Annotated in this window: 116 protein-coding genes, 1 tRNA gene and 3 pseudogenes (1 of these 120 running past the window's edge); 61 read left to right on the top strand and 59 right to left on the bottom strand. The window is 58.6% G+C overall.

Translation table 11 applies throughout. From position 1 onward, the window contains the following. The 4 genes from AX768_RS02075 to AX768_RS02095 form a co-directional block, all read left to right on the top strand. Window positions 1-700 carry the 3' portion of a hypothetical protein gene (locus AX768_RS02075; RefSeq protein WP_061998572.1) on the top strand. The gene continues 218 nt to the left of window position 1, outside the view, so 700 of the gene's 918 nt are visible here — the last part of the coding sequence; its start codon lies off the left edge, out of view; its stop codon occupies window positions 698-700. 116 nt (window positions 701-816) lie between these two features. Then, window positions 817-1,194 carry a hypothetical protein gene (locus tag AX768_RS02080; protein ID WP_061998573.1) on the top strand — a complete coding sequence of 126 codons (378 nt, stop codon included), beginning with the start codon at window positions 817-819 and terminating at the stop codon, window positions 1,192-1,194. Between the two features lie 126 nt (window positions 1,195-1,320). Then, window positions 1,321-2,667 carry an ISL3 family transposase gene (locus tag AX768_RS02085; RefSeq protein WP_061998574.1) on the top strand — a complete coding sequence of 449 codons (1,347 nt, stop codon included), beginning with the start codon at window positions 1,321-1,323 and terminating at the stop codon, window positions 2,665-2,667. Window positions 2,668-3,275: 608 nt separating this feature from the next. Then, on the top strand, window positions 3,276-3,947 hold the full coding sequence (locus tag AX768_RS02095; RefSeq protein ID WP_155524154.1) for a hypothetical protein: 672 nt from the start codon (window positions 3,276-3,278) through the stop codon (window positions 3,945-3,947). Window positions 3,948-4,583: 636 nt separating this feature from the next. Here AX768_RS02095 and AX768_RS02100 read toward each other — a convergent pair. The 3 genes from AX768_RS02100 to AX768_RS02110 all read right to left on the bottom strand — a co-directional run bounded on the left by AX768_RS02100 (window position 4,584) and on the right by AX768_RS02110 (window position 6,820). After that, on the bottom strand, window positions 4,584-5,360 hold the full coding sequence (locus tag AX768_RS02100) for an HNH endonuclease (RefSeq protein ID WP_172811910.1): 777 nt from the start codon (window positions 5,358-5,360) through the stop codon (window positions 4,584-4,586). 33 nt (window positions 5,361-5,393) lie between these two features. Then, on the bottom strand, window positions 5,394-5,756 hold the full coding sequence (locus AX768_RS32520; RefSeq protein WP_155524155.1) for a hypothetical protein: 363 nt from the start codon (window positions 5,754-5,756) through the stop codon (window positions 5,394-5,396). An 83-nt stretch (window positions 5,757-5,839) separates the two neighbouring features. Continuing rightward, entirely contained in the window at window positions 5,840-6,820 is a 981-nt protein-coding gene (locus AX768_RS02110; RefSeq protein WP_061998579.1) for a hypothetical protein, read from the bottom strand. 713 nt (window positions 6,821-7,533) lie between these two features. Between AX768_RS02110 and AX768_RS32525 the strand changes: the two genes are divergently transcribed. The 5 genes from AX768_RS32525 (at window position 7,534) to AX768_RS32530 (ending at window position 10,444) form a co-directional block, all read left to right on the top strand. After that, window positions 7,534-7,836 (top strand): hypothetical protein, encoded by a 303-nt coding sequence (locus tag AX768_RS32525; protein ID WP_155524156.1) that lies wholly within the window; start codon window positions 7,534-7,536, stop codon window positions 7,834-7,836. A 550-nt stretch (window positions 7,837-8,386) separates the two neighbouring features. Continuing rightward, complete coding sequence (locus tag AX768_RS02125) at window positions 8,387-8,716, top strand: hypothetical protein (RefSeq protein ID WP_155524157.1); 330 nt, start codon at window positions 8,387-8,389, stop codon at window positions 8,714-8,716. A 457-nt stretch (window positions 8,717-9,173) separates the two neighbouring features. Further along, window positions 9,174-9,806: a hypothetical protein gene (locus AX768_RS02130; protein ID WP_061998583.1), complete on the top strand. Its 633-nt coding sequence runs from the start codon at window positions 9,174-9,176 to the stop codon at window positions 9,804-9,806. Window positions 9,807-9,894: 88 nt separating this feature from the next. Then, the gene (locus AX768_RS02135) at window positions 9,895-10,176 is read left to right on the top strand and encodes a hypothetical protein (RefSeq protein ID WP_061998584.1); all 282 of its coding nucleotides are present in this window, start codon (window positions 9,895-9,897) and stop codon (window positions 10,174-10,176) included. A gap of 130 nt (window positions 10,177-10,306) precedes the next feature. Then, window positions 10,307-10,444 (top strand): hypothetical protein, encoded by a 138-nt coding sequence (locus AX768_RS32530; RefSeq protein WP_155524158.1) that lies wholly within the window; start codon window positions 10,307-10,309, stop codon window positions 10,442-10,444. 21 nt (window positions 10,445-10,465) lie between these two features. On the opposite strand, the gene AX768_RS02140 is transcribed toward AX768_RS32530, so the two are convergent. Together AX768_RS02140 and AX768_RS02145 are read right to left on the bottom strand one after the other, a co-directional pair. Next, window positions 10,466-10,774 carry a hypothetical protein gene (locus AX768_RS02140; RefSeq protein WP_061998585.1) on the bottom strand — a complete coding sequence of 103 codons (309 nt, stop codon included), beginning with the start codon at window positions 10,772-10,774 and terminating at the stop codon, window positions 10,466-10,468. Continuing rightward, window positions 10,774-11,034 (bottom strand): hypothetical protein, encoded by a 261-nt coding sequence (locus AX768_RS02145; protein ID WP_061998586.1) that lies wholly within the window; start codon window positions 11,032-11,034, stop codon window positions 10,774-10,776. Before AX768_RS02145 ends, AX768_RS02140 begins: the two co-directional genes overlap by 1 nt. Before the next feature lie 823 nt (window positions 11,035-11,857). Here AX768_RS02145 and AX768_RS33590 point away from each other — a divergent pair. The 3 genes from AX768_RS33590 to AX768_RS02165 all read left to right on the top strand — a co-directional run bounded on the left by AX768_RS33590 (window position 11,858) and on the right by AX768_RS02165 (window position 13,904). Further along, window positions 11,858-12,373 carry a zinc ribbon domain-containing protein gene (locus tag AX768_RS33590; protein ID WP_231941299.1) on the top strand — a complete coding sequence of 172 codons (516 nt, stop codon included), beginning with the start codon at window positions 11,858-11,860 and terminating at the stop codon, window positions 12,371-12,373. 285 nt (window positions 12,374-12,658) lie between these two features. Further along, entirely contained in the window at window positions 12,659-12,934 is a 276-nt protein-coding gene (locus AX768_RS02160) for an NINE protein (protein WP_082778725.1), read from the top strand. 286 nt (window positions 12,935-13,220) lie between these two features. Further along, a complete protein-coding gene (locus AX768_RS02165; protein WP_061998589.1) occupies window positions 13,221-13,904 on the top strand; it encodes an SOS response-associated peptidase in 684 nt (227 codons plus the stop codon). 313 nt (window positions 13,905-14,217) lie between these two features. Here AX768_RS02165 and AX768_RS02170 read toward each other — a convergent pair whose 3' ends face one another. After that, complete coding sequence (locus tag AX768_RS02170) at window positions 14,218-14,517, bottom strand: hypothetical protein (RefSeq protein WP_061998590.1); 300 nt, start codon at window positions 14,515-14,517, stop codon at window positions 14,218-14,220. A 182-nt stretch (window positions 14,518-14,699) separates the two neighbouring features. On the opposite strand from AX768_RS02170, the gene AX768_RS02175 reads away from it, so the two are divergent. After that, window positions 14,700-14,987 (top strand): AbrB/MazE/SpoVT family DNA-binding domain-containing protein, encoded by a 288-nt coding sequence (locus AX768_RS02175; protein ID WP_172811912.1) that lies wholly within the window; start codon window positions 14,700-14,702, stop codon window positions 14,985-14,987. Between the two features lie 4 nt (window positions 14,988-14,991). Beyond that, window positions 14,992-15,330: a type II toxin-antitoxin system PemK/MazF family toxin gene (locus AX768_RS02180; protein ID WP_172811913.1), complete on the top strand. Its 339-nt coding sequence runs from the start codon at window positions 14,992-14,994 to the stop codon at window positions 15,328-15,330. Window positions 15,331-15,796: 466 nt separating this feature from the next. Here AX768_RS02180 and AX768_RS34370 read toward each other — a convergent pair whose 3' ends face one another. After that, window positions 15,797-16,162 (bottom strand): DUF4145 domain-containing protein, encoded by a 366-nt coding sequence (locus AX768_RS34370; RefSeq protein WP_061998593.1) that lies wholly within the window; start codon window positions 16,160-16,162, stop codon window positions 15,797-15,799. A gap of 296 nt (window positions 16,163-16,458) precedes the next feature. After that, window positions 16,459-16,728: a hypothetical protein gene (locus AX768_RS02195; protein WP_061998595.1), complete on the bottom strand. Its 270-nt coding sequence runs from the start codon at window positions 16,726-16,728 to the stop codon at window positions 16,459-16,461. A 522-nt stretch (window positions 16,729-17,250) separates the two neighbouring features. On the opposite strand from AX768_RS02195, the gene AX768_RS02200 reads away from it, so the two are divergent. The 4 genes and pseudogenes from AX768_RS02200 to AX768_RS02215 form a co-directional block, all read left to right on the top strand. After that, entirely contained in the window at window positions 17,251-17,946 is a 696-nt protein-coding gene (locus tag AX768_RS02200; protein ID WP_197672642.1) for a reverse transcriptase domain-containing protein, read from the top strand. Window positions 17,947-18,027: 81 nt separating this feature from the next. Continuing rightward, window positions 18,028-19,548, top strand: coding sequence for an IS21 family transposase (istA, locus tag AX768_RS02205; RefSeq protein WP_062000707.1), 1,521 nt, complete (start codon window positions 18,028-18,030; stop codon window positions 19,546-19,548). Further along, complete coding sequence (gene istB, locus AX768_RS02210; RefSeq protein WP_061998597.1) at window positions 19,541-20,335, top strand: IS21-like element helper ATPase IstB; 795 nt, start codon at window positions 19,541-19,543, stop codon at window positions 20,333-20,335. The genes istA and istB overlap by 8 nt, the downstream gene beginning before the upstream one ends. 5 nt (window positions 20,336-20,340) lie before the next feature. Continuing rightward, window positions 20,341-21,054, top strand: a pseudogene (locus tag AX768_RS02215) (reverse transcriptase domain-containing protein); the annotation flags it as partial. On the opposite strand, the gene AX768_RS34375 reads toward AX768_RS02215, so the two are convergent. Continuing rightward, entirely contained in the window at window positions 21,017-21,445 is a 429-nt protein-coding gene (locus AX768_RS34375) for a hypothetical protein (RefSeq protein ID WP_442857249.1), read from the bottom strand. The pseudogene AX768_RS02215 and the gene AX768_RS34375 sit on opposite strands and share 38 nt — an antisense overlap. On the opposite strand from AX768_RS34375, the gene AX768_RS34085 reads away from it, so the two are divergent. Then, the gene (locus tag AX768_RS34085) at window positions 21,411-21,539 is read left to right on the top strand and encodes a hypothetical protein (RefSeq protein ID WP_257722381.1); all 129 of its coding nucleotides are present in this window, start codon (window positions 21,411-21,413) and stop codon (window positions 21,537-21,539) included. The two genes, AX768_RS34375 and AX768_RS34085, sit on opposite strands and share 35 nt — an antisense overlap. Window positions 21,540-21,639: 100 nt before the next feature. Here the strand turns inward: AX768_RS34085 and AX768_RS34380 are convergent, their stop codons facing one another. The 5 genes from AX768_RS34380 to AX768_RS02235 form a co-directional block, all read right to left on the bottom strand. Continuing rightward, on the bottom strand, window positions 21,640-21,771 hold the full coding sequence (locus AX768_RS34380) for a hypothetical protein (protein WP_442857239.1): 132 nt from the start codon (window positions 21,769-21,771) through the stop codon (window positions 21,640-21,642). A gap of 78 nt (window positions 21,772-21,849) precedes the next feature. Then, a complete protein-coding gene (locus AX768_RS34385; RefSeq protein WP_082778729.1) occupies window positions 21,850-22,257 on the bottom strand; it encodes an ankyrin repeat domain-containing protein in 408 nt (135 codons plus the stop codon). 111 nt (window positions 22,258-22,368) lie between these two features. Next, window positions 22,369-22,680 carry an ankyrin repeat domain-containing protein gene (locus tag AX768_RS34390; RefSeq protein WP_082778730.1) on the bottom strand — a complete coding sequence of 104 codons (312 nt, stop codon included), beginning with the start codon at window positions 22,678-22,680 and terminating at the stop codon, window positions 22,369-22,371. A 459-nt stretch (window positions 22,681-23,139) separates the two neighbouring features. Continuing rightward, window positions 23,140-23,949 (bottom strand): hypothetical protein, encoded by an 810-nt coding sequence (locus AX768_RS02230; RefSeq protein ID WP_061998601.1) that lies wholly within the window; start codon window positions 23,947-23,949, stop codon window positions 23,140-23,142. A gap of 755 nt (window positions 23,950-24,704) precedes the next feature. Beyond that, window positions 24,705-25,346, bottom strand: coding sequence for a hypothetical protein (locus AX768_RS02235; protein WP_061998602.1), 642 nt, complete (start codon window positions 25,344-25,346; stop codon window positions 24,705-24,707). An 854-nt stretch (window positions 25,347-26,200) separates the two neighbouring features. Here AX768_RS02235 and AX768_RS02245 point away from each other — a divergent pair. From AX768_RS02245 to AX768_RS02260, 4 genes are all read left to right on the top strand, one after another. Next, on the top strand, window positions 26,201-27,700 hold the full coding sequence (locus tag AX768_RS02245; protein ID WP_197672650.1) for a recombinase family protein: 1,500 nt from the start codon (window positions 26,201-26,203) through the stop codon (window positions 27,698-27,700). Next, window positions 27,693-28,613 (top strand): plasmid partitioning protein RepB C-terminal domain-containing protein, encoded by a 921-nt coding sequence (locus AX768_RS02250; protein ID WP_061998605.1) that lies wholly within the window; start codon window positions 27,693-27,695, stop codon window positions 28,611-28,613. Before AX768_RS02245 ends, AX768_RS02250 begins: the two co-directional genes overlap by 8 nt. Then, a complete protein-coding gene (locus tag AX768_RS02255) occupies window positions 28,610-29,509 on the top strand; it encodes a ParB/RepB/Spo0J family partition protein (RefSeq protein WP_061998606.1) in 900 nt (299 codons plus the stop codon). The genes AX768_RS02250 and AX768_RS02255 overlap by 4 nt, the downstream gene beginning before the upstream one ends. A 2,135-nt stretch (window positions 29,510-31,644) precedes the next feature. Continuing rightward, window positions 31,645-32,526, top strand: coding sequence for a hypothetical protein (locus tag AX768_RS02260; protein WP_061998607.1), 882 nt, complete (start codon window positions 31,645-31,647; stop codon window positions 32,524-32,526). Window positions 32,527-32,894: 368 nt separating this feature from the next. On the opposite strand, the gene AX768_RS02265 is transcribed toward AX768_RS02260, so the two are convergent. Then, window positions 32,895-33,290 (bottom strand): hypothetical protein, encoded by a 396-nt coding sequence (locus AX768_RS02265; RefSeq protein ID WP_061998608.1) that lies wholly within the window; start codon window positions 33,288-33,290, stop codon window positions 32,895-32,897. Between the two features lie 1,297 nt (window positions 33,291-34,587). On the opposite strand from AX768_RS02265, the gene AX768_RS02280 reads away from it, so the two are divergent. From AX768_RS02280 to AX768_RS02305, 7 genes are all read left to right on the top strand, one after another. Beyond that, window positions 34,588-35,016 (top strand): hypothetical protein, encoded by a 429-nt coding sequence (locus AX768_RS02280; protein WP_061998611.1) that lies wholly within the window; start codon window positions 34,588-34,590, stop codon window positions 35,014-35,016. 559 nt (window positions 35,017-35,575) lie between these two features. Then, window positions 35,576-35,896 carry a hypothetical protein gene (locus AX768_RS02285; protein WP_061998612.1) on the top strand — a complete coding sequence of 107 codons (321 nt, stop codon included), beginning with the start codon at window positions 35,576-35,578 and terminating at the stop codon, window positions 35,894-35,896. A gap of 38 nt (window positions 35,897-35,934) precedes the next feature. Continuing rightward, the gene (locus AX768_RS32545) at window positions 35,935-36,105 is read left to right on the top strand and encodes a hypothetical protein (protein ID WP_155524162.1); all 171 of its coding nucleotides are present in this window, start codon (window positions 35,935-35,937) and stop codon (window positions 36,103-36,105) included. A 34-nt stretch (window positions 36,106-36,139) separates the two neighbouring features. Next, on the top strand, window positions 36,140-36,379 hold the full coding sequence (locus AX768_RS02290; RefSeq protein WP_155524163.1) for a hypothetical protein: 240 nt from the start codon (window positions 36,140-36,142) through the stop codon (window positions 36,377-36,379). Then, window positions 36,376-36,564, top strand: coding sequence for a hypothetical protein (locus AX768_RS02295; RefSeq protein WP_061998614.1), 189 nt, complete (start codon window positions 36,376-36,378; stop codon window positions 36,562-36,564). Before AX768_RS02290 ends, AX768_RS02295 begins: the two co-directional genes overlap by 4 nt. 1,326 nt (window positions 36,565-37,890) lie before the next feature. Then, the gene (locus AX768_RS31825) at window positions 37,891-39,141 is read left to right on the top strand and encodes a patatin-like phospholipase family protein (protein ID WP_082778731.1); all 1,251 of its coding nucleotides are present in this window, start codon (window positions 37,891-37,893) and stop codon (window positions 39,139-39,141) included. A gap of 23 nt (window positions 39,142-39,164) precedes the next feature. Continuing rightward, window positions 39,165-40,193: a hypothetical protein gene (locus AX768_RS02305; protein WP_061998616.1), complete on the top strand. Its 1,029-nt coding sequence runs from the start codon at window positions 39,165-39,167 to the stop codon at window positions 40,191-40,193. A 635-nt stretch (window positions 40,194-40,828) separates the two neighbouring features. Here the strand turns inward: AX768_RS02305 and AX768_RS02310 are convergent. The 6 genes and pseudogenes from AX768_RS02310 to AX768_RS02330 form a co-directional block, all read right to left on the bottom strand. After that, on the bottom strand, window positions 40,829-42,106 hold the full coding sequence (locus tag AX768_RS02310) for a site-specific integrase (protein ID WP_172811916.1): 1,278 nt from the start codon (window positions 42,104-42,106) through the stop codon (window positions 40,829-40,831). Window positions 42,107-42,196: 90 nt separating this feature from the next. Then, window positions 42,197-42,286 (bottom strand): annotated as a pseudogene (locus AX768_RS34395) (DUF6538 domain-containing protein); the annotation flags it as partial. Window positions 42,287-42,428: 142 nt separating this feature from the next. Further along, window positions 42,429-42,505, bottom strand: a tRNA-Met gene (locus tag AX768_RS02315). A 111-nt stretch (window positions 42,506-42,616) separates the two neighbouring features. Continuing rightward, the gene (locus AX768_RS02320; RefSeq protein WP_061998618.1) at window positions 42,617-44,275 is read right to left on the bottom strand and encodes an MFS transporter; all 1,659 of its coding nucleotides are present in this window, start codon (window positions 44,273-44,275) and stop codon (window positions 42,617-42,619) included. Between the two features lie 227 nt (window positions 44,276-44,502). Then, window positions 44,503-46,101 (bottom strand): sensor histidine kinase N-terminal domain-containing protein, encoded by a 1,599-nt coding sequence (locus tag AX768_RS02325; protein WP_082778732.1) that lies wholly within the window; start codon window positions 46,099-46,101, stop codon window positions 44,503-44,505. A gap of 7 nt (window positions 46,102-46,108) precedes the next feature. Then, entirely contained in the window at window positions 46,109-46,852 is a 744-nt protein-coding gene (locus tag AX768_RS02330) for a response regulator (RefSeq protein WP_061998619.1), read from the bottom strand. Between the two features lie 226 nt (window positions 46,853-47,078). Between AX768_RS02330 and recA the strand changes: the two genes are divergently transcribed. From recA to AX768_RS02370, 8 genes are all read left to right on the top strand, one after another. Beyond that, window positions 47,079-48,149 carry a recombinase RecA gene (gene recA, locus AX768_RS02335; protein WP_061998620.1) on the top strand — a complete coding sequence of 357 codons (1,071 nt, stop codon included), beginning with the start codon at window positions 47,079-47,081 and terminating at the stop codon, window positions 48,147-48,149. A gap of 871 nt (window positions 48,150-49,020) precedes the next feature. Then, window positions 49,021-49,740, top strand: a complete 720-nt coding sequence (gene recX, locus AX768_RS33595) for a recombination regulator RecX (protein WP_062000709.1) — start codon at window positions 49,021-49,023, stop codon at window positions 49,738-49,740. Between the two features lie 132 nt (window positions 49,741-49,872). Next, window positions 49,873-50,538 carry a DUF2889 domain-containing protein gene (locus AX768_RS02345; RefSeq protein WP_061998621.1) on the top strand — a complete coding sequence of 222 codons (666 nt, stop codon included), beginning with the start codon at window positions 49,873-49,875 and terminating at the stop codon, window positions 50,536-50,538. Window positions 50,539-50,722: 184 nt separating this feature from the next. Next, window positions 50,723-51,889: an ADP-forming succinate--CoA ligase subunit beta gene (sucC, locus tag AX768_RS02350; RefSeq protein WP_061998622.1), complete on the top strand. Its 1,167-nt coding sequence runs from the start codon at window positions 50,723-50,725 to the stop codon at window positions 51,887-51,889. Between the two features lie 126 nt (window positions 51,890-52,015). Then, complete coding sequence (gene sucD, locus AX768_RS02355; RefSeq protein ID WP_031359567.1) at window positions 52,016-52,897, top strand: succinate--CoA ligase subunit alpha; 882 nt, start codon at window positions 52,016-52,018, stop codon at window positions 52,895-52,897. A 144-nt stretch (window positions 52,898-53,041) separates the two neighbouring features. Beyond that, window positions 53,042-53,752, top strand: a complete 711-nt coding sequence (locus AX768_RS02360; RefSeq protein WP_061998623.1) for a TerC family protein — start codon at window positions 53,042-53,044, stop codon at window positions 53,750-53,752. 119 nt (window positions 53,753-53,871) lie between these two features. Then, window positions 53,872-54,474: a pilin gene (locus AX768_RS02365; protein WP_062169322.1), complete on the top strand. Its 603-nt coding sequence runs from the start codon at window positions 53,872-53,874 to the stop codon at window positions 54,472-54,474. 227 nt (window positions 54,475-54,701) lie between these two features. Continuing rightward, window positions 54,702-56,525 (top strand): PglL family O-oligosaccharyltransferase, encoded by a 1,824-nt coding sequence (locus tag AX768_RS02370; protein ID WP_061998624.1) that lies wholly within the window; start codon window positions 54,702-54,704, stop codon window positions 56,523-56,525. Between the two features lie 108 nt (window positions 56,526-56,633). On the opposite strand, the gene moaC is transcribed toward AX768_RS02370, so the two are convergent. After that, on the bottom strand, window positions 56,634-57,113 hold the full coding sequence (gene moaC / locus AX768_RS02375) for a cyclic pyranopterin monophosphate synthase MoaC (protein WP_062000711.1): 480 nt from the start codon (window positions 57,111-57,113) through the stop codon (window positions 56,634-56,636). 142 nt (window positions 57,114-57,255) lie between these two features. Between moaC and AX768_RS02380 the strand changes: the two genes are divergently transcribed. Further along, a complete protein-coding gene (locus AX768_RS02380) occupies window positions 57,256-59,133 on the top strand; it encodes a M48 family metalloprotease (RefSeq protein WP_061998625.1) in 1,878 nt (625 codons plus the stop codon). Here AX768_RS02380 and AX768_RS02385 read toward each other — a convergent pair. The 6 genes from AX768_RS02385 to AX768_RS02410 form a co-directional block, all read right to left on the bottom strand. After that, window positions 59,130-59,693 (bottom strand): DUF2946 family protein, encoded by a 564-nt coding sequence (locus AX768_RS02385; RefSeq protein WP_061998626.1) that lies wholly within the window; start codon window positions 59,691-59,693, stop codon window positions 59,130-59,132. The two genes, AX768_RS02380 and AX768_RS02385, sit on opposite strands and share 4 nt — an antisense overlap. After that, window positions 59,686-60,822: a hydrolase gene (locus tag AX768_RS02390; RefSeq protein WP_082778734.1), complete on the bottom strand. Its 1,137-nt coding sequence runs from the start codon at window positions 60,820-60,822 to the stop codon at window positions 59,686-59,688. Before AX768_RS02390 ends, AX768_RS02385 begins: the two co-directional genes overlap by 8 nt. Before the next feature lie 106 nt (window positions 60,823-60,928). Then, complete coding sequence (locus AX768_RS02395) at window positions 60,929-61,375, bottom strand: nuclear transport factor 2 family protein (RefSeq protein WP_061998627.1); 447 nt, start codon at window positions 61,373-61,375, stop codon at window positions 60,929-60,931. 135 nt (window positions 61,376-61,510) lie between these two features. After that, window positions 61,511-62,560: a lipopolysaccharide heptosyltransferase II gene (gene waaF, locus AX768_RS02400; protein ID WP_061998628.1), complete on the bottom strand. Its 1,050-nt coding sequence runs from the start codon at window positions 62,558-62,560 to the stop codon at window positions 61,511-61,513. 242 nt (window positions 62,561-62,802) lie between these two features. Beyond that, on the bottom strand, window positions 62,803-62,997 hold the full coding sequence (locus AX768_RS02405; RefSeq protein ID WP_047895834.1) for a zinc-finger domain-containing protein: 195 nt from the start codon (window positions 62,995-62,997) through the stop codon (window positions 62,803-62,805). A 93-nt stretch (window positions 62,998-63,090) separates the two neighbouring features. Then, window positions 63,091-64,014 (bottom strand): branched-chain amino acid transaminase, encoded by a 924-nt coding sequence (locus AX768_RS02410; RefSeq protein ID WP_062000713.1) that lies wholly within the window; start codon window positions 64,012-64,014, stop codon window positions 63,091-63,093. A gap of 311 nt (window positions 64,015-64,325) precedes the next feature. Between AX768_RS02410 and AX768_RS02415 the strand changes: the two genes are divergently transcribed. The 6 genes and pseudogenes from AX768_RS02415 (at window position 64,326) to AX768_RS02445 (ending at window position 69,695) form a co-directional block, all read left to right on the top strand. Then, entirely contained in the window at window positions 64,326-65,120 is a 795-nt protein-coding gene (locus AX768_RS02415; protein ID WP_061998629.1) for an AzlC family ABC transporter permease, read from the top strand. Window positions 65,121-65,152: 32 nt separating this feature from the next. After that, window positions 65,153-65,440: an AzlD domain-containing protein gene (locus AX768_RS02420; protein WP_442857250.1), complete on the top strand. Its 288-nt coding sequence runs from the start codon at window positions 65,153-65,155 to the stop codon at window positions 65,438-65,440. Window positions 65,441-65,855: 415 nt separating this feature from the next. Beyond that, the gene (locus tag AX768_RS02430; protein WP_061998632.1) at window positions 65,856-67,046 is read left to right on the top strand and encodes a phosphoglycerate kinase; all 1,191 of its coding nucleotides are present in this window, start codon (window positions 65,856-65,858) and stop codon (window positions 67,044-67,046) included. 460 nt (window positions 67,047-67,506) lie between these two features. After that, window positions 67,507-68,943: a pyruvate kinase gene (gene pyk / locus AX768_RS02435; protein WP_062000714.1), complete on the top strand. Its 1,437-nt coding sequence runs from the start codon at window positions 67,507-67,509 to the stop codon at window positions 68,941-68,943. 183 nt (window positions 68,944-69,126) lie between these two features. Continuing rightward, window positions 69,127-69,351 (top strand): type II toxin-antitoxin system VapB family antitoxin, encoded by a 225-nt coding sequence (locus AX768_RS02440; protein WP_155524165.1) that lies wholly within the window; start codon window positions 69,127-69,129, stop codon window positions 69,349-69,351. Continuing rightward, window positions 69,320-69,695, top strand: a pseudogene (locus tag AX768_RS02445) (type II toxin-antitoxin system VapC family toxin). The gene AX768_RS02440 and the pseudogene AX768_RS02445 overlap by 32 nt, the downstream one beginning before the upstream one ends. Before the next feature lie 89 nt (window positions 69,696-69,784). On the opposite strand, the gene AX768_RS02450 reads toward AX768_RS02445, so the two are convergent. From AX768_RS02450 to AX768_RS02530, 18 genes are all read right to left on the bottom strand, one after another. Further along, window positions 69,785-70,090, bottom strand: a complete 306-nt coding sequence (locus AX768_RS02450) for a transposase (RefSeq protein ID WP_061998633.1) — start codon at window positions 70,088-70,090, stop codon at window positions 69,785-69,787. A gap of 26 nt (window positions 70,091-70,116) precedes the next feature. Beyond that, a complete protein-coding gene (locus AX768_RS02455) occupies window positions 70,117-70,581 on the bottom strand; it encodes a hypothetical protein (protein ID WP_061998634.1) in 465 nt (154 codons plus the stop codon). 550 nt (window positions 70,582-71,131) lie between these two features. After that, window positions 71,132-71,713, bottom strand: a complete 582-nt coding sequence (locus AX768_RS02465; RefSeq protein ID WP_061998636.1) for a hypothetical protein — start codon at window positions 71,711-71,713, stop codon at window positions 71,132-71,134. 2 nt (window positions 71,714-71,715) lie between these two features. After that, the gene (locus tag AX768_RS02470) at window positions 71,716-72,498 is read right to left on the bottom strand and encodes a sigma-70 family RNA polymerase sigma factor (RefSeq protein WP_231941300.1); all 783 of its coding nucleotides are present in this window, start codon (window positions 72,496-72,498) and stop codon (window positions 71,716-71,718) included. Next, entirely contained in the window at window positions 72,495-73,289 is a 795-nt protein-coding gene (fliP, locus tag AX768_RS02475; protein ID WP_231941302.1) for a flagellar type III secretion system pore protein FliP, read from the bottom strand. The genes AX768_RS02470 and fliP overlap by 4 nt, the downstream gene beginning before the upstream one ends. Then, window positions 73,286-73,666, bottom strand: coding sequence for a flagellar biosynthetic protein FliO (locus AX768_RS02480; protein WP_061998637.1), 381 nt, complete (start codon window positions 73,664-73,666; stop codon window positions 73,286-73,288). The genes fliP and AX768_RS02480 overlap by 4 nt, the downstream gene beginning before the upstream one ends. Next, window positions 73,663-73,992, bottom strand: a complete 330-nt coding sequence (gene fliN / locus AX768_RS02485) for a flagellar motor switch protein FliN (protein ID WP_061998638.1) — start codon at window positions 73,990-73,992, stop codon at window positions 73,663-73,665. The genes AX768_RS02480 and fliN overlap by 4 nt, the downstream gene beginning before the upstream one ends. After that, on the bottom strand, window positions 73,989-74,807 hold the full coding sequence (locus tag AX768_RS02490; RefSeq protein WP_061998639.1) for a FliM/FliN family flagellar motor C-terminal domain-containing protein: 819 nt from the start codon (window positions 74,805-74,807) through the stop codon (window positions 73,989-73,991). The genes fliN and AX768_RS02490 overlap by 4 nt, the downstream gene beginning before the upstream one ends. Continuing rightward, entirely contained in the window at window positions 74,804-75,991 is a 1,188-nt protein-coding gene (locus AX768_RS02495) for a flagellar hook protein FlgE (protein ID WP_061998640.1), read from the bottom strand. The genes AX768_RS02490 and AX768_RS02495 overlap by 4 nt, the downstream gene beginning before the upstream one ends. A 12-nt stretch (window positions 75,992-76,003) precedes the next feature. Continuing rightward, on the bottom strand, window positions 76,004-76,411 hold the full coding sequence (locus AX768_RS02500; protein WP_061998641.1) for a flagellar hook assembly protein FlgD: 408 nt from the start codon (window positions 76,409-76,411) through the stop codon (window positions 76,004-76,006). Continuing rightward, window positions 76,401-77,159: a hypothetical protein gene (locus AX768_RS32555; protein ID WP_155524166.1), complete on the bottom strand. Its 759-nt coding sequence runs from the start codon at window positions 77,157-77,159 to the stop codon at window positions 76,401-76,403. Before AX768_RS32555 ends, AX768_RS02500 begins: the two co-directional genes overlap by 11 nt. Continuing rightward, window positions 77,156-77,608 (bottom strand): hypothetical protein, encoded by a 453-nt coding sequence (locus AX768_RS32560; RefSeq protein WP_155524167.1) that lies wholly within the window; start codon window positions 77,606-77,608, stop codon window positions 77,156-77,158. The genes AX768_RS32555 and AX768_RS32560 overlap by 4 nt, the downstream gene beginning before the upstream one ends. Then, window positions 77,605-78,930, bottom strand: coding sequence for a FliI/YscN family ATPase (locus AX768_RS02505; protein WP_061998642.1), 1,326 nt, complete (start codon window positions 78,928-78,930; stop codon window positions 77,605-77,607). The genes AX768_RS32560 and AX768_RS02505 overlap by 4 nt, the downstream gene beginning before the upstream one ends. Window position 78,931: 1 nt before the next feature. After that, a complete protein-coding gene (locus tag AX768_RS02510) occupies window positions 78,932-79,657 on the bottom strand; it encodes a FliH/SctL family protein (protein WP_061998643.1) in 726 nt (241 codons plus the stop codon). Beyond that, window positions 79,654-80,187, bottom strand: a complete 534-nt coding sequence (locus AX768_RS02515; protein WP_061998644.1) for a hypothetical protein — start codon at window positions 80,185-80,187, stop codon at window positions 79,654-79,656. The genes AX768_RS02510 and AX768_RS02515 overlap by 4 nt, the downstream gene beginning before the upstream one ends. Further along, window positions 80,174-81,688, bottom strand: coding sequence for a flagellar basal-body MS-ring/collar protein FliF (gene fliF / locus AX768_RS02520; RefSeq protein ID WP_231941303.1), 1,515 nt, complete (start codon window positions 81,686-81,688; stop codon window positions 80,174-80,176). The genes AX768_RS02515 and fliF overlap by 14 nt, the downstream gene beginning before the upstream one ends. A gap of 13 nt (window positions 81,689-81,701) precedes the next feature. Continuing rightward, window positions 81,702-82,001, bottom strand: a complete 300-nt coding sequence (gene fliE, locus AX768_RS02525) for a flagellar hook-basal body complex protein FliE (protein ID WP_061998646.1) — start codon at window positions 81,999-82,001, stop codon at window positions 81,702-81,704. Beyond that, entirely contained in the window at window positions 81,998-82,246 is a 249-nt protein-coding gene (locus AX768_RS02530; RefSeq protein ID WP_155524168.1) for a flagellar basal body rod C-terminal domain-containing protein, read from the bottom strand. The genes fliE and AX768_RS02530 overlap by 4 nt, the downstream gene beginning before the upstream one ends. Window positions 82,247-82,374: 128 nt before the next feature. On the opposite strand from AX768_RS02530, the gene AX768_RS02535 reads away from it, so the two are divergent. Beyond that, a complete protein-coding gene (locus AX768_RS02535; RefSeq protein ID WP_061998648.1) occupies window positions 82,375-83,751 on the top strand; it encodes an IS4 family transposase in 1,377 nt (458 codons plus the stop codon). Here the strand turns inward: AX768_RS02535 and AX768_RS02540 are convergent. The 9 genes from AX768_RS02540 to AX768_RS02580 are packed head-to-tail and all read right to left on the bottom strand — an operon-like array spanning window position 83,748 to window position 91,588. Continuing rightward, window positions 83,748-83,984, bottom strand: coding sequence for a flagellar basal body rod protein FlgC (locus AX768_RS02540; RefSeq protein WP_061998649.1), 237 nt, complete (start codon window positions 83,982-83,984; stop codon window positions 83,748-83,750). The two genes, AX768_RS02535 and AX768_RS02540, sit on opposite strands and share 4 nt — an antisense overlap. A gap of 4 nt (window positions 83,985-83,988) precedes the next feature. Next, window positions 83,989-84,354, bottom strand: a complete 366-nt coding sequence (locus tag AX768_RS02545; RefSeq protein ID WP_231941304.1) for a flagellar basal body rod protein FlgB — start codon at window positions 84,352-84,354, stop codon at window positions 83,989-83,991. Between the two features lie 19 nt (window positions 84,355-84,373). After that, on the bottom strand, window positions 84,374-85,501 hold the full coding sequence (locus AX768_RS02550) for a flagellar basal body P-ring protein FlgI (RefSeq protein ID WP_061998651.1): 1,128 nt from the start codon (window positions 85,499-85,501) through the stop codon (window positions 84,374-84,376). After that, the gene (locus tag AX768_RS02555; protein ID WP_061998652.1) at window positions 85,495-86,082 is read right to left on the bottom strand and encodes a flagellar basal body L-ring protein FlgH; all 588 of its coding nucleotides are present in this window, start codon (window positions 86,080-86,082) and stop codon (window positions 85,495-85,497) included. Before AX768_RS02555 ends, AX768_RS02550 begins: the two co-directional genes overlap by 7 nt. A 7-nt stretch (window positions 86,083-86,089) precedes the next feature. After that, complete coding sequence (locus AX768_RS02560) at window positions 86,090-86,854, bottom strand: hypothetical protein (protein ID WP_155524169.1); 765 nt, start codon at window positions 86,852-86,854, stop codon at window positions 86,090-86,092. A 30-nt stretch (window positions 86,855-86,884) separates the two neighbouring features. Continuing rightward, the gene (locus AX768_RS02565; RefSeq protein ID WP_061998654.1) at window positions 86,885-87,658 is read right to left on the bottom strand and encodes a flagellar hook-basal body protein; all 774 of its coding nucleotides are present in this window, start codon (window positions 87,656-87,658) and stop codon (window positions 86,885-86,887) included. Beyond that, a complete protein-coding gene (locus AX768_RS02570; RefSeq protein WP_231941305.1) occupies window positions 87,655-88,368 on the bottom strand; it encodes a flagellar hook-basal body protein in 714 nt (237 codons plus the stop codon). The genes AX768_RS02565 and AX768_RS02570 overlap by 4 nt, the downstream gene beginning before the upstream one ends. A gap of 32 nt (window positions 88,369-88,400) precedes the next feature. Then, complete coding sequence (locus AX768_RS02575) at window positions 88,401-90,500, bottom strand: flagellar biosynthesis protein FlhA (RefSeq protein ID WP_061998656.1); 2,100 nt, start codon at window positions 90,498-90,500, stop codon at window positions 88,401-88,403. Continuing rightward, on the bottom strand, window positions 90,497-91,588 hold the full coding sequence (locus tag AX768_RS02580; RefSeq protein WP_231941306.1) for an EscU/YscU/HrcU family type III secretion system export apparatus switch protein: 1,092 nt from the start codon (window positions 91,586-91,588) through the stop codon (window positions 90,497-90,499). Before AX768_RS02580 ends, AX768_RS02575 begins: the two co-directional genes overlap by 4 nt. Here AX768_RS02580 and AX768_RS34400 point away from each other — a divergent pair. The 3 genes from AX768_RS34400 to AX768_RS02590 all read left to right on the top strand — a co-directional run bounded on the left by AX768_RS34400 (window position 91,515) and on the right by AX768_RS02590 (window position 92,838). After that, window positions 91,515-91,919, top strand: coding sequence for a ribonuclease domain-containing protein (locus tag AX768_RS34400; protein ID WP_442857240.1), 405 nt, complete (start codon window positions 91,515-91,517; stop codon window positions 91,917-91,919). The two genes, AX768_RS02580 and AX768_RS34400, sit on opposite strands and share 74 nt — an antisense overlap. An 8-nt stretch (window positions 91,920-91,927) precedes the next feature. Continuing rightward, a complete protein-coding gene (locus AX768_RS02585; protein ID WP_197672643.1) occupies window positions 91,928-92,308 on the top strand; it encodes a barstar family protein in 381 nt (126 codons plus the stop codon). 77 nt (window positions 92,309-92,385) lie between these two features. Next, entirely contained in the window at window positions 92,386-92,838 is a 453-nt protein-coding gene (locus AX768_RS02590; RefSeq protein ID WP_061998658.1) for a DUF2846 domain-containing protein, read from the top strand. A gap of 49 nt (window positions 92,839-92,887) precedes the next feature. Here AX768_RS02590 and AX768_RS02595 read toward each other — a convergent pair whose 3' ends face one another. Beyond that, window positions 92,888-93,067, bottom strand: a complete 180-nt coding sequence (locus AX768_RS02595) for a SymE family type I addiction module toxin (RefSeq protein WP_231941307.1) — start codon at window positions 93,065-93,067, stop codon at window positions 92,888-92,890. Between the two features lie 198 nt (window positions 93,068-93,265). Between AX768_RS02595 and AX768_RS02600 the strand changes: the two genes are divergently transcribed. The 4 genes from AX768_RS02600 to AX768_RS02615 are packed head-to-tail and all read left to right on the top strand — an operon-like array spanning window position 93,266 to window position 96,997. Beyond that, the gene (locus AX768_RS02600) at window positions 93,266-94,168 is read left to right on the top strand and encodes a phosphoribosylaminoimidazolesuccinocarboxamide synthase (protein WP_061998660.1); all 903 of its coding nucleotides are present in this window, start codon (window positions 93,266-93,268) and stop codon (window positions 94,166-94,168) included. 53 nt (window positions 94,169-94,221) lie between these two features. After that, entirely contained in the window at window positions 94,222-94,737 is a 516-nt protein-coding gene (gene purE, locus AX768_RS02605) for a 5-(carboxyamino)imidazole ribonucleotide mutase (protein WP_061998661.1), read from the top strand. A 44-nt stretch (window positions 94,738-94,781) separates the two neighbouring features. Beyond that, window positions 94,782-95,969, top strand: a complete 1,188-nt coding sequence (locus AX768_RS02610; RefSeq protein ID WP_061998662.1) for a 5-(carboxyamino)imidazole ribonucleotide synthase — start codon at window positions 94,782-94,784, stop codon at window positions 95,967-95,969. Between the two features lie 5 nt (window positions 95,970-95,974). Next, on the top strand, window positions 95,975-96,997 hold the full coding sequence (locus AX768_RS02615) for an L-threonylcarbamoyladenylate synthase (protein ID WP_061998663.1): 1,023 nt from the start codon (window positions 95,975-95,977) through the stop codon (window positions 96,995-96,997). Window positions 96,998-97,155: 158 nt separating this feature from the next. Here AX768_RS02615 and AX768_RS02620 read toward each other — a convergent pair whose 3' ends face one another. Beyond that, window positions 97,156-98,352 carry an SGNH/GDSL hydrolase family protein gene (locus AX768_RS02620; protein WP_086382493.1) on the bottom strand — a complete coding sequence of 399 codons (1,197 nt, stop codon included), beginning with the start codon at window positions 98,350-98,352 and terminating at the stop codon, window positions 97,156-97,158. A gap of 188 nt (window positions 98,353-98,540) precedes the next feature. Next, window positions 98,541-100,184 (bottom strand): D-alanyl-D-alanine carboxypeptidase/D-alanyl-D-alanine endopeptidase, encoded by a 1,644-nt coding sequence (gene dacB / locus AX768_RS02625; protein WP_231941308.1) that lies wholly within the window; start codon window positions 100,182-100,184, stop codon window positions 98,541-98,543. A 560-nt stretch (window positions 100,185-100,744) separates the two neighbouring features. Here dacB and AX768_RS02630 point away from each other — a divergent pair. From AX768_RS02630 to AX768_RS02665, 8 genes are all read left to right on the top strand, one after another. Then, complete coding sequence (locus tag AX768_RS02630) at window positions 100,745-101,974, top strand: OprD family outer membrane porin (protein WP_155524170.1); 1,230 nt, start codon at window positions 100,745-100,747, stop codon at window positions 101,972-101,974. Between the two features lie 11 nt (window positions 101,975-101,985). Then, entirely contained in the window at window positions 101,986-104,511 is a 2,526-nt protein-coding gene (locus tag AX768_RS02635) for a family 20 glycosylhydrolase (RefSeq protein ID WP_061998666.1), read from the top strand. A 125-nt stretch (window positions 104,512-104,636) separates the two neighbouring features. Further along, on the top strand, window positions 104,637-105,299 hold the full coding sequence (locus AX768_RS02640) for a response regulator (RefSeq protein WP_061998667.1): 663 nt from the start codon (window positions 104,637-104,639) through the stop codon (window positions 105,297-105,299). After that, window positions 105,299-106,609: an ATP-binding protein gene (locus tag AX768_RS02645; RefSeq protein WP_061998668.1), complete on the top strand. Its 1,311-nt coding sequence runs from the start codon at window positions 105,299-105,301 to the stop codon at window positions 106,607-106,609. Before AX768_RS02640 ends, AX768_RS02645 begins: the two co-directional genes overlap by 1 nt. Window positions 106,610-106,688: 79 nt before the next feature. Beyond that, window positions 106,689-108,233 carry a DegQ family serine endoprotease gene (locus AX768_RS02650; RefSeq protein ID WP_062000719.1) on the top strand — a complete coding sequence of 515 codons (1,545 nt, stop codon included), beginning with the start codon at window positions 106,689-106,691 and terminating at the stop codon, window positions 108,231-108,233. Window positions 108,234-108,501: 268 nt separating this feature from the next. Next, window positions 108,502-108,948: a carboxypeptidase regulatory-like domain-containing protein gene (locus AX768_RS02655; protein WP_375507660.1), complete on the top strand. Its 447-nt coding sequence runs from the start codon at window positions 108,502-108,504 to the stop codon at window positions 108,946-108,948. Window positions 108,949-109,201: 253 nt separating this feature from the next. Next, window positions 109,202-109,564: a DUF427 domain-containing protein gene (locus AX768_RS02660; protein WP_061998670.1), complete on the top strand. Its 363-nt coding sequence runs from the start codon at window positions 109,202-109,204 to the stop codon at window positions 109,562-109,564. A 36-nt stretch (window positions 109,565-109,600) separates the two neighbouring features. Then, the gene (locus AX768_RS02665) at window positions 109,601-110,359 is read left to right on the top strand and encodes a CoxG family protein (RefSeq protein WP_061998671.1); all 759 of its coding nucleotides are present in this window, start codon (window positions 109,601-109,603) and stop codon (window positions 110,357-110,359) included. A gap of 11 nt (window positions 110,360-110,370) precedes the next feature. On the opposite strand, the gene AX768_RS02670 is transcribed toward AX768_RS02665, so the two are convergent. Continuing rightward, window positions 110,371-111,012 carry a TetR family transcriptional regulator gene (locus AX768_RS02670; RefSeq protein ID WP_061998672.1) on the bottom strand — a complete coding sequence of 214 codons (642 nt, stop codon included), beginning with the start codon at window positions 111,010-111,012 and terminating at the stop codon, window positions 110,371-110,373. Window positions 111,013-111,152 lie beyond the last annotated feature (140 nt).

Genomic DNA, 111,152 nt, shown 5'->3' on the forward strand with positions numbered 1-111,152 from the left:
CTATCACGATCAGTTTCCGCAAAAGTCCGTTCGCGAAATTCTGGCTTACGCTGAAGAATCCTTGCGCCGAGCCGTCCAAGCAAAGGCAGCGATTCCAGATGTAGTCTTTGAGACGTCATGTTTGAGTCTGTCCGCTCCACGATACACGTCCGGAGAGGATTGCGAAGCGACTGTGGAGCGGCTTTTCGCAGAAGTAGTTGTCATGGCGTTCACGAGCGCGAAGAACGGGCGTGAATTCGTTTCGATCGACACGCCCCAAGCCCGAAAACTCGTGAACAAAGAGCTCAAGCGTATCGCGCAAATGGATTATGAGCTCATCGTCAATCAGAACAGCCAGGGGATCATGCTAGAAGAAGGCGGGTCGAAGCATTTTCTCGATCTGAACTTGCTGACTGGGGCCGCTTGCGGCAGCGTGACCTCAGCTGTATATAAAACTTCGCAAACTGTCGAACTGAACTTGCTCAAATCGAGCCGTGATTTAACTACCTATTCCCGTATCCGCAAGGTCGACAACATTGGCCTCTTTTTGCTAATACCGGAAGCAAGCTCCATCGATGCCAAGGATTACAAGCGGATCGAGAATGTCATTGGCGAGCACGAGTGGAAGTTGGAGCAGGATGGATTCCGGGTTGTAAGCTTACCTTCACCCATTGATCTGGCAAAAGAAATCTACGACTGGGCCAAGCCTACCTTTGCGTAGAGGACAACTTCGGGGGAGGGGCGTCGTGGGTAGCCTCCGCAAAACATCGGGATCTGGATCACTTATTCACGGACGGCTGAGAAGTTCGGTGAATAAAGTGAATTTGGAGAACATGAATGGGTAGTGCGATCGAAGAGATCAGCGAGGATCGTCCATCGGACGAGCATGATCAGTCCTCCATTTGGCTGGATTGTGCTCGCAAGGTGTTGCTCGCTGGCGCGTTTCTTATTGAGAACGGCTACGGAAAGATGGGCCTTATGCCCTACGCTTACGCCACCGGCCATTGGCGCTGCCAGTTTCACCCCCTGGGTAAGCCAAGCAAACCACTATACCGCTACACCATCGCCAACGAACATCAGTTCCTTGCTTCGCACTGCGGGGGCTCGGTGCGCAAGGCCATCAGTCCCGAGAAGCTTGCTCAAGCGATTTTGGTAAGCGTGTCGGATGATCTTAAGGAGGCGTGCTGGCCCAAGGACGTTTTGAGTGGAACTTGACATCAAGTACCATAATGGCCTCCGCTGTTTCCCATCAGATTCTTTGTAAGCCGACGGCCATGTCGACGCGTTGCGAAGAAGTGATGGTAGGCAGTAGTCGCCCTTATCTGAATCGAGGAATCGTCTGTGAGTGTTGCCGTTGAAACCCTGTTTACTTCCGCGTTGGGTCTGCAAGCTCCGTGGATGGTATCCAGAGTTGAGCTCGATACAACCAAGCGCCGGATCGATTTCGAAGTGTCCTGCGACGCGAAAAAGTTACCGTGTCCAGCATGCGGGGTGAACGGACAAGGCATCCATGATCGGGTCAGACGTGACTGGCGTCATCTCGATTTTTTCCAGTTCGAGGCATGGCTGCACGCCGACGTGCCGCGCGTCGATTGCAGTGCCTGCGGCAAGACCACGGCTGTGGAGGTTCCGTGGGCGCGGCCGGGCAGCGGCTTCACCCTGCTGTTCGAGGCGCTGGGCCTGTCGCTGTGCCAATCCCTGCCGGTCGCGCAGGCGGCCTCCCTGTTGCGGGTGAACGCCAGGCGGCTGTGGCGCCGGATCGAACACTATGTCGGGACGGCGCGCGCCAGGCAAACGATGGACGGGGTCAAGGTGATCGGCATCGACGAGACCAGTATCAGACGCGGCCATAATTACGTCACGGTGGTACATGACCTGGAAGCGAAACGCCTGCTGTTCATGACCGAGGGCAGCGACCACAAGAGCGTCACCGAATTCAAGGCCGACCTGGTCGCGCACGGCGGCAATCCTGATGAGATCAGGCACGCCTGCATGGATATGGGCGCCGCCTATATCAAGGGCGTCACCGAAGCCTTGCCGCAAGCGCAGATCAGCTTCGACCGGTTCCACGTGATCGCCCTGGCCAACGAGGCGATGGACGAGGTGCGGCGTGAAGAGATGCGGGAACAGCCGGAGCTCGTGCGGGCTGCGCTGGGGACCCAGCGCAAGACGATCCAAGGCCTGATGTGGGGCATGCGCGGCAATCCCGCTGACTGGAACCGGGATCAAATCAATACGATGCACCGGTTGCAGCGCTCGAACCTGAAGAGCGCACGGGCTTGGCGCCTGAAGGAGGGGTTGCGTACGGTCTACAGCGTGGCCGTGCAGAGCAACTGTCCGCAGACAGCCGAGGAGATGCTCAAGGGCTGGATCTCATGGGCGAAGCGTTGTCGGCTTGAGCCGTTCAGGCGGCTGGCCACGACGCTCAAGGAGCGCCTGCCGGGCGTCGTGCGCGGCATGCTCGACGGTCGCAGCAATGCTTATGTCGAGGCGATGAATGGCATGCTCCAACAAACCAAGCGGGCCGCGCGCGGATTTCGAACCGTGAAGAACTTCGTGGCCATCGCCTACCTCCGCATGTCCAGGCTAAAACATTTGCCGCAAAACCCTTTGCGTCCCGCCGCCTCGCGTGATCAAGGGATTAAACGCTATCGCGCCGGCCGTCAAGTTCCACTCAAAACGGCATAGAGCCGGCGTGCTCGGGGGAGCCGAGCCGTGAGATTGTGGCCTGGGTCGCGGACCTTAAACGGCAGCTAGATCTAGGGCGCATCCCGGAGGCGTTTGGTGAGTATTTTGGCGAGCGAACGAGGTGGAGGCTTGCCGACCCGGTAGCCCATGCCGACGGTCTGTCGATGCCTGCCATGCCGGGGTTCGTTATGCCGGGCGAGGAACGTTCATGCCTTGACGACCCATTCTGGTCCGCGGCCGAACTCAGATACAGGAGGCTGGCCAAGGCGATCTGCGTGACTCTGCCGAGCTATGCTCTCCTTGACGACGATACGTGCTTTGTTATTGGCAACCGCCTGCGCCGCGACATGGCGGATGCACCGCCCTTCGAAGCCATGCGCCTGCTTCGCGCACCATTGGAGCCTTGCACATTGAGGCCGGCAAATTGGAATACGACCAGCAAGGGTCTCGCGACTTAATGGTCTCCAAAGAGCCATCGAGTGATCCGACGATGAAGCGGGCGACCCGGCTGTTGGCGATGGTCCACGAGCTGCATAAGGCCGGCTTTCAACGGCTTCGCATTGCAGCAGGATGGGGATCCTCTCGGGCAGCAGTGGCGTGCGTGCCTGATGCCGGCGAGCACCGTCTCCGAGGACGGCTGGAGTCCTGTCTCTCAATCCTTGCGTGCGGATTACTCTTCTGGGCAAGGCAAGGCCTACTTCGGATGGAGCGATGCGGCGTCGGATGACGCTCGAACCCTTGCGACCAAATTCTTGGAACGGTTTCCCGAATTCGCAAGCCGTTGCCGAGGTCAGGACTGGCCCTATGCAGGGTGGTTTGCGATGGTCCTGGGACGGGCGGAACTTGGCGAACTACCTGCGTTCTATGGTGGTGGACCGCTTAGCAAAGATTCAGATATGCCGCCGCCGCCTTTGGGAGTGGCATCTCAACCCTACCGGGACTTTATATCCACAACGGGGCATCCCCTGATCCCGAACTACGAGTTGGCGCTTAGTGACCTACCGCCTGAAGGCGCATCGTATGAGGCCATTTGGCCATTTTGCCTTAGTTACGATGGCTACAAGGGCGGTTTGGTCAGCATCGACGAATGCTTTGCAGTGGCGACAAAGACGGAGAGAGAGGGGCTTTTGCGCGCGAGCATTGATGAGCTTCGAACAACCGCTTTCATTCACCAGCGCAAGCTCAAGAATCAATCGGATATGGAACCAATCGACGACAGCGCTGTGTCGCTTGTGGTGATTCGATCCGTGGTCGAGGAGCTGCGCCGAAGGATGATATGAAGGCGACGCGTCGCATCCAGAGGGATAAATCTTTAAGGCAAAGCATTTCTTCGACGCCACGCAGATCTATCGGTGAACTGACGAGGTGTAGTCGGGAACAAAGCCGTTCGGGGCGATGACGCGGAGGAAGCGCTCGCACAGTGCCTTTCGTTCATGAAGAACGACTGAGTCTCCGCACGATTTATCGATTCCAGGCTGGCAAGTGTTTGCGCAACAGACCATCCTCCATTCGCCTAAGCGCGAGCGCTGTTGGCGCATCGGCTGCGATGTCAAATTCCGCGGCCAATAGCGGCGTAAGAGTCGATAGACCCGGAAGTATTTCACGCCGAACTGCTTCTCGATCACCGCGCCTATAGACGTCGTGATCCAGTGTTGTGCTATGTGTCCGTGCGCTGGGGCAACCCTCGAACGACCTCGGCAATTCAAATCAAGGCTTCCTGCGACGAAGCAGATGGGCGACCGCTAACGGGCATCTACTCAAGCGATGCGAGGCCGCTCCTTTAGTCCGAGCTCGCCCTTCTTCGACTCAAAAACATTCTGTATTTGCATCAGCCGCAGACAAGTAATCCCTCGGGCATTGCGGCAATCAGATTCTTAAACGACTGCTATGTTCGATCTAGTTTTTCGAGATGAAGCTTAAGGTAGGCAGCCTGTTGCGGGTTTAGGGACTTTCGGAGGTTGGCTGGTTGGTATGTTTAACGCTGCGCGATCTGCCTCTTCAATTCTATCTGAGATAAGCATCCTTCCTGTCTCAGGATCGAATGCGATCAGATGATTGTCGAAAAGTTTGTCAAGCGTTCCGACTAGCGGCAGTCCGTTGCATGGATCCAAGCGCTCTCGGTCACTGCTTTCGATCCATGATTTTGCATGGCTCGCGACTAGAACCTGCGGGATTGTCAATCCAGTAACCGCGCATGCGCCATCCCATAAAGCTAGCATGTCTCTGCGGTATGCACCCTGGCCGAGCCGAGCCTTCACAAGAACATCGCGCTCCGTTGCATTTAGATCTTTGCGCTGAGCCAGCGCTTCAAGGTCCCCATGGGTTGATTCGCTTTCATCCGGCGGAACGGTCAAATTCGCGTAGAAAAACGCCGCTTCACGGACTTGCGAGTAGTCGGCTACATTCCAACAAGGTTCTCGCTTCCTCTGGAGATGAGCATAGCCGTCTTGTTCGTGGCGTGTTAGCACTCTCATGAAGGGTGCCATTCGGGTAACGAGAGAATTGTTTGACAGGCCAATCCTATAACCTTTCGCCATCGGCCTGATGTAGATCGTCCCGAACTCAGGACTTTTGAGGGCGATGTTTTTCAATTCTTCTTTCTGCTGATGTGGCCGGATGAGTGGAGCGCCTAGCACGGTGTTTAACTCCTCCGCTAGTGCCCAAACTTGTTGTTTGACCTGATCCGTTTTCACTCGTCTTCTCCAACTAAGCGGCGATTTCAACATTTAATTGAACCTCATTGCCTTGCTCCAAGTAGCAAAAACGTGAAGCACATCAGGCGCGCCAAAGTTCGCGGCGTCGCCGTTTCTCTCGCTAACCACAGCTACGCCGTTTAGCCAATCTTGGCGAGCATCGTAGGACAGAACAGCCAGTGACTGTTCCGGCTGCTGCTCGGCATGAACGGTCAATGCGACAGTGGCAAGCAGAAGGGCAGTAAGCAGCGCTTTCATCGGCAGGCTTTCTCGAAGCGGTAAGGCATCCAGATTGTCAGCACCGGCACGGCGCCTGCATAAGACTTTATCACCTTGTCGTTGGGACTTTCCCGCGTGGTTACGCAACCGTGAAATCTTCATGGCGTTGGTGAGCATTGCCTCGGAGTCTGCGGTCGGCGAGACGCAAGTAGCGCCGCAAGTCAGAGGCGAACGTGCGAAGCGGGCCTCCCGCGGTGGTTTTAGATCCGAGCAACTCTATACTCGAGCGGGAGGGCAAAGCGCTCACGCAATACATGCAAATATGCTGCGTCGGACGCAGACAGGCTGTTGCGCCCGACCACCACTAAGCGTGTGGGGAGCCGCTGCAGCTTTTGAGGATAGAACCCATATTCTAGGAGTTGGCCGACAGCTAGCCGCAAAACTGTCCTCGGCGCGAGGTCAGACTTGATCTCGAAGAAAATGAGATCTTCGCTGGTTTCAACCGTTACGTCGACATAGTTCTCTTCGCACACGATCCGCGCTGAGGGGAACTCGATCGCCAGCTCCGACATCAGCAGGGCTTGCATACGCGCGTGTTCCGGCGTGCAAATGACCGGACCTACCGCACGGCGCAAATATGACTGAGTCTGTGGCGGAGACGGTCGGCTCATGCGATGATGGCGAGAGACTTCGTCGCCTTCCTGCGGCAGCGTATAGAGCTGGTAGCGATTCAGTTTGAAGACGGGGTCTGTGCCACTCGCATATGCACTTGCGTTGTATTGCTCCACGTTCTCCACGCGAAATCGAACATTGACAATGAAGGGAGCCCATCTATTGTCATCAAAGGCACTGACATTACCGTTGACGCCTTCAATTTCCCGCTTCATCTGATCTAACCAACCATTGCGTCTGAATGCATCCACGGCTCCGGCGGCCTGCTTGTCGTCAAGGCATTCGGCTTCCCGTATCGTTGCGACATACCTGCGATGTTTGTTAGCTTCGATCGTGAAGGCCGTGACGTCAAAGGGTTCGCCAATTTTTAACAGCGCTCGCCTACTCTTGTTGACGCCTTGCAGGAACGCGTAACGCCAGCCATCCATTTGCCACTCCCCTCTAAATAGCCAGTCCTCGAAGCCGAAGCCGTTCAGCTTGTTGAAGCTGTTGGATTCTTGGTGGCGAGCTTCGCCAGTCGGACGCTGCCATCCTGACGAATTAAAGGAGATCCGGGTCAATTTCTTCATAGAATGTTCTTATGGGGTCTCGAAACGGGAGCCGTCGGCGACACGCATTATAAATTTGCACCATGGCGAGGAGTGTTTGGAGTTGCATGGCGCAGATTACTTTTCTACATGTCGCTGTTCGTGGATGGAGCGATCGTCGTCATTCTGCCGTATGAAAACTCCGACGCGGCGAGAATAGATGACCGATTGGAGTTTGAGGCGATGCTCCTCAACGTCGCCACTGTTATGCGACCTTTGCCGCAGCCGTTTTCACGGGAACGTTTCGTCAGGCAGGCGAGGGCGCGTAATCCAGCAGAATGGCATCCTGCAATCGATTTCGGACCGCCGCAGAAGACGCGCGGAAGCCGTCCAGGGTGAAATTGCCGTGATTCGGTAGCACGGGGCCTTCTCTCGGGGCAGCCGAGAGAATGATCGTATATTCCGTCAGAAAACTTAGTAAAGAGTGTTGCCGCGTCTACTTGAGCGTGCCGTTCATCGCCAGTATCACGGCTCGAGAACCGTAAGAGCAGCAAGTCGATGGGAGTGAGCGAACAGGCCCGTCAAGCAAATCAGAACGCGCAAAAAGAGGTCGATGATCGGGCTTAAGAAAATCACTCCGGGCAGGAATGGCGGGTCACGCAATCAAACAGTCCGACCAGGGGTAACGCATCCGCTGCGGATCTGTTGCCGGGTCGGCATAATGCAACCTCCAGCCAACCAACCCGAGTGCGCATATGAAACTTCTGGATGTCAGAATCGAACCAAAAATCTCCGACTTGAAACTGAATGAGAACGGTCTTCGGAATTACCGCCTCGAAGTAGAAATCGGCGAAGGAGGTGTGCACGAAGGCACCGTTACACTCCACCTGAATCAAGTCAGCCAAGAGGAGGATTCGTTCCGTTATGCCTGTAATGTCACTGTGGACAACAGTGTTGGATGGGGAGTCCGCGCCACTCAGCGCGCAATAGACATCGCGTTTGATACGTTTCACGCAGGGCACTATGCCGCCCATTTCGACATGATAGTAGACGACTGAAGTTTCTGATTCCGATCCGATGCTCGGTTGGGATACGGTGCTCGCTTACTTCTTTTCTGATGCAAACTCCTCACCTCCTCGGTGACCAATCTGGAACCAAACGACGTTCAAAGGATTGTCGACTTGCCTTGATGCAATGATCCCTCCACTGACTGCAGATCCGATAACGGGGGAGTCGGGGCATTTTCTTCAGGGCAGGCGAAGTTCGCGTGCGGTCTTGCGATAGTAGTAGGTTCAGGTCGGATCGGTTCGACTTGTCGGCGTTCAAAACCTCGGCGCTGGCCTTTATTGCCTCGATTGTGTCCTGGTCGGATGCCTGAACGATCAGCGCTTCGAACGCCGCGTTATGCGAGAGACCTGCCTTGCTGGCGAGCCTGCTGGCTTTACAGGCAGCTACGTGGAATGCGCAATGGGCAGTCATCTGGGGCGGACGTGAGACACCGCTCTAACCATTCAACTATCATCTTGTGAAGCTGAGCACGGCGGATCGCGGTGGTCTAACTTCTCTGTCGTGCCTTGCCAAAAATGTCGATACGGAAGGGAGATGACGATGGACGCAGCCGAACGCGAGTTGCTGGCGCTAGCCACATCCGAACGAATGGCTGAGAACCTATCGAAGATTGTCGAGATTCAAAGTCGGCAGCTTGATGAGGTGCTGACACGCGAGCGACGCCAAGAATGCCGGTGTCCCAGAGGCGTGTGGCTGCGGGAATTGGTCGTGATGCTTGCCGCTGCTGCGATATTTTTAGGAGCGGTCGCTGTTTCAAGCAAGCTTCTATTGTGGATCGCGTCGGGGATACGACAAGGTCTCGGCCGCCGCGGTTTTGTCAGACGTTCGCAAATGCGATCGGAAGCTCGACCTCTTAAGTTGAACGCCTAGCAGTGAGTCGGGCAATCGAGACCTGGGCGGCTTGCCGCTACTCAAACGCAAGGCTCTCATGCGTGACAGCTTCGAGGACATGGGATCGCTTGTTTTTCACCAACGGCATTGTGGGCGCCGGCGAATGGGTGTTTGAGCAAGTCGTGTTTCACGGCTTCGAAGGCATGCTTGCTAAGCGCCTCGACTTGCTTTACAGCATGGCTCGGACCCACGAATGGCGGAAGATCAAATATGCTGACTAAGGTCGGTCGGTCGGTCGGTCGGCGGCGCTTGGGTTTCGTTAAGGTGATTGGCAAGGAGGCGTTATGACCGCGCTACCATGGCGTCACGTTCTCGGGTCCAAGTGATCTGCCGTTTTCGCGTAGCCTTCTCTGTCGTAGAATCACGATGGACAACGCGATTCACGGGGCAGTGCCGGGGAGTCCGTGCGGCTAATTTACACAAAAACATAAGACCAATGAAAAGCATCAAAAAAGTTTTACTTCGGACTGCCGCGGCACTATTCGTTCTGGCGTTGGGAATCGCCGCTATCTCCTTTACAGTTGCAACCTCACGCGATTTTGACCGCTTTAAAGAGGTCGCCTCTGGGCTTCATGGGATGAAGCCTGGGCAATCCCAGGACGAAATACTCTACGTTATGGGCAAGCCTGATTTTGTCCGAAAAGACATCGAGTCGCAGAAATTAAGCACGTCGGAGTTGCCCATCGGCACCAACATTAATGATTATCTAGTCTGGGAATGGCTGCCCAAAGCAGGCCATCCTAACAATCTCAGCGTTGAATACGATGCATCATCCAGGTCGGTTGTCATGGTTAGCTGCATCGAAAACCAATACATGCCTGCTTGCCAGACGATTGCCGGCATATCGTCTCTATCGATAGGCGGATCGGAAGATTACATCGAGCAGAGGCTGGGCGCGCCGGATAGCGCGAAGCTAACACATCACGAAGATGGCGAGGAAACAAAGCTGTTGTCTTATGACGCTCTTGGACTGTATTTCACCATGAAAGCGCGACACATCGCCGTCATTAGCAAAGCTGAAGCTGACCCTGATTTCGTGTGGTGGTTCCGTCACAGCCAGTCATGGTGATCCACCTCGGCAGCACAAGGCTCGGTTTCAACGACGGATGGTATGACCCGATTATTTAATCTTTAATGATGTCAAATCGGAGTTGTTGATGGACTACCTTGAGCGCTCGTATCACCAGCCTTTCGGCCCCGACAAAGAAGCCTACTGGACCGACAGGCTATCCGGTGAGATAGCGCCCGGTTTGGGGTCTAGCGCCGCGCCTTCGCAAGCCAGCAATCGGGCTCAGGAAAACCACAGTGGAAATTTCGTCAGGGATAATCGTGGCACGTCGATAGCCATTGCTGCCATCGCGATCGGCCCACTGATTTATTGGGGCGTCAACGAGGTGATGAAGAAGATTCTGCCGCGTCCTGAGCGGCCTGAAAAGTAACTGATGAGATGAGCATCCAGGATGCACTTAGCCGTCCCGCATCCGCGGCGTCGCATGTCCATGAGCTTGACTCGATGCGGCGCGTTTGCTCCTATACTGTGATCGTGTCGCAACCACAAATAGGAAGATCATGACCAAGAGCAGCCCGCACGAAGACGCCGAGGACAATTATGACGATCCGGTCGATTATTACGATGACATCATCGAGGACGCATCGGACCCTGAACCGGACGATGACGATTCCGATGACGGCGACGAGAAAGCTTAGCCGCTTCGCATGAGCGGCTTCTTATGCCTTAAGCCAGGCTAGTCGCTCGACGTTCAGGTCCAGCTTGATAACCGTGCGGTAGGCGTTGCGTAATTCTGACCACTCATATCGAACACTTCGGCGAGCTCCAGCGAGAGATCGAAGAGTGGCGCAGCGGCGCCATTGATCTCTTGCCAAAAAAACATACGGGCTACCCAAGTGTCGCGGCATAAGACGCAGCACGTCGTGTGCAATCTTCGAGAGCATGCCGCTCATGCACAGTTCGTTTGCCTTATCCCACTCGAGCGTAACCAGCGCATCGATCTCCATGTTGGTTTCAAGACCGAACATCACCGCTGCCGGGCGGGGCCGCGTGGCTTCTCTAAACCGACTCTGAGCTCGCCAAGCGTCATGCGCTCTTGCGGTATCGTGAAACGCATCAGTGGCACTTCTGGAAACTGGAAATAGCGGGCTTGATTGCCATAGCGCGTTGCCTCACTTGCGTCGAGCTTATCAAGCAACCGACCGAACACCCTGGGGAAGCGCCACCCTCCTATCGAAATATCGATTAAAGCCTTCCTCGCGGCATTTTCGCCCGCTTCGCGGTCCATCTCGTCTATGCTTTCCCCGGCCCCGTTAATGATATTGGAAATACGTGGGGCTCAGGCTCCTGGCATTTTGCCCACGAGCGTATTCGGTAGTCCCCATTTAGATTGATCCGACTATATCAGAACGTCCTGCGCTCACTGAGGCGCCTCACTTGCGGAAGCAGCCCTTCCGCGGTTTCCATGTCCGAGCGACTCTATACTCGGGCGTGAGGGCAACCCGTGCCTATCAAAAGTTGTTTTCACGGCAGCTCGCCCTATGAAATTCAGTCTTTATTTCATCCCAACTCCAGGCATTTCCGCGGCAATCCTAAACCATTTATTAAAAAAGCTATTCCTCTATTTCATGCCGAGCGTGTGAAACGTAGTGCAATTGCAGACCCGTCTCAGCGCCCATGAAGATAGACCAGACGCGCTATCACCTAGCACCACGCCCGCCGATTCCCTCCCGGTAAGTTAGTGAGCACCTCTTAACCGTAAGCCCGCACAGAGCGTTCTGACGGCTCGATTCCGACCGCGCTGAACCTCTCAAGCTCAGCCCAATGCTGGCCCGGTAAGAAAAAAGACACGAAAGTTTTCTCTGGACCCGCCGCGACGATAAAAGCGAAAACCAAAATCAGCGCAATCGCATAGATAAGCCATACGCATTCACATACCTGATACGGATCGGATAGCGGACTCGGCTTCATAAGTGATTCAGGCTGGGGGCGTAGCGAAAAAATTTCGCAATTAAAGTTTTTGCGCTAATGACCGATATTTACGCTGATTGCAAGCAGCTCGGACGCGTATGTCATGCTCGTCAACGAGAGCCAATGCAAAGCATGGTGCGATGCTAGATAAAAACTATATTTCAGAGGCCGTGATGTTTCTTATTCCAATTGTGTGGGTGTTTTGCGTCATCCTGGCGGCTTTGATCGCTAGCTCAAAAAACAGGAGTGCTGGAGGGTGGGCATTACTCGCGTGCTTGTTCGGCATCTTCGCCGTTATAGCGGTCGCTTGTTGCGGAAAGCTTCCAAGCGCATTAGAAAAGATTGCGTTGGCGGAAGCAGCGCCGCGACTGAACAAAACTTGCCCGCGATGCGCTGAAAAAGTGAAAGCTGCCGCGTTGGTTTGCCGTTTTTGCCAATATGAGTTCGACCTCGAAACGGTTCCTGCCGTCGAAGCACCGGACATGAATCCAGACAATTTCCCTTGGACGAAAATCGAAGACTACGGCGCAGGCTTTGGCGTGTATCGTTACAAAGGCGACAAGCTCGTATATGAGTCGACAGGGACAAAATGGAAAGGCAATGTATTTGCGACTCCGGGCGAAGCAATCGCCGCCGCTACTAAATACCACGCATAGCGCCCTTCGCATTTCATTCAACTAGTTCAGGCTCAGGCTCAGCCGGTGGTTTCTTCTTGGGTGCCGGCAGCAGGCTCGCTAGAACGCCTTGCCGCGTGTGCTGTTCCTGCAATAGCACACGCGTTCCGTCAACGAATTCGACGGTCAAACAAATCAACGAGGGAATATGTCGCTTATCAATTGCCCGGAGTGCAATTCGTCCATATCAGACCGTGCTGGTTCATGTCCGGCGTGCGGCTATCCTATTGCTGGGGGCGTCACTCTCACCCCCCAGCTGTTGCCAGCATGCCGTTTGTGCAAGTGGTAACTGTGGCGAAAAGCCGAGGCGCTTACATTATTCTCGGTCTACTGCTCGGTGGTCTTGGGATACATGACTTCTATGCGGGTTACAACGGGAGCGGCGCGGCGAAGCTAGGGATTCTCTTTGTCCCGTTCTTGCTGGACGCGTCGACAGGGTTCGTCACTGGCTTTAGCATGATCGCCGGCGTGATCAATGCGATTTGGGCGCTAGCCCAGATATGCACCGTCAAAACGGACAAAGCCGGCAACGCTATGTCGTGACCGGGCGACCCCTTGAAAGCTGTGGATTACACCGGTTAACCATTCCGATCGGCTGAATAAAGTAGGGCTGCTTCGCGCCTCCTTCGAGCCACCCACTCATACCAGCCCGCGCACGTCCGGGTGTCGAATACGTAATTTCGCTCATGCCCGACGCCGTTTATCCGCCGGAGATTTCGCGGCCCAGCTGGAACGTGGCGCCGGGCAGCATGCAGCCCGTGATCTTCCCGGACGGGCCGCGGCTGGAACATTTTGGGGCTATCGGCCGGCATTGGCGGCCGCTCGAAAAGTGCCCGTGTTGGTCAACGCGCGGCTCGACAAGGCGAATAGCTCAGCCTGGAAGGACATGTGGAAGAGCAGCCGGGTGATTGTGCCGGCCGACGTCTGGTATGAGTGGGTGCTCGAGGAGGGCGCCAAGCAGCCGTATTTCATCCAGCCGCTCGACGGCAAGCTTCTGTTCCTGGCCGGACTCTCGACCATCCCGCCAGGCGGCGAACACCACGATGGCAACGGCTTTGTGATAGTGACGGACGCCTCGGACGCCGGCATGCTCGACATCCACGATCGCCGGCCACTGGTGCTCACGGCCGAGGAAGCGAAAGAATGGCTGGAGCCGGAGAACACCTTCGAGGAGGCGAACCACCTGGCCAACACGGCCGCCACACCGGTCGAGGCGTTTCGGTGGTTTCGAGTGAGCAATGGCGTGAACAGGGTGGGTAATGATGAGCCGGCGTTCACGAGCCCATCGATCGAGATTAGGTTGCTGTGTGCGGGAGACAGCAAACTTCGACCTCTGCGCCGTTGGCTCGTAGTATCAACTCGCGTAATCTGCGAAATGCAAGGCGAGAGGCGCCTGCGCTTTTATAACAAGAGCTTCCAAAATGAGAAAAACAACCCTGTTTGCGGCAGCATGCTTGATTGCCGTCACCAACTGCTACGCAAAAATCACATATTTCGCCTGCGATATAGATGAAGGCGGCGAAAACTCCAAGCACATGGATCTCGCGTATGACGACCAAGCGGGGACTGTCAGTTATGACGTGCCGGCTGCAGGGATCAGGCGGCATGATCCGGCTAGCGTAACTCCGGACACCCTTAATTTTACGGCCGGAGGAATTCTCAACCACTCGATAAACCGCGTCAGCTTGGCTATCGTAGAAACGTCCAAATACTCGCCGAACCTATCAAGCAAGGGCACGTGTTCTATCGTGAAGGCCGCGGCAGGCGCGCAATTCTGAAGGCACTGAGAGCAACCTCTCTAATCGACTTCAGCTAGTTCTGCAGGATCATCTTCCCCGCGGCGATTGGTCGGGACATACAGCCCCCGGAGATTGCCAAAGCGTGAGCGCTCCGTCACGTAAAGCATGCGTGTTTTTTCCATCGCGACAAGCTGTCCTCGCCCCTCTTCTCCCCACACCTTGAGAATCGTCTGGGAAATAGTCCTCTAGCTCATAGATGAGGTTGCGGTTGTGCTGGATCTCAAGGAGTAGGCGTTCGACGTCCTCATTGCCGCGGTAAAGCTTCCAGAAGCGGCGCATCTCCTTGAGATCCACGGCGGCGAAATGGGGGAGCGGCTTCTTGGGCATGACCACACCGAAAATACTGTATAAATGAACAGTATATAGCGGGCGGGAAGCAGGGAAAAGTATACACGCCGTAGACACGCTTGCGAAACGTATCTATACTGTATCTACGATGATCAAACGAGGAGCCGATCCAAATCTAGGCGCTAAACGCAAGGCCAATGGCCACGGAATGGAGTCCGAATATGGCAACGCAACAAGTGAAGCGGTGGGGCAACAGCCTGGCCGTTCGTATTCCCGCAGGGCTCGCAGACACGCTGCATCTGCAGGAAGACACAGACATAGAGGTGAGCGCGCAGGATGGCGCTCTGGTGATCAAACCAGCGGGCGTAAAGAAGTTCTCGATGGCGCGCTTCCTTGAGGAAGGTCCGGCGCGCAGGCGAGCACGGCAGGAAGAGCCGCTGCCGGACGATGAGCCGATGGGCTCTGAGGCTGGTGGACCGGACGATCCCGCCCGCAATGACATGTGGTGAGAGATTGGACGATCGTATTCCAGAGGAAGGTGAGGTGTGGTGGGTGCAGTTGGCCCCGACGATGGGAACGGAGCAAAGCGGCAAGCGGCCGTTCCTCGTCCTGAGCCCGAAACCCGTGAATGACGTAATCGCGCGGACGATTGGCGTAACGATCTCGAGGACGAATCACGGGTGGCAGACGGAGATTCCTCTCTCGACGCTGACTCACCCATGTGTAGCCCAGGCGGACCAGATTCGCACGCTTGATTTCGAGGCGAGAAAGGCCGAGTTTCGTGGCCACAAGGTGACGGAAGCGGAGCTGGAATCGGTCAGGGAAGCATTGCGGCCGCTGGTCGGTTTGTGAGGCATGGAGGCTCGAAAACGGGCCTCTTTTGTCGAGTTAGCACTCCTTGGCCAACGCCCTTAGCGGTGCCGTCATAATCCATTGATTAATAAGGTATTTAATGCACTTATAGGGCGGCGCCAATAGCGACGCAACTATAAGCGAACTCTCAGGGCAAAGTGTAAGAACGAGAGCAGCATACCGAGCGCAAAACACCGTGTTTGGGACGCATCAAAACGCGCTGCGACAGTCCCCTCTTAGATCACGATAAGCAACGGTAGCAGCAGACGCCCCGATCGCTCAGAGCGTCTCTAAACACGTCTATACCAAGAGCGAATCCCGCATATCATCTCCGCATAAGTCGAGACAATCGATCACGACAAATAAGAGAGAGAAACACCGATCCAACCAGTCAATTGCGACTCAAGCGATATGGCGGTGTGCCTGACCTCGCTTTTCTACCTGAACGACGCAAGCGAGGAATGACTCAGGACCTAATCGGATTGATCGGCGGTGGCGCTTTCGCAGTCGAGGACGTCGATACCAAGCCAGACTCAACAGCAGCCTTGTGAGCTGTCGTTTTCCCCCTCGTAACCCGTGCCGGCAAAACAAAAAGAATGTCCGCGAGCGCTTTCGCGAACTCAAGGCAACGCTTCGCATCCTCGGTAGTCGGCGGAATCGCTTTAACGTCCGCGTGACGCTGGTCGTTCGCGTCAAGCCGAACATCGTGCGCCCATTCGGCCATCTCCTTCGTCAGCAAGGTGCTCGTCACAGCATCATCAATACGCTTGTAGAGACTTCCTTCCGTAAGTCCACGCGCCTTCAACATAGCGTCTACCGCGCCTGCACTCATTCCCGTTCGACATCTCGGCGTTCCGAAAATCCAGGACTTTTTCGCCACACGCCGTAACTCCGCATGCGGCCAATGCAACGGCCAACCCGAGCAACGCCCTCTGTTTCATATTTTAGTTTCTCCGTTTTCGTCGCTTTCACCAAGCGGGCAATGCCGCGCGCGAACATGCGGATCGAATGATATCGTCGAAAACGAGACCGATTGAGCGAGACTTCACGCATGTGTTCGCTGCCGCCCATCCGGCGGAAAAACCGTTCGATAGCGGGTGCGCGCGGGCGCAGAGGCGAACAAGGCCGTCACATCCGTCGCGGGCGTCGCGCTGATATTTTGACCGGGACGGCCGCGGCCAATGAACGGTCGCAAAGCTCCTTGTCGTTTTCTGTGGCGATGGCGCCGTGGGTCGAAATAGCGCTGGCGATCTCCTCGGCGTCGAGGCGCGCCGCGCATCGGGGCAACAGTGCGCGGCCATGGATCTCAATGGCAGCTTCAACGTCTTTAAGAGGGGACGCCAACCCCAAGGCGTCGACGCACTCGGGTGTTGATTGATACGACAGCGCCAATCCCATTGCTCTTTGTCCATTGTTATGTGTGCCTTGCTAAGGCACGGTTGATTGGTCGGTGCAAATCCGACCCGGCCAACTCTCGCTCCGGCCGGAAGCACAAGGGGCGGTCCAGGAGGTAACAAATGGGCTGAAGCACTCTTTGAAAAGGCCTCGAAGGAGGTCAGCGGGCTCTGCGGGCCGCAACGTGAGTGAACACTGAGCAGGCCTCGAAAAATCGTTGTGGAAGCCGACTCGCCATAATAACGAGGAAGGCCGATGTCGTCGGAGAAGCGAGCGAGATACGCATCCGGCGGTTCCACCGGGGTAGTGGTGGCAGCACGCAGAGAAGCGATTAACCGTGCAACAAGGGAAGTCCGTGTCGGTGCGTGGCGGGCAGTCGCGCAACGGCAATCTCGTGAGAGATCGAGCCGGCCGCACGGATGGCGGATGGGGGCGTAGTAGTGATGAAGCCGGGTAACGCTGGTGGAGCCAAGGCCCCCTGTTTCAGAGCAAATGGCGGAAAGTGGAAAGAACCCAAGGATTGACGTGAGTCTACTAACCTTGCTTGATTCGGTTCGGACGCTACAGACCACATTGCAGACGAAAGCAAAGAACGAACCGGCTACGCGGTTCTACAGTCTGTGGGACAAGGTGTGCCGAGAAGATGTTCTGTTCGACGCCTATCGGCGCTGCCGCGCAAACCGCGGTGCGCCGGGAGTCGATCGAGAGCGTTTCGAGGATATCGAAGAACATGGACGAAACGACTGGCTGGAAAGATTGCAGCAAGAGTTAAAGGCCAAGACTTATCGGCCTCAGCCCTTGCTGCGCGTATGGATCCCCAAAGCTAGTGGTGGCGAAAGGCCACTCGGTATTCCAACTGTTCGGGACCGTGTGGTGCAGATGGCGGTATTGCTGGTAACAGGTCCGATCTTCGAAGTGGACTTGTTTCGCTGGCAATATGGCTTTCGGACGGGAGTGGACGCAAAGATGGCGTTACGGCGCATCCATTTCGGCATTGTCGATCGGGGTGCACGGGATGTTGTCGATGCTGACCTGTCTGATTATTTCAACACCATTCCGCATGGCGACCTGATGCGCTGTGTGGCTCGGCGTATAGCCGACGGCTCCGTGCTGTCGGTGATTCGCGACTGGCTAAACGCCCCTGTGATCGAACGCACATCGAACGGTGAGCGGCAATCCACGGAAGCTGTTGACGCCGACCCAAAAGTGATCCACTTATGATGGTTTCGCCGACTCAAAATTGACCCGGGCAATCAATCTAACCTGCTGCTTTTAGAGGCAGAGGTTTTGAGGATGATCCCGATGACAATGATTGGTAAGGTACGGCGAATGTTTCACCGCCAGGACAAGTCAGTACGCGAGATTGCGCGGCTCACGAGTTTGTCGCGCAACACGATACGCAAGTATCTGAAAGACGAAGTGCCGCAGGAGCCGAAGTACGAACGTGGGGTGGGAGCAACCAAACTCACGCCGTTTCACGATGGGCTGATCGAAGCGTTAGTCGTTGACGCACACCGGCCGAGGAAGGAACGGCGGCGCACGTGGACGCTGTTCGAGCAGATTCGGGCGGCGGGCTATGAAGGTTGCTATTCGCGGGTGACCGATTTTATTCGGGCGTGGCGGTGCGCCGAAGGTAAGTCGATTTCAACGAACGCGTTTGTGCCGCTGCGCTATGAGCTGGGCGAGGCGTTCCAATTCGATTGGAGCGAGGAAGGCCTGGTGATCGGCGGGATGTATCGCAAGCTGCAGGTCGCGCATACGAAGCTTTGCGCCTCGAGAGCGTTCTGGCTGACGGCGTATTTTAGCCAGGGCCACGAGATGCTCTTTGACGCGCACACGCGAGCGTTCGAGGCGCTTGGTGGCGTGGCACGCCGCGGCATCTATGACAACATGAAAACGGCAGTCGACAAAGTTCCGCGCAAAGGCAAGGGACGGCTGGTCAATGAGCGGTTCGCTGTCATGTGTTCGCATTATTTGTTTGAGCCGGACTTCTGCAACGTGGCCAGCGGCTGGGAGAAAGGCGTCGTTGAGAAGAACGTACAGGACAGCCGGCAACGGATCTGGGCAAGCGCGCGCGAGGAGCGCTTCGCAAGCCTCGCCGAACTGAACGCTTGGTTGGACTCGCGATGCCGGACGCTATGGGGCGAAGTGCGTCATCCGGACTACAAGGGCGTGAGCGTTGCTGACGTACTTGATCAGGAACGTGAGCATTTGATGCCCATGCCGGCACCGTTTGACGGTTATGTCGAGCGTCTGGCGCGCGTGTCGAGCACCTGCCTGGTGGTAATCGCGCGCAACCGCTATTCGGTTCCCTGCGAGTTTGCCGGGCAGATGCTGAGCACACGGCTTTATCCCACGCGGATCGTGGTGGTGGCGCAAAACATCGTAGTGGCGGGGCATGACCGGCTGGCTGGCGAGGGCCAGGTGCAGTACGACTGGCAGCATTACGTGACGCTATTGCAGCGCAAACCCGGGGCGTTGCGCAATGGCGCACCCTTTCTGGATATGCCTGAGCCGCTCAAACGCTTGCGCGTGGGGCTGCTGCGCGAAGCGGGAGGCGACCGGGTGATGGCGAAGGTACTGGCGCTGGTTCCGGCAAACGGGTTGGACGCGGTCTTGGCGGCAGTTGAATTGGCGCTGGAGCAGATGCCGTGCTCGGGGCGTGTGAGCGTGGAGCATGTGGAGAATGTGCTGGCACGACTGCGCGACGCGCAGCTTCCGCCGAAGATCGATACGCAGTTGCAGCTTTCGACGCCGCCATTGGCTAACACATCGCGCTACGACGGGTTGCGCAGCACGACCTCGGAGCTCGACCATGCGTGATCTGAGCGCCGAACTCAAACACCTGCGCCTGCACGGGATGGCCGCAGTCTGGGGCGAGCTTCTGGAGGGGGATGCGGAAGTTTCCTCGTTGAGCTGGCTGCTTGATCGTCTGCTTCAAGCCGAGACCGCAGACCGGGCGGTACGCTCGGTGAACAACCAAATGCTGGCGGCGAAATTCCCCATGCATCGCGATCTGGCGGGCTTTGACTTTGACGGTTCGCCCGTTGATCCAAAGCTCATCGTGAAGTTGGCCGAGACGACGTTCACCGAAGAGGCGCACAACCTGGTGTTCGTGGGTGGAACGGGTTCGGGAAAAAGTCATCTAGCGACGGCCATCGGCGTGTCGAGCATTGTGGAGCACGGCAAGCGTGTTCGCTTTTACTCAACCGTGAATCTGGTCAACGCGCTGGAGCAGGAGAAGGCACAAGGGCGTACTGGCCGAATCCTGGCGAGCATGCTGCGTCTGGACCTGGTGATTTGCGACGAACTGGGGTATTTGCCGTTTAGCCAAGCCGGCGGAGCGCTGCTGTTTCATTTGCTCAGCAACCTGTACGAGCACACGAGCGTAGCCATCACGACGAATTTGGACTTCGGCGAATGGGCGAGTGTATTTGGCGACGCAAAGATGACCACGGCCTTGCTCGACCGTCTCACGCATCACTGCCACATCGTCGAAACCGGCAATGAAAGCTATCGCTTCCGGCACAGCAGCTCCAACGCAAAGAAGCATATCCAGGCACGTGAGGGCATCGGAAAGAGCGGCGCGTCGAACAAGGGCGCGCCCTAACCCAAATGGCAGCGTCAGGAGTAAGTCGCTGCGGGCTACGCCCTTCGCGGCTTACTCCTGATAACGCTTGGCGTCAAAATGATCGAGGACAAACGAGACACAAAACCATAGACTTATCCACAATCGGCCGGTATTCAGACCGGTCACACCCTGGGTCAAAATTCAGTCGGCGCGGTGGGTCAATTTTAAGTCGGCGAAAACACACGGAAGCAAAGGACAGTCATCGAGGCACACCGCAAGGTGGCGTGATATCGCCACTGCTCGCAAACCTGTACTTCCGACGGTTCATGCTGGCTTGGTATGGCCACGGCTACGCCGATAAGTATCAGGCGGAAATCGTGAATTATGCCGATGACTTTGTGATCCTCTGTCGCGAAGGACGTGGTGAGGGAGCGATGGAAGCGATGCGGCACTTGATGGGAAAACTCGGCCTGACGGTCAACGAGAAGAAAACTCGGCTGGTGAAGTTGCCGGACGAGAGGTTTGACTTCCTCGGTTATACCGTCGGTCGCTTCTATGGTTTGGGAGGCCGTCCGTACTGGGGCACCCGGCCGTCGAAGAAGTCTATCAAGCGGCTGAAGGATGCGGTCCACGACGCCACAACTCGGCGTTGGAACGCCCTTGACGTAGAAAGTCGAGTCACGGAATTGAATCCGTTGTTGCGAGGTTGGGCCGGTTATTTTAATCAAGGCCCAGTGACGCGGATTTATGAAGATCTCGACCGGTACGTCGCGCGGCGCCTACGGGTCTGGTTGATGCGCAAACGCGGGAAGACGGGAACGGGGTACCGCCAATACTCTGACCAGTTCCTTTACGAATCATTGGGACTGATACGCCTCCGCACGCTTGCCGCCAACCGTTCGAACGCGAAGGTCTGATGTTCTGAAAGAGAGCCGGATGCGGGAAATCCGCACGTCCGGTTCGATGAGCGGGATGTGGAAACGGAGCTATGGTGAGGTTATTCGGGCACCGCCAGACGAAAGAGGCGGCAACAGACAAACCAACCCTACCGCCACCGCGCCACATCTCGACTCTACCCACGGCGGCAAGGTCCGAGCGAAAAAGCAACAAGTCGATGGCTTCGACATTGGACACTCGCGCGGCATGCATCAACGCGGTCTGGCCGTTTTCATCGCGCGCATCAGTCTCGCTCGTCGGCAGCAGGGCGCAGATCGTCTCGGCGCCGGAGCAATGCCACGAGTGATGCATGACGGCATTGATGAGCGGCGTGCGCCCTCTCTGGTCTCGCGACTTGGCGTCGCTAAAGGGCAAAAGGATGCGGACGCCTTCGCCGGTGGGGTCCGTCACCGCCCACGAAAGCGCGGTCTTCCCCCGGCGGTCGCGCATCGCTGCAAGTGCGCGGCCCGGGCCCGATTCAGAATCGCGACGACGGACTCCGGGCTCCTGGCCACGACTGCCCACATCAACGCCGTCATCCCCGAGCCATCGGCGGCGGCGGGGTCGCCGGCCGGCAATAGGATGCGGACGCACTCTGGCTTCCCCGCCTCGGCGGCCTACATCAGAGCTGTCATTCCAGATACGTCTCGCATGTGCGCGTCAATGTGCGGCAGAAGCAGGCGAAGGCAGTCGGCATGCCCGTTGGCCACGGCTTTGTGAAGCGCCGTCTGCCCCTCCTCGTCGGCTAGGAGCGCCCACGAGGCGATCGGCAAACTCTTAAGGCGCTCGACATCCCCCTGGGAGGCGGCCCAGACCAACTCACGTAAGCCCCCTTCTGCATTCATGGATGCTGAATCGACAATGTCAGGATAATTGGGCACAGCGCGCTCCGGCTTCGTGCAGGCATGATTGGGATCGCTCATCACAAGCGACAGGCTGCGCGAGTCGGGGCAAGCCCATCGCTCGGCAAGGAGGGATGAAAGACAATCCGAGACAGCGACTCCGCTTCGACCGCTGCGGCCCATGCCGGCATCCGTTCGCCGCCAAACCGTTCGAGCGCGGCGTCCGCTTGGTCGCGAGCGGACCCTGCGGCCAGGGCATCCGCGCACGCGGCGTGGCCGCCCGCGACGGCCATTTCAATCGGTGTGAGCCCCTCGCGATGCGCCGCGCCAAGTCGCTGAGCGGAGTAAAAGCCTGGCGCATTCCGCGTGGCCCCCGCTGGCCGCGCGCATTACGGGGCTGTAGCCCCATTCGTCAACGCGCGCCGTAGAACGCGCGGACAAAAGCAGGCGACAGCATTCCTCGCGGCCCGCTTGCGCGGCGGTCCTTTTCGCTGACGATGCCTCCATCTGTCTCACCGCGAGTGCCTGTCGCATTATCGCAACAATCAGACCGCTCCACTGGCAAAGCGTCGTGCCGCACTCAGCAACAAGAGCCAATCGAAGCATGATCGCAGCTTGTTGTTCCCACCCGCTGATAGACGCAGTAGGTGAAGCAGCGCGTTAGCCATCAGGCAGATCACACCGCATCGAAGCACCCTCACGCAGTTACCCCCGGTTCACACACGGTCGCACGATATTCGTGCCGTTGACGTGGGAGAGGATCCCCTTGACCCATCAGTCCTGATCGTCCGGCCCGAACATGGGCAGATATACCTCGATCTCCGCGCCACGAACCAGCCGAGCCAAGGACTTTTCGTTTGTGAGCATTTCGCCAGGCGCTGGTGCTCAATCGCGCTGATTGGCTAGCGGATCTGGGGCTACACGATGGCTGAGGCGATCGATCGGCTCGAGCCAGACCGGATGCGATTGCTGCGTCCGGCCGAGCGCATCGTCAACCGCCTAGCGCGAGAGCCACGTGTCCACGGCCCTGGACGACCGTAGACACTTCGCACATCGCACATCGCATTAGCAACCCGACTTATCATCGCACAAGCTGAAACGTTTAATCGACTTGCATGCGCTGATCGATGTTTCCAACCGCTGACGAAATGACTCCGCCAGAGTCTGTGTGGCGAGAGGAATCTCGAAGTCACTTTCGTTCCACGAAAACGTCTCTACACTCATCGCCAAAGGACCGTTAACGGTTGCTTGTGCAGCCTTCTGCGCGATCACGTCCTCTTTGCCCGCTCGGGAAATGAGAGCAACGTCGCCTGTTCCGATAGAAACGGAATATGGGCCTGCGCTGTCGAGCGAGAAGAAGCTCAGCGTTTGTGGGATAAAAATAAGCTCATCGTTTTTCGGTTTGACCGATACGATGGTCACATCGGTAAGGGCCAACTCGAAGATATTTTCCCTATGGCGAAGCGGTATGTTGTCGGCCGGTGACTTGTCGTTAATCCCCACGAGACGAGCAGTTGTCTCAATCGAAACAACAAGTCTGCAGGCACTCCCGTCCAGCAGTTTCGACCGCCAACTCACCGTTCCAACAAGCTTGTCCGTTCGTTCAGGGGAAGAAGACCCTATGAAGTTAAGGGTCACGCTACCTGCAGTAGACAGGTGTTGATTTGCCCATTGAGTTGCGGCCAACGCTCTATGGAGTTCGAGATCCTTAACTTTCGTGAATAACAGCCACGACGCGGGCGGAGCCGCTATCAGTGCAAGGCAGACAACCGCGGCACGGTAGCCATAGCGAGCAGACACCCACTGAAGGCAAAACTCCCAAAAACTGGCTGGAAGCTTCCGGTCAGAGTCTTCGCCTTGCTTTGAGCTTTTCATCGCTCGCCTCCTGTTAATCAACAGACTAAGCGCAGGATGCCAGCCCTCTATAGTTTGGGCAATTTCGATTACCCTCGAGGTGACTTTCTATATCCGGCGATCAGCTTGAGAGCCAGGATAGTCGCTCGAGCTCCGGGTCCAACTTGATGATCATCGGGTAGGCGTAGCGCAGCTCGGACCACTCCATGTCGAAGATACTCCATGAATAGTCGTAAGGAAATAGTGCAAGAGGTGGAGAGGCGCGGAGAAGGCGGTAGTTATGGAGAGACGGAATATGTCGCGTGCGTTCAGATGAACGTCGCTTTCGCAAACGGGAGCCGTCGCCGACACTTTGCAAGATTTTTATCGGTCTGTTGCGATGGCGGTCCGGGTGCGGCCGATGGCCGGTTCCGCTAGGGTGAGAGTCCTAGAAGGCCGGTGCATCGAACATGGCCCTGCGTTGACTATTCCTGCATCGCAAACACCGTCCCTTATAGAGCCAGGCCCCGCAGGCGAGCGCTTCCTCATACCGCCGCACGATCCCTTGCTACATCTATTTTTTTAGGCAGATTGCTTCGTAAATTCCTTAGCCAACTGATCCGGGGACAACATCGATGAATGTTCCAGGAGCTCCCGTGTTCTGTTCGACAATCGACCCGTCGTATGCAAAGGTGATCCGAGCACCGTGCGCGACGCTCTGACTCTTAGCGCGGGGCGGGGTTCGGCGCCCACCATTTGGCCGAGCAAAGAAAGCTTGCGGCGCGGATATTGGTCCTTCAGAGGTATCGAACAGCGAACTGCTTGTCTAGGTCGTCGAAGAAGCGTTGGCGGTAAAGAGCGATGAGGCGTTGATAGGACTCGGCGATGCTATCCCGCGTGCTCGCGCTGCCGTCAGCCAGAGAAAACGTCTCGTCGTAGGTGAATGTCCGGAGGACCTTGCCTTGGCTCTCCACTTCAAATGAAGCTCGCAGCTTCATGACGAACACGTCGGGCGTCCCAAGCAGCGCGAGACCGACAAACGGAACCTTTTTTGCCGCTCGGAAGATCCAATATGCGTCGACCTTTTCAAGGCGAACGATCACCTTTTGACCGGAGCCGGGCTCGCGAATGGTGGCTTTGTTGAAATAGGCCTTTATGTCCTCGGCGACCGTTTGGCTCGTCGGTTGCCTGACTCCGACCTCGGTGTCGCCGAACACGCCTTCGTTCTCGAGTTTTGAAGCAGTCGCCCGGTCAAAGATCTCCACCGACGAAAGCTTCGCCCTGCTTTCCGGGGCAAGGGTGGTCCGCACCAGGTCGCCGGATTTAGAAACGTCAACTGGCGGCATCGGCGCGCAACCTGCAAGCGCCACTATGAGCGTGAACCCGAACGCAATTGCGCCGCATCTTGTAGCCTCTTTTGGCTTCCGCTTGTTTTTCATAGCTGCCCCGTGAGATTAATTGGTGTTGTCGGCTCGCATTCTCTCGCGGCGTGGCCACTCGTTTCTGTGGGCTTGCCTACAAAGGGGTCGCGTTCGGTCTGTCATCACGACGCCGGCTGACTTGGCGATCGCGCAGATCCCACATCTCTTCACGAGTCCACACCCACGAAAAGCGCTGACGCTCCAACGACAACGCTTTTTATACGGCTTTGGCGGGCAACATCGACCTAACACTATGTTCTGGTTAAGGTTGTATCCAGACATGGCGCGAGCATTAAGATGGATATGGGACGATTGTAGGGGAAGCCCAAAACCCCGCCGATGCTAGCGTCGTCCACTCAACAACGAAAGCGCCTCTTCGATAAGCGCTACTGAGGCATTGACGTCTCGGGCCTCAACATCCGCTCGACCTGAAAGCGCCAAACAGGCGAAGTGCACGGCATGCGAATGCTTCGCCAGGATCATCAAATCAGCGCCGCTTGGACCCCGAGTTGCCGACAGCCAATTCTGCGCCGTTCGGTCGCTCGCCCCCGTCCAACGAGTCAAGGTCTTGATAGCCCTTCGCGACCCTCCCAATTCTTGATGCAAAGCGACGGCTATGGCGAAAGGGTATTCCTGGCCGACGGGCGGTGTCTGATCCATGCGCAACTTCTTGCGTGTTTTCGGCAACATTTTACGCGGCTCCAAAAGTATATTTTGTGCACGCGCGCCTCGTTGGCAAGACCAGCCAAGCCGCTTCCCGGCGCTGAATATCCTCGCTGGGTCATGGAGGGGACGGGGTGAGCAATTCAGCGCGCAACGACGAGACCGCCGCGACGAACGCGCCGAGAGGCCGCGCCGCGGCCTACGTGCGGATGTCGACGGATCACCAACAATATTCGACCGAAAATCAGCGAGATGTCATTCGGGCCTTCGCCGACATGCGCAACCTCGACATCACGCGGACCTACGCCGATGAGGGAAAAAGCGGATTGCGGCTGGATGGGCGCGCTGCGTTGGAAGCCTTAATCCGAGACGTCGAGGCCGGAACGGTCGACTTCTCGGTGATCCTGGTTTATGACGTGAGCCGGTGGGGCCGCTTTCAAGATCCGGACGAGAGCGCCAGCTATGAAATTCGCTGCAAGCACGCAGGCGTGCGTGTCCTTTACTGCGCCGAGCAATTTGAAAACGACGGCAGCCCGGTGTCGAGCATCATCAAAAGCGTTAAACGAACAATGGCGGGAGAATACAGCCGCGAGCTGAGCGTCAAGGTGCATGCGGGTCAAAGTCGCCTGATTCGCCATGGCTATCGCCAGGGCGGCCCGGCCGGATATGGGCTGCGCCGACAGTTGATTGACCAAGCTGGGACAGTGAAGGGCGAGCTGAACCGGGGCGACCAAAAGTCAATCCAGACCGATCGCGTGATTTTGACACCTGGGCCGGCGGATGAGATCGCGACGGTGCGATGGATCTATCGGCAATTCGTGGAGGAAGGGCGTAGCGAAACGGAGATCGCCGAAGCCCTCAACGTCGAGGACAAGAGGACGGACCGAGACGCGCCGTGGACTAGAGGGACAGTCCACGAAATACTAATCAATGAGAAATACATCGGCCACAACGTTTGGAATCGAACGTCCTTCAAACTTAAAGCAGAACGGGTCAACAATCCACCGGCTTCGTGGACACGCTTGGACAACGCCTTCGAGCCGTTGGTCGACACGCTGATGTTTGAAGCGGCAAGGCAGATCATCTTGGGGCGATCCTATCGCCTGAGCGACGAAGAGATGCTCGACATCTTACGCAAGGTCCTCCTTAAAAATGGCTACTTGTCGGGGCTCGTGATTGACGAGGCGCCGAGTTGCCCGTCAAGCGCAGCATATCAGACACGTTTTGGAAGTCTCCTGCGGACCTATGGCTTGATCGGATACCGGCCTGGGCGCGACTACCGATACGTGGAAATCAATCGCCGCTTGCGAGAGCTTCATCCCGAAGTGGTGGCTCAAGCCGTGGGGGCGATGACCGACGTGGGCGCTAGAGTGGAGAGCGATCCGAAGACGGGCCTTCTTTGGGTGAATGGCGAGTTCAAGGTGTCGCTGGCGTTGTGTCGCTGCCAAGCCACGGAGGCAGGCACCAACCGTTGGTTGGTGCGCTTTGACAACGCGTTGAAGCCCGACATCACGGTCGCGGTGCGCATGGAGTTCGACGCCGCTTCGATCCGCGACTACTACTTGCTTCCGGCAGTCGATGTCTGGGAGGACCGCGTGCGCCTGGGAGACCACAACGAACGCGGCTTTGACGCATACCGTTTTGAAGACCTTGGAATGTTGGTCCATCTAAGCCGCCGAGTTCCTCTTCGAGGGTTGTCTTATGGATAACAAAGTCAAAAATCGCGCGGCGACCTTGCCGCGGGAAGACAAGATAACGCTGATCCCTGCGATCCAGTTAAGGGTGCTGAACCCTCGAACTCGGAACAGCCTGTTTTTTGCCCAGCTCGTGGAAAGCATTGCCACGGTCGGACTTAAACGTCCCATCACCGTGGCGGCCGGCCGTCGCTCCGAGCCGGAGGATGAGTGGTATGAGGTGCTGTGCGGGCAGGGTCGGCTCGAAGCTCTGCAGTCGTTGGGAGAGACCGTTATTCCGTGCAGCGTCGTGCAGGCGGATCAAGTTGAGCGCTATCTGATCACATTGACAGAAAACATCGCCCGGCGACGGCACACCACCGAGGAGCTTCTCAGCGGGCTGAGGGTTCTGCGTGCGCGTGGCTACACGACGGAGCAAATAGCGCGCAAAACAAACTTGGACACTGGCTACATCAACGGAATTTTGAATCTGCTGGAAAACGATGAACAGCGGCTGCTGAGGGCGGTCGAAAAGCGGGTGGTGCCAATGTGGTTGGCATTGGAGATCGCTCGCTCGTCCAGCAACGAAGTCCAGGCAGCCATGATCGTCGCTTATGAAAACGGCACGCTCAAAGGCGATCAACTTATGAAAGTCCGCAAGCTCATCTCCAAGCGCGAGGCGGTCGGAAAAGCATTTCATTCGAAAAAGCCTTTGCCCGAAGACACGCCCACGCCCTTGAAGCTGCTGAGAACCTATCAAACCGAAGTCCGTCGACAAAAGCTGATGATTCAAAAGTCGAACATTCAAGAGCAGCGGTTGCTTTTGATTGTGTCTGCCCTTCGGAAGTTTTTGGCTGATGATCACTTTAGGACCTTGCTTCGTGCTGAAGGAATTAAAGACATTCCTGAAGCCGTTGCGCAACGGATTCCCACGGAGCTTTTGCCATGAGCACAGTCAAACACGGATTCGATTTGCAAATCATCCAGGTTTCGCTTGATCGAATCCGCCTCGCGTCTCCACTGCCAGCTAAAACCCTCGGCACGGCCAAATACCGCACGATCCTCAGCTCGATTCGCGAGTTAGGCGTCATTGAGCCGTTGGCAGTCCATCCGGCAAAAGATTGCCTCGGCGACTTTGACTTGCTCGATGGTAGGCTCCGACTCGAAGCCCTGAAGGTCTTGGGCCGAGAGACCGCGCCCTGCATGGTGTCGCACGACGATGAAGGATTCACCTTCAACCGTCACATTAACCGAATCACAGCGGTCCAGGAGCACAGGATGATTCGCGCCAGCTTGGCGAAAGGCGCCTCGGAAGAACGAATCTCCGAAGTCTTAAAAATAGACGCCCGTAGAATTCGCGAAAAAATCCATTTGCTGGACGGAGTGGCGCCAGAAGCGGTCGCCTTGCTTAAGGACCGGCAAGCTATTCCCAAAATTTTCGCTGCTCTCAAGAAAATGAAGCCGATGCGGCAGATTGAAGCTGTCGAGATGATGATCGCGGCCAACCGGCTCACTGCAACTTACGCCGAGATGATCTTGCTTACGACCCGTCCTGACTCACTGTCGGCGCAAGCTCAACCCAAAAAGAAGGACGCCATCTCAGCCGAAGACATCGCGCGCATGGAAGCGGAAATGGAGCGGCTTCACCAGGATTGTCAAGCGGTCGAGGACGGGATCGGCGATACGATGTTGTCATTAGTGGTTGCAAAAGGGTTCATGAATCGGCTACTCAAAAATGAAAATATCTTCGGCCATTTGCGAATGCACCATGAAGACTTGCTCGGCAGCCTCGTCGCCACGATGGACGCGATTTCGGCTGACAGCCGAACGCCGTTGAGGGAGTGAACGCGGCGAAAGCGCTTAAAGGGGATGAAGCTATCGGATGTGCTAATTGAGTCGGATTTTGCAGCGGTGCATTTCGCTGTTAAGGCTATGCATGTTTGCCGGGTCGAGCTACGATGCATTGTCCTTTGCGGTGACGGCCTCTCAGCTAATCGCGCACCCGCCGTAAGGCGGGTTTTTTCGTAATCGTCAAATCATTTTTGATTACAGGAAGCGCGTTCGGGTTCAGCGCGACGATCTTATCTCAGTCGCATTCAGTGCCTGTGTGAAGAACACTAGCGGCTTTACGCGAAAGTGGCGGCGAGGACAACCCTCACGGAGAGAGGGGCGAACCGCCAAGTTGAGGGCAACACCCTGGTGCCAGAGGCGCCGCCCGATCCGAACCGCCCAACCACGATCGTCGAGGATGACGTCGGCGCGTGGTGAACAACGCTATTTTTTTGGTTGGCGCTTTATGAGCGTCATTAAGATTGGCACGATCACGCTCAGGCAGGCAGGATCTAGGCAAAAATGTATTTCCATAATAAAACCTCAGTTACGCGGCCGGAATGGCCGCGACTGGAGTAATCCTAAAACTTGTTTTTCGTTGCGACGTGTTCTGTTTTCCTCGCTTTCGAGCGCTACCAAGCCTATTAAAAATAAAGGAAAAAATCTTTAGAAACCGATGGTCTATTAAATGATGCCGCCCTATTTTCTCGCCGTTCAGCGCAGACGGAAGGGCGCGCGACCGTGGGGCCACGCGCCGAAGACGGTCGCGCTCGTCAAGGAAGAAATCGTTTGATGCCCTATTTTCTTTTCTTTACGAGACGACCTGCGGAGAACTAGAATCCCTATAGCGCAATTGACCCGTTTGTCAAAGCGCTCTAGGCTAGTTGGGCCAGTTGATCATTGCCTCAATCAGCTTGGCCATGCCGGTGCACAAAAGCCCGGCAGCATATAGCACTGCAATCAAAGTTTGCATTGAATTGCCTACCATTGGTGATTCAAACCGGAAGAGGTCTCGCCTGGTTGCTTGGTCGGCGTCTTTGCCGAGCTCCTCTTCCACCCTTTCCAAAGAACGGCTCCGATTTTGGGAGCCGTTGCTGTTTGGACCTCCGCGCAGTCCTCCTCTGAGACAGTGTTAAAAACACAACCTGTAGAGTCAAATCACTTGACACCTACATAATATTGACATTCCGCACAGTATCAAAAGCTTTTATTTGCTGAGGAATACACTAACCGGTCTTGACTTTTCGGATGCTAAAAACGGGCAAGGCTCCGCAAGCTTGTAAGCGCGCAACGCGCTGCACCGCAAAAATTCCACATCGCTGTTTCCTTGCTACAAAGCCTGACGCCGTAACGGGGAACGCAGTTTCAGCCGGCATCCTCTAAAAGTTTTTGATCACGCTCCTCCTTCAACAAATTGGCGATGTGCCTCGGCACAACTGCTGTGAATACCTCACGCCTAATTGCTACGTTGCCCACTAGAAAGCAGGATCATCCTGTCGGCCACGCTTCCCGTTTAACTGCGCGCGCCAACGCCCTTAGATCCACGCACTTATTCTGCAGTCAGTTCCCACTACAACGCAAACTTAATCGAGAGCTATGAAGCATGGGCCGCCATTCCAACGCGGAGCCGGCCGGTGGCCTGTAGCAACTCCATCAGCCGCATGATATCTACGCGCACGCGCACTTCGTATAGCTGGCTCTCTTGCTAGCTAGCACCCATGCGGTGTGGCCAGCGTCGCAAACGCTGGTTCATGAGACGCAGCACTGGTAACGCGATGAAAAGTTGCCGCGATTCTTCATAGCGAAACCTCTTGCCGGTCCTGTAGCGGCTTCGGCTGCATTGGTGCCGCGAACGTCGGTATGCTCTTTATGCCAGCTTTCACGGTTCTGTATTGCAAACCTCTGATTTAAAAGAATGGGGTAAGCAATGCGTGACGCCACCACAACCGGCCCTCCATCGTCCTTTCCCTCTACGCCAATAGCTACACCCTAGCAGGCATCCCGTGCTCATTGCCAAAGCGCAGAGGGGGCCTATTAAAACTGCGCCGCGGCTCCATTGTTGTTCGAAAGAGACAGACAAACAAACTGCCTACGATCCTCCTACGTCCGGTTGATATCGTCGCTGCTCTTCTAATTCGAAGGAGCAAACAGTGGAGAACTTAAGCGCAGAGACCTTGGACTCGGGAATCGCTGACGATGTAGATCGTGAGTTGGATAAACTCGAAATGGAGCTAAAAAGTGAGCAGCCTCGCCATCGACCAACGCACGTGGTCACAGGCGTGCCAATAGCTTTGACGTGGGCGGACCTCACTGAATGTCGCTCGGAGCTTTCAAACGGCGAACTGCTAAAGCGACTTGCGGCACAGGCAGCGCGGGTGGCTTCCGGCGCTCAATTCGATGCCGAGCGTGTTGAGTATCGGAAACTGCATTTGGCTTTGAACAGGAAGTTGTTGACCCCGCCTCGGGTGCGGCCGCTGATTCCAGGCAAGCGACATGGTCACAAGATTGGTTTCACGCGGAGCGATGGAGCGCTGATCGTCGACAAGCAGGTTATCGACTTGGACTGGTTGCACTGTGCGAAGAAGCGGGATCGAATACCTGAACCGGGTTTCGAGCACATGTTCCTGAACGACCAGTGCATCGACTGGGTTTCCGCTGAGGCGCTGGCCCTCAAAAATTGGAAACCGGAGACAAAGGTGATCCAATCTCTGATGCTATCGGATGCCGAGCAGTTTCCGCTTGTCCTGTTGCAGACTCCAAAGCTTAGAGCGCGATGGTCGAGGATTCGCAAGCAGGCTCCGGCCATCGAGACAGCGTTGAAGAATCGCGCCGAGCGCTTTACCTCAATGCGTGGTCAGGAGCATGCCTTGGCTCTCATTTGGCAAGCTGACGAGTTGGGACTCGATGCGCCCTTGCGAATCAAGGCAAATTTGCACCAGTGGATGTCTAGTGCTTCCGAGCCTTTGTCGACCGAGCGCTTCCGAGAACAGAAGCGGCGGGTGCGTAGGCATCTGGAACAAACAGGTGCGTAAAAGGGAGGGGTAAGGTGATGGGGCGGCTACCTAGCGGGGAGCGTATTTCCTAATGATCTAATTGATTTTATTGGAATATCTGGACTTTCCATTCCGCTGTTCAGTGCGTAGCATTTAACATCAAGCAAGTAGCAAGAAGCTTTGATACTAAAGGGGGCGCTTACGCGCCCGCCCTTGATTCTTATCTAGCGCCTTGTGCTTACCAAGAGACTGCTGCTGCGGCGTCGGCTCCGCCGCCCGCCGCGGGATGTCGCGCAATCTCACGTAGTAACGTCACCAATTTCAGTGCTTTGTGGGCACAGATATCCCGCGCCAGCAAAATGAGGGATTGAGTCGGGAGGGAACGATGCGCCCGGTTCGTGTGCAGGTCAGGTGGTAACGATGGCAAGCACCGCGGCGCGATCGATAACGACGGGCGCCGCATTGGTGTCCCGAGTGATGTATCGATAGGATTCGATCAACTTCTTCTCCGACTCACTTATCAGCATCGTCCCGAACATCGATTCGATCTGCTCGAGAAGGCCGGGGTGGTTTTCTTTAAGCGCAAGGCGGAGCAGATGAGCTCCATCAAGACCAACTGCTGTGGCAAAAGAGGGTATCTTAGTAAGAGGAATTTTCATGTCGCCTTTTCTGATGCGCTTCGCAACGGCAGCGCTCGAAAATCCACACGCTTCAGCTATTGCCTCATCGGAAATGCACGTTTTTTCAATTGCACGTAAAACCAAAGCATGCAGATCGCCTTTACATGTCTTTTCTGGTCGCATGTTAGTAACCCTTAATAATTAGCATGCTTTATTTTAGTCAGAACGATGTTTGCTACACACGGCAGTTGCAACGGGCAACCCGACACAACTAGTTGTTAACTATATGTTTGCGAGATCGTGGAGGTGCGTGGTTGCGTTTAAAACGCCTTCGAAGCTTATACCAGGGTGCGAATAGATGGTGCGACCGGGTGCACAATGTGCGCGAACTGTGCTAACTAAGCGAGCCAACACCCTACCTGATCATACGGCGTCTTCCACACTGCCTAAATGCAGATGCATGACCAGGAGGTCCTAGGTCTACAGCCGTTGTTCGATGGGGTTGCTTTCCTCGGCGGCGGCGTCGGAAGACGGGGCCTTATACATCGGTTTCACGTTTCTTTGGAGCGTGGGCGGGGAACTACAGGCACGCAGTTGTAGGCGACGACCGTCTTCGGCCATTTGTCGCGCAATGGATTCTTGCTAGCTGCTGAAATAGACCGCAACCGCAACATTCTATATAGATCGAGGGATCTGATGAAGACTTTCGTAAAGTGCATAGACGGGGTGTTTGCCGTGATGCTTCCAGCAGAGATCGCGGACGCCGTCGCAATAGACGGCGAATCGGAAATTTCGATAGCCCGGATAAACGACGTGATTGTGATGCGTCGTTTGCCTCAACCCTTTTCGCGGGAGCGTTTCATCCGGCAAGCAAGGGCGCGGGATCCTTCCGAGCAACATCCACTTATCGATTTCGGGCCGCCGCAAGGCAGCGAAAGTGGGGGTCCCGACGATCCGGCACGCGACGACAAATGGTAATCGGGCGGGGAGGGACTTCCCGCCGCCAACGAAAGCTATTCTTAGGTGGATTCAAGCCGGCTACGTGATTGATCTGGCGGGCAAGGGGATGAGATGTCTGCGGCCCGAAACCGAAATCGTAATCGCGACTGCCGGCCTGCCAGCCATACAGCTAATTAAAGAACCAGAAAGACAAATCGGCCTGTAAGGAGGCAACTGGCAGTCAGCCAGCAAGGCAGTCTGATATCTGGAGCGATGGATGGCTAGGGAGGCTGCTTGCTAGAAAGACGGCTAACGAATGAGCTAATCTACGACATGATGGTGAGAGTGCAGATCCTGCTCGCACGGCAGATCAGCTCGGCCGCATGCAGATCGTCTGACCATCTCGAACAGAACTGCGCGCTGATGCTGCGTCACCTAGGCGATCTAGTCGGTGCTACCGCAAGGATCAATAAAGATCTTGACCGGCTTCGTGCTCGCGTGGAGGGCATCGAGCGACAGCTGGAACTGTTGGAGTGACGGCATGAAAACGTGGAACTACGACGAGCTCACTGCGGCGACCGAGGCAGTGAGTCAGGGCCTGCTGGAAAGAATCGAATTCGACCCTCACCAACAGGACTATTACGAACTCCAAGCATGGGGCGCTTTTGTCCTGTGGCACCGTTTGACGAACGACGTCCGCGCCGAGCTCCCTGAGTGCGCAAAGGACTTTAAGAGGCTCGAAAAGCCATTCAAAAACTTTCAGCAAAGCGCTTGGACGAGGCTAAAGCGCGCCGGAAGCTGGCGTGAGAGGAACGGAGGTAGCAGGCCACAGCTCTGTCTATTGGAGCAAGTAACGGGGTTCGCCGGGAAAAACCCTTGTCCGGTGAAGTCCGCGCCTCCGTCAGTTATTGTTGCATGTGCCTTCTCGGAAGCTAGGACCGGCTTGCGCTATGCCCAAGTGGAGCTGTGACGAAGCAACGACCTGGAGACTGGACAGATGACCGACACTCTCAAAATCTTTAAGCGCCTTACAGATGCTGGGATGCCAGCGATCCAGGCCGAGATAATCGCGAACGAGCTATTCGACATACAGCGGGCAGGGGGGGCGACTCCCCCAATCCCAGCCGAGCCGCGCTATTCAAGAAATCCGCTTTGGAATTGGTATGTCGGCAATTCATCAAGACATCCATTCCTGAATGGTGTTGCCACCGGCCTGGTCTTGGTCGCCGTCGAGTGGGCTATCGTATATCCGGCCGTTGACTTGGTAGTAGCCCATTTACATGGGCACTAACGCGTCGCAGCGAAGTCGTCGCCGCACAGAGCCGCCATCGCGATTACTCGAGCCGTGCATGGCTGCGGGCCACGAGAGGGACCTTGCACTTGAGCGCGCCGCAAACGGGACCGGTTTGCATCAGGATGGCGCTCGGATGCTGCAATTCGCATTTGGCAAATAGCGCGGAGGATATGGTGGCCCCAAGCGGCGGATTTCGGGGCGATAATTCGTCGATCGATCACTCGGAAAACACCCCATGTCCGAAAAGCTCACAATCGAAGTCCCTGACGAACTACTGCGCCAGTTCTCGCGCGCATCGGGTTACGTAGACGGCGCGAAAGGACACGATCAAACGCGCCGGTTCCTGCTGGAGATGGCCGAGAAAGGCATTAGCGCCAGTCTCGCCGATGAGGACGCGTTCTATGCTGGGAGCCGCCCCAGCGTCACCATCAACGGCAAGATCTTGTCGCGAGATCAGGCGATGGCGGTCTGGACGGCAATCACGCGCTACGGCGATGCACTGAAGGACAGTGACATGGGTCCAATCGATGAGGTTCGCTCGATCATTGGGCAATAGGATTTCGAACCGCACTTGGGGAACCCATAGGCGGCGCTATGACGGAACAGCCGTTTTACCGCGAAGCGAAGTTTCAGCTTGAAATCCTGAAGGATCGCATCTACGCGTCGACCGCCGGCGAGGACGATGAGATTGCTATGGCGCGGGCTTCGCGGCTGCTCAAAGAGCTTGAGATAAGGGCTGGCCTACATCCCAGCGAATCCCCGTAGACGTTCGATGAAGTCGTGACCTGGGAGAATGAAAATGGTGATTGATGGAGAGCACGACTTCTATACCGCCGCACGCCGTCTGCACGATGACGTGCTGGTCCCACAGATTGGTATTCAGCAGCTCGACCGCATGAAGGTGGACTTCGATGCTTCCGTCGCGAACATCAAGGCCGCGATGGATTCGCTGGAGCGCGGGATCAAAGAAAACGGTGATCGGCTCGAGCGGATGTCATTCGAAGATAGAGAGATACTTCGGAACCGGATCACCGAATGAACGAGTCAGAGAGGAACGATCTGATCTTAGCCAAGCTGACTGAAATCGAGCGGCTCGTCAACGAGATGCGCGACATGCTCCACGATGAAGCCACCGGCATTCTTGGGACGGTTGACAGCATCGAGGCGTCGTTGCAACGGACGAGCGAGCTGATGCGAGAGCGCGTGGCACATCGAAAAGAGTAGCAGCCGAAGAGTTGATAAACCGTATTATTGGGGCGCGTAGAGAACCGGTGAAAAACTCTTCTCGCACGACAAAGCCGATCGCCCAGGCGTCCATATCCAACAGCGGCGAACGTCACCTGAGATCTCCGGGAATCCCATGAAGGCAGTTCGGGAAAGCGGACCAACCCTTATCAATGCATCGTAACCTGAGAGTTTCCCGACGCATCGTTCACCAAAGTCCAGCTTGGCAGCGACTGGTTATATATCTCATCAACCGCTTTGCCAAGTCCTCATGGCTACCTCCGAGCGGCCGAATCCCGCTATCCGAAACGCCTCGAGCATTTCGTCCTCGGGTGGGACTTCGTCATCGGATAAGAGTAGAACGGACATGAACTCGATAACGTCTGCCTTGTCTCCGAATACGTGGGTCCAGCTAGCGGACTAGTCAGATGGATGCAGCACCGCCGCACGCTCACACGGCAACTGCAATGCATACCTTCCGATCCAGCACGACGACTTTGCCAAGCATCTACTCTACGCGTCAGTTGAGAAGGGTAAGTTTGGTGGCATACAACTATTCCGTTGCGCGTGATCTTCCTGGCTGACGAGTTGGCAAGCAGGCTCGCTCGCGCATACCCACCATTCGCTATGAGAAGCAACGCAGCTTCAGCGACCGGTTCTTCGCACCTATTGTGGATGGCGATGTGGCGTGGGAGGAGGTTACGGCAGTCGAGGCAACCGATTCGGCCCAAGCGCGGGTGCTGGGTGTGGAGGGCAATGGCAACTTCATCGGCGAGGGTCTCATCACGCGCAACGCGCAAAAACGCCGATGATTGCTTGTCGAGGCTGCGGAGGTCGCCAATCGCCTCTTCTATTGGGTGGCGGTGACCTACTATATAGCGAGGCTCGTGAGTCCGACGCTAATAGTTCGTCTCGCGACAACCGAAGCAGGCGGTCCAAGAAGACGAACGGGGCTATTGTCTAACAAAGACTTGTCCGATTTGAAGGATACGCTGACGTGTTATTTGTTGGGACGTTGCTTTTCGCGGGTGCGATGTTAGCGCTCGAAGCGGAGGATTCGAGTAGTTCGGGGCAAGCGCAAATTCGTCTACGACGCGTTGCGAAATTCTGGCGTCGAAAGTAGGACTTCGGAGCCAGTGCCGCGTTCGGCAGCGACGCTACATGGCGGTCTTCTTTAAGGGTTTCACCTATCAATTTGGTCCGGTCCGATTTCACTATATTGCCTACTCTTAGTAAAGTTGTCGTCGACTCATCCATTTGGCAGAGGACGGTCTGCACGTCAACGTTAGACGTTACCGTTTATTTACTCGAGAGCAATGACGCGAAATGGAAAGCCAAATCATCTTATGTCTTTCCGGGGGCGGATTTCGGGCCACGATATTTCATCTTGGCGTCCTGGACTATTTGGCGCAGTCTGGTCGGCTTAACATGGTGAAGTCAATTTATGCCGTGTCTGGAGGTGCTCTTACGGCTGCACACTTATCGCATCATTGGGAAGAGTATACAAACATAGAGAGTTTCCCAAGTGCAGCGGTCCGTCTGCTTGAATATTGTCACCATGGGGTGATTGAAAATATCGTGATTTCCAGCGTGATATCAAACGCTACTCGATCGAATCGGTTTGAAAAAACAATCCATCCACTTTTTGATATTCCTATCCCGGCAAGCGCTAGACCGACTTATTTAGTCAGTTCGAGTCTTACTGACATGTCTCAATTTGCTGTTGAAATTAAGTCGAGACGTCTCTATAGATGTGGGAAGGATGAAGAAACGCCAAGAGACCTGGGAAAAAGCAGCCTAAGCACTTCTAGGGCGGTTGCGATGTCGGCCTCTTTCCCATTGGTGTTTGAGCCAACTTATTTGAGCCCCGGGATAACTGGTCTCGATATGTCTGCCCTCGGGAAGATCCATTTGGTCGCCGACGGCGGCATTGTCGACAACCTTGGAATTAAAATGGCATTTTCAAACGAAAATGCCCGATCGAATGGCTGCATCTATCTAGTTAGTGACGCAGGGCCAATATTCGACGAATTGGAGCCAGGCCAGGGTAGCGTGACTTTCCTATCTCCGCTGCGGACAGTCGATTACTTAATGAACCAAAACGCGGATACTGTTGTGAAGACGACGCGGTCGCGAATCGCTGACGACGGCGCACGTCTGGCGATTGTCAGCTTGAACGCTGCGCGGCGCGTTGTGAACGAACTTGATATAGGTGTAGAGCCGGCGCTTATTCATGCGGTAACGAGAATGCGAACAAACCTCGATGCGTGTTCTATTGTCGAAATCACGAGTCTATACCGGCTTGGACTTCTCTTGGCGCAGGAACAGCTTTCCGTGGATACCTTTGATGATCCATCCATCAAGTCCAATGGTCTGATAGAGGCTCAAACGATCGACGGGCATTCGTTGCAAAGACCTTGGAAGGAGATCGCGCTTTGCCCCCAGATGGAAAAGCGCGGCTCGGCCGTCGATCTTTTTTTTAAGAATCCACGAATCTTCGTTTTTTGCGCTTTGCTCAGTATTATCGGAATCGCGTCGCTTTTCGGTATCGTGTTTAGCTTATTTTTTCAGCAATAACTCACTTTGAAAGGTGCGAGGCGATGACGATACGTGTCCTAAAGTTATGCGTCGCGACTCTCACAATCGTCGGCATGCTGATTGGATATTTCTCAGGGGAGGTCATAAAAAGGATAGTGCCAGCTCAAACCTTCGTCATGATCGGAAGCTCGTCTGTATTCAATTTTATACGCCAAAATTATCGAGATCGCGGAAACGATCCCGTCTGGATTGACGTGCCGTCGGGAGAAGCTCTGAGTTCGATTTTCTCCGTTTTCGACTACGGACACTCTGTTGGAAATGCCGACCAACCGGCGTTTGTAGCATTGTCATCATTTGGCACCATAAAATTACGGAGTGTCTTCCAACAGGCGACAACAAGTCCTGAATTGCGCAATGACAACTTTTGGTTGAGCATTACACTAGCTAGACGCCCGATACTCTTGTTGTATAGAAACATCGAAGAAAACGACCTCGGCATCAAATCAGCAGGCAGCTTTCCACCGGAGGGAGCAAGTCAATCAAAAATCAGTCTCAAATACATTCAATACTCCTCGCTTCGAAAGCTTATTGAGCTGCCTGTTGAGCAGTTTGCTTTCAAAAGATACCTGCCAGAAGAGACCTCTGGGACCCGGGCGGCGGTTGACGCTGCAACGGACCGGAAAATTCACTGGCCAGGGGGCGCGCAGGTTCCAGACTTCGTGAGCGATGTCGGTGAAAGAACCGCGTTTATAGCGCTTCAGCCAGAGGTAAACTTTCGTGGAGAGAAAACAACCTGTGAGTTACTGAAGAAGCACAACGTCAAGGTGGCGATCATATGTCAAGATCGGGACGACTGCTCCAAGGTTGTGACCGCACAGTATGTGGCGGTCTTAAAAGTGGCCAAGGATTCGAGCCACGGAGTGAATGGTTTCGAGATATCCAATCTCCGAGAGTGCAATTTCGCTCGCGCTTTCTCAAAGCGCGATCTGCCGGGTTGCCGCGTTCTTGGCGACGTGAACGAAGGAGACCACATTTTGTCGCTTGATGATGTCGGGGATGGAGCAGGTCTTCAAGAATATCTTGGTTGTTGATGAGCGGGGCACTTGGAGAAAATGCTTGTCGTTGCGTGAACGAGTGCGACTAGCAGGTAGCTACGCCGTGCGACTGAGAGAGACCGACTTCGAGAGGAGAGCCGTGCCCTGAATGTGGTCAAGTCTTCGCTTGAAAGAATCTATCGTGCCTAGCCTTTCTCTAGCTACGTCATAAATCCGCGAAATGAAAACGGCCCTTAGCAAAGGCTGTTCCCGATGTAGCTAGTAGAGTCGGACTATAATGCGACGATAGATACGCGGCTACCGATGGATTACTTAGGGGAATCCCAACGTCGGAATGTGGCTTGCGCAAATAGGCAAATCTGACAGTATTAATAGAAAGGTTACTGCCATTGAGCCCACGGCGACCAGCCTGAGATCTTGGATATGACGCGAAGTCCAGTATCAATTTAGATCATACGCCTCGCAAGAAATTACTGGACCAAAAGATTGCGGCATACCCGGCTCCCTTAAAATTACCCGGAAACTACAGTCCGAAAAGTAATACGCGCGGCATGGTTTATTATTTTATTTAGAAGGACGCGAGCCGGACCTGAAGGATTCCAATCTCAAGCTGAGGAGGGCCGTTTCGATGCCGCTCGTTACTGCGAGTTTCGGGAGGATCTGAAATATTGTCAGTGTCCCGGATCTAACTCCACAAGTATTAGCTCTTGTTCGCTATTCGCCGCGGCGATCGGCGTTCCTAGGGCTAATATTTCCCTGCGGGTCAAATGGTAGCGCAAAATTGCCTCCAAACGCTTAGCGCCGGTCAACAGACATTTAAAAGTGGTAGTGGGGTCGTCCTTGAACTTGGTGTATATCTGCCCGTTGATGCCGCCATTGTCATGACCGGTGAGAGCCGCTCGAAGAGCTTCTGGAATGCCGGCTTTTGCTAACGTCGTAATGAATGTGTGGCGCATGCTATGGAAGTAGGTGGCGCTGTCCGACGCGACCTTCTCGTTCTTCCTAAGCTGCTGCAGCCGATGGCCGCCCCACTTCGATATTTTGTGGCTCCACTTGATGTCGGCGCGAAGAGCCCCGGGTTCCGGCTCCATCGATCCGTGGGGTGCCCAGTGCGATGCGAAAGGTCGACCCGCGCCGCGAGCACGCTGCGCAAGCAGGAAGTCTACAAAGCCGATCTCGACGAGCAGGGGATGAATGGGAACGACCCGCCAGCTCGAGAGCTTCTTGACTGACTTGCGTAGCACCCCATCGGCATCCGGGCGCTCGTTGATGTCGAGATACCAAAGACCCGAAGTGTGCTTCCTGAGATCACTGGCAAGCTCTAGTTGGGCAAGCTCTTCCAGGCGGCAACCCGTCAGTGCGCAACCGACGGTCACCCAGAATTCAGCGGGTTTGTTCGACCGGGCTGCACTTACGCTTTCGAATATCGCTGCCATCTCATCAAGCGAGAACTCCTGACGGTCTGACCAAGACGGCGCGGTCCGCTTCGGTTTCAGAGAACCAGACGTAACACGCGGGAGCGCGCTGTTGCGGGCCGAGTTCCAGTTTATGAAGGTCGCTGCGACGGTGATTGTGATCTGCTTCGTTTTTGTCGCCAGGTTCGGATCTGCATTAATGCGGTCCGCAAATTCGACGAATCGGTCTTGATTCAAGCGCACAAGGGCATACTGCTGCCCGAAATGATCGAGCAGACGACTGAGGATGGTCCGGTAGCGGACGAGGGTAGCGGGCTTAACCGCAATTTGTGCGAGGTAGGCTTCAACGCTGCTGCCAAGGGTTGGACCAGCAGGAGCGTTGCCTTGTCCTGCTGGAGGCGCAGTGACAGACTGAAGTTCGTGGACAGCGGAGTTCTGCTCGCCGGCCGTCAGTAGCGGTTGCTTGGGCCGTTCAATAGTCCAGCGGTCTGTCGACGAGAGGTCTAGCTCAGTGAGGCAAGCTATTGATGGCACCTCGGCTGGATGGCCTGCTCGAATAGCATGCCTAGCGCGATGAAAAAGGGCGTCGCACGCCGTAGCGAGCGCGCGGGCTCGCGCGCCAGCCGCGCGTAGATCGGCGGTGCCCAAGCTTCGGTAAAAATGAGTTCGCCCCAAGGCGGGGACAAGATCAAGGGGGATGCGCCGACGGAACATGAAAACCGTTCCGTGCCGGGAGCGCTGTAGGAATTCTGCCGCCACAAAAGCCTCCGTGTGTGACACCTTTGTGTGACACCGGCAGCGTGCAGCCAAACGAAAAAGCCGCTAACCCTTACGGATCAGCGGCTTCCAGTCATACTGGTGGCGAATCAGGGATTCGAACCCCGGACCTGCGGATTATGATTCCGTCGCTCTAACCGGCTGAGCTAATTCGCCAAGAGATCGAGATTATGAAGAGGGTTGGAAAACCTGTCAACCCCTTCCAAGCTGATTCCTATCGACAAAGTGGGTTAGGCGGCAACAGTGCTATCCGCCGCCGCCGGAAGATCAATCCGAGTCATAAACCGCCGTCCCCCGGGTCTCCTTCACAAACAGCATCCCGATCACGAACGCGGCCACGGCAATCACAATCGGGTACCACAACCCCGAAAAGATATTCCCCTTGGCCGCCACGATAGCAAACGCCGTAGCCGGCAAGAACCCGCCGAACCAGCCATTGCCAATGTGATACGGCAGCGACATCGACGTATACCGGATCCGCGCCGGGAACATCTCCACGAGCATCGCGGCAATCGGCCCATACACCATCGTCACGTAGATCATCATGATGGTCAGGATCACGATAGCCATCGGCCAGTTGATCAGCGCCGGATCAGCCTTCGCCGGATAGCCCGCCGACTTCAGCGTGCCCGCCAGCGTCTTGTCGAACGCGGCACCCTGGACCTTCGCATCGGCGGCCTTGCCGTCATACGTGTTCACCACCGTGTCGCCCACCTTGATCTGCGCGACCGTCCCGGCCGGTGCAGCCACGTTCTCATAATTCAAACCGGCCTTCGACAACGCGCTCTTGGCAATATCGCAGGAGCTCGTGAACTTCGATGTACCCACCGGGTTGAACTGGAACGAGCACTCGTCGGGATTGGCAATGACGGTGATCGGCGACTTGATGGTCGCGGCTTCGAGCGTCGGGTTCGTATAGTGAGCGAGCGCGTGGAAGAGCGGGAAGTACGTCAGCGCGGCAATCAGGCAGCCAGCCATGATGATCGGCTTGCGGCCAATCTTGTCGGACAGCGACCCGAAGAACAGGAAGAACGGCGTGCCGATCAACAACGCCACCGCCACCATGACGTTGGCGCTGGTGCCATCGACTTTAAGCGTCTGCGTCAGGAAAAACAGCGTATAGAACTGGCCCGTGTACCAGACCACGGCTTGCCCCATCGTCAGGCCGAAGAGCGCGAGCAGCACGATCTTCAGGTTCTTCCATTGACCAAATGCTTCAGTCAGCGGCGCCTTCGAGGTCTTGCCTTCGGCTTTGATGCGCTCGAAAACCGGCGATTCGTGCAACTTCATGCGAATCCAGACGGAGACGGCGAGCAGCAGTATCGACACCAGGAACGGAACGCGCCAACCCCACGCACCGAAGGTGTCTTCGCCGACGGCGCTGCGCACCACGAGGATCACGATCAGCGAGATGAACAGGCCGAGCGTGGCCGTGGTCTGGATCCACGCCGTCCACGCGCCGCGCTTGTTGGAGGGCGCATGTTCCGCAACGTAAGTCGCCGCGCCACCGTATTCGCCGCCCAGCGCGAGGCCTTGCAGCAGCCGCATCGCGATGAACAGCACGGGCGCCGCTATGCCTATGGTCCCGTATCCGGGCAGCAAGCCGACCACGAAGGTCGACAAACCCATAATCACGATGGTCACAAGGAACGTGTACTTGCGCCCGACCATGTCGCCGAGACGCCCGAACACGATCGCACCGAACGGACGCACGGCGAAGCCGGCCGCGAAGCCGAGCAAGGTGAAGATGAAGGCGGCTGTCGGGTTCACGCCCGAGAAGAAGGTCCTGCTGATATAGATGGCGAGCGAGCCCGCCAGATAAAAGTCGTACCACTCGAACACCGTGCCCAGCGATGACGCGAAAATCACGCGCCGTTCTTCGCTTGTCATCGGTGCGTGGGAAATGCGTCCCTCGACCGTCGCCATGAATCATCTCCTGATCTTGATTTTTGAATGGCGCCCCGCGCGTGGCGGCACCGTGCAGCGATTATTGGAGTGAAAACTTACGGCGTTCTGACTGGGTAGGGGTGTGTGGTTTTTGAGATCGCGATGGCGGAAGCGTCGAACGTCGGCTATGGTTGATCGTTTTAGTGTTATCTGATGGCTAACTTCCGGTAACGTCGAGAAAGAGCGGTATTTGATCAAGCGGCTGCTCAGGGTTTGTCCCGGGAAGGATAAACCCGCTGTAACCCTACTCTGACAAGCGTTCCCGCCTTTGGAGGCGCTTCGCTGTACTCGTGCTCCTCTATGTCGAGCGTGCCACGGTGCATCGTCACTATCTCCCTGACGATGGCTAGGCCCAATCCGCTGCCATCGCCTTCACGTCCGAGAATCCGGTAAAACCGCTCCACCACACGCTTTCGTTCCGCCACCGGAATGCCCAAGCCCGTGTCCTCGACTTCGAGAAAAACGCGGCGCGTGTCCGAATCCTCGGTGCGCACGCGGACCGTGATCCGGCCACCGGGCGGGGTGTAGCGGATGGCGTTATCGATAAGATTCGACAGCATCTCGCGCAACATCACCACGTTGCCTTCGACCTCGACCGGATGCGGCGGCTCCTCATAGCCGATATCCATCCCCTTCGCCAACGCCGCCTGCACCCAGTCGCGCACGGCGAGCCGCGCGAGATCGGTGAGTTCGACGCGCGAGAAAATCTGCCCGGTCATCCGGTTTTCGGCGCGAGCGAGCGCAAGAAGTTGCGTGACGAGCCGCGCCGCGTGCTCGGAACTCGTTGCGATCTGTTCCAGCGAACGCTGGACTTCGGCGGGTACGTCCTGCCGCAGCGCCAGCTCGGCTTGGGTTCGCAAGCCGGCGAGGGGCGTCTTCATTTGATGGGCGGCATCGGCTATGAAGCGTTTTTGCAGCTCCATGTTCTGCTCGAGCCGGTTGAGCAGGTCATTGAACGATGCCACCAGCGGCGCGATTTCCGGCGGCGCGCGGCTGGCTTCGAGCGGCGAAAGGTCGTCAGGACGGCGCGCCCGGATATTCGATTGCAGCGCATGCAGCGGCGCGAGCCCGCGCGACAGCCCGAACCACACCAGCACGATAGCCAGCGGCAAAATCACGAACTGCGGCAGGATCACGCCCTTGATGATGTCGTTGGCCAACTGGCTGCGTTTATCGAGCGTCTCGGCCACCTGGACGAGCACCGGCTGCTGCAATGATGGCAGTTCGACCGTGGTGTAGGCGACGCGGATATCGTTGCCGCGCAGTACATCGTCACGAAATTCCACAATGCCGGGCTGCGGCCGGTCATCGTCATGGGGCAGGGGCATGTCGGCGTCGCCGCCCACCAGCTCGCCTCGCGTGCCGAGCACCTGGAAGAAGACGCTATCGACGTTATCCGCCCTCAGGAAATCGCGCGTGGCGTTCGGCAGGCGCAATTCCGCCACGCCGTTGACAGGCTGGATTTGCCGGGCGAGCACGTAGGCATCGGTTTCGAGCGCCCGGTCGAACGGCCCGTTGGCTATCGACTTGGCGACCAGATATGTGACGGCGATGCTCATTGGCCACAGCAACAACAGCGGCGCGAGCATCCAGTCGAGAATCTCGCCGAACAGCGAACGCGGCGCCGGTTTGCCGTCGGGCTCGAGCTCGTCGGGCGGCGCGAACGGGTTGGCGTAACGCGCGTCACGAGACACGTCGGGGTCTGCAATGGGTGCATCGAGCAGATCCGGCGACGGGTGCTGCAACGGGTGAGGCGACTCGCGCGACGCCTGGGCGGCACGCTTGGAAGTAGCGGGCGAGCCCATGATGTGGTTACTTGTAGTGAGGGCTGGACGATGCCATCGGGCCGGCGTCCGCGGGTCCTGACGCGACCGGAGCGGCCGCTGGTGCAACGGCTTTTTCAAGGCTATAGCCTAGCCCGCGAACGGTCATGATGCGCGCCCCGCCGGGCTCGATTTTTTTTCTTAGCCGATGGACATAGACTTCGATCGCGTTATTGCTGACTTCCTCGCCCCACTCGCAAAGGTGGTTGACGAGCTGTTCCTTCGATACCAGCCGGCCGACCCGCTGCAGCAGGACTTCGAGCACGCCGAGTTCGCGCGCCGATAACTCGATGACCTGGTCGTTGATAGACGCAATGCGCCCGACCTGATCGAATGACAGCGCGCCATGTTTGACGACTGTCGGGCCGCCTCCGGCGCCGCGCCGGGTGAGGGCGCGCACACGGGCTTCGAGTTCGTTCAGCGCGAACGGTTTGGCCATGTAGTCGTCGGCGCCGAGGTCGAGGCCCTTGACGCGTTCGTCGACGCTGTCGGCGGCCGTCAGGATGAGTACGGGCATCTGGGAATTGCGGGCCCTGAGGCGCCGCAGGACTTCGAGACCGGACATCATGGGCAGGCCCAGGTCGAGGATCAGGAGGTCGAAAGTTTGCAGTGAAAGGGCTGTGTCTGCTTCCACGCCGTGCTTGACGTGATCCACCGCATACCCCGATTGGCGGAGTGATCGAACGAGACCGTCCGCGAGTATGCTGTCGTCTTCGGCAATGAGTATTCGCATCGTAGTGTGCGCAAAAGGCATTGCCGGCACCGCAATTCGCCCGGCGCGGCGGTCTCCAGGTGTTGTGGTGCGCTTGCATGGTCAAGGCGTGGTGTTGAAACTACGCGCGCTGAACCCACTTGCAAAAACACCTGTTTTTTTATACAGTGTCTGTAGCAGTGCACCCAGTGGAGCAAAAGTCCGCGGGCATGCGCCAGATGCCGTTCATCATAGCAAAGGACGATTCATGGAAGATAGCAAGAAAGGCCCGGGCGGGATGTCTGCGGAAAAGAGCAAGGCGCTGGCCGCCGCGCTGTCGCAGATCGAAAAGCAGTTCGGCAAGGGGTCGATCATGCGACTCGGCGCCGGCGAAGTCATTGAAGACATCCAGGTGGTGTCTACTGGTTCGCTCGGACTGGATATTGCCCTGGGCGTTGGCGGCTTGCCGCGCGGACGCGTTGTTGAAGTCTACGGTCCGGAATCGTCGGGCAAGACCACGCTGACGCTGCAAGTCATTGCTGAAATGCAGAAGCTTGGCGGCACGGCGGCGTTTATTGACGCGGAACACGCGCTCGACATCGGTTACGCGCAAAAGCTCGGCGTGAACCCGTCGGACTTGCTGATTTCGCAGCCGGATACGGGCGAGCAGGCGCTGGAAATCGCGGACGCGCTGGTGCGCTCGGGTTCCATCGACATGATCGTGATCGACTCCGTCGCGGCGCTGGTGCCGAAGGCTGAAATCGAAGGCGAAATGGGCGATTCACTGCCTGGCTTGCAAGCACGTTTGATGTCGCAGGCACTGCGCAAGCTGACCGGTACGATCAAACGTACGAACTGCCTGGTGATTTTCATCAACCAGATCCGCATGAAGATTGGCGTGATGTTCGGCAATCCGGAAACCACCACGGGTGGTAATGCGCTGAAGTTCTACGCATCGGTGCGTCTGGACATTCGCCGTATCGGTTCGATCAAGAAAAACGACGAAGTGATCGGCAATGAAACGCGCGTGAAGGTGGTGAAGAACAAGGTTGCGCCGCCGTTCCGCGAAGCCATCTTCGACATTCTTTACGGCGAAGGCATCTCGCGTCAGGGCGAAATCATCGACTTGGGCGTGCAGGCCAAGCTGGTGGACAAGGCCGGCGCCTGGTACAGCTATAACGGCGAACGGATTGGTCAGGGCAAGGACAATGCACGTGAATTCCTGCGTGAGAACCCGGAAATGGCGCGTGAGATCGAAAACAAGATCCGCGAGTCGCTGGGCGTCAATGCAATGGCTGAGTCGCTGCCAGGTGTTGCCGAAGTCGCTGACGAAGAATGAGCGGTAGGCGGTAAAAAAGATGCTGCGCAAAAACCGGTTCGGATCAAAGGCCGGTCGCGACGCGAGTCGTGACTCGGAGCAAGACGTAAAGGACGATCCGGACGGCCCGAATTCCGTAAGCGATGACAGCGAAAGCGTCGACGCGAAGGATGGGGTTGATCGCTACGAACGAAGCAGCGATCGATACCGCGCAGCATCAAGCGAACGCGCTGGTGCGGAGGGATCTGCACCGGCGCGTCGTTCATTTGGGAACAGCTTTAACAAGAGCGGTGGCGCTGCCGGCGATAAGACCAGCAACGGATTCAAGGGCAGCAGCTTTTCGAACAGTAAAAGCAGCGGCAGCAGTTTCGGCAGGAAAAGCAGCTTCGGCAAAAGCGAAAGCGGAGGCGGAGGCGGAGGCGGAGGCGGAGGCGGAAGCCGTTCGAGCCTTTCGTCTGGAACGTCAAAAGCGGAGGCCATCGCAGCGAGCGTTGCCGTTGACAGCGAAAATGTATCGCCGGATGAAGCCGAGCCGGTGTACGAGCGGTCGAGCGACCGTGCGTTTCCGAAGAAACGCAGCGCGTTTGGCGGCGGGGGTTTAGGGCGGTCGTCTACTGCGAAGGCATCGACGGGCGAATCGGACGACGTCTACGAACGCTCCAGCGATAAAAAATTCGGAAACGGTGGTTCAAGCGGGCGCAAATCAACGTTCGGCGGGAAGGCGGCCACGAAACCTGCAGACGGCGAAGACGTTTTCGAACGGTCGACCGAACGCGCAACGAGTCGCAGAAGCGGGTTTGCCAAGAAATCGACTGGGGGCAAATCCAATTCCGATGCAGCAGATGTGGCCAAACAGCAAGCCGAAGCGCACGGCGTAGACGCAAACGATCGATTGAAGCAGGCCCGCGCCTTACTTGATCGAGCGGTTATTCAAACGCAGGCGGCATCTGCAATAAACGCTGCTGCGGGTTCCAATCGAGCAGCCATCACGGGAGAGTTCGAACCCGCCGATCCTTTCGAGCCGTTCGAACAATGCATTCCGGTCGCCAGCAGCGCGGCAAACGCGCAAACCCCAACCCCCGACACCGACGCTGTCTATTCCCGCGGAACACCCGGCCGAGCCAAACCCCCGGCAACGGGTGAATCCAAAAGCAAACGTCCACAACTCTCCCTGCGCGGCAGAGCGCTCGGCTATCTATCCCGCCGCGAACACAGCCGCGCGGAGTTATCGCGCAAACTCACCCCGCATGTCACCGAAACCGACTCGCTGGAAACCCTGCTCGACGCCCTTGAGCGCGAAGGCTGGCTTTCAAACGAGCGATTCGTCGAGAGCGTGGTTCACCGGCGCGGCGCCAAGCTGGGCACAAGCCGGATCGTGAACGAGCTGAAGCGCAATGGCATCGATGAAACACTCATCCAGGACGCAAACGCAGCGCTAAAAGACACCGAACTCACCCGCGCCCGCGACGTGTGGAGCAAGAAATACGGCGAGCTGCCAATCACCCCGGACGACCGCGCCAAACAAGCGCGTTTCCTCGCCACCCGCGGTTTCACCAGCGGCGTGATCATGAAAGTCCTGAAAGCCAGCGATGACGATTTCAGTATCGAATAGCGCTCGTAACCGGCAAAACCAGCACAAAGCAGCCCTGAATCAGCAGTATCCGGCCTTCCGGCAACTGGGTCCGGCTCAAAATGCTCAGTATGGTAAAATCCGTATGTTTTCCCATTCGGCCTTTCTCCATACATGCCGCTTTCTCCGCCTGTTTCCCGTCAGTTGCGCCATCGCCGCGCGATTCGAATGGAAGCGTTTGTGCGTGACGATGGCTTGTGGGACATAGAGGCCTGCCTAACTGATGAAAAGCCGCGCGACGTCAAACTCGCGTCGGGCGTCCGGCCTCAAGGCCTGCCGATCCATGAACTCTGGCTGCGCATCACTATCGACCGCACGTTCGCTATCGTCGAAGCCGAAGCAGCTTCCGACTGGGCGCCGTATGGCCAGTTGTGTTCAGCATCGAACCCGGCATATCGCGCGCTCATCGGCCTCAATCTCGTACAGAATTTCCGTCGTGAATCCAGCCGTCTGCTGGCCGGCACGACCGGTTGCACGCACCTCACCGAACTCTGCGCCGTCCTTCCCACCGCCGCCATCCAGGCTTTCGCGGGCGAAGTATGGAACACTGAAAAGGGCGGCTCGCCCGGACAGTCATCGGACAATTCGGGGGCGAACAGCACAGCAGCCGACACAGACAAACCGCCTTTCCAGCTCGGCCGTTGCAACGCATTGCGTTTCGACGGCGACGCTGTCCGGCAACACTATCCACGCTGGTTCGGTCACGCGCCTAGAAACGCGCCGGACGGAACTGCACGCATCGTGGAAAAGGACAGTCCGAAAGACCGGGAGCGCACTTGAGCCAGCTCAGCGAATCCAGCGTGAGCAGGTTCACCAGAACTGGCCGACCACGAAATACCAGCAAGATCAGCAGAATCAGCACGAGTCCGGCGACGTTTGTCATCGCTGCTGGATAGATTGCTCGGCGTAAATCGTATTCAACCATTCGAAGTTCAATCCAACTCTCAGACTGAAGGAATCACGCATGAAGATTCACGAGTACCAGGGAAAGGAAATCCTGCGGAAGTTCGGCGTCGCGGTCCCGCGCGGCAAGCCCGTGTTCTCGGTGGACGATGCGGTCAAGGCCGCTGAAGAGCTGGGCGGCCCGGTATGGGTCGTCAAGGCTCAGATTCACGCTGGCGGTCGTGGTAAGGGCGGCGGCGTGAAGGTTGCAAAGACGCTGGAACAGGTTCGCGAATACTCGAACCAGATCCTCGGCATGCAGCTCGTCACGCACCAGACCGGCCCTGAAGGCCAAAAGGTGAACCGCCTGCTGATCGAAGAAGGCGCGGACATCAAAAAGGAACTGTACATCGGCCTCGTGCTCGACCGTATCACGCAAAAAGTCGTGGTGATGGCTTCGAGCGAAGGCGGCATGGACATTGAAGAAGTCGCGGAAAAGACGCCGGAACTGCTGCACAAGTTCGCCGTCGAGCCGTCGACGGGTCTGCAGGACAAGGACGCCGACGATCTCTCGCGCAAGATTGGCATTCCGGAAGGATCGATCCCGCAAGCACGCGCGATTCTGCAAGGCCTGTACAAGGCATTCTGGGAAACGGACGCATCGCTCGCCGAAATCAACCCGCTGATCGTCACGGGCGACGGCAAGGTGATCGCACTCGACGCCAAGTTCAACTTCGACGCAAACGCGCTGTTCCGTCATCCGGACATCGTGGCGTATCGCGATATCGACGAAGAAGATCCGGCTGAAGTGGAAGCATCGAAGTTCGATCTGGCCTACATCTCGCTCGATGGCAACATCGGCTGCCTGGTGAACGGCGCGGGTCTGGCAATGGCGACCATGGACACGATCAAGCTGTTCGGCGGCGAGCCGGCCAACTTCCTCGACGTGGGCGGCGGCGCCACGACCGAAAAGGTCACGGAAGCATTCAAGATCATGTTGAAGAATCCGGGCCTGAAGGCGATCCTAGTGAACATCTTCGGCGGCATCATGCGCTGCGACGTGATTGCGGAAGGCGTGATCGAAGCGTCGAAGGCTGTGTCGCTGAAGGTTCCTCTGGTCGTGCGCATGAAGGGCACGAACGAAGATCTCGGCAAGAAGATGCTGGCGGATTCGGGCTTGCCGATCATCGCGGCCGACAGCATGGAAGAAGCTGCGCAGAAGGTCGTCGCGGCAGCCGAGGGCAAGTAAGGGCCAGGATTTTTCCGGCAATTACGAGCGTTCCACCAGACACGAAAGGCGGCGCTTTCTCGCCCCGCCGCGCCTTGAAACAAGGTGCGCGGGTGAAAGGCGGCGCTGACGAACAGAGGTCACACCATGTCGATTCTGATCAACAAAGACACCAAGGTTATTACCCAGGGCATCACCGGTAAGACCGGCCAGTTCCACACCCGCGCTTGCCGCGAGTATGCGAACGGCCGTGAGGCATACGTTGCAGGCGTGAACCCGAAGCGGGCCGGCGAAGATTTCGAAGGCATCCCCATCTACGCAAGCGTCGCGGAAGCGAAGGCTGAAACGGGTGCAACCGTTTCGGTGATCTACGTGCCGCCGGCTGGCGCCGCTGCTGCAATCTGGGAAGCGGTCGAAGCCGATCTGGATCTCGCCATCTGCATCACGGAAGGTATTCCCGTGCGCGACATGCTCGAGATCAAGGACCGTATGCGTCGCGAAAATCGCAAGACGCTGCTGCTCGGACCGAACTGCCCGGGCACGATCACGCCGGACGAATTGAAGATCGGCATCATGCCGGGTCATATTCACCGCAAGGGTCGTATCGGCGTGGTGTCGCGTTCAGGCACGCTCACATACGAAGCAGTTGGCCAGTTGACGGCTATTGGTCTAGGCCAGTCGTCGGCAGTAGGTATTGGCGGCGATCCGATCAACGGTCTGAAGCACATCGACGTGATGAAGATGTTCAACGACGATCCCGACACGGACGCCGTGATCATGATCGGCGAGATCGGTGGCCCGGACGAAGCAAACGCCGCTTACTGGATCAAGGACAACATGAAGAAGCCGGTGGTTGGCTTCATCGCGGGCGTCACGGCTCCGGCCGGCAAGCGCATGGGTCACGCAGGCGCGCTGATTTCGGGTGGTGCGGATACGGCCGATGCCAAGCTGGAAATCATGGAAGCATGTGGTATCACCGTCACGAAGAACCCGTCGGAAATGGCGCGTTTGTTGAAGGCGATGCTTTAAGGAACGGCTGATCGACAGGAAACGCGGGGCTTTGCTATGCTTGTGTAAGCCTTTCGTAACGCGTCGGTTATAAAAGCGGGGGAGCTAAGGCTTCCCCGCTTTTTTTTCGCGTGCTTTCTGTCGCTGTCGCTCACCGGTTTTTTCATGCTCGAATTTTTCGCCACCCTCCATTGGGGCGCTGTTCTTCAGATCATCGTCATAGATATCTTGCTCGGAGGCGACAACGCCGTCGTCATCGCGCTTGCCGTGCGCAACCTGCCCGACCAGCAACGCACGCGCGGCGTGCTGCTCGGCACGCTCGGGGCGGTTGTCCTGCGGGTTGTGCTGATCGCGTTTGCGGTTGTGCTGCTGGATATTCCGTTCCTCAAATTCGTCGGCGGCCTGATGCTTTTGTGGATCGGAGTGAAACTCATGATGCCCGATCACAGCGATCCGAACGTGAAATCCACCGATCAGCTTTGGGCCGCGATCAAGACCATCATCGTCGCCGATGCCGTTATGAGCCTCGACAACGTGATCGCGGTCGCGGGCGCTGCCCAGGCCGCCGACCCGCAGCATCGGCTCGCGTTGGTGATCTTCGGCTTGCTGGTGAGCATTCCACTGATCGTGTGGGGCAGCACGCTGGTGCTCAAGCTGATCGATAAATTCCCGATTGTGATTGCGCTGGGCGCCGGATTGCTCGGGTGGATTGCGGGCGGCCTGATCATTGACGATCCGTTTATCGATCAATGGCCTGCGTTGAATGTCCCGAGCGCCGAGTACGCTGCGCGCATCGCCGGCGCGGTGCTTGTTCTGGCCGTCGGCTGGTTTTTCCGCAAGCGCGTGCAGTCCACGGAATCGAAGGCCGCGCACTGATTTCTCTCGCCGAACGTTAGCCGTTTGGCTGACTGCCGGCGGCTCGCAGGGCTCAATAAGATCGAAGCGTCTGGATTGCATCACGCAGCCAGACGCTTCGATCTTTTGGGAGTTCAGCGATGACAGTAGCGGTGTGCGGGTTCAAGAGCATCAAGGAAGGCAAGTCGTGGTTTCGACGAGCGTGGGCGCGCGGGAAGAAAAAGCGCTCGGGACGAGGTTTCACGCTGATCGAGTTGATGATCGTGCTGGCGATTGTGGGTGTGGTCGCCGCCTACGCGATCCCGGCTTATCAGGATTACCTGGCGCGTAGCCGGGTGGGAGAGGGTTTGTCGCTGGCTTCGTCGGCGCGTCTGGCTGTGGCTGAGAATGCTGCGAGCGGGTCGGATCTGGGCGGCGGATATTCCACACCGCCGGGAACGCGCAACGTCGAGTCCATTCACGTGAATGACGACAACGGCCAGATCACGATCGCGTATTCCACGCGCGTGGCGCCCGCGGGCGAGAACACCATCGTGCTCGTGCCATCCTCGCCCGACAATGCCGATGCGCCGACCGCGCGCACGGTGCTGACGAAGGGCTCGGTCCAGGCCGGATCGATCACGTGGGAGTGCTTCGCGGCAACTAAAACGGCTTCATCATTGCCGGCGCCAGGCGCGGGCCCGCTGCCATCTGAGGCGCCGACGCTGCCGCCCAATCTTGCACCGCCTGAGTGCCGCGCTTGATCAGACTGTGCCGGTTTGATGGTGCTGAAAGGCTGACCGCAAGGAAACGTAATCGCTGCAGTAACGCATCGGGCGAGCACGCAGATTGCGGTCAGCTTCTTTGTTTCGCCGAAAGCGCCACGAATTTCAAACGATTCACAGCGATTTCGGCGCATTTCATGCACGTCGCCGCACAGCATGAGTAATTTTTTGTATAGTGCGCCGGTTGCCGACGTTCCCGACCCCTCATGCCTTCAAACATCGCGCGCTACCTTACTCTTGCCGTCCTCTGTCTGGCGCTGACGATTCCGTACGCGGTCGTCAACCACACGTATCCCATTCCGACGTTCTACGCGGAGTACAGCGCGCTCGGGCTGTTCCTTGCGCTCGGCGCCGCCATGGCGCTGGTCGTGCGTTTGTCCGAGCCGCGTATAGCGTTCGCAACGCCGGTCATGGCGCTGATGCCGCTTGTGCTCGGGCTGTTGCTCGTGGCCCAGACGGTCGTGCTGCCGGTCGCGCAGCCGTCGATGAACTGGCTCGGCGGCGGGTATCTGCTGGCGTCGTTTATCGCGGTGCATACGGGGTATGGACTCGTGCGCGCCGGAATGGCCGAGCGGGCGTTTCGATGGGGCGCGGCGGCGTTGATTGTCGGCGGCCTCTTTGCCGTGTTCTGCCAGGTCGTGCAGCTCTTTCACATGGAATCGAAGTTTTCGCCGTTCGTCGTGGCGTACAACGTGACCGTCGAGCGCCGGCCGTTCGGCAACATGGCGCAGGCGAACCACCTTGCCACCTATATTGCGTTCGCCACGGCGGGCGCGCTTTATCTCGTGCAGACGCGGCGATTGCCGGTGATCGCATGGCTCGTGCTCTCGGCGATTTTTTCCGCTGGCCTGGCGCTGACCGTATCGCGTGGACCGTGGTTGCAGATGGGCGTGATCGTGGTCGCCGGTTTGTGGATGGCGTTGATCCAGGGCCGCTCGACCGCCGCCGATGATCCCGACGCGCCTGCGAGTGATGCTTCCCGCAATAAGGCGCGCGCTTGGTTGATCCCCGTCGTCTTGCTTGTGCTGTTCTTCGCGGTGAACGGCGCGGTCCGCTGGGCGAATGTGCGTTATCAACTCGACCTCGGGCAATCGGCAGCCGAGCGCATGCAGGATGCAAACCAGATCGCGCCGCGACTTGCGCTGTGGAAATACGGCTGGACGATGTTCCTGACGCATCCGCTTCTAGGTGTCGGCTGGGGCGAATTCCCGCTGCACCAGTTCGAGTTCGTGCGCGAACTTGGCGGCGTGGAGATCGCGAATAATTCGCACGATATCTTCATCGATTTGCTCGCAAAAACCGGCCTGCTCGGCTTGGCGATCGTGCTGTTCGGCGTCATTGGCTGGCTCGTGCGCGTGCTGCGCGCGCCGCATACGCCGGCGCGGATTTTTGGGCTCACGTTGCTGGGTGTTCTGATGATGCATGCGCTTGTCGAATATCCGCAGCAGTACATGTTTTATCTGATGCCCGCCATGCTGATCTTCGGCTTGCTGGAGACGCGGCCTTTGCGTTTGGTATCGCGTTCGTTTTCTTACGGGCTTTATGCGGCGCTGGTCGTGCTCGGGCTGCTTTCGCTTTATCCGGTCCTGCGTGACTACAACCGCGCCGAGGTGCTGTATTACGGCGCCCGGCCGGCGGAGCAGTACGCGGCGGATCCGTCTATCCTGTTCCGCGCCTGGGGTGAATATGGTGCGGCGACGCTGTTGCCCATGAACGGTCAGGACCTTGCGAGCAAGCTCGATATGCACCATCAAGCGATCGCGTTGTTGCCCGGCGAAACCGTCTTGCGCCGATACGCCGTGCTGCAGGCGCTGGCCGGCCAGGATCAGGACGCGCTCGATACCATGGCGAGGCTGAAGATTTTCGCGACCGAGTTGCACGACTGGCCGACGCAACTGGCATCGGTATTCAAATCAGTCGATGAGCAGGGCAAGCCGCTCGCCGGATTCAAGGCGGAGCTGGTGAAGTTGTATGGGCTGCCGGCGTCTCCGGCAACCGATGATAGTGACGACGATGATGGGGATGATTGAATCCCCGGCGACCTCGTTCGCCAAGGGTTTCGCTCAGAAATAAATCAAGGCCGTTTCAGCGCAAGCTGGGACGGCCTTGGTTCATATGCAACGGGTTAGTTGAAGGAATCAGTCCTTCGCCACCCAATCCCCCGACTTCCCCCCGTGCTTCTCCATGACGCGAACGTCGGTGATCGTCATCCCGCGATCCACCGCCTTGCACATGTCATAAACCGTCAGCAAACCGATCTGCACGGCCGTCAGCGCTTCCATTTCCACGCCGGTTCTTCCAACCGTCTCGACCCGCACTTCGCAATGCACGCCGGGCAAAGTCTCATCGATGGAAAAATCCACCGCCACGCGCGTCAGCGCCAGCGGATGGCATAGCGGGATCAAATCCGACGTGCGCTTCGCGCCCTGGATCGCGGCGATCCGCGCGACACCCAGCACGTCGCCTTTCTTTGCCTTGCCGTCGCGGATCAGCGCGAGCGTGGCGGGCAGCATCGCGATGGAACCGCCTGCAACGGCAATGCGCCGGGTTTCGCTTTTGTCGCCGACATCGACCATGTGCGCTTCGCCAGAAGCATCGAAATGTGTAAGTCCGGACATGAATTCTCCTTGCATCGGGCGCTCATCATACCAGCGGCGTGCGGCGATCCAGGCGGGTGGTCCGTGCGCGCTCACGCTGCTACGATAAGCCTTTCCAGCCGATCGTGACCGCCGCCCCGGCCAACCGTATAGCAAGTTTGCCATGCGTCCAGACCGCCTGATCGCCGCCGTGTTGTGCCTGACCGTGGGCCTGCCTCCCGGCGCGTTCGCGCAGACAGCGGCGCCAACGGCATCGGCGTTGGCATCAGCATCGGCATCGGCATCCGCACCGCCATCCGGCGACGCACTGACCACGCCGACCGCTAGCATCGATGCCAACGTCTTCGGCCTCTACGGCGGCGCCGCGGCGCGCTTCGCCAACCGTCCGGGCGAAAAAGCGGGACTACAGGCATCCATGAACGCGCTCCAGCTCCCCGATCTCGGCGATGGTTCAGGCGGCGCGCTCACCCCGCAAGCCGAGCGCCGGCTCGGCGAGCGCCTGATGCGCGATCTGCGGCGCGACCCCGATTACCTCGACGACTGGCTCATCCGCGATTACCTCAACTCGGTGGCGGCGCGTTTGTCGGCGGCTGCGGCGACGCAGTACATCGGCGGTTATCTGCCGGACTTCGATCTCTTTCCCGTGCGCGATCCGCAAATCAACGCGTTCTCGATGCCCGGCGGTTTTATCGGTGTGAATACCGGGTTGATTGCGACGAGCCAGACGGAATCGGAACTGGCATCGGTGATCGGGCACGAGATGGGACATGTGCTGCAACGGCATATCGCGCGGATGATGGGTTCGAGCGAGCGCAGCGGTTATGCGGCGCTCGCGGCCATGCTGTTCGGCGTGCTCGCGGGCGTGGTGGCGCACAGCGGCGACCTGGGGATGGGCATCGCGATGGGCGGCCAGGCGTTCGCGCTCGATAACCAGTTGCGGTTCTCGCGCTCGGCGGAGCACGAGGCGGACCGCGTCGGCTTCCAGATGCTGAGCGCGGCAGGCTACGATCCGTACGCAATGGTCTCGTTCTTCGCGCGGCTCGACCGGACCGCGATGGGCGATAACGGCGTGCCGCCGTATCTGCGAACGCATCCGCTGACGGGCGAGCGCATGGCCGACATGGAAGACCGTGCGCGCCGGGTGCCGTATCGTCAGCCGCGGCAGGAGCCGGAATACGGTTTTGTCAGGGCGCGTGCCCGCGTGCTGCAGGCGAATTCGACGAGTGAATATCGCGATGTCGCCACCCGGCTGCGCTCGGAAATCGAGGATCAGACTGCGCTGAACGTGGCCGCTAACTGGTATGGGATCGCGCTCGCGCAGACGCTGCAGCGCGATTACGATGCCGCGAACGCATCGCTCGCCGAGGCGCGCAAAGTGTTCGATGCCGAGCCCGCGCAGGAGGACCGTCCGGCTTCGGCGGAAAAGACGGCGCCGATGGTTGCCCACGCCAGCAACCCGCTTCCATCCACGTCATCAATCGATGTCGCGTCTCCGGCGAGCGCCGCGCTGGCATCGCTGAACGCTGCAAAAACGCCAGCCACCGTGGTGAATCTTGGCACCATCGCCGCAAAACGTCCGCAGGATCGCAGCTCGCCGAGCCTCGATGTCCTCGCCGCGGATATCGCGCGCCTCGCCGGTCACGACAACGAAGCCATCCATCTCGCCGATATCGCCCAGGAGCGCTGGCCTGCATCGCACGCGGCTATCGAAACGCATTTGCAGGCGTTGTTGTCCGCGCGTCGTTTTACGGAAGCCCAGGCGCTGGCGCGCCGCGAGACCCGCGATGACCCGAATCAGCCTGACTGGTGGCGTTACCTGGCGCAAGCGAGCGCGGGCGCGAACGACGCAATGCAGCAGCATCGCGCGATGGCGGAGAAGCTGGCGCTCGACGGCGCGTGGCCATCGGCTATCCGGCAATTGCAGGCGGCGCGCGATCTGAAAAACGCGGGTTTCTACGATTTATCGACGATATCCGCGCGGCTGCGCGACTTCGAAACGCGCTACAAGGAAGAGCGCGAGACGGAGAAGGACGACAGTTAGGCCGCCGCTGCCCTGGCCGCAGGACTGGTGACGAAGGCGAAACGTTCCGCCACATCGTTGCGCGCAATGCGTTGCAGCGTTAGATCGACGCCCGGCGCGAAGTGAAAAACGCCGCCGTTTTCATCGAGTTCCGCATTCGATGAAAACAGATCCAGGTCGTGATCGTGCAAGGCGGCAATGCGCGTCGAATCCGAGAAGAGTATGTTCCCCTGATCATCGAGCCACGCTTCGGATGGTTCGAACCCGCCACCCGCGTGTTCCGTCAGCTTGAGCGCGCCATTCGCCTCGGACAGTCGCACGATCCACGGCGTGTACCCCAACTCCACATACACGCGCTGCGGGCCGTTCTGGAAGAACCACTGGCCGGCGTCATCGGCGGCGTAATTGCGGTTGATGAAGCCCAGGAGCGCATCGTGGCGGATGATATCGCCAGGCAGATTCGCGGCTTGCGTGGCGTCGTCGCGCATGCGCCACTGGCCGCGCCGGTCGAGCAGCAGCCAGCCGGTGCAATGCGGAACGTTCGGCCATTTGGCCAGCGCCTGCTTGACGATCTCATCCATGCGTGGAATCCGTAGTGGGTGCTGATGCTGATGCTGGTGCTGCCTGCTTCACGTGCGTCTGCAAATAACCGAAAACCCGCTGCGACAACCAGTCGATACGCCCCGGGAACGGCCCGGTCATGAACCCGACGTGGCCGCCGTGCATGGGTTGATCGAGCGTGACGGCGGCTGATACTTCCGTCGCCGATGGCAGCACGCGCCCCGGCAGGAACGGGTCGTTGCGGGCGTTCAGGATGAGCGTCGGCGCGGCGATCTGCGGCAAGAAAGGCCGCGTGGTGGCGCGGGTCCAGTAGTCGTCGGTATCGCGGAAACCGTGGAGGGGTGCAGTGACGGCGTTATCGAATGCGTGCATGGTGCGCGCGGCGAGCATGGCGTCGCGGTCGAAAAGGCCCGGGTATTGGTCGAGCTTGGCGAGCGCCTTGCGCTTGAGCGTCTTGAGGAAACTGCGCGTGTAGACCATGCCGAATCCCTGCGATATTGCGTGGCCGCCGGCGTGGACATCGAGCGGCGCGGAGATCGCGGCGGCGGCATCCAGAATGGCTGTGGCGTCCTGTTCCTGCTCGCAGAGCCATCGCAACAACACGTTGCCTCCCAGCGATACACCTGCCGCGACGATCGGCCCGTTGTGTTGCGCCTTGAGCCGGCGCAGGACCCAGTCGACTTCGGCGCTGTCGGCGAGATGGTAGAAGCGTGGCAGGAGGTTCATCGAACCGCTGCAACTGCGAAAATGCGGCACGACGCCATGCCAGCCGCGCGCCTTCGCTTCGGCCATCAGCACACGCGCGTAATGGGAATCGGAACTGCCTTCCAGACCGTGGAACAGCACGAAAAGCGGTGCTTTGGCTGGAGGCCTTGCGGTGTCTACAGCACTGTCGAGCCAGTCCAGGTCGATGAAATCGCCATCCGGCGTGGTCCATCGTTCCCGTTTGTACTGGACCATCGGCCGGCGGGCGAACAACGCGGGCACGATGGTTTGGGCGTGAGCGCTCGGCAGCCATCGCGGCGCCTGGTACAGCAGATCGATTATTGGATCGACGAGCGCGTCGAGGGCAGAGTCGGGCGCGTCAGTTTCCGATGCCGTCGCGCGCGCCGGGCCGGGAGCAATGAGGTGAGATGAATCGCGTTTCATGGCGCGCTATCAAACGAGGTGCGGTCGGAGCATCGGTACATTGAGGACAGCAATCCCCAAGCCACTGATAAAGGCGTTGCAGCTTGCCGCGCCCGCAAATTCCATTTCAGTGCAGCGGACCCTGTCCATGACGCATCTTGGCAGCAACCTGGCCGGCCGCTTCGTCTGGCATCGCACTCGCGTGGATATGTGCTATGCGCCATTCCCCACGTTCGTGAACCATCACGTAGGTGCTGAAAACCATGGCGGGCGTGCTGCCGGGCTCGGTGGACTGATGCGCTTCGGCGATCGCGTAGACCACGGTGCCGAGACTGTCGTAGACACGGATATCGAGCGGCTCGACTGTGATCGGCAGGTTTTCGAGTTGCGTTGCAAGACCCGCGCGTATGCTGTCCAGGCCGCTCAGGTGCGAGCCGTCCGCACAGATGAACGTGGCGAATTCCTCGTCGATCCACAGCGCCATCACGCTGTCGACATTGCCCTCCGCGACGGCCTGGTAGTAGGCGTTGAGGGTATCGGCGGCGGCTTCGAAGAGGCGGGCAAAACGTGGCATGGCTAGTGGGTCTCTAACGTTCGATGCACGGCGTCCAGTGTTTTGCGGACAAAAAACGCCACGGTTCGGTCAAGTTTCAAAAGCATGCCCCCGCTTGGGTGGCATTGGCATGTCGCAGGCGTGAACTACGTTGCGTCAACTACGTTGCGTCATCAGCATGCCGCGCAGATCGCCGAAAACCTGATCCGCGCCGAGCTCGCGCAGGCAATTCAGGTGACCCAGCGGACACTCGCGGGCAAAGCACGGACTGCATTCGAGGTGCAGCCATTGTACCTTTGCAAGATCGGAGAGGGGCGGCGTGTGGCGCGGGTCGGTCGAGCCGAACACCGCGACCAGCGGGCGGCGCAGCGCGGCTGCGACATGCATCAGGCCGGAATCGTTGGTGACCACGGCGCTCGCACGCGAGATCAGCGCGCACGCTTCGCCCAAAGACGTCTGGCCGCACAGGTTGCGCACGTTCGGCGCGCGGTCCGCAATCGCCTGCGCGAGCGGCGCGTCTTTGGGCGAGCCGAGCGCGACGATCCGGGCATACGGGAACGACTGCGCGATGAACTGCGCCAGAGACGCAAAATGCTCCGGCGGCCAGCGTTTGGCCGGGCCGAACTCGGCGCCCGGGCAGAACACGACGAGCGGCGCGCGGGTATCGAGATTGAAGCGCGTGGAGACGCGTGCAGCTTCGTTCAGGTCGAGATCAAGGCGTGGCACGGGCATGGGAACCGTGGCGTTTTCCTGCAGCCACGGCAGCTTTGCGCCCGGTGCATAGGCGAGTGCGGCGTACTGGCTGACCATCGGCGGGCGCTGGTCTTTCGGCGGATTGGCATGCCGCACGTTGAGCAGGCCGTAGCGGCTTTCGCCTTTGTAGCCAACGCGCAGGTTGATGCCCGCCATGAACGGGATCAGCGCCGACTTGAACGAGTTAGGCAGCACGTACGCCGCGTCGTAGCCCACGTCGCGCAGGTCGCTCGCGAGCTGCCAACGGCGCAGCATCTGCAGCTTGCCGTGCGCGAGATCGGTGGCGTAGACATCGTGGATCTCGGGCATGCGCTCAAGCACGGGCGCGACCCAGGCGGGCGCGACGGCGTCGATGACAATCCGTGGATGCAGTTTCCTGAGCAGCGAGAACAGCGGCTGCGCCATCAATGCGTCACCAATCCAGTTCGGGGCGATAACCAACGCGCGACGCATCTATTTAAATTCCAATCTCGAAAATGACGCAGCACACGCTGTCTTGGCGAGGCGGGTCGGTGCAAATGGGGTGGTTGGCGTCCCGCGCGCAGTGCGCTGGACGTCGATGTGCGGTGTTTTGCCCGTGGATGCCATCAAGCAAAGCACGCGCGTGCAAGCGCGATTCAGCCCGCGACCAGATTGGAGCCGCGGATCGGATTGCCCGAGCGCTTCGTGAAACCGGCTTGGGCCGAGCAGCGCGCTCAATGGCCTTTGATCGTTTCGCCGTCTTTCAGCTTGTAGCGGGTGCCGCAATACGGGCAGCGCGCTTCGCCGTGCGAGATATCGAGGAACACGCGCGGATGCGTGCTCCAGCGCGGCATATTCGGATTTGGGCAGAACGCCGGCACGTCTTTGGCCGACAACTGCACCAGCGGCATTTCCTTCAGTTCGCTCATGAGGAATCTCGTTCGGGTTCGTTTCTACGTTCTATTCTGGGGAGGCGGCGAACGGGCTTTTCGCCGGTCCGCCGAGATATTCGCTTGACCGCCTTACTTGACCGTCGACAACCAGTCCGCGTACTTCTCGTTCTTGCCGCTCACGATATCGAAGAACGCGCTTTGCAGCTTCTCCGTGATCGGACCGCGCTTGCCTTCGCCGATAGTGCGATTGTCCAGCTCGCGGATCGGCGTGACTTCGGCGGCCGTGCCGGTGAAGAACGCTTCGTCGCAGGTGTAGACCTCGTCGCGGGTGATGCGCTTTTCGATCACCGGAATGCCGAAGTCGCGTGCGAGCGTGATGACCGTGTCGCGCGTGATGCCGTCGAGGCACGAAGCCAGGTCCGGCGTGTACAGCTTGCCGTTGTTCACCAGGAAGAAGTTTTCGCCGGAGCCTTCCGACACGTAGCCGTCGACGTCGAGCAGCAGCGCTTCGTCGTAACCGTCTGTGATGGCTTCCTGATTGGCCAGGATCGAGTTCACATACCAGCCGGACGCCTTGGCGCGCACCATCGACACGTTCACGTGATGACGCGTGAACGACGACGTCTTGACGCGGATGCCCTTGGCAATGCCGTCGTCGCCGAGATAGGCGCCCCACGGCCATGCGGCGATTGCGACGTGAATGGTGTTGCCCTTCGCCGATACACCCAGCTTTTCCGACCCCACCCAGATGATCGGGCGGATATAGCAGGATTCGAGCTTGTTCACGCCGACCACTTCGAGCTGCGCCGCTTCGAGCGTGGCGTGGTCGAAAGGGACTTCCATCTGGAAGATCTTGGCGGAGTTGAGCAGACGCTTGGTGTGATCCTTGAGGCGGAAGATCGACGTGCCGCTGCCGGTCTTGTAGGCGCGCACGCCTTCAAAGACACCCATGCCATAGTGCAGCGTGTGGGTCAGCACGTGGATGTTGGCGTCGCGCCAGTCGATCAGCTTGCCATCCATCCAGATCTTGCCGTCGCGGTCGGCCATTGACATACGTTTCTCCTGGCGAGTGTGGTGCACGTGTTTGAATGGGCCGCCGGCGCGGTTCCACGTATGCACGGGAACCCGGATTTCGATGCAGATCCGGCACGCGGCCAGACGGCCAAAGACCGTCATTTTAGCGTCTTTTCGATTAAAAAATGGGCGGCGTCGGCCATTTGGCGCCTTTCACGCCGCTATAATTCGCCTTTCGCCGTCATGCGGTGCGTCCAGCGCGAGCTGAATCGGCACGCAAATAGCGCTCAGCTCACCCCCAGATCACCGTCCGACTGCACCCCGACTGCACCCAACGCGCACTCACATTCATGTTCGACCGGCTGTCCGATACCAACCGACGCGCATTCATCGAGGGCGTCAAGACGCTCTCTCCGGCGGTTCCGGCGACGTTCTCGTGGGGTCTCGTGACCGGTATCGCGATGGCGAAGTCGGTGCTCACCGTGCCGCAAGCGCTCGGCATGTCGCTCGCAGCCTATGCCGGGTCATCGCAACTCGCCGTGCTGCCGCTGTTGGCAGCCAAGCTGCCGCTCTGGACCATCCTGTTGACCGCCGCCATGGTCAACCTGCGCTTCGTCATCTTCAGCGCGGGACTTGCGCCGCATTTCGGCTATCTGCCGCTGCGCCGCCGGCTGGTGCTCGGCTATTTCAACGGCGACATCATCTATTTGATGTTCTCGAAGCGCAATTTCCCGGTCGGCTATCAGCCCGGCAAGGAGGCGTTCTTCTGGGGGCTGGCCGCGACGAGCTGGTCGTCGTGGCAGGTTTCATCGATCGTGGGGATTCTGCTTGCGAGCGTTTTCCCGGATAACTGGGGACTCGAGCTTGCCGGTACGCTCGCGCTCGTTCCGCTGATCGTGTCCGCGATCGCCACGCGCTCCACACTTGCGGCCGTGGGCGTGGCTAGCGTCGTTGCGCTGATCACGCTGGACCTGCCTTATCGGTTGTCGTTGCCGCTGGCGGTCGTCGCGGCGTTGCTGGCTGGAACGTTCGTGGACCTGATGGCGGAGAAGTTGGGCGTGCGCGCCGCGCCGAAAGATCCGGCCGTTGAGCCGCCCCGCGCCAAACTCGATGCCCCCGCCAAAAATACCCGGAGCGCCCGGTGACCACCGCCCAGATTTGGCTTGCCATTGCCGGCATGGCGTTGATCACGGGCCTGACGCGCGCGCTGTTCCTGATCGGCGGCGAACGCATGATCTTGCCCGAGCGGGTACAGCGCGCCTTGCGTTATGCGCCGGCTGCGGCGCTCGTCGCGGTCGTCGTTCCCGATTTGCTGAGCACGCCGGATGGACTGTCCATCGCGTTTTCGAACCATGCGCTGTATGCGTCGCTCTGCGGCCTTGCCTGGTTTTTGTGGCGGCGGAGCATGCTCGGGACGATCGTCGTGGGCATGATTGTGTTCACCGGATTGCGGCTCTTCGCCTGATTTCATGCTGCGCCGCACCATGATATGCAAGGCATCGTGAGCATTCCCGAATCCCGGGGATTTGCGTTTGCAGCGTTGGCGGGCGGTGGGTATCGGTTAAAATGGCGATCTTGCTGTCGTGTCCAATGAGGTCGATCGTGTATCCGGCAGTCACCGCACAAGCGCTTCAATCGCTCCAGTCGCTTCACTTGCTTCAGTCTCCGCTGTCACGCCCAGCCGTGTCGACGCATCGGTCCCCGGCGCGATCCGCTTTGTCGTCTGCATCGGGACTGCATCGTTCGCCCAACCGCAAGCACACCGCTTCCGCTTCAATTTCCCCGTAGCACTCTTTCGCGAGCCGCAGGCCTTTGGTTCCGGCCTGTGATTTCCAATCGCCCGAACCGCTTTCCAATCACCCGCTCACACGCTGACTCCCATGACGAAAGTACTGCGTTTCACCGATCTGATCGCCGAAGGCAAAGTGTCCGGCAAACGTGTTTTCATCCGTGCCGATCTCAATGTGCCGCAGGACGATCAGGGCAACATCACTGAAGACACGCGCGTGCGCGCATCGGTGCCTGCCATTCAGCAGGCGCTTGCCGCGGGCGCGGCCGTCATGGTCACGTCCCACCTTGGCCGTCCGACCGAAGGCCAGTTCAAGCCCGAGGATTCGCTCGCGCCGGTGGCCAGGCGTCTTGGTGAATTGCTCGGCCGCGACGTGCCGCTGGTGGCCGATTGGGTCGATGGTGTCCAGGTCCAGCCGGGTCAGGTCGTGCTGCTCGAGAACTGCCGCTGCAACAAGGGTGAGAAAAAGAACGACGACGCGCTGTCGCAGAAGCTCGCCAAACTTTGCGATATCTACGTGAACGACGCATTCGGCACGGCGCACCGGGCTGAAGCGACCACGCACGGAATTGCGAAATACGCGCCCGTGGCGTGCGCGGGTCCGCTGCTCGCGGCTGAACTCGACGCATTGGGCAAGGCGCTCGGCGAGCCGAAGCGTCCGCTGGTCGCGATCGTGGCGGGATCGAAGGTATCGACGAAACTCACCATCCTCAAGTCGCTGGCCGAGAAAGTGGACCAGTTGATCGTGGGCGGCGGCATTGCCAACACGTTCATGCTGGCTTCCGGCCTGAGTATCGGCAAGTCGCTGGCGGAAAAGGATCTCGTCGATGAAGCCAGGACCATCATCAGCGAAGCGCGTGCGCGTGGGGCATCGGTGCCCATTCCTAGCGACGTCGTGACCGCGAAGGAATTCGCGGCGACCGCGAAGGCCGAAACGAAGGCCGTCGACCAGGTCCAGGACGACGACCTGATCCTCGATATCGGCCCGGACACCGCCAAGGCGCTCGCCGCGCAACTGGAGAAGGCCGGCACGATCGTATGGAACGGTCCGGTCGGCGTGTTCGAATTCGACCAGTTCGGCAACGGCACGAAGACGCTGGCGGACGCCATCGCGAACTCGTCGGCGTTCTCGATTGCAGGCGGCGGCGACACGCTCGCGGCCATCCAGAAATACGGCATCCACGACAAAATTTCCTACATCTCGACGGGCGGCGGCGCGTTCCTCGAGTTCCTGGAAGGCAAGACGTTGCCGGCGGTAGAAGTGCTCGAATCGCGGGCCTGATCCCATGACAAAAGCCACGTCGGAGTCGGATAACGAGCGGTCTGTATTGGCCGTGGAAGAGCTGGCGGAAAAGATGGTCGAGGACGTGGAGGGCAGCGTGGGCGAAGAAGCGCGCCATGCCCGCGCGGTCGAGGCGGTTGCTGCGTCTACTGCGTCCACGCCGGACGCGCTTTCACCTGCAGCCGAAAGCGATCAAGGCATTGAAGACGACGCAAAGCCGAAGCGCCCGGCCCGCGTTCCCGCCCGGCGGAGCGGCAAGTTGAAGAAGGAAACGGCGGTCATGATCGGCGGCGCGAGTGCAGCGTCGCTGATACCTGGCCCCGGAGCGTTATCGAACAGCCATCACAAAGCGACGCCGGCACGATCCGGCGCGCGTCCGCAGGCGGAGACAACTGAATCCCCGTCAGCACACCGTACTCGCAGCGCTGTTTCAGGCGATACCACCCAGACGAGGAATTCCATGCATCGCGCTACAAAGATTGTCGCCACCATCGGCCCGGCTTCCAGCTCCCCTGAGATCCTGTTGCAAATGATCCAGGCCGGTCTCGACGTGGTTCGTTTCAACTTTTCCCACGGCACCGCCGACGACCATCGTCAGCGTGCGCAATACGTTCGTGACGCCGCCAAGCAATGCGGCCGCGAGGTTGCGCTGATGGCCGACCTGCAAGGCCCGAAGATCCGCGTGGGCAAGTTCGAGAATGGCAAGGTCACGTTGATTGCCGGCAACCCGTTCATCCTCGATGCACGCTGCGAGCTCGGCAACGACGAACGCGTCGGCCTCGACTATCCGGATCTGCCGCGTGACCTGCGCAGCGGCGACGTGCTGTTGCTCAACGACGGCCTGATCGTGCTCGACGTGGTGCGCGTGATTGGCGAAGAGATTCACACGACCGTGAAAGTGGGCGGCGATCTCTCCAACAACAAGGGCATCAACCGGCAGGGCGGCGGGTTGACCGCGCCGGCGCTGACCGAGAAGGACATGGAGGACATCAAGACGGCCATGTCGCTCGGCGCCGACTTCGTGGCGGTATCGTTTCCGAAGAACGCCACGGACATGGAAATGGCGCGGCAACTCGCGAACATTGCGGGCGCGCCTTACGGCATCAAGCCGAAGATGATTGCGAAGATCGAGCGTGCGGAAGCCATTCCGGCGCTGCAGGGCATTCTCGATGCTTCCGACGGCATCATGGTTGCCCGTGGCGACCTGGCTGTGGAAGTGGGCAACGCGGCGGTTCCGGCATTGCAGAAACGCATGATCCGGATGGCGCGTGAGTCGAACAAGTTCGTGATCACCGCCACGCAGATGATGGAATCGATGATCCACGCGCCGGTTCCGACGCGCGCGGAGGTATCGGACGTGGCGAATGCCGTGCTGGATGGGACGGACGCCGTGATGTTGTCGGCTGAGACGGCGGCGGGGAAATATCCGGTGACGACCATCGAGACGATGGCGGCGATTTGCCTTGAGGCCGAGAAATCGGAGCAGAGCGAACTGGACAAGGATTTCCTGGACCGGACGTTTACGCGTATCGACCAGTCGATTGCGATGGGTGCGTTGTTCACGGCGTATCACCTTGGGGCGAAGGCGATTGTTGCGTTGACGGAGTCGGGCGCGACGGCGCTGTGGATGTCGCGGCATTGGTCGCATGTGCCGATTTTTGCCTTGACGCCGCGGATTGGTAGTGAGCGCACTATGGCGCTTTATCGGAATGTTACTTCGTTGCACCTGGATACGAACACCGATCGCGATGTTGCGCTTCAGCAGGCGCTTGAGGTTGTTGTTTCGAAGGGATACGCGGCGCGTGGGGATATGGTGGTGTTGACTGTCGGGGAGCCGATGGGGCAAGCCGGCGGGACTAACGCGATGAAGATCGTGAGGGTGGGGGATCCGTTTTAAGGGCGCTGGCGCTTGGGGAGGGGGTTTAAGGCGCCCGGGTTGCTGATTTTTGCGCCTGCGCGCGCTCTGTTTTGGCTTCTCTCTTTTGCACTTTTAGCCACTGTCTGGGGAAACGCGCTCATTACGAGGCGATGATCTACACCGATGAGGCATCAAATGATGCGCACATTTGCGGAGAATCCCATGCGTACGACTATTGCGCGTGATGACAACTTAAGTGCCAAAGCTCAAGCCTACACGGGTATTGAGGAGAAAACGGCACTCGTGCGCAAAGCGCTAAAGGCCTTGATCCATTGTGAAGCCGCGAAACGACTTGCGAATCTTGGCGGTAGTCAGCCGGGCATAAAGGGGCGCCGCTGCGCCGGCAGGATGTCGAATGATTCTTGTCGACACGTCGGTCTGGATTGACCACCTCAACGCGTCTGATCCTATGCTGACCACCTTGCTTGCCGAGGAGCGTGTATATTGGCTCATCCATACGTGATAGGTGAGATTTCGCTCGGTAGTCTGCGTGATCGTGACGTCGTGCTTGGCGCTTTGCTCGATTTGCCACGCGCGCCAGTTGCAACACCGGAGGAGACGTTTTATCTGATCGAGCGCGAGGGTTTGTTCAACTGTGGAATCGTCTATGTCGACACGTCACTGTTTTGGCGTCCGCGCGCCTACAACCTGGCATCACCATCTGGACGCGTGACAATAGATTGAAGAAGGTTGCGAATGAACTCAATCTCGGTGCGATGCTCGCTCATTAGACACCTGCGTGACGCCGGAGCGTCGATTGAATCTAGAGACGACTATCCGGGTAGCTACATTGGAAATGTGCTCCTTAACTCCTGCAGTCTTATGCACCGCAGACCGTCCGCAAGAGCGCGGAATCCATGTTCATGTTTCCGGGGGAGATGGTTCCCGCCGAGTCGTTGACGACGTCCTTCCCATCTGTGCCCAGTAGCCCCTGATGGTACTGCTTGCGCCAGTCGAAAACCTGATTCGCATTGACTTGATGAGCGCGCGCGGCCTGCGCGACTGAGCGCCCCTCGACTAATTTTTCCTTGACGATTCGGCATTTCTCTTCATGCGCCCATCGTCTCTTCTTGCGCTCAACTCGCACCTCGCTCGATTCAACCATTGAGTACACGATAGCTGTCATGCGGCCCTCTCAAGCACGCATGACAGCTATCGAACAGTTCTCCGTTTCACGACCGTTCCCTGCAGAATGCGACGATTAATTTTCTCCTTCCAGGCCTTCTGCGCCGGCGAAAGTAGCCTTTTTCGAGCGGTCGCTCGAAGGAAGTCAAATTCCTTGTCGAAAAGAAAACCTCGGGACTCGGCGTAGGCAATCACCGCCAGGCTTGGATTTGCGGCCGGCTTCTCCCTGATCCGCCTGAGACCATCAAAAAGATTACCCGTGTCAATTCCAATGAACCGATTGACGCACACGTTACCGACATAGGTTTGATGCCCGGTCAACGTATTGCGGATGTAGCAATGCTCCTTGATGTCCCGGCCGCATGGGCAAGAATCAAACTCGTCACTAACTTCGACGGACTCGAGAATCCACTCAGTTCGTGCCGCTTCGAAAGTGCGAGAGCGAGAGAGTGGCAGGATATGCTCCCGCAGCCGTTCAAAATTGTGACTCATGAGCCGATCCCCGAATAGTTTGAAACCGCCTCTGAGTCAGAGGAGTCCGTAGGACTATGTTGATAGTCGCTGCACGGATGCGCTGAGCGGGCTTTGACGAGCGTGACTGTGGAGCTTGCTCGAGGATAGTGGATAGCAAAACGGAGTTTTCGCGCTTCACGAGTGCTTTCCGTCTAGGAGCAAGTGACGTAGCATTTGAAAAGTTCTTGGCTCTTCCTCCAAGCAAGAACAGACCCTATCGCGAATCTGCTGAAATGCGGGATCATTTCCGACTTCCGTACCAAATTCGTACAACAGTAGTCCCTCTATCGCGACACGAAACAATTGACGCTCATCGGTAACACCGGCCAAGCGCAACGTGTGGATCTGTGAGCGGATCGCATTTTCTGTTTGACCAAGTTCGCCTTCTTGCGCCGTAATGTTAGCTGACGGTCCCGACGCCTGTCGGCGTTGGGGGACGCGTTCACGTCGTTCGGATTTTTGGGCAAGTTGCTGACGTAGCAACAACATCACCTGGTTGAGCGTTGATATAGGGTCCATGGCAAGAAGATCAGTGACGCGTTTGATTGCCGTTGTAGCTGGAGAGCAGCAGGTGGTCCTGAGACGTTTGCGTATCCGCAGTCGTAGCGTTGGTTTGTTGTGATTCTTGGGCAATTTGCGCGATCACGGCTTGGATAAAAGGATTAATTAACGGGTATTGCTGATTCAGCGCTAGTCCACGGCGAAGCTGCTCGAGCGAGACTTCGAATTCGTTGCGAGATAGGCTGAGCAAGCCGTCCTTCAACACGCGGAGAGGATGATCTTCGGCCACTTGGCCCAAAGCGGCCCAGGTGGCTTCAGCCGCTGTGACTCGCGCATTAACGAAATCTAAGAAACCCAGCATGAATGTCGCAATAAGGAACTCTTGCGCAAGTTCTTGTACACGCAAAAAATCTACGCGCGCTTCGTCATACCGCTGTTGGCTCGCAAGGGTCGCGCCTCTCAGAAACCACAACCGGAAATCGAGTGGCCAGTTCGCAAGGGATTGGCTCAATAGCACCAGCGCGTGTTCGGCTGGGCCTTCCATCGCTCGCATCACGGACGACATCGCGTCATCGTTGCACTCTTTACCAAGTTTGAGATCAGTTGTCATGTTCAGGTAACGGTAAATAAATGGTCTGTATTGCCGATCTTTTTCCGAAGATCGAGAAGCGCCGCTCGATGCAGTTGAGAGATGCGTCCCTTGGTCAAGCCGAGGATATCGGAAATTTGCTCGAAGTTGAGACCATGGAAATAGTGGTAACGGATGATTTTCTGGTCTCGCGCGGGGAGTTGGTCGACTGCCGCATGCAATTGCTCACGGGTCTGGCGCAATGCAATCGTCTGCCACGCGCTGCCGTATGGGGCCGGTTTCGATACATCGTCCTCAACGAGACCGGTATCGTCGAGCAAAAAACCTATCGCCAAGCCAACTGTGAGCGTGGCGAGCGTCTGGAAGGTACCACGGGATCGACTGCCGCTTTCGCTTCCTTGCTCTAGGGACGCGAGGCGTTCTCGGCGCATGCGTCGTTGCAGGGAAGCTTGCTCTTGTCCATCGCTCAGCCGTGTGATGCCAGCGAGGACGTTGCCTCTGATCCGAGGCGTGCAAAACGTTCGAAACAAAACCTCCCGGTGCGGCTCAAACCGATCGATCGATTCAAGCAATCCAATACACGCCAATTGAAGGAAATCTTTGAATTCGACGTCGTCTCTATGCCGTCCCGCGTAGAGCTGTGCTGCGAGTGCGCGGGCGTACGGAAGGTAATGCGAGAAAATGGCTTCGCGTCCGGATGCCGTCGGCTCAGTTTCGAGCGAAGTCCAAAGCTCACTCTCTACCAAAAGCGGCGAGACGTCTTCGGGTGAATCTTTCGATGCGCCGAGTTCGACCGCTGGAATCATTTAAAACTGCCCAATACGCCTCGCAGAACCAAACCCCAGCCATCTACCAGAACGAACATGAGTACCTTTAGCGGCAGCGAAATTGTGGCTGGAGGCACCATTAACATACCCAGCGACAGCAGGACGCTCGAGACGACGAGGTCGATCAGTAAGAACGGTAAAAGGACGACGAAGCCAATTTGAAATGCAACGCGCAGCTCGTTCAATATGAAAGCTGGCGTCAGTTGCAGCAAACTTACGTCGGCAGGTGTTTGTGGCAAGAGCTGGTGCGACAGCTCGTACATCAGTTTGAGATCTTCTTCACGCACCTGGCGCAGCATGAAATCGCGGATTGGTGCAGTGCTTCGATCAAGCGCCTGTTCAAGCTCGAGCTGACCGTGCATGAATGGCTGGAGCGCATCATGATTAATGCTTTGCAAGGTAGGCAGCATCGCGAACACGGTCAGGAACAGTGCCAGGCTGATGAGCACAGGCGTCGGGGGCGTCTCTGGCATGCCGAACGCATGACGAATGATAGACAGGACAACTGCTATTCGGATAAATGCCGTCATCGAAACGATGAGGGCTGGTGCCACGCTTAGCATGGTCAGCAACGTGGCGATCCGGACGGTTTCCGATACGCCTTTGCCATCCTTCGCAATATCACGAGCAGAGCTCGATAGTGACAAGGTCATCGTGTCGTTACCGCGAGACGGGCTGGCTGCGGCCGGCGAGGCATGAAATGTGGCCCAACCGAACAACATAGCGGTCAAAATGGCGCACAATATCTTGCCGATTTTGCTGGCAGTCATGCGTGCGGCTCCTGCTCTCTACTGTCGTTCGCGTCGAGCAGTTTGATGCCGCTGGCGTCGGATGCGAGAAGCACGACTCTCCCGGCACACTCCACCAAATGAAGCGTAATTCTCGTATTCAAACGCGTGTTATCGAGGACTTTGATGCGGTGCGAACCAGTAAGCGCGGCCCGCGTACTCGCTATGCCTTGAGTGCGGCGAATGATCAAGATCGCGACGACGCCCAGCGCAAGACAAAACACCAATGCAATAACAGTATGGAAAAAATCCACCCCGGCCAAGCCGGAACTGACGAAGGAGGGCGTCAGCGTTGCCGCCGGGGTGCTGACGCCTTGCGACGCGTCTTGGAGCGACGATGCGTAAGTGGTCCCATTCATCGGTTGCTCGCCAGGTCCGTAATGCGAATGCCGAATTGTTCGCCGACTGCTACGATCTCTGCTTGGCCGATTTTCCGGTCATTAAGCAATACGTCGATCGTATCTCCCAGATGACGGTCAAGTTGCACGACGGAGCCATTCTGCAGCGCCATCAATTCCTTAACACTCAGTTCGGCGCATCCAAGCTGGACGTCGATCTTGACCTTGACGTCATTAAGCAGTTCGAGCATCGGTCGAACAGAGTCTTCTTTGTCATGTTTCGACTGTTGTTCCGGAAGATCAACTCTTAGGATCAGTGGCGTACGGGATGCAGCGTTTGAAGTCATGAAATGTGCGGCCTCGCGATCGAGGCAAGTTGGATGGAAAATTTGCCGGCGCTTTGTCCTGGTCTGCCCGTTGCAAATACCGTTGCGCGTGAGTGAGCCAACACGAGAGGGACCGCGTCGCGCGTCTGATAATCCAGGGTGATGACATCACCGATGGACAATGTTGCAAGCTGGGGAACGGTCAGCTCGCATTGCCCCAGCGTGGCGGCGACCGGTACTCGGATTCCGTCTAAAGCAGCGGTACGACTTTCAGATTCCGTTCTGACGGCGAACTCGGGACTCGCTGCCACGGGAAAACAGCGCCAGAGTGTTTGTGCGCCGACGACAATTGATAGCGCAGCGGCGTCGTCGGCCGTCGCAAGGCGCACGTGCGCGGCGCCGTGGGGAATGCGCAAAGGTTTGCCGACATTGCTCGCTGGGATAGGAACGAAAGTCCCGTCCAGCTCGAATGCCCCGCGAACGGTCGTGAACAAGCTGTCGACAAGTTGCCTTTCGACATCGGATAACAAGGAGGACGCGACTTCAGTGTCCGGAGAGAATGTCTTTGGCAGATCCAGCGCGCGGTTGACCATGGTCGAAAGCGCCCGCCTACTGACTGACAACCAGGCATCTACACCACAAGACCATGCCACCGACGCGGCAGGCAACGCGAACTCGTGCGTCCCACTGGTCAGCAGCTCAACTGATTTGATGCGCAAGAAGGCGTTGGCGAACCATTGGGTTTGCCATCCCTCAATCGCTTTCATGACCTGGTCACGACATGCATCGAGATCGCGCTCGCCGAGTGGGCGCCATCGGATCGCTGTGACGCTCATCCCTGGCCTCGCATCTGAAATAGCTGCATGATCATTTCATTGGCGGCGGTCACGACTTGGGACGATGCTTGAAACCCGCGCTGAATCAAGATTAACTGACCGAATTCGTTCGATAGATCAACATTCGACGCCTCCGTTGCCCCCGCCTTCAGTTGCCCAACGGCTGCGCGGCCGCTCGCACCATATTCGGGCGGGGCGATGTGCGACCCATCGAATAAACCATTGCCCAATTGAGTGAGCTGGTCTGGATTGCGGAACTTCGCCAACGCAACAGTACCTACCGCAGAGGTCTGTCCGTTCGAGTACTGCAGGACCAATTGACCCTCGTCGTCAATATCCATCGACGATAGGGTGCCTGTTGCGTAGCCGTCCGACTTTGAGATACGCAACGTCGAAGAGCTGCCCGCTGAGAATCCGGTTACGCCTGCTGAGAAGTCGAGCGTGACGGTGAGCGGCGGTGCATTTGCAGAGCCCAATGTCACGTCGATAGTGTCCCGGCCTGGTTCGGGGATGCCGCCATTGAATTGCAGCACGCTTTCTTGGACAGGAAGGTTATTTTCGTCAGTCACTGTGACTTTCCAGCGGCCGGGCATGATGTCCGTATCGGGTGCGAATGCAACGGTCAACGTATGTTTTCCGCCGGTCGCGTCATAGACCTCGACGTTTGGGATCGAAAAGTTCGTCGACCCAGGCGACAGATTGTCAGTGAACTGGACGGTACGGGTGGCTTGTGGTGGGCTGACCTGCTTACCTGTCATCGAGATGGGCCCGAGGCTGCCGGACGACGCCAGTGCAGCCAGCTTGAGGCCAGTTGACTTGTCCTCAATAAAACCATCGTTTCCGATTTCGAACTGGCCGGTGCGGGCGTAGCGGACGGTCGCGCCGTCGAGCAACGAGAGAAACCCGTTGCCTTGAATTGCAAGATCAAGTTGACCATTACTTGCGCGCAGATCGCCCTGCGCGAAATTCAGTGATGAGTAACCATATTCGACGCCGCTACCCAACTGCGTTGCGTTGCCAGGAGCGCCTTGCCGGAACTGCTGGCCGTAGTACAGATCCGCGAACCGTGGCGTCGACGTCTTGAAGCCCGCCGTATTTAGGTTTGCGACATTGTTGCTGATTGTCTGCAGGCCTTTTGAGTAGGCGATCAACCCACTCATGCCAATATAAATGCTTTCCAGCATGGGAACTCTCCTTTAGCGGACCGAGACGATCTGCGAAATGGTGGCGTTGGTCAGGAACTGGCCGCTGTCAGTCTCAATGGTCAGTTGTGGTTGTGAGTCCTTGAACGACACACTCTTGACCACACCGCTTAGCAATGCTGTGTCCGTTTGCACGTCGACGTTACGGCCAAGTAGACCAAAGGTCTGCGTGGCTGACTGAACCGACAGAAGGTTGTCGATTTTGTCGGTCATCTGGCGCGTCTGCTCAAGCGACGTGAATTGGGCAAGTTGTGAGACGAACTCGAAGTTGTCGACTGGCTTAAGAGGGTCCTGATACGTCAGCTGCGTCAAGATAATTTTTAATAGCGACTGCATGTCGAGACCGAGCGAGTCGATGCGGTTGTTCACATCGCCAGTCGAACTGATGGGGCTAATAGCCATTGGATGCTCCTACCAGATAAGTCGTGATTTGATCGACGCCGTTCACTACCAATCGGACATCACGGCCGCCATGACGGCGTGCTTCGGTCAGCGCCTTTTGCTTCAATCGCGCCAGGTCATCGGGCGTCGCGCCGTGGATGCGTAATGCAATCGAAACACCGCTACCTTCAACGCTGACACTGAGCCGATAGGGTGCTGCGCTATTAGCGTTCGAAGACGGCGGAGCCAGGTTGGCAGGTGTGTAGGCAGGCGCGCGCGCGACGATGCGTCGCGTGTCGCGCGTTGGTGCCGCTGGTTCGGGCGCCGCGCAGGGGACAAAGATGGGTTCATGGACATTGTCCAGAGAGTTAGCTTGTGCGTCAGGCAAGGTACGTCGGCAGGTTTCCAGGAGTGACTTGACTGCGCTAAATGATGTTGCCGAGGTCGACGAATCGCCATTCGTGATGAATACAGGAATTCGTCCAGCAGACGGGTCAACGAACTCATTGCTTGTGCTGCTTGAGGTCATTGATGCAACGGGGGCGCCTTTCGACATGGCGGGCGAATAGGTTTGAGCGGAGCTTCGGCGTGACTGCTCCACGGACGACCCATGTCCACCGGGAATTTCTGATTCCGCGCCGGACCACATGTCCTTTTCCATAGATCGCAGTGTCGTTTGAAATTCGCCTGAATCGTGCTTTGTCGATATGTGTGCCGTTGACGCTCGCGCCGTTGGGGCGGCCCAGACCTGAGATGTCGTGATGTTCATAGCTGGTCTCCATATGACAGGTAAAGGTCTTCAATTCTGCTGGCCTGTTGCTCCTCGCGTTTACGCTGGAACCGGCGCTGGGCTTGAGTGACGCGGTCTTCTGCTATTTGCGATTGCTGTTGCAGGTGCAGCATCTGCATGCGTTGTTTATCTACACGCGCGATCACGGATCGTGTTTCCTGTTGGGCGTGCTGGTGGGACGCGTGCACTGACGCAGTAGCGCCAGCCCAGTTCGATGCGAGGTCGGGAGACAGGCCGCCGATAGCATGCAAAGCGTTGCGCCAGCCTTCGAGATACGCGTGCAGGTCGGTATGTTCCCGTTGCTCATGCGCTTGCGCCCGTTCCAGAGTCTGGACCGTGCGTTGTGTTTCGTGCCGTGCTCGATCGAGTTGTAGTCGACGAATGCCTAAGATGACCTGTGCGTCGTCTAGTTGTCTGCGCTTGTTCACGCGTTCTCCTTGAGCAGGGCGGCCAGTTCGGCGAGCGCGGTTTCGCGTGAGACAGCCGTGAGTGTGTCTTGCCGAAGAAATCCGGTCAGCGCAGGTCGCAGTCGCAACGCGCGGTCAAGTGCCGGGTTGCTATTTGGGACATAAAGCCCGGATTCAATCAGCGTGCGCGACGACTCGTACATCGCGAGTTGCGCGACTACGTCAGCGGCGAGTTGACGCTCTTCGGGCCGGGTGACGTGCTGCATGACACGGCTGACACTGCGCGGTACCTGAATTGCCGGGAAGTGACCCTGCTCGGCCAACTCTCGAGTCAGCACGATATGACCGTCAAGCAACGCACGCATCGTCTCCGCCATCGGATCGTCGATATCGTCCGTTTCAGTCAACACAGTCATTAAGGCTGTGATAGCGCCGCCCGCCTTAAGTGCGCCGCAGCGCTCGACAATTTTGGGCAATGCGGCGAACACGCTGGGGGTATAGGCGCGCACGGTAGGTGGCTCGCCAGCCGCAAGACCGATTTCACGTAGTGCCAGCGCGTAGCGCGTTACCGAATCAAGCAGTAGCAAAACATGCGAGCCTTGCGAGCGGAAATACTCTGCCAGCGACAGCGCTGCCAAAACACTGCGGGCGCGCATCACGGCAGGTTGATCTGACGTGGCGACGACCATGGTCGAGCGGGCTCGGGTTGAGTCCGAAAGCGAGCGATGCCAGAATTCCTCTGCTTCGCGTCCACGCTCGCCAACAAGGCAAAGCACACACACGTCGGCGTCAACATGGCGAGCGAGGCTGCTTAGCAAGGTGGTCTTGCCAACTCCGCTACCCGCGAAAATCCCGGCGCGTTGGCCGATACCTAGCGTCAGAAGCGTATCAAGCGTCCGAATGCCGGTTTGCAATGGTGCGACAGGGGAAAGACGCTCTAGGGGAGGCGTGCTGAGTCCTGCGAGCGGCCACGATTCGTCATCACAAGCGATAGAGGGGCCGCTGTCGAGCGCCCGACCTAGCGGGTCGACCACGCGCCCCAGATAACCCGACCCGACAGGCATGGTCGCGCCAACACGCGTTGCGCATACCGAGTCGCCAACGCACAGTGATGACGCCGGCGCAAACGGGACTAGGGTGACGCGTCCGATCTCAACCTTGAAAACTTCCGCCAACACTTGCTCAGCGCCTGGGTTTCCAACAGTGCATAGAGAGCCGAGCGGCACACCGGGGCCATCCGCTTCGATAAACGTCGGCATGACGCGCGTCACAGTGCCGAGCCTCGTTAGGGGGTCAAAGTTACGCATGGAGGTGATGTAGGGGTGGGCGTGCGCTATCTCCATTTCAGCCCCTTGGACGCAATGCAGCGAGTCTGGAAACCGCATGTGAGCTTTGTTGTGACAGGCTCACGTCCAGCCGTCCAAGCAACAGTTCGATGAAGCACGCGCCCGACGGCAACTGGGGATCAGCTTGAACGGATAGCGTCGGATGAGTGCCGGTGGTTCCCAAAGCCTTGTTTAGCCCTGCGATCTCTGGGAAATCAGTCGCGGAGACTCGTACACCAACTGCTGAGGTAGCCGTCAACTGTGCGAGGTGGTGCCGGGTGGTCCGCGCGACCAGATCGCTCCGTAAATCAGGATCGCCAAAGATTTTTTCCAATGTCAGTTGCGTGAGCTCCAGCGCGAGTGGCTCGACGGCCAGCAACTGTTGATGAAATGCATCCCGTGCGTCTTTCACTACTGCACGAAGCGTACTGAGTTGCTCCTCGTGCTGCTGGCCAATGCTGGCCGCACCGAGTTTCAGACCTTCATCCATGCCGTTTTGGAACGCATCTCGTTCCAGTGCTTCGAGTTCAAGGCCGCGCGCCGAGGCAGCCTGCAAGACGGCTTGTTCAAGCTGGGATATCCGGTCTTTCAGCTGTTCGCACTGTGTTTCGTGTTCACCGGTGTCCCGCATGCCATCCGGTGCGTCAGTGAGCGTATCCAAGCTGCCGAGCCCGAGCGTCCCGTCGGCAATCGTTTTGCGACCGCTGCCGATTGCGATCTCATTCGCCTTTAGCAGTTGACTCATGAACGTCGCTCCAGCAAACGACGAAGTTTTTGGGCGAACGTCGGTGGCTTTGCAAGGGGCGGTAGATCGTCCATCGATCGGATGACTGAGCGTGCGGCCTCGTGCAATGCGTTGCGAGCTATTTCTGTGATCGTGCTGGGCTGGTCGACCCTCGCCAGCATTGCGCGTTCGTCGGGCGAAAGCGCATCGATTACGGCGCTCCGGGTTCGATGATCGACACAGACCAGCAGCCGTGACATCAACTGGTGTGGGAGTGAATACGCGATTTGTACGAGCTGTTCTACCGTAAGAGCGTAATCTTCGTCGCCTACAATGGGCGGCATGCGTTGCGTATCCGTAGCAACGAGTATGTCCATGCCATTTTCTGCCAAGTTTGGCATTTCTGTAAGCAACGGACGCAACTGCGCGCGCTCCGTTTCGGACAACACCCGCCAGATCAACTCGATATCGTCGATTGAGTACGCAGCCAACTCGGCCACGGCCCGGCGCAAGCGTCGCGCGTAAACATTTTGTTGCTCAGGCGCGATCATTCATGGCTCCCTGGTCGGCAAGAAGCGCGCGCAGTCGCATTACGTATTGGTCGCGTTGCGCTTGGCTCATGGAAAGCGCCGTCCCACCGTGCTTGCGCCGCGAATGCCATAGAAGGATGCTAGCTGCGATCACCACGAACGCTATTAGACCGAGCAATGATGCAATGAGCGGACGAGCTGGCATCTTGAGCAGATCCGTAGCCGCGTGGGCGCCATGCGAGGGTTCCCGCGCGGGCTGATCCGAAGACCTTTCACGTTGCCCCTGCGTGTCGGCAATCGATCCGCTGATAGTGCTCTCCGCTCCGGCGGTGCTGCTAGCTTCGTCTGCTCCCGAGGGGAATGGAGCGATAGCGCTCAATGCTGCTACCGAGCCAGGTCGGCCGGTCTGAATGGACAGCACATCGCCGCGTGCTGGATCGATACCTATTGATGCTCCAACCACTGCCTGGAGTCGAGTCAATTCCTCCTGTGTCAACGAACGGTCCAGCACGATACCAACCGATAGCCTGCGAATCGACCCCGGCTCCGACACGATCTGTTCAAGCCTGCGATCGACCTTCGTTCCGTCCGAGGACGTGGAAGACGGCAACGGAGCCAATCCCGTTGGCATCCCTGATTTTCCCGACGCGCCGGGGAGCGGTGTTGTCGCGGAGGACGATCTGCCTTCCGCATTGACGAGGGGCCGTGTCATATCCGACTCGCGCGTAGTCTTCGTCTGATCGAAGTCAAGGCGCGCGTCGACGCTGACCGAGCTCCCATTGGGGCCAACGAATGGCTGAATCAAAGCAAGAATTTTGCGTTCGTAGTGCTGCTCAATCGCTTGTTTCAAGATGAACTTAGGATCGTCAATATCGCTGCCTCGGCTATTTGCGAGGTCACCTGTTTGATCGACCACGATGACGTCTGTGGGCGTGAGTTCCGGCACCGTTGCCGCCACCAGCCGTTGGATGCCGCGGACCGTCTCTGGCGCAAGCGGGTGCCTATCGCGCATGAAGAGCGCCACAGAAGCTTTTGGACGAGCAGCGTCTCGATGGAAAATGGACGATTCCGGTAGTGTTAGATGCACACGGGCAAGATCAATATCGTCGAGCGTCATGATGGTGCGCGCGAGTTCTCCCTGTAGCGCTCTCTGATAGTTCACCTTTTGTGCGAAATCGGTTAACCCAAGATCCGAGTTATTGAACAATTCAAAACCGACCGCTCCTTGCAGTCGCAGGTCGCCGCTCATGAGCTTCAGGCGCAGGGCGCGCGTGTCGCCTTCAGGTACCAGAATGGCTGATGACTTCTCGTCGATCCGGTAGGGCACTTTCTGCTTCTCGAGCGCTGCGATGATCGACGACGCATCTTGTGGCCGCAGATCGCTGAAAAGCACCTGGTATCTGGGATGCAGGACGAACCAGGCCGCGGCCATCACGCCGCATAACAGTAGCGCCAATGCGCCGGCCAACAGAAACTGCCGCCGGCGTGAGCCGTCGGTGAAATACATGACGAAGCCCGACATTCCTGATTCCATCCTAAAGTTGCATCCGCATAAGTTCCTGATATCCCTCTACCAGGCGCGAGCGAATCTGCAGTGCAAACTGGAGCGACATCCGTGCCTCTTCCAACGCTATGACGACCTGATGCGGTGGAAGATCTTTGCCGAGCGCAAAATCGGTAACGGCACCATTGGCTGCGGTCACGGTATGGTCGGTCTGCTCAACGCCAGCGAGGAGCATGCCGCCGAAGCCAGCTTGCGGATGCTGCGGGAGGCTCGATTGCCACGTCGGTGCGAGGAAGCCGGCCTGAACACCGGCGATTTCGGCGACATTCATGAACGGCTCCCAAGCTCGAGCGCTCGCATGTACATCGAGCGGCCAGCGTTGAACATCACCACATTGGATTCGTAGACACGGAGGGTTTGCACCATCAATGCCATTTCTCCGGCATGGTCGAGGCCTGGGTATGCAACAAAACCCTTTGCATCGGCGTGCGGGTGCGATGGGTCATAAACGAGACGCGAGGGTGTCTCCATCCGCTCAATGCCGTAGCTCTGGACGCCCCCTAGGGAGAATGGCACTTACTTAAGCCTGCATGGACGAGAAGACGCGGGTAAGTTTCTGAAGAGAAAGAGAGGGGGCTGATCCAGGGATTGATAGGATGGTTGTTACTAGGCAAACACCCGTCACATTCCAAAGATCAGCCCCCATGGATCGTAATGCACGAAGTCATCACAGGCAAACACGAAACAGTGTTCAAAGCCGGGCGCGCAGAGCCCAGGCGGTAGACTACTTCAACATACTGACGAGCCCGGAGCTGTTGGACATAACGGAAGCGTATTTGCCAGAACATCGGGAACGGCTGTATCCGCCGACGGTGACATTGTCGATGTTCATGCGCCAGGCGCTGGAAGAGGACGCCTCCTGTCAGAAGGCAGTCAACGGGTGGGCCGCGCAGCGAGCTGCCGACGGGCTGGGCCCGATGAGTGTGCGTACGGGAGGCTACTGCCGCGCTCGCCAGAGACTGCCGCTGACGATGGTGCGGGAGTTGACGCGCGAGACGGGGCGTCAACTGCATGAGCAGGCCAGTGCGGCCTGGAAGTGGCGTGGGCGCCCGGTCAAGCTGGTTGACGGCACAGGGATCTCGATGCCCGATACGCCGTCGAACCAGGCCCGCTTCCCGCAGTCCAGTTCCCAGGCCGAAGGAGTGGGATTTCCATTAGCCTATCTGGTTGCGGTGATCTGTCTGGCAAGCGGCGCAGTGCTGGAGGCGGCTGTCGGGACGTACGCGGGCAAAGGTAGCGGGGAGCTGACGGCGTTTCGCATGCTGCAAGACACGTTTCGCAAAGGTGATGTGATCGTCGCCGATGCCTTGTACTGCCACTACTTTCTGATGGCCTCAATGATCGCCGCCGGGGTGGATGTCGTGATGGAACAGCATGGGGCGCGCCGCACTGACTTTCGGCGAGGCAAGTCGCTGGGCATGCGCGATCACATTGTGACGTGGCCCAAACCACGGCAGCGTCCCGACTGGATGACGCGTGAGCAGTACCAGGCCTTCCCCGATGAACTGACGGTGCGCGAGTCCAGGCTGCATCACCGGGTGCTGGTCACCACGATGCTTGATGCACGCAAGACCAGCAAACAGGACCTCTCGCAGTTGTACGCCAGGCGTTGGAACGTGGAACTGGATCTACGTAACATCAAGACAACGATGGGCATGGATGTGCTGCATTGCCAGACTGCCCACATGAACGAGAAGGAGATCTGGGTCCATCTGCTGGCCTATAACGTGATTCGGCTGCTGATGGCCCAGGCCGCCAGCCATTACGCCACCGATCCGAGAACCCTGAGTTTCAAGCACACCGTGCAGCTATGGACTGAATGGCTGGCCAGAGGTCTGACGGCAACTCACGACCAGAGTCTGCTGTTCAACCTGATCGCGCAGTCTTGCGTGGGGAATCGCTCCGGTCGCATCGAACCTCGAATGCGAAAACGACGACCGAAGTCATACCCGTGGCTGAAAGAGCCTCGTCACAGCGCACGCGAGCGCGTCCGAAAATATGGGCACGCTCCACGGGCTTAAGTAAGTGCCATTCCCCCTAGGGAGGGCGCACCCGTCGCGTCTTCCGCGCCTTCGACATGGTCTGCAAAGGCCGACGTTATCTGGGGGCCCGATACAAGCCGCAGCGGTTGATACGGGACGCCCGCCGCAGTACGTGTGGTGCTCGCATTGGCCAAATTCTGCGCAACAACTTCCATGCGCTGGCGTTCGACATCGAGGCCCGATCGGGCGATGGCGAAGATAGAGTCGCTCATGCGCTTAGCCTCCCTTGATTGCAAGTTGCTGCATTTGCAGCGTGCGGTCCAGCATGGCGATCAACATCGCGTAACGAGTCGATGTCTCGGATGCAGTTGCGATTTCCTGATCGAGCTTGACCGTGTTCGAGTCGAGCGGCAGAGGCACGTCGATGCGTGGCTGGACGCCCGCTACACGGGCAATAACAGTGGCGGACATATCCCCCGGCTGTGGCGCCGCAGCATCGCGCAGCGCGTCTTCAAACGAAACCCGCACAGGCGTGAAATTCACCGACCCGGCGTTCGCAACGTTGTGTGCGGTTGCCGCTTGGCGCGTGAACAGGCCATCAAGCGCCTTGCTGGCGATGGTAGCTAAAAGGTTGATCGTCATAGGATTGGCTTCCATGTTTTTATTGAACGATGATATTGGCATGCAGAGCGCCGGCGGCCTTGATAGCTTCCAGGATCGCAATGACATCGCGCGTACTGACACGGCTTTTCGACAGCGCGTGAACCAGTTCCCCGACTGAGCCATGCGGAAACGATGCTGCGACCGTTTGTCCAGTCTCTTCGACTGACATCTCGGTGTTACCTACCACGAGGCTGCGAACGCCTGGTCCAGCGATGCCGATAAGGCCAGGCTGCGATGCTGAGTATTCGGTTGCGACAGTGACACGAATATCGCCATGCGAGATCGTGATGGGGGCAATCCGCGTGTCGCCGCCTGCCACCACCGTGCCAGTACGTTCGTTGATGACAATCCGCGAATCCTGATCGGGTATCACGCTGAGCGTCTCAATGCTGGCAACGTACTGGTTAAGGTTGCGACCATCGCCCGGAGTGCGTATCTGCACGGTATAAGCATCGACCGAGCGCGCACTGCCAACGCCCATTGTCTGGTTGATCCGCTGAGCGATGCGTTCAGCCGTGCTGGCGTCGGCCTGTTTCAGCATAAAGTTCAGATAGCCATCCTGAGCAATGAGATCGGCTCGTACAGCAGTTTCCACGACACCGCCATCGGGCACGATTCCGACGGTTGGATGATTTTTTTGCCGTACGTTACCGTTAGCATCGTAGCGATAGCCGCCAACGGTGATGGGACCTTGAGCTAGCGCATAGATCTTGCGATCAGGACCACGCAGCGGTGTCATGATCAGTGTGCCGCCAACGAGGCTGCGCGCGTCGCCCACCGACGTCACGTTGACGTCGATCTTGCGCCCGACATTAGCGGTTGGGGGGAGCGAAGCAGTAACCATTACCATCGCGACGTTCCGGCTCTGAAGCTGATCCTGAGTCAGATTCAGATCGAACTGGGACATCATGTTGGTCATCGCCTGACGCGTTGCCTGGTTTCGCGGCGTGTCGCCCGAACCTGCAAGTCCTGCGACGATGCCGTAGCCAACCAGCATGTTGTCACGCCAACCGAGGAAGTTTCCAAGATCCTTCAGGCGTACTTCGCTGGTTGCCGCGTAAGAGGATCCGATTGAAATCGCCACTAGCATGCAGGCGACAAATTGGGTAGAGAGGCGTTTTACCATAGGCCCAGCCATGCGAATAAACGAGGGATGAGACCGGGCTTTGATCGGTCCGTGATGAAGCCTTCGCCGACGTAGTCGATTTTTGCGTCCGCAAGGCGATTTGACTGGACTGTGTTGCCAGCGGCAATATCGACAGGGCGCACGCGGCCTTCAAGATGAATTTTCGTTTTTTCGCCGTTGACGTCGATCGCCTGGCTGCCAGCGACAATCAGATCACCGTTAGGCTCTGTCTCGACGACCCGCGCGCTGATCTGAGCTAGCAAACGACCGGTACGCTGGATCTGCCCACGGCCGCCGTAATTATCACCGAGGCTGACTTGCGCGGAATTGTTGCCCGCGAACATTGTCGACACGTTGCCCTGAAGACCGACATTGGTTTTTGTCGAGGTGTCGGCCGTGTTGCTGGCGGTCGAGTTTTCGTAGACCAGGATTGTCAGAATGTCGCCTGGTTTCGACGCGCGACGGTCGGCGGTGAGCGGTTGATAGCTATCGCCCTGAAAGAGATCGGCCGCGTGCGCGTACGCGACGCTACATAGTAAGTAGCCCATCACAATGAACGACGACGAAGTTTGACGTTGCATGGAGCCGTTACCTTGCTTGCGGGACGTGAACAGGGGTTGTCAGGATGTCGCCAGAATCGGTAGCAAGAATCGCGGCTCGACCGGAAGGGGTGTCCGCTAACGAAGCGCCGCTGCGCGTGACGGTGACCGCACCGGAATGCACAACTGTTGTGACGTTCTCTCCTTGACCGATCTTTGCGATGCGCTGCGGTGCGATAGCGGCAAGGACGTCGCCGGGAAAGAGGTCGTGCGGTGCCCGAGCGAGTCGAGCGGCTCCGTCATAGTGAGCGTTTTGTATAGGTCGGGCTCTTTGGCACTCAACGCTTCGCACGCTTTCCACGGAGACTGCGTCACCGCGCGCGAGTCGGCGCGTCAATTCTAAGCAGTGCGTAGTTTTGGTCGCTGCCAGTTGGCTGTCTGCAGCTCCACTTGTCGGATTTTCACGCATGATGATCGTTACTACCTGTATCTCATGAGGACGCAGCCATGGCGTCAGGGCCGGTAGCTGCCGCCGCGCAGCTTCGGCGAGACGGGTTGCGCTGAGGTTGATACGATTTCCATGACGTCGTAACCTCGCGACGGCGATATCACCGGCCATTTGACGCCACCCATCGGGCAACGCGCCAAGGTCCGCGATTTCCCTCAGACGGACTGTGTCATCGTCGACGTAGGCCGTGGAGCGGAAGTTTATGTATTGCTCGCGGGAAGAGGCTATTCCAACAGGAAACGCTAGCGCAATTCCGCACATCATCCGCGCGAGCGGCATGTCGTAGCGTGCGCTGAGAATTTTCATATGCATCGTTTCCATCTCCCTGTAGACGCCTTACCGCTTCAGCCCATTGGCCAGCGCCATCAATTCGTCTCCGACCTGTACCAGTCGGGCGTTCGATGCATATGCGCGTTGATACAACATCAGGTTGACGAGTTCGTCGGACAATGACACGTTGGACGCTTCGCTAAAGCCTTGCACGAGAGTGCCCGCGTTATCTTCACCTGGCCGCGCTCGCGACACCGTGAGTCCGTCGTCCTGAACCCTGTAGATGCCGTCGCCAACCGATTGCAAGGCTCTGGTGTCCGCAGGCATCACCAGTTCGATTTCGCCGAGCGTGAGCGGCTCGTTCTGGCTTGGAACGCTCGCCTGTACCTGACCGTCGGACGAGAACGAGATGCTCGAAGCATCATGAGGAACCGAAACCATGGCCTTAAGAGCCAAGCCATTTGGCCCGGCGAGATAGCCGTCGGTGCCGACGTGCAATGCACCGCCACGCCACAGCGTGGCCTGCCCGGAGTCTGAGGAGAGTTCGATGAAGCCGTCCCCACGAATTGCAAGATCGAGGGGGCTTCCGGTAGATCGCAGTTCGCCTGCCGTGAAGACGTGTAAAGACGGGTCGGCCGCAACGCCCGCCGGGGAACTGAGGACGCTATCGGCGGCTCCTCGATTCAAAGGCGCCGCAGCCGAGGTTAACAACTCGGAAAACGATACGAGCCCACGCTTGAACGCTGGCGTGTTCATGTTAGAGATGTTGTTCGCTGTGGTATCTACTGCGGTTTGCTGGGCGTTCAGGCCAGTTGCACCAATATAGAAAACGTTGTTCATGCCTGGATGTCCCCCAATCTCTGTAAAACTGTTCCGATCATGTCGTCGTATGCGTGGACAAGTTTTTGTCCGGATTCGACGCGGCGCATTGCCTCCATCATTTGAATCATGTCGTTGCCGACCGAAACGTTCGATGATTCGACAAATCCCTGCATCATTTGCGGTTGGGCAACCTCGACTGCTTCTGCGCCGTTTGCATGGAACAGGCCATCTTCCGCACGCGTGAGCTGGGCCGTGTTTGAGAACGTCGCCACGCGTACCACTGCAGACGGATTACCTTCGTCAATGAGCGTGCCGTCGCGCTCGATGTGCCAATTGTTGGAACGCACGACGATGTCGCCGCCGGCCATCGCTTGCAACACCGCACCTTGTGCGGTAACGAGGCGGCCATCGGCATCGCGCTGGAACGAGCCAAGACGCGTGTAGGCGAGACCGCTCGGCGTGGCGACTTCGAAAAATCCGGGGCCGTTGATTGAGAAGTCGAGCGGGTTGCCCGTGTGAACTAGCTTGCCCGCCGAAAAATCGGTGGCGATGCCGGATGGCACCTGTTCAGCACGTGGCGACGGCACATCCACCGCGCGGTTCGTATCGAGCACTTCCTCGAAGGCGATCTGGCGCTTGTATCCAGGCGTAGCGACATTGGCAATGTTCTGTCCCGCGGTCTCGACGCGCCGCGTCTCGTGCGAGATCAGGCCAATTGCGAGGGTCATTAGGTTGTCCATATAGCGTCCTTTTTTCTGGGTCAAACCGCTTGGGCGACCGGTGTCAGCTGAGGGTCACGAGACGCCAAGGGCGGCGCGACCGCATCGACGCTAAGCATGGCGAATGATTTGAGGTTGACCGAATGCGGGACTTCGTTCATTGATACGACTGCGAGACGCGGCGCAACCCGGCGCGTGAAGGTTCTCAGGTGACGGCGGATTTCGGGGCGGCACAACAGGACGGGAATAACGTTTTGCCGCATCATCATGTCCACGTACCCAACGAGACGATTGAGGAAACTTTCCGCAAGCCGTGGATCAAGCACAAACGTGCCGGCGCCATCCGCGCTTTTCAGGTTTTGCACGATAGCCGACTCAAGCGAAGGATCAAGCGTCAGTACCGCGAGTGCATCATGCTCTCCTTGGAGCTGCTGGCAGATGCTGTGACCGAGGCGCTGCCTTACCCTGTCGCTTAGCGCCGCGGGGGCTTTTTCATGGCGCCCTGCGTCGGCGAGCACTTCGATAATAAGATCGACGTTTCGTATGGACACCTGTTCGGCTAGCAGGTTTTGGAGAACCTGCTGGACATCGCTTAGCGCGAGCACGTTCGGAATAAGCTCTTCGACCAGTCCCGGGGCGCGAGTCCGTACACCCTCAAGAAGGGCGACCACATCCGTGCGCGAGAGCAGCGATGTCACGTTCGCCTTGATAACTTCCGTCACATGGGTGATGAGTATGGTCATAGGGTCGACTACGGTGTAGCCGAGGGTCTTCGCGTGAGTGAGTTGGGCAGAATCGATCCAGACGGCAGGCAGCCCAAACGCGGGATCTCTGGTCGCAATACCGGCAAGCTTTCCGCCTTGATCCGACGAATGAATCGCGAGCATTTTCTCCGGATGGAGGGTTGCGTGGCCAAAGCGATCGCCGAAGAGCAGGATGCGGTAATCGTTCGACCCAAGTTGCGAGCCGTCTCGGAATACCACCGGCGGCACAGTGACGCCCATCTCCGCTGCATATTGTTTGCGAAATGCCGCGATTCGCTCCGCGAGCACGCTTTGCAGAGGAATCCATGCACGAGTGAGCGCGGCACCGAACGACACTTCGACAGCCGGCAATGCTGCGGGCGCTTCGGATGTCTCCAGATCTTCCGTTTTAAGTGCATGACCCGCGCCGACGTCCCGTTCTGCAGCACGTTTGCGGCGTGTGATAAGCCATGCCCCAGCCCCAAGGAGGACCAAGATCAAGACTGGCCATTTCGGCATGCCGGGTAGAGCCAGCAAACCGGCGAGCGCGACCATGACAATCAATTGGATTTTCGGGAACTGAATCAACTGACGCAATACCTCGTTGCTCAGTTCTCCGTCAGCAGAAGAGCGTGTGACGATAATGCCGGTCGCCACGGAGATAATGAGGGCCGGTACCTGCGTGACGATGCCGTCGCCGATAGTGAGCAGTGTAAATGTCTGCAACGCCTGACCGAGCGGCATGCCCATCTGGGCGACACCAACGGCCCAACCCCCGAGGATGTTGATCAACATAATGATGATGCCGGCAATTGCATCGCCTTTGACGAACTTACTCGCGCCGTCCATCGATCCATAAAAGCCCGCTTCTTTCTCGATTGCCTTACGGCGGCGCTTGGCTTCTTCCTGATCGATAAGACCCATATTGAGATCGGCGTCGATGCTCATCTGCTGACCCGGCATCGCGTCGAGTACAAAGCGCGCGGCAACCTCCGAAACGCGCTGGGCCCCGGCAGTCACCACCACGTACTGCACAACAATCAAAATAAAAAAGACGATCAATCCAATGACAAAATTGCCTTGAACGACAAATTCGCCAATTGCGCTGATTACCTGCCCCGCCTCAGCCCCAGAAAGGATCAGGCGCGTCGCTGCAATATTCAGCGACAGACGAAACAGCGTTGCGATCAAAAGTAGAGAGGGGAAAGTCGAAAATTCGACCGGTCGCGAGACATAAAAAGTTAACAGCAGAATCGTGAACGCGAACGCAAAATTGATAATGATGAAAAGGTCAAGTACTACTGCCGGAATCGGCGTGAAAAGCAGCAATAGGATAACGACGACCGCAAAGACGAGCGCCAGATCCGAGTGATTGCGCACACGGGACTGCCACGTCATGGGTGTCTCCGCTGTGACGGTGCACGTCGCGCGCGCAGATAGACGGCGGCGGCCTGACTATAAAGGTTGCCCGGCACTTCGCGCTCAAGCGGAGCCTTGAAATACAGTTCGCGTGCGAAAGGGGGCATTTCGATGACGGGCACGCCATAAATGAACGCGAGTTTCTTCAGGCGTACGGCAAAATCGCCAGCGCCCTTAGCGACTACCGTTGGTGCAGTCATGCGCGATGGTTCGTATTTAAGCCCGACCGCATAGTGGGTCGGGTTCGTCACCACAACATCAGCACCCCGCACCGCCCGCATGCTACGCGGGCGTTCCAGTAGCTCGCGTTGTAACTGCTTGCGGCGCTGCTTGATACGTGAATCCCCCTCGCGTTGTTTCATTTCCTGCTTTTGTTCGTGGCGGCTCATGCGCATTTTCCGCGCGAACGTACGGCGCACTAGAATTTGGTCGACTGCGGCAAATAGAACGGCAGCGCCGACAAGCAGAAGCACGAGACGCAAGCCGCTCGACAATAGTTGATGGGCAAGACTGCTCGGGACAAGTAAGGCATGAGTCGCAGTGGTGGCGACCTGCTCGATCAGCGTGTAGGCGATCCACGTGTAGACGATCATCTTGAAGCAGGCTTTGGCCGCTTCAATTAGCGTCTGCATCGAGAAGATTCGCTTGAATCCTTGAGCAGGATTAAGTTTGCTGAAATCGATCTTCAATGCGTTAGGGGCGAACAAAAAGCCTGTTTGCGCTACCGCCGAAATCAGGACCCCGCCCGCGATGATGGCGATCAATGGCGCAACTACGTGGACGACCCGAGACATCGCGGCACCCATGAGGGTCAGCAGTGAATTGCCACCGACTGCAAGTGAGCCCGACTCGCTCAGTGTTTGAGCAACGATGGCGGAAAAGCTGGAAGCGAGATTGCCGCCTCGAATCCAGAGGTACACGTCGTGGCTCGCTGAGGATGCGAGCGCTGTTGCGGGACGCGTTGGGATGTCGTTTGGTGAAACAGCCAATGGGATGGTTGGCAACGTTGCTGATAAGTATGGCTTCCGGTTGTCGGTCGTTGAAAACAGCGTTTCGAACAGCAGCAACTCAACTCGCTTCGTTAGCAACGTTGAAGTCGTTGATCAGAAAACTGGACGCATCTTGAGCGGTACGGTCGATTTGCAGCCTACGTTGCAGCGCATTGAGAGTGGCGTAAGTTACCCTCATCGAAATGACGGATCGATCTTCCAAAATAGGCCATCAATGGGAAGTAGTAACCCAGCCTTACCGGTTCGGCCGGCTGGCTATTACACAGAATATGTGGTGCCAACGCATGGAGTAGCGGGACCCGGTCCACAGCGAATAGTTATTGGACGTGACGGGGAAGCCTTTTATACGCCCGATCACTATCAAACATTTACCCCGATCAGGAAATGAGGGAAACGATGAATTCACTTATTAGATTCGAGTTCGGAAGCGTGGACCGCATGCGCGGTTCAGATGACGCCTTCGTTGGATCAGTTCGAGACGGCATAGAGACTGTTGATGGACTATTGCGTTGCATCGCTGATGCACTTCAGTTTCCGGCTTACTTTGGCGGAAACTGGAATGCGCTATCAGATTGTCTTAGAGACTTTCATTGGGTTGCGCAGAAAAAAATTAAGTTGGTGCACGGCAGGTTGCCGGTGTTGCCATATGATCAGTTGAAGATCTATCTTGAGGTTCTCCGAGACGCAACGCTTGATTGGATAGCTGACGATTCGCACGAGTTTATAGTTTGCTTTGATGTAGCGGTCAAAGAGGATGTCGTTGCGTTGCTTTTATAGGGAATGGGCTTTGCCCGTTGACGTTTTAAGAGCAGTACCTAAGCTATACAAATAAAAATCTACGAGGAAGTAATCAAATGCAGTTGAAGAGATTGATCCCGGTTGGGGCGTTGTTGGTGATGGCGGGTTGCGCTTCTGTGCCAATGGGCGATCCGCAAAAGGATGCGGCGTTAAAAACATTCAGTGTTCCTGCAGACACGGCGGCGATCTACGTGTACCGCAATGAAAACATGGGCGCGGCGATCAAGATGCCGGTGATACTGGATGGCAAGGTCTTGGGCGACACGGCGGCGAAGACGTATCTGTATTCGGAGGTGGCGCCGGGTAAGCATCAATTGGTGTCGAAGACGGAGAACGACTCGACGCTGAATGTGGACGTGGTGGCGGGGAAAATCTATTACGTCTGGCAGGAAGTGAAGATGGGGCTGTTTGCGGCACGCAGCAAGCTACAACAGGTTGATGAGACGACGGGTCAGGCGGGCGTGATGGAATCGAAGTTGGCGGCACCGATACCAGCGCCGATGCTGTAGTTGGAGCTGAGTCGTAACAACGAAGGGTCGCGGGAGCGGCCCTTCGTTGTTACGCGGCGGTGATGATGAGCTTGCCTTGTTCGACGGTGATGCGCACTTGCTGACCGGCCAGAAATCCAGCCTGCTCGATCCATTGGCCGGAGAGCTTGATCCAGGCCTTGTCCGAGGAAATTAGACCACTACACCAGTCCGGCGAACCGGCCCAGATCGTCAAGTAAAGGAAACGCAAGCGCAATTCACGACGATCCTACCGAGTAAATTCGAGACAACCGCCGGAGACGTTTACAATGGCGCTGAATCGGCCACGAACAGAATCAATACAACCCGCCGTTCCCGCAATTCCCGGGGAACGGCGTGTTGGTTTTTTCGTTTGTCTCCTGATCATTCTTTCCTAGCCCGACGTTGCAGCACTTTTCCGGTAGATGACATGTCCACCCAACATTCCCCGCTGTACGAATCCACGCTGAAATCGGTGCCCCTGCTCGGGCGCGGCAAGGTCCGCGACAACTACGCCGTCGGCACCGACAAGCTCCTGATCGTGACGACCGACCGGCTGTCCGCGTTCGACGTGATCATGGGCGAGCCGATCCCGAACAAGGGCCGCGTGCTGAATCAAATGGCCGATTTCTGGTTCGAGAAACTCAAGCACATCGTGCCGAACCACAATACGGGCATCGATCCGGCGACCGTCGTTTCCGCCGACGAAGCGCCGCAAGTCGCCGGCCGCGCGGTCGTGGTCAAGCGCCTCGAGCCGATCCTGGTGGAAGCGGTGGTGCGCGGTTACCTGGCTGGCAGCGGCTGGAAGGACTATCAGGCGACGGGTTCGGTATGCGGCGTGGAATTGCCACCGGGCCTGCAAAACGCTGAAAAGCTGCCCGAGCCGATTTTCACGCCGGCAGCGAAGGCCGAAATGGGCCATCACGACGAAAACATCACGTACGACGACATGGAACGCCGTATCGGCACGGAATTGTCGGCGACCATCCGTGATATTTCCATCAAGCTCTACAAGGAAGCGGCCGAGTACGCGGCGACGCGCGGGATCATCATCGCGGATACGAAGTTCGAATTCGGGCTCGACAACCGCGGCGAACTGTTCCTGATGGACGAAGTGCTGACGGCGGACTCGTCGCGCTTCTGGCCGGCGGACGGTTACCAGGTGGGTACGAACCCGCCATCGTTCGATAAACAATTCGTGCGCGACTGGCTCGAAACGCAATCGTGGGGCAAGACGCCGCCGGCGCCGAAACTGCCTGACGACGTCATCGCGAAGACAGCCGAGAAGTATGAAGAGGCTTTGCAGCGCCTGACCGGCCAGTCGCTGGCGTAAAGTCACGCTTCTCGCCTCGAACGAACAGACCCAAACCACAGGAAAGCAGCACGATGAGCGAAGTCCAGGCCCACACGCATGACGCACCGTTGATCGGGGTGTTGATGGGTTCCAGTTCCGACTGGGACGTGATGAAAAATGCCGTCGCGATCCTGCAGGACTTCGGCGTGCCGTACGAGGCCAAGGTCGTGTCAGCGCATCGCATGCCCGACGAGATGTTCGCCTACGCTGAAAGCGCACGTTCGCGCGGACTGGCGGCGATCATCGCAGGGGCAGGCGGCGCGGCGCATTTGCCGGGCATGCTCGCCGCTAAAACCACGGTGCCGGTGCTGGGCGTACCGGTATCGAGCAAATACCTGAAGGGCGTCGATTCGCTGCATTCGATCGTCCAGATGCCCAAGGGCGTGCCGGTCGCGACGTTTGCCATCGGCGAGGCGGGGGCGGCGAACGCCGCGTTGTTCGCGGTATCCATTCTTGCTGTGACGCAGAGCGCCTATGCCGACAGACTCGCCGCTTTCCGCGCCCGCCAGAACGACGCAGCGCATGCAATGGTCCTCCCGCCGCTCTAAATCCAGCAGCTTCAGTAACACTTCCGGCTGACCGACCCCACACGATGAACGCACACACCCAACCCAGTTCTCCCATCCAGCCGGGCGCATGGCTCGGCATGGTCGGCGGCGGCCAGCTCGGCCGCATGTTCTGTTTCGCCGCGCAATCCATGGGCTATCGCGTGGCGGTCCTCGATCCGGACGAAACGAGTCCGGCTGGTTCCGTCGCCGATAAACACATCCGCGCCGCCTACGACGACGAAACCGCGCTCACCGAACTCGCGCGCTTGTGTGCGGCGGTATCGACGGAATTCGAGAACGTGCCGTCCGCCAGTCTCGATTTCCTCGCGAAGACCACGTTTGTCAGCCCGGCCGGACGGTGCGTGGCGATCGCCCAGGATCGCGTGGCGGAGAAGCGGTTTATCGCAAGCGCGGGCGTGCCGGTGGCGCCGCATGTGGTGATCGAGTCGCCGGAAGCGCTCGCGGCCCTGAGCGATGAACAGATCGCCGCCGTCTTGCCCGGGATCCTGAAAACGGCGCGCCTCGGTTACGACGGCAAGGGCCAGACGAGCGTGCGCAACGTCGACGAAGTCCGTACCGCATATGGATCGCTTGCCGGCGTGCCGTGCGTGCTCGAAAAACGCATGCCGCTGAAATTCGAAGTGTCGGTGCTGATCGCGCGCGCGGGCGATGGGAAATCTGCCGTTTTCCCCCTCGCGCAGAACCAGCACGTTGGCGGAATCCTGGCGAAGACCGTCGTGCCGGCGCCGGATGCAACCGATGCGCTCGTGGCCCAGGCGCAGGACGCCGCGCTGACGATTGCCGCGAAGCTGGATTACGTCGGCGTGTTGTGCGTGGAGTTTTTCATTCTCGAAGACGGGTCGCTGATCGCCAATGAAATGGCGCCGCGTCCACACAATTCGGGGCATTACACGGTGGACGCCTGCGCGACCAGCCAGTTCGAGCAACAAGTACGCGCGATGACCGGCATGCCGCTTGGCGATACGCGCCAGCATTCGCCGGCCGCCATGCTGAACATTCTCGGCGACGTCTGGTTCGATGGCGCCAAGGCCCACATCCCGCCGTGGCACGAGGTCATCGCCATGCCGACGGCGCGTTTGCATCTGTATGGCAAGGAAGAAGCGCGTCCGGGCCGCAAGATGGGCCACGTGAATTTCACGGCGACGACGCTGGAAGAAGTGCGTGCGGCGGCGCGCGACTGCGCCCGCCTGCTGCATATCGCGCTGGACTGACGAGAATGACCTTCGAAGCACCCAGCGTCGCGCAGGTCACGGAAGCAGCCGCGTTGCTCGACGCCGGCCAGCTCGTCGCGTTTCCGACTGAAACGGTCTACGGGCTCGGCGGCGATGCCGGGAATCCCGAGGCGATCGCGCGGATTTATGCGGCCAAAGGGCGGCCGTCGAATCATCCGGTGATCGTGCATCTCGCGCCCGGCAGCGATCCCGCGTACTGGGTCGAGACGCTTGTCCCCGATGCACAAAAACTGATCGATGCTTTCTGGCCCGGCCCGCTTACGCTGATCCTGAAGCGCGCGGCGCACGTGCCCGCGGCAGTCAGTGGCGGGCAGGATTCGGTCGCGATCCGCTGTCCGTCGCATCCGGTCGCGCAGGCTTTGCTGAGCGCGTTCAGCGCCTTGCGCGACGGCCACGGCGGCGTGGCGGGGCCATCGGCGAACCGGTTCGGGCACGTCAGCCCGACCACGGCGCAACATGTCCGCGATGAATTCGGCACGAGCGTCCATGTGCTCGATGGCGGTGCGGCGAAGGTGGGTATCGAATCGACGATCCTGGATTTATCGCGTGGCTTTCCGGCGTTGTTGCGGCCGGGGCATGTGAGTCCGGCGGAGATTGCGGACGTTCTCGGCGTGATGCCGCGTCTTCCCGATGGCACCGATGCCAGCGCCCCTCGCGCATCCGGGACGCTCAAGGCGCATTACGCGCCGCGCACGCCATTGCGATTGTTGCCCTTCGACGCGCTGGAACCGCTGCTCGCAGCGCACCCTCTGAACGCCGATAAAAAGCTGGCGCTGGTCGCGCGGGCATCGAGCGTGGGGAAATGGGCCGATGCGCCCAACGTCCGGTTCATCGCTGCGCCCGACGATCCGCAAAGCTACGCGCGCGAGTTGTACGGCTTGCTGCGCAAGCTCGATCGCGAGGACGTGGAGCGGATCTTGATCGAGACGCTGCCGGTATCGGCGGAATGGAGTGCCGTGAATGACCGGCTTGGCCGCGCGGCGGCGGCGTTTGAAGAGCAGGAGTGACTGCGTTGACGGGCCTGGTTCGGCTCGGGAATCGGCGCCGGATTAGCATCGTGCGAATCAACCGCCTGGAACAGCTTGCCGCTTGACTCAATCGAAACAAAAAACGCCCGGTCTCGAAAGAACCGGGCGTTTCGTATTTCCCCTGCTTCAAACGAAGCTTATTTTCCCAACCCTGCCTTCGCGACCTGTTGCTCCACGTAGGTGGAAAACAGCGCGTGCAGATGCGTCGTCGGATGTACGGTATCCGCGTACATGTAGGTCTGGTCGGCGTTCGCCACCGTGTACGTCTGCGGCGAGCAGAACAGCGACGTGCCGAACGCGGTCGGGTTCGGCTGGCCGGCTTTCGTGGCGGCAGCGATCATCGCGGCGAGATTACAGGCCGTGCCCGTATTCGATACCGAAAAGCCGTTCGATTGATAGTTGGCCTGGACACCATCGACCCACGTGTAGGCATCGACGTAGATCACCTTCGACAACAGCCCCGCCTGCTGCAGCGCGCCTTGCAGCGTGCCGTTGAACAACTGCGTGACTTGCGACAGCGTCACGCCTTTGTCGGCGCTGGCAAGCCCCTGTGGCGATCCGCCGATATCCGGCACATTCGATACCAGCACATGCGTGGCACCTGCCTGAACGACGCGTCCGACGACCGTGGCCAGGTCGATAGCCGCCTGGCTGATCGCGGTCGTCGCGGCTTTTTGCGCCGCGTTGCCGGCGGCCAGCGCATCAGCCGGCGCAAGCGTTCCAGCCGCGACCTGCGCCTGAATTCCCGCAGCAGTCGCTTGCGCAACAGTCAGGTTATAGAAGATGTCATTGGCGCCGCCGTTCACCAGCACGAGCTGGTTGGCGTTGAACGTGCCGTGCGACGCGATGTACTGCGAGACCTGATCGTTGACCGGAATCGTCGTGGCTTGCGAGAAGTCCGCGTTCGCCGTGCCCGGCGTGGCATGGCCGACGCCCGGTTGCAACGTCACGCGCGAGCCGCCTTGCGCATAGCCCAGCCCGGTACCTGCCTGAAGCGGCACGCCGAAGCCGCCGGTATTCGCGGCGGTGAGCGTGTCGCCGTAATACTGCGCGACGTTCTGCGTCCAGACCTGGCCGGGGTTCGTCGTGAAGCGGCCGCCGCCGAAGTTCGCCGTGGCGACGGGCGCGTACGTGCCGACATCGGACAGGCTGTCGCCGAACGACACCACCTGCAGCTTCACGCCGCCCGCGGGCGTGTTGTTATTGTTGTCGTCGCTGCCGCCGCACGCGGCCAATGCGGCGATGGCTGCGCACGCCATCGCGGTTTGCACAGCGCGCAGCCAGTAGGTCTGGCGCGCGGCGGGAATGGTCTGGGCGGGTTTCATCGGCGTCATCTCCTCGTTCCTCGTTTATCTAGTCTGTGGTCTGCATGCCGCTTCGAGGTGCCGGTCGACGAGCGTCTCGGCGAGCCTGTCGGCTTGCGTGGCGATAGCTTACCGAATCTTTTAAGATAATTTCAGTTGTTTCCTACGAGGGTTTCCCTGTGCTTGTGCGCATCGCCGGAGTGGGTTTTGCGTTGCCTTCAATCCATCGATCCCGTGCGGCGCGCGCCTTCGTAGACCCATTCGAGCAAGGCATCGTGCGCGGCGCGCGCAGCTTCGGCACGCGGGTCGTTGATCATGCTCACCACCACGTAGCTCTCGCCGTTCGCCGCGCCCACGTAACCCGCGATCGCGCGGACGTCGCGCAGCGTGCCCGTCTTGATGTGCGCGTTGCCGAGCGCGCCTGCGTTCGTCAGGCGGTTGCGCATGGTGCCGTCCACCCCGGCGATCGGCAGCGATTCCGTGAAGACCTGCGCGACCGGACTGGAATTCGCCGCGGTCAGCAGGTCGGCGAGCGACTGTGCCGTGATGTGTTCTTCGCGCGACAGACCCGAACCGTTATCCAGATACAGGCCCGACATGGGCAGGGCGCTTCGATGCAGGAACGCGGTAATGGCTGCCGCCGATTTCTGCGTCGTCGCCGGTGGTTTGCCGGTTGCGGCGCCGATGGTCAGGAACAAATTACGCGCCATCACGTTGTTGCTGAACTTGTTGATATCTCGAACGATGTCCGAGAGCACCGGGCTGCGATGCGTCCCGACAAGCCGCGCGCTGGAAGGCGTCGGGCCTTCGCGCGTCACGCCGGCGAAGGTGCCGCCCGCCTGTTTCCACAGCGCGAGGAAACCGCCCGCGAAAAACGTCGAGTGATCGAGCGCAGCGACGTTGATCGTGCGCGGACCGCAGCGCAACGGATAGTCGCCAATGAACGATGCCTGCACGAAGCCGCCCGAAGTTTGCGCCACGCTTGGCGACGCCGCCGGGAGCGTCCCCGCGCACGCGCCGCGCGTCACGCGCAATTCGTTATCGATCTGAAGTTGCGCGAGTTGCGGCAAGACGTCGATCGACACGCCGCCTTCCGGATTCGGCGTCAGCGTGAACGACAGCGACTTGAACGCGTAGAGCAGCGGGTCGGGACCGACGTTATAGGGCGCGGTTTCGTCGGCATCGAAGGCGGGGAGGTCGCGTGTCGACGGATCGAAGTAACGCTTGTCCAGCACCAGCGCGCCGTCGATGCCCGAAATGCCGTTGCGGCGGATCTGGTCCACGAGATCGATCAGTTCTTCCGGCACGAGCTTGGGATCGCCCGTGCCCTGGATATAGAGATTGCCGTGAAGGATGCCGTTGGCATCGACTTCGCCGTCGGCATAGGCCGTCGTTTTCCAGCGATAGTCAGGTCCCAGCAGCGACAAACCCGAGTAGGTCGTGACCAGTTTCATGGTGGACGCGGGCATCATCGGCACGTTTGCGTTGAGCGCGACGAGCGGTACGCCGCCGGCGCCGATGCGCTGAACCACCACGCTCATCGACGAAAGCGGTACGTGCGCCCGTGCGAGCGCTGCCATGACGGTGGGCGGCAACGGGCCGGCGGGAACCGCGACGCGCTCGAAGTTGTTCTTCCTGGCGGCCTTCTCGGCCTTGGTGGTCTTGACCGCCTTGGTCGTCCTCGCGACCGCGCTTTTGCCGGCCTGCTTTTGCGATTCTGCTTTTGTGCCGCCGCCGCTGCGGGCCTCGGCGGGCGTGCTCAGGCCCATACCTAGCGCCGATACAACCACGGCCAGCGCCGTGACAGCGCGCCACCCTTTGCCGATGGAAACTTTTGTGGTCTGCAGTGATGCTCTATACATGTGTTCGGATCGTGTTCGTGCTGCGGTTTTGCGGACGCCGGCTAACGGAGTGCCGGTATTGTAGAGGCGCTTGTGATTACGATTGTTAATTCCGCGTCTTTCAGAGTCATCACGGCATGAGGCCGTTGGCGAGACGTCCGGGCAACGCCTGCTCCGCCGCGTTTATCTTTCGGTCGCTGTGCCACAGCAAATCGATATCGATATCGGCCAGACATCAAAAAGGTCATAGACGATTCGACGCAGGTTGCGAAGGCGGTGCTGGACAACAGCACCGCCTTTTTTTGTCGCAAAACGTCGATGAAACCGGGACGCATCAACCCGGCCGCTATCCCAAAATTAATACCACTTGAATACCAATTTACGACCGGCTAGTCTTCTTCGTTCAGAGAAATCCATGCGGTGATCAAGAACCGCAGCGAGGGGGAGACGTGACCAGATTCCAGTCATTATGTTTTGCAGTCCTAACAACAACGTGCGGTGCGTCGGCAGGGGCTGAACCTCCGGCGTTCGAGGACGACGAACTGACGCGCGGCACCGCGCAGCCTTGGCGTTCCGAAGAGATGCCCAGTCTTTTCTCGAAGTCCGAGACGACCGTCAGTACGACGTTTTACTCAAGAAACGGGCATGCGGCCGATCACGCCGGTGATATCCATGTCAACGCGCTCTCATTGGGTATCGACTGGCGCTCGGGTTATGCGGCGGGTCCGTGGGGATTTGTCGGCGCAGACGTGTCGGGTTTCACCAACCTTCGGGTCGCGCCGGGCACGGGCTTGTCGGAAGTGCTTTATCACGACTATCGCGATGACGCCGACAAGACCTATGCAACGCTCGCCCATGCTGCGCTGAAATGGCGCAGCACCGCGGCTGGCGATGGATGGCAGGTTCGCGCGGGTTATACGCCGCTGAGTGTCGGCACGCTCGGGTCATCGGGCGGATTGCACTCGCACGCGTACCGCGGCGCCGAAGTGAAATATCACGTGGCGGGCTGGGAATTCGGCTACGCGCTCGCCGATCAGTTCCGCAATGAATGGGACAACCGCTTCCGGCCGATGACCAACGCGTGGCATCAGAACCGCGATCAATATGACGGCTCGGCAAGCCGTATCGACTATGTGCATAGCGCGGGGATCCGGTACGAGGCGGCTGCCGATACCTATGTCGATGGCGGCGTGGGCGAGGGCAAGCGCTACAGGCGCAACGCGCAGGTTGCCGCGACGCGTGCGTGGCGCACCGGCGAGCACGGCACGGTGACGACGACCGGCTATGCCTTGTGGGGCCGATATCAGGCGGCGCTCGGGCCGGTCGCGTCGCCGGCCAACGAATGGCATGCAAGCACGAGCGTCGGTTACGCGAGCGGTCCATTCACCGTCAGCATGGGCTTCGGCGTCACGCACGCACCCGACTCGCGCGAGATGAATTTCCGCCTGACGCCTTGGGCCAACAGCGACAACCGCAATCAGATCCAGACCTGGGGCCAGCTCGATGACTTCGTGTGGGACGGCACGCACGTGATCAAGGCATCGGCGTCGTATCAGATCGGGCCGTATATCGGTTTGCCGGGACTTGCAGTCGGCGTGAGCGGAATTCGCGGATGGGCAATCAAAAACCCCGGACGCGGCGATACATCGGCGAACGAGATCGACTTGAGCGTCACCTATGACGTGAAGGAAGGTCCGCTCAAAGGCGCAGGAATCGGCGTGTTTCCAGCGCGGCTTCGCACCAATGGTTTTTACGGGAAATCCGACCGCAATGACGTGAAGATCATTGCATCGTATAGCAAGACTTTTTGAAGGGAGACATCATGAAACGAATAAACTTCGCGACCGGATTGCTGGCAATGGCAGCGTCCATGCCCGTGTTTGCGCTTACGCCAGCGCTGCCTCCCGAAGCGACACAACCCGTCGCAGCCGCAACTTCCGCCGGCCCGGCGCTGGCCGCGGTGCTTGCGAACGACCTGATGCTGCGCGTATCGATCGATACCAACGATGCCGCCAAGTCGGGCGTGCCATGCGCCGATTTCGGCGCCGACTCGGGCGCGTGCGCAACCGGCCGGCTGGCCCTCGTCAACACGGGGCAGGCGCGAATCACGGGCGATGGCTGGAAGCTCTATCTCCACAGCATTCGCCGGATCCTTGGCATCAATCATCCGGACTTCTCGCTGCGCCACCTGACGGGCGACCTGTACGAACTGACGCCACGAAGCGGCGCGGTGACGCTTGCCGCAGGCGAGCGGCTGGAAGTGCCGTTTGTCGCTGAATACTGGCTGCTCCGATACAGCGACGTACTGCCCCGGCCCTATGTTGTCGTTGCGGGCGCTGCGCCCGCCGTGCTCAAGCAAAACGATACCGAGGACGAAACTCGATACGTCGATGCGCTCCCCGCAAATGACAACTCCGGCGTCCCACCCACGCCCGCGCAGATATTCCGCCAGCAAGCGGAGCGTGGCGAACCGCTGCCGGCGCGAGAGGTCGCGGCGCGCGTGTTGCCGTCGGCGATGAGGACGAACGTTGGAGAAGGCGAGGCCGATTTGCGCGGGGTCGAAATGTCGCTTCCGGATCTCTCGCCGGGACAGGTCGAAGCGCTGCGTGAACGCGCCGGTTCGCTGGGGCTCGCGAAGCAGGGATTGCCGCTCACCGGTGTGATCGCGCCTCACGCGCTGCCTGCCGATATCGCCGTGGCCGGCGGTTACCGTGTGCGGATCGCGCCCTCGGGCGTGTCGATCGACGCTTTTGATGCAGCCGGTCTTTACTACGGCGTGCAGACCGTACTGTCGCTGGCGCCGGCGGGCGGCGGACGCATTCCCGCAATGACCATCGAGGACGCGCCGCGCTACGGCCATCGCGGCATGATGGTCGATGTCGCGCGCAACTTCCGGCAACCCGCCACGCTGCGCCGCCTGATCGACCAGATGAGCGCTTACAAGCTCAATCGCCTGCATCTGCATTTGTCCGACGACGAAGGCTGGCGCATCGAGATCCCGGGTCTGCCCGAGCTGACGGCAATCGGCGCCCGGCGTTGTCACGACCTCGGCGAAACCCGTTGCCTCATTCCCCAGCTTGCTTCCGGCCCGGACAACCGCTCAGGCGGCGGCTTCCTGACGCGCGACGAATACATTGCGTTGCTGCGATACGCCAATGATCGTTTCGTGGAGGTCATTCCCGAAATCGACATGCCCGGCCACTCCCGCGCGGCCGTGGTCGCCATGGAAGCGCGGTATCGGCGGCTGCATGCGTCGGGCAACGAGCAGGAAGCGAACGCCTTCCGCCTGATCGATCCTGACGATACGTCGAATACGCTTTCGGTGCAGTTCTACGATCGACGCAGCAATCTGAATCCCTGCTCGAGCGGCGCGCTGAACTTTGCGGGCAAGGTCATCGGCGAGATTGCCGCGATGCATCGCGAAGCGCAGGCGCCGTTGAACGTATGGCATTTTGGCGGCGATGAAGCGAAGAACATCCTCCTCGGCGCGGGTTTTCAGGCGCGCGACGGGAAGGACGCGGACAAGGGCCGTATCGATATGGGGGCGCAAGACAAACCGTGGGCGCGTTCGCCAATGTGCGCGGCCTTGCTCAAGCAAGAGGGCATCGAATCGGTCGACGAGTTGCCATCGAGGTTTGCCCGTCAGGTGAGCTCGCTCGTGAACGCGAACGGCATTGAGACAATGGAGGCATGGCAGGACGGTTTGAAGCATGCCGCCGGTCCACGCGACTTCGCGACGAAGAATGTGATGGTCACGTTGTGGGATACACTTTTTTGGGGCGGCGCGGAAACGGCGCGAAGCTGGAGCGCGAAGGGGTATCTCGGGATTCTGGCCTTGCCCGATTACTTGTACTTCGATTTCCCGTACACACTCGATCCACACGAGCGTGGCTACTACTGGGGATCGCGTGCAACGGACAGCTTCAAGACGTTCTCGCTCGCGCCGGACAACCTGCCGCAGAACGCCGAAGTGATGCCGGATCGCGAGGGCAAGCCCTTCGAGGTGACGAGCAATGGCCCGGCGGCGCATGTCTATGGTATGCAAGGTCAGGCGTGGGCCGAAGTGATACGCACGGACCAGCAGTTCGAATACATGGTGTATCCGCGTCTGCTCGCGCTGGCCGAACGCGCATGGCATCGGGCGGAATGGGAGCGGCCATATAAGGAAGGCGAGCGCTACAAGCTCGGGGACACCGACCTGGTCGACAAACGTGCGTTGGCTCGCGACTGGCAGGGCTTTGCGAGTGTCGTTGAACAGCGCGAGCTGCCAAAACTGAAACTTGCGGGCATTGGTTATCGGTCGCCCAAGCGAGAGGTTGCAGAGACCGGCATCGAAAAGCGCGATTGACGCTAACAGGTTCGCAACGGGGCGTCAGTGAGCCTTAAGTCCCGTTTAAGCCCCGCCCCGCGTGTCCCGGCTAGAATAAACGTCCGGGCCGCGAGGTCGCCAAGCTTAGAGCCGCAGAGCGAATCATGCGAATCCTGCTAGTTGAAGACGACAGAATGATTGCGGAAGGCGTCCGCAAGGCCCTGCGCAGCGACGGCTTTGCGGTCGACTGGGTGCAGGACGGCGAGGCCGCCCTGACAGCCGTCGGAGGCGAACCCTACGACCTGATGCTGCTCGACCTGGGCCTGCCAAAACGCGACGGCCTCGACGTGCTGAAAAGCCTGCGCGCCAAGGGCAACACGCTTCCGGTGCTGATCGTCACGGCACGGGATTCCATCGCCGACCGGGTCAAGGGGCTGGATGCCGGCGCCGACGATTACCTCGTCAAACCCTTCGATCTCGATGAACTCGGCGCCCGCATGCGCGCGCTGATCCGCCGCCATGCAGGCCGCGGCGATTCGCTGATCCGCCACGGCGCCCTGACGCTCGATCCCGTAGGCCATCAGGTCACGCTCGAGGGCAACGCCATCGCACTTTCGGCGCGTGAATTCGCGTTGCTCGAAGCCCTCATGGCGCGCCCCGGCGCCGTCCTGTCCAAAAGCCAGCTCGAAGAAAAGATCTACGGCTGGGGCGAGGAAATCGGCAGCAACACGGTCGAGGTCTACATCCATTCGCTGCGCAAGAAGCTCGGACCCGACCTCATCCGCAACGTCCGCGGACTCGGCTATATGGTGTCGAAGGAAGCCTGATGCATTCAATTCGACGCCAACTGCTGGTGTGGCTGCTGGCGTTGGTTATCGTCGGCGTGGGGTTTGCGGGCTGGCTGATCTACCGGCAGGCGCTCGCCGAAGCCAACGAACTTTTCGATTACCAGCTCGAGCAGATCGCGGCGGCGTTGCCATCGGAGCCGTTTTCGTCGGTGCTGCAATCACGCAGCGACAGCGACGAAGGCGTCGTGATCCAGATCTGGAACCGCAACGGCGTGCTGATGTATTACTCGCATCCGCGCGTGCCGCTCGCGCCGCATGCCGAACTCGGCTTTTCCACCGAAGCCACCGCGCGCGGCGAATGGCGCGTATATAGCGCGATCGTCGGCGACAACGTCGTGCAGCTCGCGCAGCCGCTGTCCATCCGCAACCGGCTTGCGGCCGGCGTGGCGTGGCGTACCTTGTGGCCGCTCGTGCTGTTGTTGCCGCTGCTCGGCATGGCGATATGGATCATCGTCGGGCGGGGCTTGATGCCGTTGCAGCGCGTGACGCGCGCGCTCGACACGCGACATCCCGAAGCGCTCGAACATCTCCCCGATAACCGCTTGCCCGAAGAAGTCGTGCCCGTGGTGCGCGCGCTGAACGCGCTGCTGGACCGCCTCGCGACCGCGCTCGATACACAAAAGGCCTTCGTGGCAGATGCCGCCCATGAACTTCGCACGCCGCTCGCCGCCGTGCAGATCCAGTCGCAACTCGTAGCGCGCGCAAAGGACGACGATTCGCGCAAGGAAGCGCTCGACGACCTGCAAGCCGGCATTACACGCGCCACGCGCCTGGCTGAGCAACTGCTCGCGCTTGCGCGCTCGGAACCCGACGGCAAGAACACGACCACGCCTGTCGACCTGCATGCGCTGCTCGACGAATGCGTCGGCGCATCGGTGCTGGTGGCGCAGCAGCGCGGCGTAGACCTGGGCATCGAGGCAACCGAGGCGGCGACCGTAACGGGCGACCCGAACGCGTTGCGCGTGATGTTCAACAATCTCATCGATAACGCCACGAAATACACGCCGGATGGCGGCCGCGTCGACGTTTGCCTGCGCGTGGACGAAGGCCGCCCGGTCGTCGAAATCTCCGATAACGGCCCCGGCATTCCCGCCGAGGAACGCGAGCGTGTGTTCGACCGGTTTTATCGTGTGGGAGCGAGCGCCGACCGAGCGCGAACGGACGTGGCGGGCAGCGGCCTGGGGCTTGCCATCGTGCGCCGGATCGCCGAGCAGCATGGCGCGGCGGTCTCGCTTGCGGAATCGAAAGGTGGCGGTCTGCTGGTATCGATACGCTTCAATGCGGCCTGAATTCATTGCTTTAAGTAACCTTTAAGCGGCGCCCCGTACTCTTCGTTTCATCATGAAGCGCATCCCCGAGGAGCACACGATGAAAGCGAAGATCATTACCCGCAGCGCCGTTGCGGTAGCCGTTGCAGTCGCCTTGTCGGCGGGTTACGTCGCCGGCAACCATAATGTCGCCGCGCCCCAGGTCATCACGCCGGCGCAGGCCGCGATGATGCCCGCCGAAGCCGCCGCCAAGACCGGCATCCCCGATTTTTCGGGACTCGTCGAAACCTACGGCCCGGCCGTCGTCAACATCAGCGCGAAACACGTCGTAAAGACGGCTGCGCGGCGTGGCATGAATGGCGGCATGAACGGCGGAGCAAATGGCGGCAACCCGCAACTGCCGATCGATCCGAGCGATCCGTTCTATCAGTTCTTCAAGCATTTCTACGGTAACGGCGTGCCTGGCATGGGCGGCGACGGCAATGGCCCGAACGCCTCCGATACCCCCAGCGAAAGCCTGGGCTCAGGGTTCATCGTGAGCAGCGACGGGTACATTTTGACCAACGCGCACGTGGTCGACGGCGCGAATGTCGTTACCGTGAAAACCACCGACAAACGCGAGTACCGCGCGAAAGTCGTGGGCGCCGACAAACAGTCGGACGTCGCGGTGCTGAAGATCGAAGCGAAGAACCTGCCGATCGTGAAGATCGGCGACCCGAACGGCAGCAAGGTCGGCCAGTGGGTGGTGGCGATCGGCTCGCCTTACGGTTTCGATAACACCGTCACCTCCGGCATCATCAGCGCGAAATCGCGTTCGTTGCCCAACGAGAACTACACGCCGTTCATCCAGACCGACGTACCGGTGAACCCGGGTAACTCGGGCGGACCGCTCTTCAACCTGCAAGGCGAAGTGATCGGCATCAATTCGATGATCTATTCGCAGACCGGCGGCTTCCAGGGTCTTTCGTTCGCAATCCCGATCAACGAAGCGATCAAGGTGAAGGACGCGCTGATCAAGACCGGACACGTGGACCGCGGTCGCCTTGGCGTGACGGTGCAGGGCATGAACCAGACGCTGGCGAAATCGTTCGGCATGCAAAGCGCGAACGGCGCACTGGTGAGTTCGGTGGAACCGGGCGGCCCTGCGGCGAAGGCGGGTCTCCAGCCCGGCGACGTGATTCTGTCGGTGAACGGCCTGGCCGTTGCGGATTCCAACTCGCTGCCGGCGCAAGTTGCCGGTCTGCCGCCTGGAAGCACGGCGAAGGTGCAGGTCTGGCGCGAGAAGGGCACGAAAGACCTGACGGTGACCGTCGGCGCGCTGAGCGACGCCAAGACCGCAAGCACGGGCGGTGCGGACAAGAGCGAATCGGCATCGCAGGACGCGCGTCTGGGCGTGGCAGTCCGGCCGCTGACGCCTGAAGAGAAGCAGAGCGCTTCGTTGTCGCGTGGTCTGCTGGTCCAGCAGGCGGGCGGCGCGGCGGAAAGCGCAGGCATCCAGGCCGGCGACGTGATCTTGGCGGTCAATGGCCAGCCGGTCACGACCGTCGATCAGTTGAAGACGATGGTCAAGAACGCCGGCGACAGCATCGCGCTGTTGATCCAGCGTGACGATGCGCAGATTTTCGTGCCGGTGGACCTTGGCTGATGCCGGATTTCCGGGCTGCGGCGACGCCGTAGCCCGGAAATAGGGCGGGATGCGGGCATGAACTGTGCTGATTCGTCTGTTCAGATGCTGTGTCGGCTTGGGTAGTCCGGGAGGTCTCGACTACCGCGTGCCGGGCAGCAATCAGTAGCGCAGCGCCGATGAAGGCGTCTGAAGTCCACAAGGAGCCAAACAGATGACAAAGACGACGAACGCAGCCAGCATCCAGGCAACATCGAAGAAGAAGGCGTTTAAAAAGGTATCGATCGCGATGCTCGCCGCCGCGATGACTCTTGGCGTGGCGGGCGGCGCGTTTGCGCAGGCATCGAGCGCTGACACCAGCGACATGAGCAGCGCCGGCAATACTAATGGCGGCGGCCTGCCTCAGGTCCAGACGCAGGGCAATGTGTCGTACACGTCCGGTGGCGTGGGGCTGGACGAATCGCATGCACTGATCCGCGAACAGGCGCATTGGCCGCTTTCGTTGCGTTTCACGGGTCCTACTGCGGATTATCTTGCCGACGTGCACGTGCGCATCGCTGACGAAAAGAACGCCGAAGTGCTCAAAACCGATGCAATGGGCCCGTACATGCTCGTGAAATTGCCGCCGGGCCGCTATACGGTCTACGCAAAGTACAAGGATTCGGAAAAGAAACAGGCGGTGACGGTGGCGGGAAACGGCAAGGCAAAGGCCGCTTTCCACTGGTCGAGCCAGTAAGCAGCTCGCTTTCCGAGCCGCGAATCGGAACAAACTGCCGGGAACGGCGCGAACCCGGACACGGTGTGTTGCGCAGGACATAAACCCGCGCACAACGCTTGCACAACTCCCTCGGAGTTGTCTCATAATGAAAGCCACGGGTCCCGGAAAGCCCGTGGTTTTTTTTGTGCATTCGTGCCGCAGTCGCACGACCGCGCATTTCAGTGCCTTGCTTCGAATCCGCATGAATCCAGTCTGAAACCGGGAGCGCACGATGAACACCGACACCCATCTGATTGAAATTTCGCTGAACACGCGCCGGCATCGCGTGATCCATCAGGGCGTGACGTTCGCCGATACCCAGGCGGCCTTGACGCTCGCCGAAACCGGTCTTGACCCGGTGCATTATTTTCCTCGCGGCGACGTCAACATGGCGCGCCTCGCCAGGTCCGCGCACACCTCGCATTGCCCGTACAAGGGCGAAGCCACTTACTACCATTTGCTCACCGAAGAAGGTCCGATCGAAAACGCGGTCTGGAGCTACGAGGAACCGCTGGAAAGCGCCACGCAGATCAAGGGGTATCTGGCGTTTTATCCGACGCGCGTCGATCGTATCGATGAAACGTCGGGCGCCTGATTACTAAACCGCCGCATCGAGTCAGGGGAGGCCGTGATGGAAGTCGCCGATGCTTTACGCATTCCGCTCGCCCCTGCTCTCGTACGTGAGGCGCTGGGCGACCTGGCGCTGGTGCGCGCGAGTATCGACAATTGCGAATCGCTCTTGCGGCTGGCCGGCGGCGAATACATGCTCGCGATGACCGTGCCGCTCGGCGCGCTGCGCTCGCGTTACGTCATCCGCGCACATGTAGCCGAAGCGCGCCGTTTGCCGCGGCATGACGAGGCCGAGGGCGAAGTCGATGCCCAGACCCTGAGTTTCAAGGCGCGCGGCGAGGGCGTGGGATCGTTGCGCGGACAGATCGCGGTGGCGCTGATTCCGGACGCGAACGGCGAATCGACGTGGATCGAATATACGGTTTGGGCAACGCTCACCGGACCGCTGGCGAGCTTGCCGCCGCGTCAGATCGAAAACGCGCTGCGCGAGGTCGCCGATGATTTTTTCGCCGACTTCTGCGAGGTGGTGCGCGCAAAGCACGGGCATCCGGCAACGCAAGCGCCGGACGCGGCAGTTACCCGACGGCATCTATTCCTGAGGCCCATCGCCATGTCTGCGGCGTTCGCGCGTCCGGCGAGCGCAGCGGCGCAGAAGTCGCGCGCTGCCGCGGCCGATGCCATAGGCGGCGTGTTGCGACACAGGCTGCATGGGCATGCGCCGCGGCATCATCCGCACAGCATGCCCGCATGGGCATGGGCTGCAATGCTCGGCTGCGTTGCGATCTTTCTGTTTCTCGCGCAGCATTACGGGCTGCGGTGAGGCTTAGGGCATTATTCGCCCGGACGCAGCATTGATGGGCTAAAACGCATCACATCGAAACATGAGTCGATCAACCGTTCCGATTCGTTCTTCAGATCTATGCTTTCCGGCCACATCAGCGAATCATGAAGAATGCCCGTAAAGAGCGCATGAAGGATGGTCGTGGCGTGATGGGTGTCGAGTTGTGCCGGCAACTGGCCTTTATCGACGGCGTTCAACAACCCGCGTTCAATCTTTTCCTTGCCTTCGCGCATGTTGGTCTGATGGCGTTCGCGCACCGGACCCATGTCTTCCACGAACTCGCATTTCAAAAATAGGATATCGAACACGCGGCGCCGCTGTTCGTCCAGTGCGATATTGCGCATGCACCAGATGAAGATGTCGCGCATCCGGCCAAGCGGATCGGGCTCCCTGGTGTCGAGCGTCGCCTCCACCAGTTCGTCGAGCGGTAACAGACTGCGGTCGAACATGGCGGTGAAAAGATCGCCCTTGTTCGCAAAGTGCCAGTAAATTGCGCCGCGCGTCACGCCGGCTTCGAGCGCAATGTCCGCCAATGTTGTTCGCGACACGCCTTTCTCGAAGAATACCCGCTCGGCTGCGTCCAGAATGCCGTTGCGTGTTTCCGCCGCTTCTTCCTTCGTTCGTCGGACCATTATTTAGTCAGTTCCAGCTTGCCTGGTTTGCGCAACGACTCAGCGCTTTCTTACAGTATCCTGCAGCGGCGTCACGCATTTGTTTATCGTCTTTCAAAGCTTCGAGACGATTCCCCTCGCGCTGCTCGTGTTCACGCACG

It is taken from the genome of Burkholderia sp. PAMC 28687 (assembly GCF_001577465.1).
Taxonomy (GTDB): domain Bacteria; phylum Pseudomonadota; class Gammaproteobacteria; order Burkholderiales; family Burkholderiaceae; genus Caballeronia.

Excerpts from the sequence above, each read along its gene's own strand:
- AX768_RS02080 (WP_061998573.1), top strand. The coding sequence starts at position 817 with ATGGGTAGTGCGATCGAAGAGATCAGCGAGGATCGTCCATCGGACGAG.
- AX768_RS02095 (WP_155524154.1), top strand. The coding sequence starts at position 3,276 with ATGCCGGCGAGCACCGTCTCCGAGGACGGCTGGAGTCCTGTCTCTCAA.
- AX768_RS32520 (WP_155524155.1), bottom strand. The coding sequence starts at position 5,756 with ATGCTCACCAACGCCATGAAGATTTCACGGTTGCGTAACCACGCGGGA.
- AX768_RS02110 (WP_061998579.1), bottom strand. The coding sequence starts at position 6,820 with ATGAAGAAATTGACCCGGATCTCCTTTAATTCGTCAGGATGGCAGCGT.
- AX768_RS32525 (WP_155524156.1), top strand. The coding sequence starts at position 7,534 with ATGAAACTTCTGGATGTCAGAATCGAACCAAAAATCTCCGACTTGAAA.
- AX768_RS02125 (WP_155524157.1), top strand. The coding sequence starts at position 8,387 with ATGGACGCAGCCGAACGCGAGTTGCTGGCGCTAGCCACATCCGAACGA.
- AX768_RS02130 (WP_061998583.1), top strand. The coding sequence starts at position 9,174 with ATGAAAAGCATCAAAAAAGTTTTACTTCGGACTGCCGCGGCACTATTC.
- AX768_RS02135 (WP_061998584.1), top strand. The coding sequence starts at position 9,895 with ATGGACTACCTTGAGCGCTCGTATCACCAGCCTTTCGGCCCCGACAAA.
- AX768_RS32530 (WP_155524158.1), top strand. The coding sequence starts at position 10,307 with ATGACCAAGAGCAGCCCGCACGAAGACGCCGAGGACAATTATGACGAT.
- AX768_RS02140 (WP_061998585.1), bottom strand. The coding sequence starts at position 10,774 with ATGTTCGGTCTTGAAACCAACATGGAGATCGATGCGCTGGTTACGCTC.
- AX768_RS02145 (WP_061998586.1), bottom strand. The coding sequence starts at position 11,034 with ATGGACCGCGAAGCGGGCGAAAATGCCGCGAGGAAGGCTTTAATCGAT.
- AX768_RS33590 (WP_231941299.1), top strand. The coding sequence starts at position 11,858 with ATGCTAGATAAAAACTATATTTCAGAGGCCGTGATGTTTCTTATTCCA.
- AX768_RS02160 (WP_082778725.1), top strand. The coding sequence starts at position 12,659 with ATGCCGTTTGTGCAAGTGGTAACTGTGGCGAAAAGCCGAGGCGCTTAC.
- AX768_RS02170 (WP_061998590.1), bottom strand. The coding sequence starts at position 14,517 with ATGCCCAAGAAGCCGCTCCCCCATTTCGCCGCCGTGGATCTCAAGGAG.
- AX768_RS02175 (WP_172811912.1), top strand. The coding sequence starts at position 14,700 with ATGGCAACGCAACAAGTGAAGCGGTGGGGCAACAGCCTGGCCGTTCGT.
- AX768_RS34370 (WP_061998593.1), bottom strand. The coding sequence starts at position 16,162 with ATGAGTGCAGGCGCGGTAGACGCTATGTTGAAGGCGCGTGGACTTACG.
- AX768_RS02195 (WP_061998595.1), bottom strand. The coding sequence starts at position 16,728 with ATGGGATTGGCGCTGTCGTATCAATCAACACCCGAGTGCGTCGACGCC.
- istA (WP_062000707.1), top strand. The coding sequence starts at position 18,028 with ATGACAATGATTGGTAAGGTACGGCGAATGTTTCACCGCCAGGACAAG.
- istB (WP_061998597.1), top strand. The coding sequence starts at position 19,541 with ATGCGTGATCTGAGCGCCGAACTCAAACACCTGCGCCTGCACGGGATG.
- AX768_RS34085 (WP_257722381.1), top strand. The coding sequence starts at position 21,411 with ATGGCTTCGACATTGGACACTCGCGCGGCATGCATCAACGCGGTCTGG.
- AX768_RS34375 (WP_442857249.1), bottom strand. The coding sequence starts at position 21,445 with ATGCATGCCGCGCGAGTGTCCAATGTCGAAGCCATCGACTTGTTGCTT.
- AX768_RS34380 (WP_442857239.1), bottom strand. The coding sequence starts at position 21,771 with ATGACGGCGTTGATGTGGGCAGTCGTGGCCAGGAGCCCGGAGTCCGTC.
- AX768_RS34385 (WP_082778729.1), bottom strand. The coding sequence starts at position 22,257 with ATGGGCCGCAGCGGTCGAAGCGGAGTCGCTGTCTCGGATTGTCTTTCA.
- AX768_RS34390 (WP_082778730.1), bottom strand. The coding sequence starts at position 22,680 with ATGCTTCGATTGGCTCTTGTTGCTGAGTGCGGCACGACGCTTTGCCAG.
- AX768_RS02230 (WP_061998601.1), bottom strand. The coding sequence starts at position 23,949 with ATGAAAAGCTCAAAGCAAGGCGAAGACTCTGACCGGAAGCTTCCAGCC.
- AX768_RS02235 (WP_061998602.1), bottom strand. The coding sequence starts at position 25,346 with ATGAAAAACAAGCGGAAGCCAAAAGAGGCTACAAGATGCGGCGCAATT.
- AX768_RS02245 (WP_197672650.1), top strand. The coding sequence starts at position 26,201 with ATGTCGACGGATCACCAACAATATTCGACCGAAAATCAGCGAGATGTC.
- AX768_RS02250 (WP_061998605.1), top strand. The coding sequence starts at position 27,693 with ATGGATAACAAAGTCAAAAATCGCGCGGCGACCTTGCCGCGGGAAGAC.
- AX768_RS02255 (WP_061998606.1), top strand. The coding sequence starts at position 28,610 with ATGAGCACAGTCAAACACGGATTCGATTTGCAAATCATCCAGGTTTCG.
- AX768_RS02265 (WP_061998608.1), bottom strand. The coding sequence starts at position 33,290 with ATGCGACCAGAAAAGACATGTAAAGGCGATCTGCATGCTTTGGTTTTA.
- AX768_RS02280 (WP_061998611.1), top strand. The coding sequence starts at position 34,588 with ATGAAAACGTGGAACTACGACGAGCTCACTGCGGCGACCGAGGCAGTG.
- AX768_RS02285 (WP_061998612.1), top strand. The coding sequence starts at position 35,576 with ATGTCCGAAAAGCTCACAATCGAAGTCCCTGACGAACTACTGCGCCAG.
- AX768_RS32545 (WP_155524162.1), top strand. The coding sequence starts at position 35,935 with ATGACGGAACAGCCGTTTTACCGCGAAGCGAAGTTTCAGCTTGAAATC.
- AX768_RS02290 (WP_155524163.1), top strand. The coding sequence starts at position 36,140 with ATGGTGATTGATGGAGAGCACGACTTCTATACCGCCGCACGCCGTCTG.
- AX768_RS02295 (WP_061998614.1), top strand. The coding sequence starts at position 36,376 with ATGAACGAGTCAGAGAGGAACGATCTGATCTTAGCCAAGCTGACTGAA.
- AX768_RS31825 (WP_082778731.1), top strand. The coding sequence starts at position 37,891 with ATGGAAAGCCAAATCATCTTATGTCTTTCCGGGGGCGGATTTCGGGCC.
- AX768_RS02305 (WP_061998616.1), top strand. The coding sequence starts at position 39,165 with ATGACGATACGTGTCCTAAAGTTATGCGTCGCGACTCTCACAATCGTC.
- AX768_RS02320 (WP_061998618.1), bottom strand. The coding sequence starts at position 44,275 with ATGGCGACGGTCGAGGGACGCATTTCCCACGCACCGATGACAAGCGAA.
- AX768_RS02325 (WP_082778732.1), bottom strand. The coding sequence starts at position 46,101 with ATGGGCTCGCCCGCTACTTCCAAGCGTGCCGCCCAGGCGTCGCGCGAG.
- AX768_RS02330 (WP_061998619.1), bottom strand. The coding sequence starts at position 46,852 with ATGCGAATACTCATTGCCGAAGACGACAGCATACTCGCGGACGGTCTC.
- recA (WP_061998620.1), top strand. The coding sequence starts at position 47,079 with ATGGAAGATAGCAAGAAAGGCCCGGGCGGGATGTCTGCGGAAAAGAGC.
- AX768_RS02345 (WP_061998621.1), top strand. The coding sequence starts at position 49,873 with ATGCCGCTTTCTCCGCCTGTTTCCCGTCAGTTGCGCCATCGCCGCGCG.
- sucC (WP_061998622.1), top strand. The coding sequence starts at position 50,723 with ATGAAGATTCACGAGTACCAGGGAAAGGAAATCCTGCGGAAGTTCGGC.
- sucD (WP_031359567.1), top strand. The coding sequence starts at position 52,016 with ATGTCGATTCTGATCAACAAAGACACCAAGGTTATTACCCAGGGCATC.
- AX768_RS02360 (WP_061998623.1), top strand. The coding sequence starts at position 53,042 with ATGCTCGAATTTTTCGCCACCCTCCATTGGGGCGCTGTTCTTCAGATC.
- AX768_RS02365 (WP_062169322.1), top strand. The coding sequence starts at position 53,872 with ATGACAGTAGCGGTGTGCGGGTTCAAGAGCATCAAGGAAGGCAAGTCG.
- AX768_RS02370 (WP_061998624.1), top strand. The coding sequence starts at position 54,702 with ATGCCTTCAAACATCGCGCGCTACCTTACTCTTGCCGTCCTCTGTCTG.
- moaC (WP_062000711.1), bottom strand. The coding sequence starts at position 57,113 with ATGTCCGGACTTACACATTTCGATGCTTCTGGCGAAGCGCACATGGTC.
- AX768_RS02380 (WP_061998625.1), top strand. The coding sequence starts at position 57,256 with ATGCGTCCAGACCGCCTGATCGCCGCCGTGTTGTGCCTGACCGTGGGC.
- AX768_RS02385 (WP_061998626.1), bottom strand. The coding sequence starts at position 59,693 with ATGGATGAGATCGTCAAGCAGGCGCTGGCCAAATGGCCGAACGTTCCG.
- AX768_RS02390 (WP_082778734.1), bottom strand. The coding sequence starts at position 60,822 with ATGAAACGCGATTCATCTCACCTCATTGCTCCCGGCCCGGCGCGCGCG.
- AX768_RS02395 (WP_061998627.1), bottom strand. The coding sequence starts at position 61,375 with ATGCCACGTTTTGCCCGCCTCTTCGAAGCCGCCGCCGATACCCTCAAC.
- waaF (WP_061998628.1), bottom strand. The coding sequence starts at position 62,560 with ATGCGTCGCGCGTTGGTTATCGCCCCGAACTGGATTGGTGACGCATTG.
- AX768_RS02405 (WP_047895834.1), bottom strand. The coding sequence starts at position 62,997 with ATGAGCGAACTGAAGGAAATGCCGCTGGTGCAGTTGTCGGCCAAAGAC.
- AX768_RS02410 (WP_062000713.1), bottom strand. The coding sequence starts at position 64,014 with ATGTCAATGGCCGACCGCGACGGCAAGATCTGGATGGATGGCAAGCTG.
- AX768_RS02415 (WP_061998629.1), top strand. The coding sequence starts at position 64,326 with ATGTTCGACCGGCTGTCCGATACCAACCGACGCGCATTCATCGAGGGC.
- AX768_RS02420 (WP_442857250.1), top strand. The coding sequence starts at position 65,153 with ATGGCGTTGATCACGGGCCTGACGCGCGCGCTGTTCCTGATCGGCGGC.
- AX768_RS02430 (WP_061998632.1), top strand. The coding sequence starts at position 65,856 with ATGACGAAAGTACTGCGTTTCACCGATCTGATCGCCGAAGGCAAAGTG.
- pyk (WP_062000714.1), top strand. The coding sequence starts at position 67,507 with ATGCATCGCGCTACAAAGATTGTCGCCACCATCGGCCCGGCTTCCAGC.
- AX768_RS02440 (WP_155524165.1), top strand. The coding sequence starts at position 69,127 with ATGCGTACGACTATTGCGCGTGATGACAACTTAAGTGCCAAAGCTCAA.
- AX768_RS02450 (WP_061998633.1), bottom strand. The coding sequence starts at position 70,090 with ATGACAGCTATCGTGTACTCAATGGTTGAATCGAGCGAGGTGCGAGTT.
- AX768_RS02455 (WP_061998634.1), bottom strand. The coding sequence starts at position 70,581 with ATGAGTCACAATTTTGAACGGCTGCGGGAGCATATCCTGCCACTCTCT.
- AX768_RS02465 (WP_061998636.1), bottom strand. The coding sequence starts at position 71,713 with ATGACAACTGATCTCAAACTTGGTAAAGAGTGCAACGATGACGCGATG.
- AX768_RS02470 (WP_231941300.1), bottom strand. The coding sequence starts at position 72,498 with ATGATTCCAGCGGTCGAACTCGGCGCATCGAAAGATTCACCCGAAGAC.
- fliP (WP_231941302.1), bottom strand. The coding sequence starts at position 73,289 with ATGACTGCCAGCAAAATCGGCAAGATATTGTGCGCCATTTTGACCGCT.
- AX768_RS02480 (WP_061998637.1), bottom strand. The coding sequence starts at position 73,666 with ATGAATGGGACCACTTACGCATCGTCGCTCCAAGACGCGTCGCAAGGC.
- fliN (WP_061998638.1), bottom strand. The coding sequence starts at position 73,992 with ATGACTTCAAACGCTGCATCCCGTACGCCACTGATCCTAAGAGTTGAT.
- AX768_RS02490 (WP_061998639.1), bottom strand. The coding sequence starts at position 74,807 with ATGAGCGTCACAGCGATCCGATGGCGCCCACTCGGCGAGCGCGATCTC.
- AX768_RS02495 (WP_061998640.1), bottom strand. The coding sequence starts at position 75,991 with ATGCTGGAAAGCATTTATATTGGCATGAGTGGGTTGATCGCCTACTCA.
- AX768_RS02500 (WP_061998641.1), bottom strand. The coding sequence starts at position 76,411 with ATGGCTATTAGCCCCATCAGTTCGACTGGCGATGTGAACAACCGCATC.
- AX768_RS32555 (WP_155524166.1), bottom strand. The coding sequence starts at position 77,159 with ATGAACATCACGACATCTCAGGTCTGGGCCGCCCCAACGGCGCGAGCG.
- AX768_RS02505 (WP_061998642.1), bottom strand. The coding sequence starts at position 78,930 with ATGGAGATAGCGCACGCCCACCCCTACATCACCTCCATGCGTAACTTT.
- AX768_RS02510 (WP_061998643.1), bottom strand. The coding sequence starts at position 79,657 with ATGAGTCAACTGCTAAAGGCGAATGAGATCGCAATCGGCAGCGGTCGC.
- AX768_RS02515 (WP_061998644.1), bottom strand. The coding sequence starts at position 80,187 with ATGATCGCGCCTGAGCAACAAAATGTTTACGCGCGACGCTTGCGCCGG.
- fliF (WP_231941303.1), bottom strand. The coding sequence starts at position 81,688 with ATGTCGGGCTTCGTCATGTATTTCACCGACGGCTCACGCCGGCGGCAG.
- fliE (WP_061998646.1), bottom strand. The coding sequence starts at position 82,001 with ATGAATGTCGCCGAAATCGCCGGTGTTCAGGCCGGCTTCCTCGCACCG.
- AX768_RS02535 (WP_061998648.1), top strand. The coding sequence starts at position 82,375 with ATGGATCGTAATGCACGAAGTCATCACAGGCAAACACGAAACAGTGTT.
- AX768_RS02540 (WP_061998649.1), bottom strand. The coding sequence starts at position 83,984 with ATGAGCGACTCTATCTTCGCCATCGCCCGATCGGGCCTCGATGTCGAA.
- AX768_RS02545 (WP_231941304.1), bottom strand. The coding sequence starts at position 84,354 with ATGACGATCAACCTTTTAGCTACCATCGCCAGCAAGGCGCTTGATGGC.
- AX768_RS02550 (WP_061998651.1), bottom strand. The coding sequence starts at position 85,501 with ATGGTAAAACGCCTCTCTACCCAATTTGTCGCCTGCATGCTAGTGGCG.
- AX768_RS02555 (WP_061998652.1), bottom strand. The coding sequence starts at position 86,082 with ATGCAACGTCAAACTTCGTCGTCGTTCATTGTGATGGGCTACTTACTA.
- AX768_RS02560 (WP_155524169.1), bottom strand. The coding sequence starts at position 86,854 with ATGAAAATTCTCAGCGCACGCTACGACATGCCGCTCGCGCGGATGATG.
- AX768_RS02565 (WP_061998654.1), bottom strand. The coding sequence starts at position 87,658 with ATGAACAACGTTTTCTATATTGGTGCAACTGGCCTGAACGCCCAGCAA.
- AX768_RS02570 (WP_231941305.1), bottom strand. The coding sequence starts at position 88,368 with ATGACCCTCGCAATTGGCCTGATCTCGCACGAGACGCGGCGCGTCGAG.
- AX768_RS02575 (WP_061998656.1), bottom strand. The coding sequence starts at position 90,500 with ATGACGTGGCAGTCCCGTGTGCGCAATCACTCGGATCTGGCGCTCGTC.
- AX768_RS34400 (WP_442857240.1), top strand. The coding sequence starts at position 91,515 with ATGGTTGGCAACGTTGCTGATAAGTATGGCTTCCGGTTGTCGGTCGTT.
- AX768_RS02585 (WP_197672643.1), top strand. The coding sequence starts at position 91,928 with ATGAATTCACTTATTAGATTCGAGTTCGGAAGCGTGGACCGCATGCGC.
- AX768_RS02590 (WP_061998658.1), top strand. The coding sequence starts at position 92,386 with ATGCAGTTGAAGAGATTGATCCCGGTTGGGGCGTTGTTGGTGATGGCG.
- AX768_RS02600 (WP_061998660.1), top strand. The coding sequence starts at position 93,266 with ATGTCCACCCAACATTCCCCGCTGTACGAATCCACGCTGAAATCGGTG.
- purE (WP_061998661.1), top strand. The coding sequence starts at position 94,222 with ATGAGCGAAGTCCAGGCCCACACGCATGACGCACCGTTGATCGGGGTG.
- AX768_RS02610 (WP_061998662.1), top strand. The coding sequence starts at position 94,782 with ATGAACGCACACACCCAACCCAGTTCTCCCATCCAGCCGGGCGCATGG.
- AX768_RS02615 (WP_061998663.1), top strand. The coding sequence starts at position 95,975 with ATGACCTTCGAAGCACCCAGCGTCGCGCAGGTCACGGAAGCAGCCGCG.
- AX768_RS02620 (WP_086382493.1), bottom strand. The coding sequence starts at position 98,352 with ATGACGCCGATGAAACCCGCCCAGACCATTCCCGCCGCGCGCCAGACC.
- dacB (WP_231941308.1), bottom strand. The coding sequence starts at position 100,184 with ATGTATAGAGCATCACTGCAGACCACAAAAGTTTCCATCGGCAAAGGG.
- AX768_RS02630 (WP_155524170.1), top strand. The coding sequence starts at position 100,745 with ATGCCCAGTCTTTTCTCGAAGTCCGAGACGACCGTCAGTACGACGTTT.
- AX768_RS02635 (WP_061998666.1), top strand. The coding sequence starts at position 101,986 with ATGAAACGAATAAACTTCGCGACCGGATTGCTGGCAATGGCAGCGTCC.
- AX768_RS02640 (WP_061998667.1), top strand. The coding sequence starts at position 104,637 with ATGCGAATCCTGCTAGTTGAAGACGACAGAATGATTGCGGAAGGCGTC.
- AX768_RS02645 (WP_061998668.1), top strand. The coding sequence starts at position 105,299 with ATGCATTCAATTCGACGCCAACTGCTGGTGTGGCTGCTGGCGTTGGTT.
- AX768_RS02650 (WP_062000719.1), top strand. The coding sequence starts at position 106,689 with ATGAAAGCGAAGATCATTACCCGCAGCGCCGTTGCGGTAGCCGTTGCA.
- AX768_RS02655 (WP_375507660.1), top strand. The coding sequence starts at position 108,502 with ATGCTCGCCGCCGCGATGACTCTTGGCGTGGCGGGCGGCGCGTTTGCG.
- AX768_RS02660 (WP_061998670.1), top strand. The coding sequence starts at position 109,202 with ATGAACACCGACACCCATCTGATTGAAATTTCGCTGAACACGCGCCGG.
- AX768_RS02665 (WP_061998671.1), top strand. The coding sequence starts at position 109,601 with ATGGAAGTCGCCGATGCTTTACGCATTCCGCTCGCCCCTGCTCTCGTA.
- AX768_RS02670 (WP_061998672.1), bottom strand. The coding sequence starts at position 111,012 with ATGGTCCGACGAACGAAGGAAGAAGCGGCGGAAACACGCAACGGCATT.